This is a genomic window from Pseudomonas sp. PvP025 (assembly GCF_017832155.1).
In the GTDB taxonomy this organism is placed as follows: Bacteria; Pseudomonadota; Gammaproteobacteria; order Pseudomonadales; family Pseudomonadaceae; genus Aquipseudomonas.
The window spans coordinates 1,670,869-1,784,081 of the sequence record NZ_JAFIBJ010000001.1 but is presented as its reverse complement, the minus strand read 5'-3'; the positions used below and the strand labels follow the sequence as shown (position 1 = coordinate 1,784,081).

General features: G+C 61.9%; 105 protein-coding genes and 1 pseudogene (2 of these 106 only partly in view). 65 read left to right on the top strand and 41 right to left on the bottom strand.

Annotation, left to right across the window (positions count from 1 at the left end):
• Window positions 1-1,448, bottom strand: partial view of a transketolase gene (gene tkt / locus JOE32_RS07190; RefSeq protein WP_209982721.1) — the 5' portion only. The gene continues 607 nt to the left of window position 1, outside the view; only the first 1,448 of its 2,055 coding nucleotides appear in the window; the start codon lies at window positions 1,446-1,448; its stop codon lies beyond the left edge, outside the window.
• Between the two features lie 173 nt (window positions 1,449-1,621).
• Here tkt and JOE32_RS07185 point away from each other — a divergent pair, with 173 nt between their 5' ends.
• A complete protein-coding gene (locus JOE32_RS07185) occupies window positions 1,622-1,846 on the top strand; it encodes a DUF465 domain-containing protein (protein ID WP_209982719.1) in 225 nt (74 codons plus the stop codon).
• 30 nt (window positions 1,847-1,876) lie between these two features.
• Here the strand turns inward: JOE32_RS07185 and JOE32_RS07180 are convergent, their stop codons facing one another.
• Complete coding sequence (locus JOE32_RS07180) at window positions 1,877-3,250, bottom strand: VOC family protein (protein ID WP_209982717.1); 1,374 nt, start codon at window positions 3,248-3,250, stop codon at window positions 1,877-1,879.
• A 195-nt stretch (window positions 3,251-3,445) separates the two neighbouring features.
• On the opposite strand from JOE32_RS07180, the gene JOE32_RS07175 reads away from it, so the two are divergent.
• A complete protein-coding gene (locus tag JOE32_RS07175) occupies window positions 3,446-6,082 on the top strand; it encodes a glucosidase (protein WP_209982715.1) in 2,637 nt (878 codons plus the stop codon).
• Between the two features lie 31 nt (window positions 6,083-6,113).
• Here JOE32_RS07175 and JOE32_RS07170 read toward each other — a convergent pair whose 3' ends face one another.
• Together JOE32_RS07170 and JOE32_RS07165 are read right to left on the bottom strand one after the other, a co-directional pair.
• Complete coding sequence (locus JOE32_RS07170; protein WP_209982712.1) at window positions 6,114-6,428, bottom strand: SCP2 sterol-binding domain-containing protein; 315 nt, start codon at window positions 6,426-6,428, stop codon at window positions 6,114-6,116.
• Between the two features lie 56 nt (window positions 6,429-6,484).
• Entirely contained in the window at window positions 6,485-7,195 is a 711-nt protein-coding gene (locus JOE32_RS07165) for a histidine phosphatase family protein (protein ID WP_209982710.1), read from the bottom strand.
• A gap of 195 nt (window positions 7,196-7,390) precedes the next feature.
• Between JOE32_RS07165 and sohB the strand changes: the two genes are divergently transcribed.
• Window positions 7,391-8,416 carry a protease SohB gene (gene sohB / locus JOE32_RS07160; protein WP_209982707.1) on the top strand — a complete coding sequence of 342 codons (1,026 nt, stop codon included), beginning with the start codon at window positions 7,391-7,393 and terminating at the stop codon, window positions 8,414-8,416.
• A gap of 228 nt (window positions 8,417-8,644) precedes the next feature.
• Here the strand turns inward: sohB and JOE32_RS07155 are convergent, their stop codons facing one another.
• Together JOE32_RS07155 and JOE32_RS07150 are read right to left on the bottom strand one after the other, a co-directional pair.
• Complete coding sequence (locus tag JOE32_RS07155) at window positions 8,645-9,622, bottom strand: IS5 family transposase (RefSeq protein WP_209981727.1); 978 nt, start codon at window positions 9,620-9,622, stop codon at window positions 8,645-8,647.
• A 593-nt stretch (window positions 9,623-10,215) separates the two neighbouring features.
• Window positions 10,216-12,378 carry a TonB-dependent siderophore receptor gene (locus JOE32_RS07150; RefSeq protein WP_209990398.1) on the bottom strand — a complete coding sequence of 721 codons (2,163 nt, stop codon included), beginning with the start codon at window positions 12,376-12,378 and terminating at the stop codon, window positions 10,216-10,218.
• Between the two features lie 221 nt (window positions 12,379-12,599).
• Between JOE32_RS07150 and JOE32_RS07145 the strand changes: the two genes are divergently transcribed.
• Together JOE32_RS07145 and JOE32_RS07140 are read left to right on the top strand one after the other, a co-directional pair.
• A complete protein-coding gene (locus tag JOE32_RS07145; RefSeq protein ID WP_209982705.1) occupies window positions 12,600-16,856 on the top strand; it encodes a leucine-rich repeat domain-containing protein in 4,257 nt (1,418 codons plus the stop codon).
• Between the two features lie 157 nt (window positions 16,857-17,013).
• Window positions 17,014-17,430: an SRPBCC family protein gene (locus JOE32_RS07140; RefSeq protein ID WP_209982703.1), complete on the top strand. Its 417-nt coding sequence runs from the start codon at window positions 17,014-17,016 to the stop codon at window positions 17,428-17,430.
• 138 nt (window positions 17,431-17,568) lie between these two features.
• Here the strand turns inward: JOE32_RS07140 and JOE32_RS07135 are convergent, their stop codons facing one another.
• Together JOE32_RS07135 and JOE32_RS07130 are read right to left on the bottom strand one after the other, a co-directional pair.
• Window positions 17,569-18,960, bottom strand: a complete 1,392-nt coding sequence (locus JOE32_RS07135) for a HAMP domain-containing sensor histidine kinase (protein WP_209982701.1) — start codon at window positions 18,958-18,960, stop codon at window positions 17,569-17,571.
• Entirely contained in the window at window positions 18,938-19,621 is a 684-nt protein-coding gene (locus tag JOE32_RS07130) for a response regulator transcription factor (protein WP_034096990.1), read from the bottom strand. Before JOE32_RS07130 ends, JOE32_RS07135 begins: the two co-directional genes overlap by 23 nt.
• Window positions 19,622-19,955: 334 nt before the next feature.
• On the opposite strand from JOE32_RS07130, the gene JOE32_RS07125 reads away from it, so the two are divergent.
• Window positions 19,956-20,861, top strand: a complete 906-nt coding sequence (locus JOE32_RS07125; protein WP_209982699.1) for a hypothetical protein — start codon at window positions 19,956-19,958, stop codon at window positions 20,859-20,861.
• A 222-nt stretch (window positions 20,862-21,083) separates the two neighbouring features.
• Here JOE32_RS07125 and JOE32_RS07120 read toward each other — a convergent pair whose 3' ends face one another.
• The gene (locus JOE32_RS07120) at window positions 21,084-21,980 is read right to left on the bottom strand and encodes a MurR/RpiR family transcriptional regulator (RefSeq protein ID WP_209982697.1); all 897 of its coding nucleotides are present in this window, start codon (window positions 21,978-21,980) and stop codon (window positions 21,084-21,086) included.
• A 283-nt stretch (window positions 21,981-22,263) separates the two neighbouring features.
• Here JOE32_RS07120 and iolC point away from each other — a divergent pair, with 283 nt between their 5' ends.
• The 13 genes and pseudogenes from iolC (at window position 22,264) to JOE32_RS07055 (ending at window position 36,925) form a co-directional block, all read left to right on the top strand.
• Entirely contained in the window at window positions 22,264-24,201 is a 1,938-nt protein-coding gene (gene iolC, locus JOE32_RS07115; protein WP_209982695.1) for a 5-dehydro-2-deoxygluconokinase, read from the top strand.
• Window positions 24,202-24,285: 84 nt separating this feature from the next.
• Window positions 24,286-25,179 carry a myo-inosose-2 dehydratase gene (iolE, locus tag JOE32_RS07110; RefSeq protein ID WP_209982692.1) on the top strand — a complete coding sequence of 298 codons (894 nt, stop codon included), beginning with the start codon at window positions 24,286-24,288 and terminating at the stop codon, window positions 25,177-25,179.
• Window positions 25,176-25,964, top strand: a complete 789-nt coding sequence (gene iolB, locus JOE32_RS07105) for a 5-deoxy-glucuronate isomerase (RefSeq protein ID WP_209982690.1) — start codon at window positions 25,176-25,178, stop codon at window positions 25,962-25,964. The genes iolE and iolB overlap by 4 nt, the downstream gene beginning before the upstream one ends.
• 74 nt (window positions 25,965-26,038) lie before the next feature.
• Window positions 26,039-26,347 (top strand): annotated as a pseudogene (locus tag JOE32_RS07100) (TIM barrel protein); the annotation flags it as partial.
• A 40-nt stretch (window positions 26,348-26,387) separates the two neighbouring features.
• Window positions 26,388-28,319 carry a 3D-(3,5/4)-trihydroxycyclohexane-1,2-dione acylhydrolase (decyclizing) gene (gene iolD, locus JOE32_RS07095; protein ID WP_209982688.1) on the top strand — a complete coding sequence of 644 codons (1,932 nt, stop codon included), beginning with the start codon at window positions 26,388-26,390 and terminating at the stop codon, window positions 28,317-28,319.
• Window positions 28,320-28,338: 19 nt separating this feature from the next.
• Window positions 28,339-29,349, top strand: coding sequence for a Gfo/Idh/MocA family oxidoreductase (locus tag JOE32_RS07090; RefSeq protein WP_209982686.1), 1,011 nt, complete (start codon window positions 28,339-28,341; stop codon window positions 29,347-29,349).
• Window positions 29,350-29,439: 90 nt separating this feature from the next.
• Window positions 29,440-30,468 carry a Gfo/Idh/MocA family oxidoreductase gene (locus tag JOE32_RS07085; RefSeq protein WP_209982685.1) on the top strand — a complete coding sequence of 343 codons (1,029 nt, stop codon included), beginning with the start codon at window positions 29,440-29,442 and terminating at the stop codon, window positions 30,466-30,468.
• 128 nt (window positions 30,469-30,596) lie between these two features.
• The gene (locus JOE32_RS07080) at window positions 30,597-30,773 is read left to right on the top strand and encodes a hypothetical protein (protein WP_209982683.1); all 177 of its coding nucleotides are present in this window, start codon (window positions 30,597-30,599) and stop codon (window positions 30,771-30,773) included.
• Window positions 30,774-30,822: 49 nt separating this feature from the next.
• Window positions 30,823-31,758: a sugar ABC transporter substrate-binding protein gene (locus JOE32_RS07075; RefSeq protein ID WP_209982681.1), complete on the top strand. Its 936-nt coding sequence runs from the start codon at window positions 30,823-30,825 to the stop codon at window positions 31,756-31,758.
• A gap of 63 nt (window positions 31,759-31,821) precedes the next feature.
• Window positions 31,822-33,375: a sugar ABC transporter ATP-binding protein gene (locus JOE32_RS07070; protein ID WP_209982679.1), complete on the top strand. Its 1,554-nt coding sequence runs from the start codon at window positions 31,822-31,824 to the stop codon at window positions 33,373-33,375.
• A gap of 25 nt (window positions 33,376-33,400) precedes the next feature.
• Window positions 33,401-34,423 (top strand): ABC transporter permease, encoded by a 1,023-nt coding sequence (locus JOE32_RS07065; RefSeq protein ID WP_058411640.1) that lies wholly within the window; start codon window positions 33,401-33,403, stop codon window positions 34,421-34,423.
• Between the two features lie 329 nt (window positions 34,424-34,752).
• Window positions 34,753-35,157, top strand: coding sequence for a TraR/DksA C4-type zinc finger protein (locus tag JOE32_RS07060; protein WP_003191666.1), 405 nt, complete (start codon window positions 34,753-34,755; stop codon window positions 35,155-35,157).
• A 181-nt stretch (window positions 35,158-35,338) separates the two neighbouring features.
• Entirely contained in the window at window positions 35,339-36,925 is a 1,587-nt protein-coding gene (locus JOE32_RS07055; protein WP_209990395.1) for a methyl-accepting chemotaxis protein, read from the top strand.
• A gap of 33 nt (window positions 36,926-36,958) precedes the next feature.
• Here JOE32_RS07055 and JOE32_RS07050 read toward each other — a convergent pair whose 3' ends face one another.
• The 3 genes from JOE32_RS07050 to JOE32_RS07040 form a co-directional block, all read right to left on the bottom strand.
• Window positions 36,959-37,201, bottom strand: coding sequence for a DUF2789 domain-containing protein (locus JOE32_RS07050; RefSeq protein ID WP_209982677.1), 243 nt, complete (start codon window positions 37,199-37,201; stop codon window positions 36,959-36,961).
• 70 nt (window positions 37,202-37,271) lie between these two features.
• The gene (locus tag JOE32_RS07045) at window positions 37,272-37,502 is read right to left on the bottom strand and encodes a hypothetical protein (protein WP_209982675.1); all 231 of its coding nucleotides are present in this window, start codon (window positions 37,500-37,502) and stop codon (window positions 37,272-37,274) included.
• 109 nt (window positions 37,503-37,611) lie between these two features.
• Window positions 37,612-37,887, bottom strand: coding sequence for a hypothetical protein (locus tag JOE32_RS07040; RefSeq protein WP_209982673.1), 276 nt, complete (start codon window positions 37,885-37,887; stop codon window positions 37,612-37,614).
• 403 nt (window positions 37,888-38,290) lie between these two features.
• Between JOE32_RS07040 and JOE32_RS07035 the strand changes: the two genes are divergently transcribed.
• From JOE32_RS07035 to JOE32_RS07020, 4 genes are all read left to right on the top strand, one after another.
• Entirely contained in the window at window positions 38,291-38,740 is a 450-nt protein-coding gene (locus tag JOE32_RS07035) for a hypothetical protein (RefSeq protein WP_209990392.1), read from the top strand.
• A gap of 133 nt (window positions 38,741-38,873) precedes the next feature.
• Window positions 38,874-39,881 carry an ABC transporter substrate-binding protein gene (locus tag JOE32_RS07030; RefSeq protein ID WP_209982671.1) on the top strand — a complete coding sequence of 336 codons (1,008 nt, stop codon included), beginning with the start codon at window positions 38,874-38,876 and terminating at the stop codon, window positions 39,879-39,881.
• A 1,203-nt stretch (window positions 39,882-41,084) separates the two neighbouring features.
• Entirely contained in the window at window positions 41,085-43,577 is a 2,493-nt protein-coding gene (locus JOE32_RS07025) for a TonB-dependent siderophore receptor (protein WP_209982670.1), read from the top strand.
• A gap of 81 nt (window positions 43,578-43,658) precedes the next feature.
• Entirely contained in the window at window positions 43,659-43,988 is a 330-nt protein-coding gene (locus tag JOE32_RS07020; RefSeq protein ID WP_057007420.1) for a hypothetical protein, read from the top strand.
• Window positions 43,989-44,395: 407 nt separating this feature from the next.
• Here JOE32_RS07020 and JOE32_RS07015 read toward each other — a convergent pair whose 3' ends face one another.
• Window positions 44,396-44,758 carry an NUDIX domain-containing protein gene (locus JOE32_RS07015; protein ID WP_209982668.1) on the bottom strand — a complete coding sequence of 121 codons (363 nt, stop codon included), beginning with the start codon at window positions 44,756-44,758 and terminating at the stop codon, window positions 44,396-44,398.
• A 126-nt stretch (window positions 44,759-44,884) separates the two neighbouring features.
• Between JOE32_RS07015 and JOE32_RS07010 the strand changes: the two genes are divergently transcribed.
• From JOE32_RS07010 to glsB, 3 genes are all read left to right on the top strand, one after another.
• A complete protein-coding gene (locus JOE32_RS07010; protein WP_209982666.1) occupies window positions 44,885-45,865 on the top strand; it encodes a Gfo/Idh/MocA family oxidoreductase in 981 nt (326 codons plus the stop codon).
• 35 nt (window positions 45,866-45,900) lie between these two features.
• Entirely contained in the window at window positions 45,901-46,530 is a 630-nt protein-coding gene (locus JOE32_RS07005) for a ribonuclease T2 (RefSeq protein WP_209982664.1), read from the top strand.
• Between the two features lie 90 nt (window positions 46,531-46,620).
• A complete protein-coding gene (gene glsB / locus JOE32_RS07000) occupies window positions 46,621-47,529 on the top strand; it encodes a glutaminase B (RefSeq protein WP_209990390.1) in 909 nt (302 codons plus the stop codon).
• 516 nt (window positions 47,530-48,045) lie between these two features.
• Here the strand turns inward: glsB and JOE32_RS06995 are convergent.
• Window positions 48,046-49,290, bottom strand: a complete 1,245-nt coding sequence (locus JOE32_RS06995; RefSeq protein WP_209982662.1) for a saccharopine dehydrogenase family protein — start codon at window positions 49,288-49,290, stop codon at window positions 48,046-48,048.
• Between the two features lie 28 nt (window positions 49,291-49,318).
• Window positions 49,319-50,416 (bottom strand): carboxynorspermidine decarboxylase, encoded by a 1,098-nt coding sequence (locus tag JOE32_RS06990; protein WP_209982661.1) that lies wholly within the window; start codon window positions 50,414-50,416, stop codon window positions 49,319-49,321.
• 275 nt (window positions 50,417-50,691) lie between these two features.
• Between JOE32_RS06990 and JOE32_RS06985 the strand changes: the two genes are divergently transcribed.
• From JOE32_RS06985 to JOE32_RS06960, 6 genes are read left to right on the top strand one after another with little or no spacing between them, the layout of a single operon-like run.
• The gene (locus tag JOE32_RS06985) at window positions 50,692-51,711 is read left to right on the top strand and encodes a LacI family DNA-binding transcriptional regulator (RefSeq protein WP_209982659.1); all 1,020 of its coding nucleotides are present in this window, start codon (window positions 50,692-50,694) and stop codon (window positions 51,709-51,711) included.
• Window positions 51,695-52,699, top strand: coding sequence for an ABC transporter substrate-binding protein (locus JOE32_RS06980; RefSeq protein WP_209982657.1), 1,005 nt, complete (start codon window positions 51,695-51,697; stop codon window positions 52,697-52,699). The genes JOE32_RS06985 and JOE32_RS06980 overlap by 17 nt, the downstream gene beginning before the upstream one ends.
• On the top strand, window positions 52,700-53,515 hold the full coding sequence (locus JOE32_RS06975; RefSeq protein WP_209982655.1) for an ABC transporter permease: 816 nt from the start codon (window positions 52,700-52,702) through the stop codon (window positions 53,513-53,515). It begins immediately after the preceding gene.
• Window positions 53,512-54,306 (top strand): ABC transporter permease subunit, encoded by a 795-nt coding sequence (locus JOE32_RS06970; protein ID WP_209982653.1) that lies wholly within the window; start codon window positions 53,512-53,514, stop codon window positions 54,304-54,306. The genes JOE32_RS06975 and JOE32_RS06970 overlap by 4 nt, the downstream gene beginning before the upstream one ends.
• Window positions 54,303-55,334 carry an ABC transporter ATP-binding protein gene (locus tag JOE32_RS06965; protein ID WP_209982651.1) on the top strand — a complete coding sequence of 344 codons (1,032 nt, stop codon included), beginning with the start codon at window positions 54,303-54,305 and terminating at the stop codon, window positions 55,332-55,334. The genes JOE32_RS06970 and JOE32_RS06965 overlap by 4 nt, the downstream gene beginning before the upstream one ends.
• Window positions 55,335-55,344: 10 nt before the next feature.
• Window positions 55,345-56,178 (top strand): phosphodiesterase, encoded by an 834-nt coding sequence (locus JOE32_RS06960; protein ID WP_209982649.1) that lies wholly within the window; start codon window positions 55,345-55,347, stop codon window positions 56,176-56,178.
• A gap of 249 nt (window positions 56,179-56,427) precedes the next feature.
• Here the strand turns inward: JOE32_RS06960 and JOE32_RS06955 are convergent, their stop codons facing one another.
• On the bottom strand, window positions 56,428-58,080 hold the full coding sequence (locus tag JOE32_RS06955; RefSeq protein ID WP_209982647.1) for a sensor domain-containing diguanylate cyclase: 1,653 nt from the start codon (window positions 58,078-58,080) through the stop codon (window positions 56,428-56,430).
• A gap of 132 nt (window positions 58,081-58,212) precedes the next feature.
• Between JOE32_RS06955 and JOE32_RS06950 the strand changes: the two genes are divergently transcribed.
• Entirely contained in the window at window positions 58,213-58,818 is a 606-nt protein-coding gene (locus tag JOE32_RS06950; RefSeq protein ID WP_209982645.1) for a LysE family transporter, read from the top strand.
• Window positions 58,819-58,915: 97 nt separating this feature from the next.
• On the top strand, window positions 58,916-61,204 hold the full coding sequence (gene metE / locus JOE32_RS06945; protein ID WP_209982644.1) for a 5-methyltetrahydropteroyltriglutamate--homocysteine S-methyltransferase: 2,289 nt from the start codon (window positions 58,916-58,918) through the stop codon (window positions 61,202-61,204).
• A 271-nt stretch (window positions 61,205-61,475) separates the two neighbouring features.
• Here the strand turns inward: metE and JOE32_RS06940 are convergent, their stop codons facing one another.
• Window positions 61,476-62,630: a DUF1624 domain-containing protein gene (locus tag JOE32_RS06940; RefSeq protein WP_209982641.1), complete on the bottom strand. Its 1,155-nt coding sequence runs from the start codon at window positions 62,628-62,630 to the stop codon at window positions 61,476-61,478.
• Between the two features lie 161 nt (window positions 62,631-62,791).
• Here JOE32_RS06940 and yfcF point away from each other — a divergent pair, with 161 nt between their 5' ends.
• Window positions 62,792-63,436 carry a glutathione transferase gene (gene yfcF / locus JOE32_RS06935; RefSeq protein ID WP_209982639.1) on the top strand — a complete coding sequence of 215 codons (645 nt, stop codon included), beginning with the start codon at window positions 62,792-62,794 and terminating at the stop codon, window positions 63,434-63,436.
• On the opposite strand, the gene JOE32_RS06930 is transcribed toward yfcF, so the two are convergent.
• Window positions 63,399-63,671 carry a hypothetical protein gene (locus tag JOE32_RS06930; protein ID WP_209982637.1) on the bottom strand — a complete coding sequence of 91 codons (273 nt, stop codon included), beginning with the start codon at window positions 63,669-63,671 and terminating at the stop codon, window positions 63,399-63,401. The genes yfcF and JOE32_RS06930 overlap by 38 nt on opposite strands.
• A gap of 223 nt (window positions 63,672-63,894) precedes the next feature.
• Between JOE32_RS06930 and JOE32_RS06925 the strand changes: the two genes are divergently transcribed.
• On the top strand, window positions 63,895-64,227 hold the full coding sequence (locus JOE32_RS06925) for a hypothetical protein (RefSeq protein ID WP_209982635.1): 333 nt from the start codon (window positions 63,895-63,897) through the stop codon (window positions 64,225-64,227).
• Between the two features lie 426 nt (window positions 64,228-64,653).
• Here the strand turns inward: JOE32_RS06925 and JOE32_RS06920 are convergent, their stop codons facing one another.
• Together JOE32_RS06920 and JOE32_RS06915 are read right to left on the bottom strand one after the other, a co-directional pair.
• Window positions 64,654-65,400, bottom strand: coding sequence for a creatininase family protein (locus JOE32_RS06920; protein WP_209982633.1), 747 nt, complete (start codon window positions 65,398-65,400; stop codon window positions 64,654-64,656).
• Between the two features lie 30 nt (window positions 65,401-65,430).
• Window positions 65,431-66,144 carry a murein L,D-transpeptidase catalytic domain family protein gene (locus JOE32_RS06915; protein ID WP_209982631.1) on the bottom strand — a complete coding sequence of 238 codons (714 nt, stop codon included), beginning with the start codon at window positions 66,142-66,144 and terminating at the stop codon, window positions 65,431-65,433.
• 42 nt (window positions 66,145-66,186) lie between these two features.
• On the opposite strand from JOE32_RS06915, the gene JOE32_RS06910 reads away from it, so the two are divergent.
• From JOE32_RS06910 to JOE32_RS06900, 3 genes are all read left to right on the top strand, one after another.
• A complete protein-coding gene (locus JOE32_RS06910) occupies window positions 66,187-67,788 on the top strand; it encodes a L,D-transpeptidase family protein (RefSeq protein ID WP_209982629.1) in 1,602 nt (533 codons plus the stop codon).
• 257 nt (window positions 67,789-68,045) lie between these two features.
• Complete coding sequence (locus JOE32_RS06905) at window positions 68,046-68,588, top strand: sigma-70 family RNA polymerase sigma factor (protein ID WP_209982628.1); 543 nt, start codon at window positions 68,046-68,048, stop codon at window positions 68,586-68,588.
• Window positions 68,585-69,517, top strand: a complete 933-nt coding sequence (locus JOE32_RS06900; protein ID WP_209982626.1) for a FecR family protein — start codon at window positions 68,585-68,587, stop codon at window positions 69,515-69,517. The genes JOE32_RS06905 and JOE32_RS06900 overlap by 4 nt, the downstream gene beginning before the upstream one ends.
• Before the next feature lies 1 nt (window position 69,518).
• On the opposite strand, the gene JOE32_RS06895 is transcribed toward JOE32_RS06900, so the two are convergent.
• Window positions 69,519-71,336 (bottom strand): sigma-54-dependent Fis family transcriptional regulator, encoded by a 1,818-nt coding sequence (locus JOE32_RS06895; protein WP_209982623.1) that lies wholly within the window; start codon window positions 71,334-71,336, stop codon window positions 69,519-69,521.
• A gap of 337 nt (window positions 71,337-71,673) precedes the next feature.
• On the opposite strand from JOE32_RS06895, the gene JOE32_RS06890 reads away from it, so the two are divergent.
• From JOE32_RS06890 to JOE32_RS06840, 11 genes are all read left to right on the top strand, one after another.
• The gene (locus JOE32_RS06890) at window positions 71,674-72,768 is read left to right on the top strand and encodes an ABC transporter ATP-binding protein (protein WP_209982621.1); all 1,095 of its coding nucleotides are present in this window, start codon (window positions 71,674-71,676) and stop codon (window positions 72,766-72,768) included.
• On the top strand, window positions 72,768-73,865 hold the full coding sequence (locus JOE32_RS06885) for an ABC transporter ATP-binding protein (protein ID WP_209982618.1): 1,098 nt from the start codon (window positions 72,768-72,770) through the stop codon (window positions 73,863-73,865). The genes JOE32_RS06890 and JOE32_RS06885 overlap by 1 nt, the downstream gene beginning before the upstream one ends.
• Entirely contained in the window at window positions 73,862-74,728 is an 867-nt protein-coding gene (locus JOE32_RS06880) for a sugar ABC transporter permease (RefSeq protein ID WP_017735078.1), read from the top strand. Before JOE32_RS06885 ends, JOE32_RS06880 begins: the two co-directional genes overlap by 4 nt.
• Before the next feature lie 10 nt (window positions 74,729-74,738).
• On the top strand, window positions 74,739-75,539 hold the full coding sequence (locus JOE32_RS06875; RefSeq protein WP_003232361.1) for a carbohydrate ABC transporter permease: 801 nt from the start codon (window positions 74,739-74,741) through the stop codon (window positions 75,537-75,539).
• Between the two features lie 10 nt (window positions 75,540-75,549).
• The gene (locus tag JOE32_RS06870; RefSeq protein ID WP_003232363.1) at window positions 75,550-75,822 is read left to right on the top strand and encodes a DUF2160 domain-containing protein; all 273 of its coding nucleotides are present in this window, start codon (window positions 75,550-75,552) and stop codon (window positions 75,820-75,822) included.
• Between the two features lie 32 nt (window positions 75,823-75,854).
• Window positions 75,855-77,597: an ABC transporter substrate-binding protein gene (locus JOE32_RS06865; protein ID WP_209982616.1), complete on the top strand. Its 1,743-nt coding sequence runs from the start codon at window positions 75,855-75,857 to the stop codon at window positions 77,595-77,597.
• Between the two features lie 115 nt (window positions 77,598-77,712).
• A complete protein-coding gene (locus tag JOE32_RS06860) occupies window positions 77,713-77,907 on the top strand; it encodes a stability determinant (protein ID WP_209982614.1) in 195 nt (64 codons plus the stop codon).
• Window positions 77,907-78,182, top strand: a complete 276-nt coding sequence (locus JOE32_RS06855) for a type II toxin-antitoxin system RelE/ParE family toxin (RefSeq protein WP_209982612.1) — start codon at window positions 77,907-77,909, stop codon at window positions 78,180-78,182. The genes JOE32_RS06860 and JOE32_RS06855 overlap by 1 nt, the downstream gene beginning before the upstream one ends.
• A 199-nt stretch (window positions 78,183-78,381) precedes the next feature.
• Window positions 78,382-79,761: an iron-containing redox enzyme family protein gene (locus JOE32_RS06850; RefSeq protein ID WP_209982610.1), complete on the top strand. Its 1,380-nt coding sequence runs from the start codon at window positions 78,382-78,384 to the stop codon at window positions 79,759-79,761.
• Window positions 79,762-79,773: 12 nt separating this feature from the next.
• Window positions 79,774-80,718: a class I SAM-dependent methyltransferase gene (locus JOE32_RS06845; protein ID WP_209982608.1), complete on the top strand. Its 945-nt coding sequence runs from the start codon at window positions 79,774-79,776 to the stop codon at window positions 80,716-80,718.
• 44 nt (window positions 80,719-80,762) lie between these two features.
• Window positions 80,763-82,010, top strand: coding sequence for a zinc-dependent alcohol dehydrogenase (locus JOE32_RS06840; protein WP_209982606.1), 1,248 nt, complete (start codon window positions 80,763-80,765; stop codon window positions 82,008-82,010).
• Window positions 82,011-82,060: 50 nt separating this feature from the next.
• On the opposite strand, the gene JOE32_RS06835 is transcribed toward JOE32_RS06840, so the two are convergent.
• Window positions 82,061-82,489 (bottom strand): hypothetical protein, encoded by a 429-nt coding sequence (locus tag JOE32_RS06835; RefSeq protein WP_209982604.1) that lies wholly within the window; start codon window positions 82,487-82,489, stop codon window positions 82,061-82,063.
• Window positions 82,490-82,655: 166 nt separating this feature from the next.
• Between JOE32_RS06835 and JOE32_RS06830 the strand changes: the two genes are divergently transcribed.
• Entirely contained in the window at window positions 82,656-83,657 is a 1,002-nt protein-coding gene (locus JOE32_RS06830; protein WP_209982602.1) for an ABC transporter substrate-binding protein, read from the top strand.
• 620 nt (window positions 83,658-84,277) lie between these two features.
• Here JOE32_RS06830 and JOE32_RS06825 read toward each other — a convergent pair.
• Window positions 84,278-85,066 (bottom strand): helix-turn-helix transcriptional regulator, encoded by a 789-nt coding sequence (locus JOE32_RS06825; protein ID WP_209982600.1) that lies wholly within the window; start codon window positions 85,064-85,066, stop codon window positions 84,278-84,280.
• A gap of 85 nt (window positions 85,067-85,151) precedes the next feature.
• Between JOE32_RS06825 and JOE32_RS06820 the strand changes: the two genes are divergently transcribed.
• From JOE32_RS06820 to JOE32_RS06810, 3 genes are all read left to right on the top strand, one after another.
• Window positions 85,152-86,150 carry a bile acid:sodium symporter family protein gene (locus tag JOE32_RS06820; protein WP_209982598.1) on the top strand — a complete coding sequence of 333 codons (999 nt, stop codon included), beginning with the start codon at window positions 85,152-85,154 and terminating at the stop codon, window positions 86,148-86,150.
• 85 nt (window positions 86,151-86,235) lie between these two features.
• Entirely contained in the window at window positions 86,236-86,592 is a 357-nt protein-coding gene (locus JOE32_RS06815; protein WP_209982596.1) for a type 1 fimbrial protein, read from the top strand.
• Between the two features lie 124 nt (window positions 86,593-86,716).
• Window positions 86,717-87,892, top strand: coding sequence for a sugar transporter (locus JOE32_RS06810; protein WP_209982594.1), 1,176 nt, complete (start codon window positions 86,717-86,719; stop codon window positions 87,890-87,892).
• Between the two features lie 44 nt (window positions 87,893-87,936).
• Here JOE32_RS06810 and JOE32_RS06805 read toward each other — a convergent pair whose 3' ends face one another.
• A complete protein-coding gene (locus JOE32_RS06805) occupies window positions 87,937-88,659 on the bottom strand; it encodes a pirin family protein (protein ID WP_209982592.1) in 723 nt (240 codons plus the stop codon).
• Between the two features lie 179 nt (window positions 88,660-88,838).
• Between JOE32_RS06805 and JOE32_RS06800 the strand changes: the two genes are divergently transcribed.
• Window positions 88,839-89,789 (top strand): GlxA family transcriptional regulator, encoded by a 951-nt coding sequence (locus tag JOE32_RS06800; protein ID WP_209982590.1) that lies wholly within the window; start codon window positions 88,839-88,841, stop codon window positions 89,787-89,789.
• 148 nt (window positions 89,790-89,937) lie between these two features.
• Window positions 89,938-91,383: a winged helix-turn-helix domain-containing protein gene (locus JOE32_RS06795; RefSeq protein ID WP_209982589.1), complete on the top strand. Its 1,446-nt coding sequence runs from the start codon at window positions 89,938-89,940 to the stop codon at window positions 91,381-91,383.
• Here the strand turns inward: JOE32_RS06795 and JOE32_RS06790 are convergent.
• Window positions 91,330-94,086: a winged helix-turn-helix domain-containing protein gene (locus tag JOE32_RS06790; protein WP_209982587.1), complete on the bottom strand. Its 2,757-nt coding sequence runs from the start codon at window positions 94,084-94,086 to the stop codon at window positions 91,330-91,332. The genes JOE32_RS06795 and JOE32_RS06790 overlap by 54 nt on opposite strands.
• A gap of 58 nt (window positions 94,087-94,144) precedes the next feature.
• The gene (locus tag JOE32_RS06785; RefSeq protein WP_209982585.1) at window positions 94,145-94,534 is read right to left on the bottom strand and encodes an AraC family transcriptional regulator; all 390 of its coding nucleotides are present in this window, start codon (window positions 94,532-94,534) and stop codon (window positions 94,145-94,147) included.
• Between the two features lie 420 nt (window positions 94,535-94,954).
• On the opposite strand from JOE32_RS06785, the gene JOE32_RS06780 reads away from it, so the two are divergent.
• On the top strand, window positions 94,955-95,542 hold the full coding sequence (locus JOE32_RS06780; protein WP_209982583.1) for a LysE family translocator: 588 nt from the start codon (window positions 94,955-94,957) through the stop codon (window positions 95,540-95,542).
• On the opposite strand, the gene JOE32_RS06775 is transcribed toward JOE32_RS06780, so the two are convergent.
• From JOE32_RS06775 to JOE32_RS06755, 5 genes are all read right to left on the bottom strand, one after another.
• Complete coding sequence (locus JOE32_RS06775) at window positions 95,484-96,377, bottom strand: AraC family transcriptional regulator (RefSeq protein WP_209982581.1); 894 nt, start codon at window positions 96,375-96,377, stop codon at window positions 95,484-95,486. The genes JOE32_RS06780 and JOE32_RS06775 overlap by 59 nt on opposite strands.
• A gap of 60 nt (window positions 96,378-96,437) precedes the next feature.
• Window positions 96,438-96,914, bottom strand: coding sequence for a copper chaperone PCu(A)C (locus JOE32_RS06770; RefSeq protein WP_209982579.1), 477 nt, complete (start codon window positions 96,912-96,914; stop codon window positions 96,438-96,440).
• A complete protein-coding gene (locus JOE32_RS06765; protein WP_003239336.1) occupies window positions 96,914-97,519 on the bottom strand; it encodes an SCO family protein in 606 nt (201 codons plus the stop codon). Before JOE32_RS06765 ends, JOE32_RS06770 begins: the two co-directional genes overlap by 1 nt.
• A gap of 305 nt (window positions 97,520-97,824) precedes the next feature.
• Window positions 97,825-98,190 (bottom strand): hypothetical protein, encoded by a 366-nt coding sequence (locus JOE32_RS06760; RefSeq protein ID WP_209982577.1) that lies wholly within the window; start codon window positions 98,188-98,190, stop codon window positions 97,825-97,827.
• Between the two features lie 79 nt (window positions 98,191-98,269).
• Window positions 98,270-98,746, bottom strand: coding sequence for a hemerythrin domain-containing protein (locus JOE32_RS06755; RefSeq protein WP_209982575.1), 477 nt, complete (start codon window positions 98,744-98,746; stop codon window positions 98,270-98,272).
• Window positions 98,747-99,049: 303 nt separating this feature from the next.
• Here JOE32_RS06755 and JOE32_RS06750 point away from each other — a divergent pair, with 303 nt between their 5' ends.
• Entirely contained in the window at window positions 99,050-99,256 is a 207-nt protein-coding gene (locus tag JOE32_RS06750) for a hypothetical protein (protein ID WP_209982573.1), read from the top strand.
• Between the two features lie 60 nt (window positions 99,257-99,316).
• Here the strand turns inward: JOE32_RS06750 and JOE32_RS06745 are convergent, their stop codons facing one another.
• Together JOE32_RS06745 and JOE32_RS06740 are read right to left on the bottom strand one after the other, a co-directional pair.
• Window positions 99,317-99,877 (bottom strand): type 1 glutamine amidotransferase domain-containing protein, encoded by a 561-nt coding sequence (locus JOE32_RS06745; protein WP_209982571.1) that lies wholly within the window; start codon window positions 99,875-99,877, stop codon window positions 99,317-99,319.
• Between the two features lie 30 nt (window positions 99,878-99,907).
• Window positions 99,908-100,411, bottom strand: coding sequence for a DUF4142 domain-containing protein (locus JOE32_RS06740; protein ID WP_209982569.1), 504 nt, complete (start codon window positions 100,409-100,411; stop codon window positions 99,908-99,910).
• A gap of 194 nt (window positions 100,412-100,605) precedes the next feature.
• Between JOE32_RS06740 and JOE32_RS06735 the strand changes: the two genes are divergently transcribed.
• Entirely contained in the window at window positions 100,606-100,815 is a 210-nt protein-coding gene (locus tag JOE32_RS06735; protein WP_209982565.1) for a hypothetical protein, read from the top strand.
• Window positions 100,816-100,887: 72 nt separating this feature from the next.
• Window positions 100,888-101,601, top strand: coding sequence for a DUF72 domain-containing protein (locus JOE32_RS06730; RefSeq protein WP_209982564.1), 714 nt, complete (start codon window positions 100,888-100,890; stop codon window positions 101,599-101,601).
• Between the two features lie 177 nt (window positions 101,602-101,778).
• Here JOE32_RS06730 and JOE32_RS06725 read toward each other — a convergent pair whose 3' ends face one another.
• Window positions 101,779-102,705 (bottom strand): alpha/beta hydrolase, encoded by a 927-nt coding sequence (locus JOE32_RS06725; protein ID WP_209982562.1) that lies wholly within the window; start codon window positions 102,703-102,705, stop codon window positions 101,779-101,781.
• A 172-nt stretch (window positions 102,706-102,877) separates the two neighbouring features.
• Here JOE32_RS06725 and JOE32_RS06720 point away from each other — a divergent pair, with 172 nt between their 5' ends.
• Entirely contained in the window at window positions 102,878-103,465 is a 588-nt protein-coding gene (locus JOE32_RS06720; RefSeq protein ID WP_209982561.1) for an NUDIX domain-containing protein, read from the top strand.
• A gap of 156 nt (window positions 103,466-103,621) precedes the next feature.
• Here JOE32_RS06720 and JOE32_RS06715 read toward each other — a convergent pair whose 3' ends face one another.
• Window positions 103,622-104,494 (bottom strand): undecaprenyl-diphosphate phosphatase, encoded by an 873-nt coding sequence (locus JOE32_RS06715; protein ID WP_209982559.1) that lies wholly within the window; start codon window positions 104,492-104,494, stop codon window positions 103,622-103,624.
• Window positions 104,495-104,671: 177 nt separating this feature from the next.
• Here JOE32_RS06715 and JOE32_RS06710 point away from each other — a divergent pair, with 177 nt between their 5' ends.
• On the top strand, window positions 104,672-105,175 hold the full coding sequence (locus JOE32_RS06710; protein ID WP_209982557.1) for a GNAT family N-acetyltransferase: 504 nt from the start codon (window positions 104,672-104,674) through the stop codon (window positions 105,173-105,175).
• Here JOE32_RS06710 and JOE32_RS06705 read toward each other — a convergent pair.
• Window positions 105,153-106,097, bottom strand: coding sequence for a GlxA family transcriptional regulator (locus tag JOE32_RS06705; RefSeq protein WP_209982555.1), 945 nt, complete (start codon window positions 106,095-106,097; stop codon window positions 105,153-105,155). The genes JOE32_RS06710 and JOE32_RS06705 overlap by 23 nt on opposite strands.
• Window positions 106,098-106,268: 171 nt before the next feature.
• Between JOE32_RS06705 and JOE32_RS06700 the strand changes: the two genes are divergently transcribed.
• The 3 genes from JOE32_RS06700 (at window position 106,269) to JOE32_RS06690 (ending at window position 108,774) form a co-directional block, all read left to right on the top strand.
• Window positions 106,269-106,898 carry a TetR/AcrR family transcriptional regulator gene (locus tag JOE32_RS06700; RefSeq protein ID WP_209982552.1) on the top strand — a complete coding sequence of 210 codons (630 nt, stop codon included), beginning with the start codon at window positions 106,269-106,271 and terminating at the stop codon, window positions 106,896-106,898.
• Window positions 106,895-107,572, top strand: coding sequence for a type 1 glutamine amidotransferase domain-containing protein (locus JOE32_RS06695; RefSeq protein WP_003239372.1), 678 nt, complete (start codon window positions 106,895-106,897; stop codon window positions 107,570-107,572). The genes JOE32_RS06700 and JOE32_RS06695 overlap by 4 nt, the downstream gene beginning before the upstream one ends.
• A gap of 77 nt (window positions 107,573-107,649) precedes the next feature.
• Entirely contained in the window at window positions 107,650-108,774 is a 1,125-nt protein-coding gene (locus tag JOE32_RS06690) for an alkene reductase (RefSeq protein ID WP_209982550.1), read from the top strand.
• Between the two features lie 305 nt (window positions 108,775-109,079).
• Here the strand turns inward: JOE32_RS06690 and JOE32_RS06685 are convergent, their stop codons facing one another.
• From JOE32_RS06685 to JOE32_RS06665, 5 genes are all read right to left on the bottom strand, one after another.
• The gene (locus tag JOE32_RS06685) at window positions 109,080-110,078 is read right to left on the bottom strand and encodes an NAD(P)H-quinone oxidoreductase (protein WP_209982548.1); all 999 of its coding nucleotides are present in this window, start codon (window positions 110,076-110,078) and stop codon (window positions 109,080-109,082) included.
• Between the two features lie 163 nt (window positions 110,079-110,241).
• The gene (locus JOE32_RS06680) at window positions 110,242-111,060 is read right to left on the bottom strand and encodes an alpha/beta hydrolase (RefSeq protein ID WP_209982546.1); all 819 of its coding nucleotides are present in this window, start codon (window positions 111,058-111,060) and stop codon (window positions 110,242-110,244) included.
• 105 nt (window positions 111,061-111,165) lie between these two features.
• Window positions 111,166-111,882: a phosphatidylcholine synthase gene (pcsA, locus tag JOE32_RS06675; RefSeq protein ID WP_003239175.1), complete on the bottom strand. Its 717-nt coding sequence runs from the start codon at window positions 111,880-111,882 to the stop codon at window positions 111,166-111,168.
• A 150-nt stretch (window positions 111,883-112,032) separates the two neighbouring features.
• A complete protein-coding gene (locus JOE32_RS06670) occupies window positions 112,033-112,953 on the bottom strand; it encodes a class I SAM-dependent methyltransferase (protein ID WP_209982544.1) in 921 nt (306 codons plus the stop codon).
• Window positions 112,954-113,016: 63 nt separating this feature from the next.
• A protein-coding gene (locus JOE32_RS06665) for a DUF1289 domain-containing protein (RefSeq protein ID WP_209982542.1) crosses the window boundary here: on the bottom strand, window positions 113,017-113,213 show its 3' portion. 292 nt of this gene lie beyond the right edge of the window; the window shows 197 of its 489 coding nt (coding positions 293-489); its start codon lies beyond the right edge, outside the window; it ends in the stop codon at window positions 113,017-113,019.

The window sequence follows — 113,213 nt, the reverse complement described above, 5'->3', positions numbered from 1 at the left end:
CCCACGCCGATCGAGTCATGGGTAAACACGAACACCACCGGCAGTTCCATGATCGCCGCCAGGCGGATCGGCGGTTTCATGTAGTCGCTGAACACCAGGAAGGTCGAGGTGTACGGCCGCAGGTAGGACAGCGCCATACCGTTGGCAATCGCGCCCATGGCGTGTTCGCGGATGCCGAAGTGCAGGTTGCGCCCGCTATAGTCATCGGCGCTGAAACGCCCGGCGCCGTCGAAGGTGAGGTTGGTCTTGGTCGAAGGCGACAAATCCGCCGAACCGCCGAGCAGCCAGGGAATCTGCTGGGCGAAGGCGTTCAGCACCTCGCCACCGGCGGCGCGGCTGGCCACGCCCTTGGCGTCGGCCGCATAGTCGGGCAGTTGCGCCTGCCACTGCGCGGGCATTTCGCCGGCGCGCATGCGCTGCAGTTCATCGGCCAGTTGCGGGTCGAGGCGCGACAGGGTCTGGTTCCACTGCGCAAACAAAGGCTCGGCACGCTCTTGCAGCGCGTCACGCAATACCGTACGCGCGACTTCGGGCACCAGGAAGCTGGAATCTTCCGGCCAGCCGTAGGCCGCCTTGGTCAGGCGAATTTCGTCGTCACCCAACGGCTCGCCGTGGGCCGCTGCGGTGTTGTGTTTGTGCGGCGAGCCGTAGCCGATCACGCTGTCCACCACAATAAGGGTCGGCGCGCCGGTGTTGGCCTGGAAGGTGGTCAATGCGTCGCTCAATGCCTGCAAATCATTGGCATCGGTGACGTGCAGGGTGTGCCAGCCATAGGCCTGGAAGCGTTTGATCACGTCTTCGCTGAACGCCAGTTCCGTGTGGCCTTCGATGCTGATGGTGTTGTTGTCGTAGATCCAGCACAGGTTATCCAGCTTCAAGTGGCCGGCCATCGACGCGGCTTCGCTGCTGATGCCTTCCATCATGTCGCCGTCGCCGCACAGGGTGTAGACGTTGTAATCGAACAGCACCTGACCGTCGCGGTTGAAGCGCTTGGCCAGCCAGCGCTCGGCCATCGCCATGCCGACGCTGTTGGCGCAGCCCTGGCCGAGCGGGCCGGTGGTGGTCTCCACGCCAGTGGTCATGCGGTACTCGGGGTGCCCTGGGGTTTTGGAACTCATCTGCCGGAACTGCTTGATATCGTCCAGGCTGATTGCCGGCTGGCCGCTGCGCTTGCCGTGGGCGTCGATCTCGACCACACCGGCCAGGTGCAACAGCGAATACAGCAGCATCGACGCATGGCCCACCGACAGCACAAAGCGGTCGCGGTTGGGCCAGTCCGGGTGCTCGGGGTGATAGCGCAGGAATCGACTCCACAGCGTATACCCCACCGGCGCCAGGCCCATGGGCGTGCCCGGATGGCCGGAGTTGGCCTTCTGCACAGCGTCCATGGCCAGGGTGCGGAGGGTGTTGATGCATTGGGTGTCGACAGCGGTGGCAGCGTGATTCATGAACCGGTCTCCCTTGGGTGGCGATCTACAGTGGAGGGCAGCTCAGCGCAAAGGTTTGATCCCATCCTTCGCGCCGCGACGAACGGAACCGATGGGCTTGAAACATGACAAGCGCGTCAGGAATGGGCTAGTTTCAAAGGCGTAAGCCATTGATCAACGTGCGGAGGTAGGCCATGCCAGTTAAACACGACCTGTATCAGGACCTGGGGATGAGCAAGGACGACGTTCACAAACACAGGGCGAACGATAAACGGCTGGACGCGCTGCTCACTCGCTATGACGCCGCCGACAAGGACGTGCTGGAGGCGGAAAAAGCCAGTGCCAACGATGAGGATGTAGAGAAGCTCAAGAAGAAACGCCTGTTGATCAAGGACGAGATCAGCGGCCGCCTGAGCTGAATGCCAACGGCTGTAGGAGCACGCTTGCTCCTACAGCAATGCCTGGGTGCAGGCGTCGATGGAACGCTGCTGCGTCTGTGCATACAACTGCAATTCATCGATTGTCCTGCACCCCAGCGCCTGCTCGAACTCGGCCTGGTTCGAGTTCGCCGCATAGTGACTCTGCGCCGCATCCCCCAAATTCGACTGGAAAATCCCCGCCGCACTCACCGGCAGAAAATCCTCATACACCAAGGGTTCAATCGCCACATGGCCGGCGCGCAAAAGTGCCTCCAGCGTGTGCGGCCGGTCGGCCTGGCCGCGTGCTGCCAGGCCCTGCTCGGTGGCGAAATAACGAAAATAGGCCAGGCCCTGTTCACGCATCAGCCCATGATCGTCGGGGAACGCCTGGAAGTGCTGTGCCATCAACTGCGTGTAGCGCCCGGCGTTGGCCTCGTTGGGAAAGGCACCCAGTTCCTCGCGCGCGGCGTTCAGCAGTTGGTCGTACAGCGCGCGGCCCTTGGGGGTGAGGGCGACGCCGCGTTGTTCGATTTCGCCGAAGCGCGCGCTGTGGCTGCCGTGGGCATCGGTGAAGGCGATGGGTTCGTCCAGCGCCTTGAAGCTGGTCTGGCGCAGCAGGATCGGGCAGCGGCGGCGCGGCGGTCCTTCGATCACCGCCTTGGGCGTGATGCCTTTGCCGGGCATCGCGGCCTGCACCTGGTCGATGTCCAGGGTGCGCGGGGTCAGGTGATTGATGTGCGGGCCCTTGAAGGCCACCACATCGGCGATCAGGCGGTGCTGGTCACTCAATTGCCGGTACTGCGCGCCGGTGACGGTAGCAGTGTGGTGCCAGCGAAAAGTCTCCAGGGCCTGGCGGATGAATTCATCGGCCTGCGCGGCGTTGAGGCCGCCGTGTTGCTCGGCGTGTTCGATCAGCGCCAAAGCGCCCGGGGTGAAGATCGAACGTTTGGCCAGGGCGGTTTCGGCGAAGGCGCGCAGCTCGGGGTTTTCGATCAGTTCCAGGCGCAGCAGCGAGGTGAATACGCGGAACGGGCTGGTTTGCAACGCGCTTTCATGCACCGCACGAAACGCCGTGGAATGCACCGGCACCCCGGCCGGGGTCAGATCGTAGTAGCCCACCGGCTGCATGCCCATTACCGCGAATAGCCGGCGCAGGGTTGCCAGCTCGGCAGCCGTGCCCACACGAATGGCGCCGTGGCGTTCCATGTCCAGACGCTGGCGTTCGCCAGTGCGTTGCAGCTGTTGCGCCAGGCCCGGGTCGCTGTCGAGTACGCGGCGGTTGGTCTCGGCCACCAGCTCCAGCAGCGCGCCATAAAGCGGCACTTCATCGCGGTACATGTCGGACATGGCCCTGGAGAAACCTTTGCGAATGTCGTCGGGGCTGACGTGGGCGGTGCTGGACATAGAAAAATTCCTGATGGCAGTGGCGATGAGCGTGGCCGTTCACGGGATTTTGTTGGGCGCGGGGTGCGCGTGCAAACGAAGAATCCTCAGGACTTCATTCTGCAAATGAATGAAAGGTGTCTTCCAAGTCTTCATGTGCATCCGCGCGCGGTTGGGCTCTACACTGCGTCTATCAGGCAGGCGACGGAGGACTCCATGACGGCCACACCCAATACCCGACTACGTGAAACGGTTGAAGGCCAGCGCCTGGCGACCGAGGATGCCGAGGATTGGCGCGCGTGGGGGCCGTATTTGAGTGAGCGCCAATGGGGCACGGTGCGCGAAGACTACAGCGCCGACGGCGATGCCTGGCGCTACTTCCCCCATGAACATGCGCGCAGCCGCGCCTACCGCTGGGGCGAGGATGGCCTGGCCGGTTTCAGTGACAGGGCGCAGCGCTGGTGCCTGGGCCTGGCGCTGTGGAACGAGCGCGATGTGATCCTCAAGGAGCGCCTGTTCGGCCTGAACAACGCCGAGGGCAACCACGGTGAGGACGTCAAGGAGCTGTACTTTTTCGTCGACGGCGTGCCGAGCCATGCCTATATGCGCATGCTCTACAAATACCCCCATGCAGCGTTTCCCTATGCCGACCTGATCAGCGAAAACGCGCGACGCGGGCTGGGTGATGCCGAGTATGAAATCCTCGACACCGGCGTGTTTGCAGACAACCGCTATTGCGACGTCAGCGTCGAGTACGCCAAGCATCAGCCGGACGATATTTGTATGCGCGTCACCGTGCACAACCGCGCCGAGCAGCCGACGCGCCTGCAGGTGCTGCCCCAGGTGTGGGCGCGCAACGACTGGAGCTGGACCGCTGACGCCGCCAAGCCGCAATTGAAACTCGACGGTGAGCGCGTGCTCGCGCGTCATCATGAATTGCCCGATTACCAGCTCGGCGCCTGGGGCCAGGACGGCGTGGAATGGCTGTTCTGCGAGAACGAAACCAACTACCCCAGGCTTGACGGGCAAGCCGCGCCCGGGCCGTTCAAGGATGGCATCAACGATTACGTGGTGGACGGTGTGCAGGCCGCCATTCGGCGTGACGCGGGCACCAAGGTCGCCGCGCGTTTCATCCTGGAGCTGGCGGGGCTGGAAAGCAAAACGGTCTACCTGCGCTTTGCGCCGGTGGGCGCGCCTGAGGTCAATGCGCGCAAGCTGTTCGACCAGCGCCGCGAGGAAACCGATGACTTCTACGCCGCCCTGCAACAGGGCCTCGTCGATGAAGACGCACGCAATGTGCAGCGTCAGGCCCTGGCCGGCCTGCTGTGGTCCAAGCAGCTCTATTATTTCGATGTGAACCAGTGGCTCGACGGCGACCCGGCCCAACCGGCGCCGCCGCCCGAGCGCTTGCACATTCGCAATACCCATTGGCGGCACTTGTCCAACTTCGACATCCTCTCAATGCCTGACACCTGGGAATACCCGTGGTACGCGTCCTGGGATCAGGGCTTCCAGGCGGTGGCGTTTGCCCTGATCGACCCGGGCTATGCCAAGCAACAACTGCTGCTGTTGGTGAAGGACCGCTTCATGCACCCCAATGGCCAGTTGCCGGCCTATGAGTGGCGTTTCGACGATGCCAACCCGCCGGTGCATGCCTGGGCCAGCTGGCGCGTGTATCAGCAGGACAAGGCGCTCACGGGCGTCGGCGATATGGATTTTCTCGAGCGGATTTTCCACAAGCTGCTGCTGAATTTTTCCTGGTGGGTCAACCGCAAGGATGCCGAGGGGCGCAACCTGTTTCAGGGCGGGTTTCTGGGCCTGGACAACATTGCCTTGTTCGACCGCTCGGCGACGTTGCCACCGGGTTATCAACTGGATCAGGCCGATGGCACCGCGTGGGTGGCAGCCTATGCGCTGGACCTGATGCGCATCGGCCTGGAACTGGCCAGGCGCAATGCGGTGTACGTCGACATTGCGGTGAAGTTCTTCGAGCACTTCCTGTATATCGCCGGCGCCATCAACCGCGTCGACGACAGCGCCGAAGGCCTGTGGGATGAGCAGGACCTGTTTTTCTACGACGTGTTGCACCGCCCCGATGGCCACAGCGAGCCGGTGCGCCTGCGCTCGATTGTCGGCCTGATGCCGCTGTTCGCCGTGCTGGTGCTGGAGCAGCGCGAGCATGAAGGCCTGGCGGGGTTGCGCGAACGGCTGTTGGGCTTTATGCATCACCGGCCTGATCTGGCCAGGCTGGTGTCGCGCTGGAATGAACCGGGGCAGGGCAATCGCCTGTTGCTGGCGTTGTTGCGCGGCGAGCGCACCAAGGACCTGCTGCGGCGCATGCTGGATGACGATGAGTTTCTCTCGGCGTTCGGCGTGCGCTCCTTGTCCAAAGCCTTCGCCGAGCAGCCGCTGGCGCTGCAGATGAATGGCGACAGCCTGAGCGCGCGCTATCAGCCCGGCGAATCCGATTCACGCCTGTACGGCGGTAATTCCAATTGGCGCGGGCCGGTGTGGATGCCGGTGAACTACATGCTGATCGAGTCGCTGCGCGAGTTTCATCGTTACTACGCGGATAATTTTTCGGTGGAGTACCCCACGGGGAGTGGTTATCTGGCGTCGATGGGGGAGGTCGCCGACAGCTTGAGTCAACGCTTGACGCGATTGTTTCTAAGGGATGAAAACGGCCTGCGGCCTTCGATGGCGGGGTATGCGCAGCTGGAGGCTGACCCGGCGAGTCGCGACCTGGTGCTGTTCCATGAGTATTTCCATGGAGAAACGGGGCGAGGCCTGGGGGCGTCGCATCAGACGGGGTGGAGCGCGTTGGTGGCGTTGTTGCTGCAACCGAAAAACTGATATGGGAGGGGCGAGCCCCTCCCACGGTTACTCAGGACGGGAACAATTCGCTCAGCTTCATGGCCAGCATCATGTCGCCTTCGGTGCGCAGCTTGCCGCCCATGAACGCCTGCATGCCGTCGGTGGAGCCGTCGACGATGCCTTCCAGGGTTTCGCTGTCCATCACCAGCGTGACCTGGGCGTCCGGGTTTTCGCCTTCCAGCAGTTCGCAGGTCTTGTCCTTGACCACCAGCGAGAAGTTCTTGGTGTCATCGATACGGAAACCGAACACCAGGTCCAGACCTTCGGCGGCGCTTGGGTTGAATTTGGCTTTCATTGCTGCTACGGCTTTGGCTACGTCAGTCATGGTTTCGATCCTTTAGGGTAGAGTCCAGTGACCTTGGGGTCACGGTGGGCCGCAGTTCATCGGAACGTGATGAGCTGCGGCGCCTTCAACAGTTGCAAGTGCGCATGACTGTTGAAGGAAGCCAGGGCCACCTCGCGACCGCGGAATTTCAGCTGGTTGAGCGAGGTGTTAACAATTTGCCAGTTCAGCTCGAAGGCCTGCGCGGCAGGCATTCGGGTGATCAGGTGGAGCAGGGCGGTGATGGTGCCGCCGGAGGTGAACACGGCGATCTTGTCGGCGTCGTCGGCCTTATCCAGCAGACGCTGCAGACCGCCCTGTACGCGCTCGACGAACCCCAGCCAGCTTTCCAGCCCCGGCGGGTCGTAAGTGCCGGCCAGCCAGCGGTCGATGATCAGCGCAAAGATGCGCTGGAACTCGCGGCGGTTTTGCGCGGCGTTGCGCAGGATGTCGAGGGCGTCGGGTTCTTCGCTCAACAGCTCGGGGAGCAGCGCGCGGATCACCGCTTCGGCGTCGAATTCATTGAATGCGCTGTCGGTTTCCACGGGCGGGACCGGCAAGCCGAGGGCGCTGAAGGATTCGAAGGTGGCGGTGGCAGTGTGCTGTTGGCGGCGCAGGTCACCGGCGATGCAGCGGTCGAAGGCAAGCCCCAGGTCGGCGAGATGACGACCGAGCACCTGCGCCTGTTCCACACCGATGGGCGACAGGACGTCATAGTCGTCTGCCCCGAAAGAGGCCTGGCCATGCCGAATCAGATAGATGCTGCCCACGTCCGTTTTCCTGGGTACGTTGAAACGTCCGACGAGGTTATGGGGATGCCCGGAAGCTGTCAATGGAAAAACATACGCTTGTTTTAAAAGGTAGTTGGAGGGCGGCTGCTGGCGGTTTGGGCACTGGTTTGCAGGCAGTGCCGCCGGTATGCTGGGGCCATCCGCGCCTGGCGCACTGCACTTGTAAGGAGAACCATGGATTTTCTGGCTGAATACGCGAGCTTTCTCGCAAAAACTGTCACCCTGGTGGTCGCGATTCTGGTCGTCCTGATCAGCTTCGCGGCGCTGCGCAGTAAAGGACGTCGCAAGTCCGCCGGCCAGTTGCAGGTCAGCAAGCTCAATGATTTCTACAAGGGGTTGCGTGAGCGCCTGGAGTCGTCCCTGCTTGACAAGGACCAGCTCAAGGCCCTGCGCAAGTCCGAAAGCAAAACCGAAAAGAAGAACAGCAAAAAGAAGCCAGAGGCCCGGCCCCGGGTGTTCGTGCTGGATTTCGATGGCGATATCAAGGCCTCGGCCACCGAGAGCCTGCGCCATGAAATCACCGCGTTGCTGAGCCTGGTCACGCCCGAGGACGAAGTGGTGCTGCGCCTGGAAAGCGGCGGCGGCATGGTGCACAGCTACGGCCTGGCCTCGTCGCAACTGGCGCGCATTCGCCAGGCGGGCGTGCCGTTGACCGTGTGCATCGACAAGATCGCGGCCAGCGGCGGCTACATGATGGCGTGCATTGGCGAGAAGATCATCAGCGCGCCGTTTGCCATCCTCGGCTCCATCGGTGTGGTCGCGCAGTTACCCAACGTCAACCGCCTGCTTAAAAAGCACGACATCGACTTTGAAGTGCTGACCGCCGGTGAATACAAGCGCACCCTCACGGTGTTCGGCGAAAACACCGAGAAAGGCCGGGAGAAGTTTCAGGAAGACCTGGATATCACCCACCAACTGTTCAAGAACTTCGTCTCGCGTTACCGCCCGCAGCTGTCAATCGATGACGTTGCCACCGGAGAGGTGTGGCTGGGCGTGGCGGCGCTGGACAAGCAACTGGTGGACGCGCTGCAGACCAGCGACGAATACCTGGCCACCAAGGCCAAGACGGCCGAGGTGTTCCACCTGCACTACGCCGAGCGCAAGAGCCTGCAGGAACGTGTGGGCCTGGCGGCCAGCGGTTCAGTGGACCGGGTGCTGCTGACGTGGTGGAGCCGCCTGACCCAACAGCGGTTCTGGTAAGACTGTAGTTTCTGTGACTAGCGGCTTGCCTGCGAAGATGATTTTTCGGTGCGCATATTCGTTTCTGCGGTAACGGCGACTTAGGGAAGGTCTGAAGTAGTCAGCGATTTTTGATGCCCTCGTTGGTAGAGATTCAAAAAACGCTGGCTGGTCAGAAATCAGACCTTTCCTGTTCTTAACTCATCGTTTCACCCTTGAGCGACGCCTTTTCAAGGCGCTTTTCCCGCATTACAGGCGCACCTCTCCCGCGACCAGCAGTCGTTTTCGCATCATCCACAGGTTCGACAGGGCAAATAGCGTGGCCTGTTGCGCGGTGTTTTTCATCAGGCCGCGAAAGCGCACTTTCGTATAGCCAAACTGACGCTTGATCACTCGGAATGGATGCTCAACCTTCGCCCGCACTTGTGCTTTCGCATATTCGATTGTGCGCCGCAGGCGCCCGATCAAACTCTTTTTCGCGTGTTTTTTATAGCTGCTGGGCCGGGCGGCAATCGACCAGATCATCTTGCGATTCTGATGCTCAGGACGCTTGTCCACGCCGGTGTAACCGGCATCGCCAGATACGTATGATTCCTCGCCATGCAGCAACTGATCGACCTGCGTCACGTCCGCCACATTGGCCGCCGTGCCCACCAGGCTATGCACCAAACCCGACTCGGCATCGACGCCGATATGCGCTTTCATCCCGAAGAAATACATGTTCCCCTTCTTCGTCTGATGCATTTCGGGGTCGCGTTTGCCGTCTTTATTCTTGGTCGAACTCGGCGCATGAATGATCGTCGCATCGACCACCGTACCGTGGCGCAACATCAGGCCACGGTCGCCCAGATAACCGTTGATGACCTGCAAAATCCCGCCGGCCAATTCATGTTTCTCCAACAAGCGCCGGAAGTTGAGGATCGTGGTTTCATCGGGAATCCGATCCAGATGCAGTCCCGAAAACTGGCGCAGGATAGTGGTCTCGTACAGCGCTTCTTCCATCGCCGGATCGCTGTAGCCGAACCAGTTCTGCATCAGATGAACTCGCAACATCGCCATCAACGGATACGCCGGACGACCACCTTCGCCTTTCGGATAATACGGCTCGATCAAGGCAATCAGACCCTTCCAGGGCACGACCTGATCCATCTCGATCAGGAAACGCTCGCGGCGGGTCTGCTTACGTTTGCCGGCGTACTCGGCATCGGCGAAGGACATCTGTTTCATCGGGGCTCAACCGTCGTATTCGGATCAGACGGCTATTTCACCAAATCTGAAAGTCTTTTTCAGAGTTTCCTTAGGGTTCCGCCCTGACGGCGGGTCACTTTGGAAAGCCCCAAAGTAACCAAAGGGCTCTTGCCCCAACACTCGGCACCTCGCCCAGGCTCGGTGTGCCCGAACGCAGGCTTTGGAGCGTGGGCCGCCGCGATGGGCCATCCTTGGCCCAGCGCGGCTAACCCGGCGTCCTGCCGGGTTACCCACGCTCCAAAACCTGCGTTCGGCCAGCGTGTTTGACGGGGCGCTTCCAGATCAAAAGCAAAAGCGCGGCGGCCTGAGCGCCGACCGGAATGGTTTGCGAACGCTGTACAAAATGTGGGAGGGGGCTTGCTCCCGATGGCGTCGGCCCAGCAAACATTGATGTTGAAGACCCACCGCTTTCGCGGGCAAGTCGAATCGTCGCACCGCCGCTTCCACAAGGGATCTGCGCTTAACTGACTGGCCTTAGGGCAATCCCGCTCGCCACAGTGATGTGGCTGTCTGACATTTCAGGCTTTAAAACCAGGCGTTCTCCCACAGTTGGATCTGCATGCATACCTGAATCAGAAGTTGACCGATGCACTTAAGCGGGCCGTCAACGGTGCGCCCTGGAACAGGTAGTCATCGCCCATGTACTCGCCCGCGTCGCGCCAGTATCGCTTGTCGAACAGGTTGTCGACGCTCAGGCGAAACACCGTTTCATAGCCATCGAGCCGGGTGGTGTAGCGGCTGCCGACATTGACCACCGCATAATCCCCCACCTCTGCATTGCCGGTGCGATTGGCGTACTTTTTGGCGCTGTATTGCACGCCGCCCAGCACCGCCAGACCGTTCACCCACGGCAACGCGTAATCTCCATACACACTGGCGCGCAGCGTGGGCACGTTGATTGCCTGATGATCTTCATAACCCGGCGTGCCGCTGCCGCTCACCCGCGCACGAATCGCCGCCACGCTGGTTGCGATCTGCAGGCGCTCGGTGGCCCAGCCGTTGGCCGAGAGCTCCAGGCCTGTGTTTTTCTGCTCGCCCTGTTGTACGTAAGTGAAGTTGCCGGCGCCGTCGGGCTTGGCATATTGATAGGCCTGGCGCGTCTGGAACACGGCGGCGGCGAAGCTGATGCGGTGCCAGTCGTATTTCACCCCGGCTTCGATCTGCCGTGATGTAGTCGGTGCCAGGGTGGTATCGGGATTGCTCGCAAACCACGGCGCGGTGCCGCCCAGAGACAGGCCCTTGCTATAACTGGTGTACAGCGAAACAGCCTCCACCGGCTTGTAGATCAACGCCGCCTGGGGCAGGAACACAGACTGTTGGGTATGCCGTGCCGGGTTGCCGTCGCTGTCGAAGGCGCGCTCATCCAGGCGTACTTCACGGCCGCCGACGACGGTTTGCCATTGTTCGCTCAGGCGCATGCGGTCGGTGACGAACACGCCGTACTGGCGGCTGTCGAGGGCCCGATGACTGTCGTTGAGCGGCTTGTCGGTGGCGGTGAAGGTCGGCACGTCCTCGTCGACAGTGGCGGTGCCAATCAGCTCGTTGACTGGCATGCGTTTGTCGACCACCCGGCGAAAGGCGCTGCTGCCGAAGGTCAGCTCATGACCGATGCCGGCGGTGTCGAACAGGCCGGTCATGGTTGCTTGCACTTCATCGTCGCGGCGCGTGTCATCCGGGCTGCGGAAGTCGTAGACGTCGTAATTGCCTTCGGGGCTGAAGTAGTTGGGCGTGCTCGAGCCGCTGCAACTGGCCGAACCGTAGCAGCCCCAGGCAAACGCGCTGTAGTCGTCGATCACCACCTGGCTGCGGGCTGCACTGAGGCTGCCTTTCCATTGGTCACTGAAGCGGTACTCGAACTTGCCGTTGAGGTTCAGCGAGTCGATGCCCACCTGCCTGGAACCGCTCTGGTGCCCCAGCAGTTTTTTCGGCGATGCGCCGTGGGGCACTTCAGTGCCGCCCAGCAATTGATAGCCCGGCACCGAGCGCTGTTGCTTGTTCTGGTATTCCGCGTCCAGTTGCAACACGGCGTCTGGGCTGAGGTTCCAGTCAAAGGCCAGGGACACGAAATCGCGCCGGCCATCGGCGTGCTCCACATAGGTATTGAGGTCTTCATGGGCCACGTTGGCACGCAGGCCGAACTGCTGCTCGCTGCCGAACCAGCCGCCCACATCCGTGGCCACATAGCCGCTGCCGCGATCATCGGTGGAGACGGTGACCGAACGCACCTCTTCCGGGCGCTTGGTCACGTAGTTGATGACGCCGGCGGGTTCGGAAATCCCGCTTTGCAGCCCGGCCAGGCCCTTGAGCACTTCCACCTGCTGCTTGTTCTCCAGCGCAACGTTCTGCTCGCCAGTGATGGTGCGCCCGTTGATCTTGTAGCTGCTCGCCGCATTCAGCGAGAAGCCGCGCACCACGAAGTTTTCGTAGTAGCCGATCGGCGCATAGCTGTCGCCCACCGAGGCGTCGTTGCGCAGCACTTCACTGAGCAGGCGGGCCTGCTGGTCCTTGATCAGCGTGGCGTTGATGACCGTGATCGAGGCCGGTGTGTCGAGTAGCGGCGCTTCGTTGAACCCGCCGACCGACGCGCTCTCGGTGCGGTAGCCGGAGGCTTCCTCGCCCTGGACCTGTAGCGCCGGCAGTTCGATTTCAGCCGCCTGGCTGCTGCCCATGCCGCTGCTGAGCAACAGACCGAGGGCAAAAGGTGAAGTGATGACGGGACGAAGACGCATAACCATAACCATGGGGCAGGGCCTTAAAGCGTTGTGCGGGGGGCGCATAAGCTAGGCATAACGGCGGGATATTACAAGATTGAGCGTTGGCTCAGGCCTCGTGGGCACCGCTTGACCTACAGAAGGCGTCAGTAATGGGCTCGACGCGAACCTCCATTCTCTGATCGTTCAATCAAGTCAACGTACCTAGAGTCGACGATTCTTCAATCACAAATGGATTTGACTGCATGACATCCTGCATTTCGACAACCAACCGGCTCGGCTCACTGAATCTTGCCCTGAAAGACAGCCTGATCTTCACACCCGCTGAACACGGTGCCACACAGATACGCCTCAAGTGGGGCGAAGACCTCGACCCTGTCACCACCCAGTTGGTGACGCTGGACTATGACTACCACGGCCACCCGCCCATCAACGGTGTGTATCAGGGGCAGATCCGCGTCCAGCAGTCACTGGTGCAGGGCCTGTTGAGCGACTACCAGGCGGTGGGCGATAACCGTTTTGCAGAAACGGCGTTCGGCCTGTACACGCCACCAGCCGTAGGGCCAGAGATAAAGCTGGTTGCGAATGTCGACGAGTTCGCTTTTCAGGGCAGCGGTAATCATAAGGTTTACGAGGGTATCTACCACCGCACCGACCCGCAGACCTACGGGCCTTCCACGCAACTTGCGATCACTGCGGCCGAGTTTAAAAAATGGGTGTGGAATCTCGATTACAAAGAGTTGTATCAAGAGTACCTGTACAGCAACTTGCCATCGGATGCCACTATCATGGGGAGCGAGCCTTACGCGTTGCGCACCTCAATGAAGACAGCATTCGTCATGGCTGCCTTTTTGCAAAATCTTGAATCGAGCCTGACCCTTGCCGGATTGCAGCTGGCTCTTTCAGTGGCGGGACTTGGAGAAGACGCTGTTGAGTTCTCTGGCATCAGCAGTGTTCAGTTGGAGCAACGCACCTTTCCAATGGCGCATGTAGAAGTTTCCCGCCTGATGATCTATCGCTACACGGCGCGGGATCTTTGGGTAGTGCGTCATCGTCGCAGCGGCGTGGTGCTGCTCTATGTACCAGGCAATTCGTCGCCGCTTCATCAGTTCGCAAACATGAAGGCATTGCGCGCCTGGATCGTAGAGCAAGGCAAACACCGAGAGAAAAGAGTGGCCCTCTGCGAGCATTTCGAAAAAGACGACCGCAGCGACGGCACCTTTCACGCGGGTGTGCTGACAGCATTGCAGGCCATGGCCCAGTATCCGAAGCAGCATCACCTTACTCGCGAATCGGGCTTCTTCAACAATGACGGGTATTGGAACCCGGACGATTACATCCTGCTGGACACCGTTGCGAATTCAGTTGATCCGTTTGCTGAATTGGTCAAGGTATTCAAGCAGACAAGCCTGGCCACTGCCGAGGAAGCCATTCGCGACGATGCCGATGTCAATCGCGACAATCTGGCGGCCGTGATCAATCCGGTGATCGGCTGGATAAACCGATGGGGCGCGCTGGCTATTTTCTTTCCCGGTGGCGAAGGCTTGCTGGGTCTGGCCGGGTTGATCGACGCCGCGCAGGGGGTGTCTGAAGTGGTGGAAGGCGAGAGCCGGGATAAAATCAATGAAGGCGTGACCCGAACGGTCTTTGGCTTGCTCAATGCGCTGCCGCTGTTGATCAAGACCGGCGTAGCGCTGGCCGGCCCGGCGTCAAAGCCAACACCGCGGCCCAGGCCGCCTGTGCTCGATGAGGGGGGCGCAAGCATTCAACCTCCCTCCGAGCCCATCGTTACCCCATCGTCGCCTCACGTCGTTGCTGCTGAAATCTTCATCCCGCCAGGCGCGGAGAATGTGCCCGTCGCACAGTGGACTCGTCCTCAGTTGATGCGCGGTTTCGGGCAGGAGGTGGAAGGGGTTTCGGATGACAGGCTGGAATTGATCCGCCGGGTCAGCGGCGTTTCAGATGAGCAATTGCGCCAGCAACTGATCACGGGCGCCAGGCCCAAAGGGTTGTTTGCCGATACGTTGCTGCGTTTCAAGACCGCTCAGCGAGTGGAAGACTACATTACGCAGCTGGGCAGTGTTCAGTCGCCTCTGGGGGATTTGCACCTGGCCCGCTGGTTGACGTCAGACAGTTCCTGGCCCCGCGGCGTCGGCTTGCGGCTGGTCGATGGTAACAAGGTCATCTGGGAAACCGCCGCAATCACGGCTGAAGAAGATGTGTTGGTTATTCATCCCAAAGGCGGCTCGTTATTCAAAGACCTGGCAAGACGTCTGGGCCCGGAAGAAACACGTCAGTTATTGGGCGATCTACTTGAGCCAGGGGAGCCATATCCTCCCACTTACGTCAGAGCCCGATTGATACACCTTAAGGCCAGGGGGATCGCGCATGATCAGCGGTTGTCGATGTTTGAAGAGCATTACAACGTCCTCACCAAACCGCAGAGTGACCTGCAAAAGGCCCTCGCGCATGAATACCCGTCACTGCCTTTGTCAGTGCGCGATCAGATGTTGCTCGACGAACACATCAGCCCTGACAGCACGTTGACCCTGGCAGAGACCAAGGCGTTGTTTCAGCGTCTGGAACCTCAAGTCTCGGCTTACGAACACGAGTTGCGCCTGGTTCGTGCCTATGAGGGGGCTTATCTCGATAGCATCCGTAACGTGGACAGCGACACGCTGCTGCTGCACAGCGCTCGGCGCATGCCCGGTTGGAACGTACCGATAACGGTGCGCGAAGGGTCGGCCTCCGGTGTGGTAGTGGACAGGATCGGAGCGCCCTCCCTGCCAAAACAACGCATCATCATCAGGGCAACAAACCGCTACCGATGCCCGGACTCAACGCCGACGCCTGGCTATATCACGGACGACTTTGGCGATGCGCTTGTAGCCAGCCTGACGGATGCGGAGTTTCTCAAGCTGGGCGTGCAGCGCTCACTCGACAACTTCAAGTTCAAGCTACGGCTCAACCTTTTAAACCGGCGCGAATTTGAAACGGTGCTGCGTCGACAGCAATTGCGAACGCCGTTTTTCGAGCCGGAAGAAGGTAGCTTACTGGGGGGGGCTGGAGGGCGAGCGGCAGCCCTGCGGACCGATAGAATGCTGGTGGATACCTACATTCCCGGCTTCACGGATCTGCAAGTCAGCGAATTCATGGAATGTTTCGATTGGGTCGATGATGCGCAAGCCGAGCTACAGCGAATTGTGGATACCCAGGAAAACCTGAGCTACATCTCCGAGTACCAGTGGAGCATTCTGGAGGATGAATATTTCCAAAAGGAAAACGAGGCTTACCAGGATGGCCTCTCGATTGATTCTGATGACGAGTTGCCAGACGCGCCGATCGATGAGGAAGACAAGCTCGAGTGGATAATTGATCAGAGTAAACTTGATCCTGAAACGCCACCCGAATGGTTTGAGGAGCTGCGTCGGTTGTACACATGGCGTGGCGCGCAATCGCAAAAGGTCTATCGCAACGGTCGGATGATCGGCTTCAAGCTTGACGCGGATTTCACCGTGTCGGGCAATCGCCCGCTAGTGGACCTTTTCACCTATATGCGCAGCGAGAATCTGCAGTTCAATTCCGTGGTTGCCATCAGTGAACCGGAGGGAATGATTCCTGAGTATTTGGAGATCTATTCCCGCTGCTTCCCGCGTCTTGAAATTCTCGAGATTCAAAACGTGATCCGCTCCGGCTTGCCCGCGGAACTTGTAAAGTTTCCCCGTCTGAGGCAACTGAAACTGACCAGTAACGGGCTGAGCATGCCGCCGGAGGAGAGTGCGTTTTTCAGTCAGATGACGGCGCTGGAGTCACTTGATTTGAGCGGTAATAATCTTGGGACGCCTCCATCGATCGCCACTTTGACCAAACTGCGCCGCCTCACTCTGAATCGCACGGGGTTGACGACTGTTCCCGAAGAGTTGTTTGAACATCAGTCTTTGGAATTTCTGGGGCTGGAGGATAACAATTTCACCTCTATTCCCAGGACAGTTGACTTGAGGCAGGGGCTGGACCTGAATGGAAATCCCTTCAACGATTTGAACACGTTCCAACGTTTACTCTCGTTTGAGCGTGAAACAGGTGTCGAATTATGGGTCAACAATAACGCCCCGCTTTTGAACCAACCCGTTGACTGGCTCAGGGGCTTGCCCGAGTCGGAAGCGGCCGCCAGAACGACGCTATGGCGAAGAGTGGCGGCTCAGGAACTCGTGGCGGACCCGGGAGCTACAAGCATCTTGTCGCGATTCGCCAAGCTCTCCGGCACGGCGGAATATCAGGCAGGTTATGAAGGCCTGCGCAAACGGCTGTGGTTATTCATCAAGCGGATCGTGGATGCGGACGAGATGCTTCGTGTGTACCTGCGATCGATCGCCAACCGTTTGGCGCAGGTCATCAGTCCCGCGCAACTGTTGAGAAGGCTTGAGGAGGCCGTGATTGAGTTCGACTCCGTTCTGCGGGGAGAACTTAGGTATCCAGCGCCTAAATACCCGAGGTTGGAATAACCGATAGTTGGCCGATGCGGTTGAACGATAAGCCGGGCAGTGTTTCAAACACTCACTGAGCACCCCTTGGAATCATGTCGTCTGCTACCTCTGGTGCAGCGGCGTGGTTCGACAGGACAAGGATCTGAATGCTGATTTATTTTCTGGAGTATTTACCGTGGCAACAGCATCTTGCGTGATTGAAATCCCCGCTTCGGCCGATCAGGTCTGGCAATTGATGGGCGGTTTCAACAGCCTGCCGGACTGGCTGGCGTTCATCGCCAGCAGCGAGCCGGGTGAGGGCGGACGCGTGCGTCGCCTGCAAACCACCGATGGCGCCGTGATCGTGGAGCGCCTGCAAACCTTTGACAACGTGGCGCGCACCTACAGCTACACCATCGAGCAATCGCCGTTTCCGGTGAGTGCTTACCTGGCGACGGTGCAGGTTGAGGCGCTGAGCGAAACGTCGGCAAAGGTGACCTGGTCCGGCGTGTTCACACCGGCAGCGGGCACCACCGAGGCGGCTGCCGAGGCGTTGTTCACTGGTGTTTACAGCGATGGGCTTGCTGCGCTTCGCGCCAACTACCCGGCCTGATCAGATCCGACAGACAGTACACATTCAACTGTGGGAGGGGGCTTGCTCCCGATAGCGGTGTATCAGCTACAGCCATGCTGACTGAACCACCGCCATCGGGAGCAAGCCCCCTCCCACAGTTTTTTTGCAGTGTCCGGGTTATTTGGGCATCAGTTGTTGCCGGCACTCCAGTGCCAGCCTGGCGCCGCCGCGTGCGCTGCTGCCCACGTCCAGCTTGAAGCCATGCAGGTTGATGATCGCCGCCACAATCGACAAGCCCAACCCGAACCCGCCTTGCTGATCGCCTTCGTCCACCCGGTAAAAGCGCTGGAACACCGCATCGCGCTCGGCCAGCGGAATGCCAGGCCCGGAGTCATGCACTTCAATGCGGGTGCTGCCGGCGTTATTGACCGCGCGCAAAATCACTTCGCCGCCCGGCGGGGTGAACTTGATCGAGTTGCTCAGCAAGTTGGACAGGGCTTCGAACAGCAGTGCGCGGTCACCGCTGATTGGCGGCAAAGACGCCGGCACGTCCAATACCAGTTGCAATTCGCCTTCTTCGGCCAGGGGCAGGTAGAAGTCATGCAGCTCGCGTAGCAGCGGCAGCGGGTCCATCACCAGAAAGCCCGAGCGGCGCTGGTGATCTTCCAGCTCCGAGATGCGCAACAGCCCACGAAAGCGCGCCATCAGCGTGTCGGTTTCGGCAATTGCATCGTCGAGTTTCACCGCGTGCACCGAGTCTTCCTCGGCTTGCTGCTTGATGCGGTACAACTGCGCGCGCAGGCGCGTCAGCGGGGTGCGCAGGTCGTGGGCGATGTTGTCGCACACGCCCTTGACCTCATTCATCAGTTTCTCGATGCGGTCGAGCATGGCGTTGACGATGGCCGCGAGCATGTCCAGCTCATCACGCCGGTCGGACAGCGGCAGGCGATGGGTGAGGTCGCCGGCGACGATGGCCTCGGCGCTCGCCTGAATCCCGCGAATGCGCCGCAGCGGGCGGCGGCGCAGCAGATGCCAGCCGGCGATCCCGGGGATGATGGTCAGCGACAGCGCCCACAACAGGGCGTGCCAGATGATCCGCGTGACGCCGAACAGCGAACCGTTGGCGCGCACCAGCACCAGCCAGCGGCCGTCGTCGGTGTGGGTGGCGACGGCATCGCAGCTGTCCTTGGGCAACTTGGGATCGTCGGATTCGACGCAATTGACCAGCGTGTGGATCTTGCCGTCCAGGGGCAGGTCCGGTGGCACCGCGCGGATCGGCCCGCTCAACGGGCGGAAGGCCTCGTCGAACAGGCCATAGGCGTCTACGCCCTTCATGTCGAAGGTCATGCTGGTGGTCAGCGCTTCCACCAGTTCTTCACCGTCGAAGCGCTGGAACAGGTGCTGGCGCTGCAGCAGCGAATGGCGCGACAGGTCGCTCAGGTAACCCGAGACCTCGTAATACAGCACCCCCATGAGGATGCAGCTCCAGGCCACGAATAGCGAACTGTACAGCGCCAGCAGGCGGCTGCTGGAGGAGCGCCAGCCCTTAGAGGGGTTCAGCAATGACATAACCCGAGCCCCGTACCGTGCGGATCAGCGGCGTGAGGCCCGGGGGATCGATCTTCTTGCGCAGGCGCCCGATGTGCACGTCGATCAGGTTGGTGCCGGGGTCGAAGTGATAGCCCCAGACTTCCTCGAAGATCATCATTCGCGAGAGGATCTGCCCGGTGTTGCGCATCAGGAATTCGAGCAATTTGTATTCGGTGGGCAGCAGGGTCAGCGGCTGATCGGCGCGACTGGCTTCGCGGCTGATCAGGTTCAGTTCCAGGTCCGCCACGCGCAATGCGGTTTCGAACTCCTTGACCGTGCTTTTGCGGCGCAGCAGCACTTCGACGCGCGCGGCCATTTCATCGGAGGCGAAGGGTTTGGTCAGGTAATCGTCACCGCCGGCGCGCAGGCCGCGCACACGCTCGTCGACGTCGGAGAGGGCGCTGATCATCAGGATCGGCGTGGAGACGCCGATGGTGCGCAAGGTGGTGACGATGGCCAGGCCATCCAGTTCCGGCAGCATTCGGTCGAGGGTGATCAGATCGTAATCACCACTCACGGCGCGGACCAGGCCTTCGCGGCCATTGTCCACCCAGTCCACCTCCAGTCCATGGCTACTCAGCTCGGCGACGATCTCGCGGGCCGTTACGGCGTCATCCTCGATGGTCAAAATACGGGTCATAGGAGTACCTGGTGAGCGATTCACACTAGAAGTACGCATATTTTGCCAATAAGTAACTGAACGTTTCCTAAATAAAACGTCATCTCCATAAAACTGACAGGAAAATCATCTGGGGGAACAAGCCCCCTCTCACAGGCCGTTGTGTGTGGCTGGGGGGATTGCATTACGCCCGCTCGAAACCCGGGTTTATTGCAACTTGCATGGATTGTGTAAGTTCAATTTAGTTAAGCTGTTGAAATATATAGATTTTATTTTTAGAGGGGGCTGGCACGCGGCCTGCACTGTCCCTTTTGAGACTTGTAACACTTTTTTTCCTGCCGGGAGCACAACAACAATGATCACATCATCCACCACGCTTCAAGAGTCGAGCGCGCGCTCCGGGGTTTCCTGGGGGGCGATTTTTGCTGGCGCCGCTGCGGCGGCTGCACTGTCCCTGATCCTCGTACTGCTGGGCTTCGGCCTGGGTTTCTCGGCGGTATCGCCGTGGGCCGACAGCGGCATGAGTGCCAAGGGCCTTGGCATTTCCACCATTATCTGGCTGGCTTTCACCCAGATCGTCGCATCGGGCCTGGGCGGTTACATCGCCGGTCGCTTGCGCGTGAAGTGGGCCAACATGCATGGCGATGAAGTGTACTTTCGCGACACCGCCCACGGCTTCCTGGCCTGGGCCGTGGCCACCCTGATCACGGCCGTATTGGTCGTCGGCTCGGTGAGCAGCGTCGTCGGCGGTGGCGTCAAAGCCGGTGCCAGCGTGGCGTCGGGTGCGGCAAGCGGCATGACCCAGGCCGCCGGCAGCATGGCCAAGGGCGCCCACAGCGGCGACTTCGGCTACTACGTCGACAGCCTGTTCCGTGATGATCGCCCTGCAGCGGTCAGCGATGACGCAGCGCATGCCGTGGTCGGTCGCATCTTCGCCCGCACCCTGAGCAACGACGGCCAGTTGGCACCGGAAGACCGTACCTACCTGGCTCAACTGATCAGCCAGCGCACCAACCTCAGCCAGGCCGATGCCGAAGCGCGTATCGACAAGGTGTATGGCGACGCCCGCAAAGCCATCGAAGACGCCAAGCTCAAAGCCAAGCAAGCTGCCGACACGGCCGCGAAAGTGGCCGCGTACGCCTCGCTGTGGACTTTCGTGTCGCTGTTGATCGGTGCGTTCTTCGCCAGCTTCGCTGCCACCTTCGGCGGTCGCCGTCGCGATGCGGTGGTGTACGTCGAAACCGAAAACTACGTTCGTTAAATAAGGAAGAACATCATGCGCTCATTACTTCTTTGGTTCCTTGGCGTGCCAATCCCGTTGATCATTCTGATCGCGATCTTCATGCACTGATCCGAGCCAGGCTCCATCCCGATGTGGGAGGGGGCTTGCTCCCGATAGCGGTATGTCAGCTGGCCTGTTCAGCACTGACACACGCTATCGGGAGCAAGCCCCCTCCCACATTTTGTTTTGCAGGGTGTCAGGTCAGTCGTCGAAACCCACTTGCTCGTGAATCTCGTCCACTTTCAATTCGAGGCGGTAAGCCACGGCGATGAACAAGGCCTGGCACAGGCACAATGTTGCGCTCAATGAGCGGAACGCAAAGGATGATCCCTCGTTGACCAGCAGCACCGCATTGGCGCGCTTGGCCAGGGGCGAGAGGTTGCTGTCGGTAATGATCAGCGTCCTGGCCTGATGGTGCTGGGCGATGCGCAGGCAGTGCTGGGTCTCTTTGCCGTAGGGTGTAAAGCTGATGGCGATCACCAGGTCATTGGCGCGCACGCTGCGCATCTGCTCGCGGTAGCTGCCGCCCAGGCCCGAGACCAGGTGGATGCGCTTGTTGGTGTGCTGCAGGTTGTAGACCAGGTAGTCGGCTACCGCAAACGAACGGCGCACGCCCACCACATAGATGTTGTCGGCGTTGACCACCAGGTCCACGGCCTTGTCGAACGCCACGTCATCCAGCTCCAGCCCCAGCCGCTCGATGCCCGATAACGTGGCATTCACGCACTCACGCGCCAGGTCGCCGCCGCTGGCCTTCTGCGATTTGTTGGCGATCATGCTGCGAATGCGCTGCTGGTAGTTCTGCACGGGCGTGGTCTTGTGCGTATACGCCTCGCGAAACAGCGTCTGCATCTCACTGAACCCGCTGAAGCCGAAGCGCTGCGAAAAACGCACGATGGCCGAAGGGTGCACTTCACATTCGCGGGCAATGTCGCTGATGCGGTCGACCATGATCCGGTCGCTCTGCTGGCTCATGTAGCTGGCGATGCGCTTGAGCTGGCGAGGCAGGCTCTCGAATTCATCGGTGATCAGCTGCAACAAACGTTCGGCATTGAGCGGGGGGCTGGCGAGAGCGTCTTGTGAAGGGGTCTCGGACATGGGCAATCCTTCTGGCGTGTCGGTCTGGTGCGCTGGGCGGTGGCGCCAGTCTACAGGGTAGGCGCAAAAAAATACCTCGGCATCACGGCCGGCGGGGCTGCTGAAACGATGCACTGCGGCTGGCGTGATGCTATGCTGGCGTATTGGAAAAAATATTCCAATAAAAATAATTATGGAATAAATATTGATCGGTGTCGCCGGACGTTCTAGTCTGCTCCCACCAAGAGCGTTTGCCGTCGCCACGGCGGCACAACGCAGGCTGATAAAAATAACAGGAGCCAGCATGGGCCAGACTCGTTTTGCCAGTGGGCGTCAATTGGATCTGATTTGCCTCGGGCGCCTGGGCGTCGACCTCTATGCGCAGCAAGTGGGGGCGCGGCTTGAGGACGTCACCAGTTTCGCCAAATACCTCGGCGGGTCATCCGCCAATATCGCGTTCGGCACTGCACGCCTGGGGCTCAAGTCGGCGATGCTCAGCCGCGTCGGTGACGACCATATGGGCCGTTTCCTGGTGGAGTCCCTGAGCCGCGAAGGCTGCGATGTGAGCGGTATCAAGGTCGACCCGGAACGCCTCACCGCGCTGGTGCTGCTCGGGCTCAAGGACCGCGAAACCTTCCCCCTGGTGTTCTATCGCGAAAACTGCGCCGACATGGCCCTGCGCGCCGAGGACATCGACGAGGCCTTTATCGCTTCCAGCAAGGCGCTGCTGATCACCGGCACGCATTTCTCCACCGACAGCGTGTACAAGGCCAGCATCCAGGCGCTGGATTACGCGGCCCGGCACAACGTCAGGTGCGTGCTGGACATCGACTACCGTCCGGTGCTGTGGGGTCTGGCGGGCAAGGCCGACGGCGAGACGCGCTTTGTGGCCGACCAAAATGTCAGCCAGCACGTGCAGACCATCCTCCCGCGTTTCGACCTGATCGTCGGCACCGAAGAAGAATTCCTCATCGCCGGCGGCAGTGAAGACCTGCTTACCGCGCTGCGCACGGTGCGCGAGCTGACCCCGGCGACGCTGGTGGTCAAACTGGGCCCGCAAGGCTGCACGGTGATCCACGGCGCGATCCCGGCCCGCCTGGAAGACGGCGCGATTTACCCCGGTGTGCGCGTGGAAGTGCTCAATGTGCTGGGGGCCGGCGATGCGTTCATGTCGGGCTTTTTAAGTGGCTGGATCAATGACGCCAGTGACGAGCGTTGCAGCCAGCTGGCCAACGCCTGTGGTGGCCTGGTGGTGTCGCGTCACGCCTGTGCCCCGGCGATGCCAACGCGCGCCGAACTGGATTACCTGTTCAGCAGCCCGGTGCCCATCACCCGGCCGGATCAGGACGAAACCCTGCAACGCCTGCACCGGGTCACGGTGCCGCGCAAAACCTGGAAGCAGCTGTTTGTGTTTGCCTTTGACCATCGCTGGCAACTGGTGGAGCTTGCGCAAAAAGGTGGCCAGGACCTGACCCGCATCAGCGACATCAAGCGGCTGTTTATCCAGGCCATCGAACGCGTGGAGCACAAGCTGCGCGAGCAGGGCGTCGAGGCCGATGTGGGCCTGCTGGCCGACCAGCGTTTCGGCCAGGACGCGCTCAACGCTGCCAGCGGTCGCGGCTGGTGGATTGCGCGCCCGGTGGAAGTGCAGAACTCACGGCCGCTGGCGTTTGAACACGGTCGCTCGATTGGCAGCAACCTGATCGCCTGGCCCCACGAACAGATCATCAAGTGCCTGGTGCAGTTTCACCCGGATGACGAGCCTCTGCTGCGCCTGGAACAGGAAGCGCAACTCAGGGCGGTGTACGACGCATCGCTGGTCAGCGGCCATGAACTGCTGCTGGAAGTCATCCCGCCCAAGGATCACCCGTCGCCGCACCCGGATGTGCTCTACCGCAGCCTCAAACGGTTGTACAACCTGGGCATCTACCCGGCGTGGTGGAAGATCGAGGCGCAGTCGGCCGAGGCGTGGACAAAGCTCGATGAGCTGATCCTTGAGCGCGACCCGTATTGCCGTGGCGTGGTATTGCTGGGCCTGAATGCGTCCGCTGAATGCCTGGCGGAGGGCTTTCAACAAGCCAGCCACAGCACCACCTGCCGGGGTTTTGCGGTGGGCCGCACGATCTTCCAGGAGCCAAGCCGCGCGTGGATGGCGGGGGAGATCGATGACGACATGCTGGTTGAGCAAGTGCAGAAGACCTTTGAACAGCTCATCAACGCCTGGCGCAGCGCTCGACATTAAACGCGATCCACTGTGGGAGGAGGCGAGCCCCCTCCCACATAAAGCAGATCTCAGTGATACCTGAAAACAATAAAAGGTGCAGCCATGCCCGCAATCCGAATTGGCATCAACCCGATCTCCTGGAGCAACGACGACCTGCCGGCCCTGGGCGGTGAAACGCCGCTGAGCACCGCGCTGAGCGAAGGCCAGGCCATCGGCTACGAAGGGTTTGAACTCAACGGCAAGTTCCCCAAAGACGCCCAGGGCGTCGCCGATGTGCTGCGCCCCTATGAGCTGGCGCTGGTCTCCGGCTGGTACTCCAGCCGTCTGGCGCGCCGCTCGGTGGCCGAAGAAATCGAGGCGATTGGCGGCCACGTTCAATTGCTCAAACACAACGGTGCCAAGGTACTGGTGTATGGCGAAGTTGCCGATTCCATCCAGGGTTCGCGCATTCGCCTGATCGAACGCCCGCGTTTTCACAGCGAACAGGCCTGGCAGGATTACGCAGACAAGCTCACGGAGCTGGCGCGCTTTACCCTGTCCCAGGGCGTGCGCCTGGCCTACCACCACCATATGGGCGCCTACGTCGAGTCCCCGCAGGACATCGACCAGTTGATGCAGCGTACCGGTCCCGAAGTCGGCCTGCTGTTCGATTCGGGCCATTGCTACATGGGCGGCGGCGAACCGCTTGAAGTGCTGCGCAAACACATCGACCGCGTTTGCCACGTGCATTTCAAGGACGTGCGCAAGCCGGTGGTGCAACTGGCACGCAACCAGATGTGGAGCTTCCCCGACTGCATCGTCAACGGCACCTTCACCGTGCCTGGCGATGGCGACATCAACTTTGCCGAACTGCTCGATGTATTGCTGGCGGCCCGATACGAGGGCTGGCTGGTGATGGAAGCCGAGCAGGACCCTGCCGTGGCGCCCAGCTATGTCTATGCGAAAAAAGGCTATGACACCTTGCGCGCGCTGCTCGATGAGAGGACCCAACCATGAGCCTGTTGGTTAAAAGCAGCAAACGCGGACACACCATGGTCGCCCTGGAAGAAGGGCGCCTGGCGTACGTGGGCTTCAGTGCATACCGCCTGAGCCTGGGCGAAACCCTGCCGGTCAGCGCCGGCGACAAAGAGCTGTGCCTGGTGCTGCTCAGTGGCCGGGTGACTATTCAAGGCGAAGGTTTCGACTGGCAGAACCTCGGTGATCGCCACTCGGTGTTCGAGGACAAATCGCCGTTTGCCGCCTACCTGCCGCCGGGCACCGATGCCCAGGTGACCGCCTTGAGCGATGTACAAATCGCCGTGTGCGCCGCCCCCGGCGCCGCAGGTTTCGAGCCGCGCCTGATCCGCCCCGAAGACTGCAAACGCAGCGTGCGCGGTAAGGGCGCCAACACCCGTTATGTGTGCGATATCCTGCCCGACAGCGAGCCGGCCCACTCGCTGCTGGTGGTGGAGGTGCGCACGCCGTCCGGGCACTCGTCGAGCTACCCGCCGCACAAGCACGACACCGATGACCTGCCGCACCAGAGCTTTCTGGAAGAGACCTACTACCACCAGATCAACCCGCCCCAGGGCTACGTGTTCCAGCGTGTCTACACCGACGATCGCAGCATCGATCAGGCCATGGCCGTGGAAAACAGCGACCTGGTGGTGGTGCCCAAGGGGTATCACCCGGTCAGCGTGCCGTACGGCTACGAGTCCTATTACCTGAACGTGATGGCCGGGCCCAAGCGCGCCTGGCATTTCCACAATGACCCGCAGCACAGCTGGCTGCTGGACCTTTAAGCTGTTTTGGACGGGGAACAACAACAATGAAATCGCCGTTACGTTTCGCCCTCAACCGCATGGTTGCGCCGCACCTGGTGCATGACACCTTCCACCATCACCTGGCCGGCGAGCAGGCGTTCTTCGCGCCACTCACCGGGCTGGTGCATATCTGCGGCGTGGAAGATGCCGATGCGCCGCTCAATTCGATCCGCGACGGTCACCGCGTACGGGTGGGCGAGGGCGATATCCTCGGCAATGCGGCGCAGATCGACAGCTTGCTCGGCAGCGGCTACAGGGTCTATCTGTCGTTCGAACCGTTTGCCGAAAGCGTGCATTGGATGGCGGATATTCAGCAGGCGTTGGGAGCCAGCATGACCCTGTTGCAAAAGTCCCGGGCATAACCGAGCCCCAATGGATCTGAATTGACACAAGGTGCGAGTGATGACCACAACCCGATTGACCATGGCCCAGGCCCTGGTGAAGTTTCTGGATAACCAGTACATCGAAGTCGATGGCGTACAGAGCAAATTCGTCGCCGGGGTATTCACTATTTTCGGCCACGGCAATGTGCTGGGCCTGGGCCAGGCGCTCGAGCAGGACAGCGGCGACCTGGTGGTGCATCAAGGCCGCAACGAGCAGGGCATGGCCCACGCCGCCATCGGGTTTGCCAAGCAGCACCTGCGCGGCAAAATCTATGCGTGCACCGCGTCCGTCGGCCCGGGTGCGGCGAATATGCTCACCGCTGCGGCGACCGCCACCGCCAACCGTATTCCGTTGCTGCTGTTACCCGGCGATGTCTACGCCAGCCGTCAGCCCGACCCGGTGTTGCAGCAGATCGAGCAGTTCCACGACCTGAGCATCAGCACCAACGATGCGTTCCGCTCGGTGAGCAAATACTGGGACCGCATCAACCGTCCCGAGCAGTTGATGAGCGCCGCGATCCACGCCATGCGCGTGCTGACCGACCCCGCTGAAACCGGCGCCGTGACTCTGGCATTGCCGCAGGACGTGCAGGCTGAAGCCTGGGATTATCCGGATTATTTCCTGCAAAAGCGCGTGCACCGCATCGAGCGTCGTGCGCCCACTGCCGCGATGATCGGCGATGCATTGGCCGTGTTCCGGGGCAAGCGCAAGCCGCTGATCATCTGTGGCGGCGGGGTGAAGTACGCCGGCGCGAATGCCGCGCTGCAAGCCTTTGCCGAGCGTTTTGACATTCCCTTCGCCGAGACCCAGGCGGGCAAGAGCGCCGTGCTGTCCAGCCATGCGCTCAATGTGGGCGGCATCGGCGAAACCGGCTGCCTGGCGGCCAACCTGCTGGCGCCGGAGGCGGACCTGATCATCGGCGTCGGCACCCGTTATAGCGACTTCACCACGTCGTCCAAGTCTCTGTTCAAACACCCCGAGGTGAGGTTTCTGAACCTCAATATCAGCCCGTGCGACGCGTTGAAGCTGGACGGTGTGCAGGTGCTGGCGGACGCCAGGGTGGCCCTCGAAGCACTGGCCGATGCGCTCGGCGACTACCGCGCGGGCTGGGGCGAACAGGTGAGCGACGCGAAGGCGCAACTGGAGGCCGAGCTGGATCGCGTGCACAACGTGCAGTACCACGGCGATGATTTCGTGCCCGAGGTCGACGACCCGCTGGACCGTGCGGTACTGCGCGAATTCATCGAGCTCACCGGCTCCTGCCTCACCCAGAGCCGCGTTCTTGGCGTGCTTAATGAAAGCCTGGCCGACGACGCCATTATCGTCGCCGCCGCCGGCAGCCTGCCGGGTGATTTGCAGCGGGCCTGGCGCAGCAAGGGCGTCAACACCTACCACGTCGAATACGGTTATTCGTGCATGGGCTACGAGATCAATGCGGCCCTCGGCGTGAAGCTCGCCGAACCGCAGAAGGAGGTGTATGCGCTGGTTGGCGACGGCTCCTACATGATGCTGCATTCGGAACTGGCCACCTCGATCCAGGAGCGGCGCAAGATTAACGTGGTGCTGCTGGACAACATGGCCTTCGGTTGCATCAACAATCTGCAGATCGGCAACGGCATGGACAGCTTCGGCACCGAATTCCGCTACCGCAACCCCGAGACCGGCAAGCTCGACGGCGGCCTGGTGCCGGTTGATTTCGCCATGAGCGCGGCGGCCTATGGCTGCAAAACCTACAAGGTCAGCAACGTGGAACAGCTGCAAGCGGCCCTGGCTGATGCGCGCACGCAAAGCGTCTCGACCTTGATCGATATCAAGGTGCTGCCCAAGACCATGGTCCACGGCTACCTGTCGTGGTGGCGGGTGGGGGTGGCGCAGGTGTCCACCAGCGAGCGCACCCGTGCAGCCGCCGCAAAACTCAATGAACAGTTGGCCAAGGCCAGGCAGTACTAACAACAAGAGGAGTGTTTGCATGTCTTTGAAGCTTGGAGTGATCGGCACGGGCGCCATTGGCCGAGACCATATTCGTCGGTGCAGCCAGACGTTGCTCAACAGCCAGGTCGTGGCGGTGACGGACATCAACCTTGAACAGGCCGCCCGGGTGGTTGCCGAGTTGCAGCTGGATGCCGAGGTGTACCCGGACGGCCATGCGCTGATCCATTCGCCGCAGGTCGAGGCGGTTTTGGTGACGTCCTGGGGGCCGAGCCACCAGGCGTTTGTGCTCGCCGCCATCGCTGCCGGCAAGCCGGTGTTCTGCGAAAAACCCCTGGCCGTGACGGCCGAAGGTTGCCGGGCGATCGTCGATGCCGAAGTGGCCCACGGCAAGCGTCTGGTGCAAGTGGGCTTCATGCGCCCCTACGACCCTGGTTATCGAGCCCTCAAGGCGGTGATCGACAGCGGCCAGATTGGCGAGCCCTTGATGCTGCACTGCGCGCATCGCAACCCCAGGGTGGGCGACAACTACAAGACTGACATGGCAATTACCGACACGTTGATCCACGAGCTGGATGTGCTGCGCTGGCTGCTCGACGACGACTACGTCTCGGTGCAAGTGGTGTTCCCGCGCAAGAGCAGCAAGGCCCTGGCCCATCTGCGCGATCCACAGATCGTGCTGCTGGAGACCGCCAAAGGCACGCGCATTGACGTGGAGGTGTTTGTGAACTGCCAGTACGGCTACGACATCCAGTGCGAAGTGGTGGGGGAGACCGGTATCGCCAAATTGCCGGAACCGTCCCAGGTGCAATTGCGCAGTGAGGCGAAGCTGTCCAACGCCATTTTGATGGACTGGAAAGACCGTTTTGTCGGCGCCTATGACGTCGAATTGCAGGCGTTTATCGACAGCGTGCGCGCCGGCCAGGTCGGCGGGCCGTCGGCGTGGGACGGCTTTGCAGCGGCCGTGGCGGCGGACGCGTGCATCGAGGCGCAAAACAGCGAGCAGATTGTGAAAGTCAGCCTGCCGCAGCGTCCGGGTTTTTATAACTGAACCTCTGCAGATGCGCGATCAAACAGGTGGGAGGAAGTTCGCTTGCTCCCCCCTGGATTGGCCTTGCCTCTCAATAAAGGAACACGCGTTATGCGAATCGGACTTGTCGGCTACGGCCACGGAGGGCGTTTTTTTCATGCGCCGCTGATTGCAACATTGCCGGGCGCGACGTTTGTGGGCGTGGTCACACGATCAATCGAACGCCGCGAGCAACTGGCAACCGATCACCCGGGTATCCCGGCATTCGACGCCATCGGCCAGATCGTCGAAGCCGGCGTTGATGCGCTGGTTATCTCCACCACGCTCAAAGGCCGCCCGGCCCTGGTGCTGGAAGCCATCGAGCACGGCGTGGCGGTGGTCAGTGACAAACCCTTCGCCAGCAACGCCGAACAGGCCCAGGCGCTGATCACGGCCGCCGAGCGGCATGACGTCTTGCTGAGCGTCTACCAGAACCGCCGTTGGGACTCCGATTACCTGACCGTGCGCAAGCTGATTGACGCCGGCGCACTGGGCACCATTACGCGCTTTGAATCCTGTGTGGAGCGCTACAGTCCGCAGGGCGTCGGCAATGCCAGTGGCGGCGGCTGGCTACGTGACCTCGGCAGCCATCTGGTGGACCAGGCGCTGCAACTGTTCGGCCCGGTGGACCAGGTATTTGCGCAATTGCATTACACCGCCGAACACCCCAGCGTTGACCATGGTTTCTTCGTGTCGCTGACCCATGCCAACGGCGTCATTTCGCACTTGCGGGGCAATGGTCTGCAAAACAGCCCGGCTTCGCGTTTTCGCGTGAGCGGCACCCTCGGGTGCTACACCGTGGAAGGCCTGGACGGCCAGGAAGCGGCACTGATGGCCGGCAAGTCGCCGAAAACCGAAGGCGAGCATTGGGGGGCGGAAGAGCATCGCCGCTGGGGCTGGTTTGAACAAGGCGAGCAGCGCGAACGGGTGCCCACCGAAAAAGGCTGCTGGACGCACTTCTACAGCCAGTTGCAGCGTGCTGTGGAAGGGCAGGGGCCCTTGCCGGTAAACGCCTATGACGCGCTGGAAACCACCCGTATATTGGACGCTGCACGCCTGAGTGCGGAGCGTCAGCAAGTGGTTTCAACGAAAATGGAATAAAATTCTAAAATAGGTTGATATAGAAATTATTTTCCAATAAAGTCTTTTGCAGGTTGCATAAAGTACGTTCCGGACCTGATTCCGGCGACTCAACAAAAACAAGATCAAAAACAACCAGGTACCGTCAGATGAAAATCTTCAACGCCGTACTGCGAGTTTTACGCCTTTCTCACACGCCACGCGGCCTGCCCCGCGCCCGGCCTTTCTACTTCTCCTTTCTCAATGTGCTGTGCGTCGAAAACCACGGCGCGCTGGTGTGCTGCATTCCCGGCGCGCCGGTGGTTCGACTGCCCGCCGAGTCCTGATTAACGCAACGTCCAGAAAACCAACAATAAATGTGGAGACAGACCGTTCATGAAGACCCCGATCCGTTTTACCGCGCTGGCCTTGTCCCTGTGGCTGGCCAGCGGTATGGCCGCTGCCGCCGATATCAAGGTGGGCGTGAGCATGTCCGCCTTCGATGACACCTTCCTTACCTACCTGCGCGAAGACATGGACAAGCAGGCCAAGTCCTATCCCAAGGGTGACGGTGTGCAGCTGCAATTCGAAGACGCCCGCGCCGACGTGGTGAAGCAGCTGAGCCAGGTCGAGAATTTCATCAGCCAGAAGGTCGACGCGATCATCGTCAACCCGGTGGACACCGCATCGACCAAAAACATCATCAGCGCAGCCACCAAAGCGGGCATCCCGCTGGTGTTCGTCAACCGCCGCCCGGACCAGAAAGACCTGCCCAAGGGCGTGGTGGCCGTGACCTCCGATGACGTCGAGGCCGGCAAGCTGCAAATGCAATACATCGCCGAAAAACTCGGTGGCAAGGGCAAAATCGTGATCCTGCTGGGGGATCTTGCGAACAACTCCACGACCAACCGCACCAAGGGCGTGAAAGAGGTGCTGGCCAAGTACCCCGACATCAAGATCGAGCAGGAACAGACCGGTATCTGGCTGCGTGACAAGGGCATGACCCTGGTCAACGACTGGCTGACCCAGGGCCGCGAGTTCAACGCAGTGCTGGCCAACAACGATGAGATGGCCATCGGCGCGTCCATGGCGTTGAAATCGGCAGGCACCAAACCCGGCACAGTGCTGATTGCCGGCGTCGACGGAACCCCGGACGGGCTGAACGCGATAACGAAGGGTGACATGGCCGCCTCGGCGTTCCAGGACGCCAAGGGGCAGGCAGTGGGCTCGGTGGAAGCAGCGCGCAAGATGGCGAAGCAGGAGCCCGTCGAGCAGAACGTGATTATCCCGTTCAAGCTGATCACGCCGGACAACGTCAACGACTTCAAATAGCAGTGACATAACAACAATAAGCGGCAGGGCGGTCACGGCCGTCCTGCCGATGGAGTACTCCCCATGCTCGCTCAAGCGACTGCCTCGCAGCCCCCTGGTATCCAGCCACTGGCGCTGGACGAACCCTACCTGCTGGAAATCGTCAACATCAGCAAAGGCTTTCCCGGCGTCGTGGCCCTGGACGATGTGCAATTGCGCGTACGCCCGGGCTCGGTGCTGGCGCTGATGGGCGAGAACGGTGCCGGCAAGTCGACGTTGATGAAAATCATCGCCGGCATCTACCAGCCCGACGCCGGCGAAATCCGTCTGCGCGGCCAGCCGATCGTGTTTGAAACGCCGCTGGCCGCGCAGAAGGCGGGCATCGCGATGATCCATCAGGAACTCAACCTGATGCCGCACATGAGCATCGCCGAGAATATCTGGATCGGCCGTGAGCAGCTCAACAGCCTGCACATGGTCAACCACCGCGAAATGCACCGCTGCACCGCCGAGTTACTGGCGCGGCTGCGCATCAACCTGGACCCCGAGGAGCAGGTCGGCAACCTGAGCATCGCCGAGCGGCAGATGGTCGAGATTGCCAAGGCAGTGTCCTACGACTCCGACATCCTGATCATGGATGAACCGACCTCGGCGATTACCGAGAAGGAAGTCGCCCACCTGTTTTCGATCATTGCCGACCTCAAGTCCCAGGGCAAAGGCATTGTCTACATCACCCACAAGATGAACGAAGTGTTCGCCATCGCCGATGAAGTGGCGGTATTTCGTGACGGCCGCTACATCGGTTTGCAGCGCGCCGACAGCATGAACAGCGACAGCCTGATCTCGATGATGGTGGGCCGTGAGCTTAGCCAGCTGTTCCCGGTGCGCGAGACGCCGATTGGCGACTTGCTGCTGTCGGTGCGCGACCTGACGCTGGACGGCGTATTCAAAGGCGTGTCGTTTGACCTGCACGCCGGTGAGATCCTCGGTATCGCCGGGCTCATGGGCTCGGGCCGCACCAATGTGGCCGAAGCCATTTTCGGCATCACCCCCAGCACCAGCGGGCAGATCACCCTGGACGGCACGCCGGTGCGCATCAGCGACCCGCACATGGCCATCGAGAAGGGCTTTGCGCTGTTGACCGAGGATCGCAAGCTCAGCGGTCTGTTCCCGTGCCTGTCGGTGCTGGAAAACATGGAAATGGCCGTACTGCCGCACTATTCGGACAACGGTTTTATCCAGCAGAAAGCCTTGCGCGCGCTGTGCGAAGACATGTGCAAGAAGCTGCGGGTCAAAACCCCGTCGCTGGAGCAGTGCATCGACACCCTGTCCGGCGGTAATCAGCAGAAGGCTTTGCTGGCGCGCTGGCTGATGACCCATCCACGCTTGCTGATCCTGGATGAACCGACCCGTGGTATCGACGTGGGCGCCAAGGCCGAGATCTATCGCCTGATCTCGTTCCTCGCCAGCGAAGGCATGGCGGTGATCATGATTTCGTCGGAACTGCCCGAGGTGCTCGGCATGAGCGACCGGGTGATGGTGATGCACGAAGGCGACCTGATGGGCACGCTGGATCGCAGCGAGGCGACCCAGGAAAAAGTCATGCAACTGGCGTCGGGTATGACCACAGTCGACTGATTACAGAATAAGAAGGTGATTGGCTATGAACGCAATAACGGACAACAAGCCGGCTACGGCGCCGGTCAAGCAGCGTCGGCGCTTGCCCACCGAACTGAGCATTTTTCTGGTGTTGATCGGCATCGGCCTGGTGTTTGAGCTGTTCGGCTGGATCGTGCGGGACCAGAGCTTTTTGATGAACTCCCAGCGCCTGGTGCTGATGATATTGCAGGTGTCGATCATTGGTTTGCTGGCTATCGGGGTGACCCAGGTGATCATCACCACCGGCATCGACCTGTCGTCGGGCTCGGTGCTGGCGCTGTCGGCAATGATTGCCGCCAGCCTGGCGCAGACCTCGGACTTTTCCCGCGCGGTGTTTCCATCGCTCACCGACCTGCCGGTGTGGATCCCGGTGGCGATGGGGCTCGGTGTGGGGCTGCTGGCCGGCGCGATCAATGGCAGCATCATTGCGGTGACCGGCATTCCGCCATTTATTGCGACGCTGGGCATGATGGTTTCGGCCCGTGGCCTGGCGCGCTACTACACCGAAGGGCAGCCGGTGAGCATGCTGTCGGATTCCTACACCGCCATCGGCCATGGCGCCATGCCGGTGATCATCTTTCTGGTGGTGGCGGTGATCTTCCACATCGCCCTGCGCTACACCAAGTACGGCAAGTACACCTACGCCATCGGCGGCAACATGCAGGCCGCGCGCACGTCGGGCATCAACGTCAAGCGCCACCTGATCATCGTCTACAGCATCGCCGGCCTGCTCGCGGGCCTGGCCGGTGTGGTCGCCTCGGCACGTGCCGCCACCGGCCAGGCGGGCATGGGCATGTCCTATGAACTGGACGCGATTGCCGCTGCGGTGATCGGCGGCACCAGCCTTGCGGGCGGGGTAGGGCGCATCACCGGCACGGTGATAGGCGCGCTGATCCTCGGGGTGATGGCCAGCGGGTTCACCTTCGTGGGGGTGGATGCGTATATCCAGGACATCATCAAGGGGCTGATCATTGTGGTGGCGGTGGTGATTGACCAGTATCGCAACAAACGCAAGCTCAAGCGCTGAACGGCAGGTTGCAAGCTGCAGGCTGAAGTGGAGCGCCTTGCAGCTTGTCGCTTGCAGCATGCGGCTTATAGCCGCTTTACGAACTTTCCTGCTATAAACGCACTCCGATAACCATTCGCCAAGCCCGTCCTGGTGCCTTTGGGGGTTAATCGGGAAAAAATGCCTGTCATTTCAGTTGCTGCGCCCTCAAGTCGGCCTTAGACTGCCGCCCCTCTTAAATTGAGTGCCGGGTGGCGCTTGGAATGGATGGCGCCTTTCCGAGACCTGCAGAGGTCGACCGGAACGCTCCCTTATTCGCCTTAATGCACGTATTTTTTATAGAGAAATCAATGACAAAGGAAAAGTTGCTGGCCATGCCGGCGGATGACTACATGAATGCCGAACAGCACGCTTTTTTCGAGAAGTTGCTGCAGGACATGAAAGTCGAGCACCACGAGCGCATTGAGCAGAACCGTATCGCCATTGAAAGCCTGGACACCCCGGCCGACCCGGCCGACGCCGCCTCCGTTGAAGAAGAGCGCACCTGGCTGGTCAATGCCATCGACCGCGACCAGCGCATGCTGCCGCAGTTGGAGCGCGCCCTGGAGCGTATCAAGGAAGATTCCTTTGGCTGGTGTGACGACAGCGGCGAGCCTATCGGCCTCAAGCGCCTGCTGATCAGCCCTACCACCAAATACTGCATCGAGGCCCAAGAGCGCCACGAGCAGATCGACAAGCATCAGCGCCAGGCCTGATGCGGTGAAGCTGGGGCGCCGTGCCTGCGGCCCCCCAGGGCAATCCCGTTACACCTCCTCTGTTGATGTGCTGCAAGCCCCCCACTAAAGGCCCATGGATAATGGCCCGATAGTGGCGTCTAATGCAGGCACAACAACGACAAGCAGTGGGGTAACGACGATGGCTGGAGATGGATCTCTGATAGGCATGGCAATGCCACCGCAAGCGGTGAGCAGGCTGCCCGTCTGGCTGATGCCGCTTATGCAGAGCGCCGCCATGGTGCTGGTGCTGCTGGGACTGGCATTTGCCGGTCTGCCGCTGTACGTGTGCCTGCCACTGGCCTTGCTGGTGATCTGGCTGCCGCGCTTGAAAACCCGCACGCCTGCCGTGACCTCGATCAATACCGTCGATGCAATCGGCGAGTTGACGCGCGACCTTTCCCATACCACCAGCCATAACGCATTGTCAGCCGCAGGCGTGGCCTATTCGGTCAAGCAACTGGCGGCGCGCCTGCAATCCCAGCTGAGTGCGGCCAAACAGATCGTCAGCAGCGCTGAAGTGATGATCGGCACCGAACAGGTGACCGCCCAGCTCAGCCGCCAGGCCCTTGGCGCGGCCAGCCAGGCCCATCAGCGCAGCAGTGAAGGCCGCGAGGTGCTGGCCCAGTCCATCACGCGTATGCACCAGCTCAGCCAGCGCGCCAATGCCAGCCGTGAGCTGATCGAAGCCTTGAGCCAGCGCAGCGAAGAAATCCAGCGTGTGACCCTGGTAATCCAGTCCATCGCCAGCCAGACCAACCTGCTGGCCTTGAACGCCGCCATTGAAGCAGCACGGGCCGGCGAGCACGGACGCGGGTTTGCGGTGGTGGCCGATGAAGTGCGGGGGCTGGCCGGGCGTACCGCCAAGGCCACCGACGAAGTCGGCGTGATGGTGGCGGATATCCAGCAGCGCACGGCCCAGGTGGTGGAGCAGATTCGCCAACTGTCGGCGGACTTGAACACCGGCGTCGCGCAGGTGGAGGAAGCGGGCGAACAGTTGGAGGCCATCGCCAGCCTGGCGGCGGATGTGGAAGGGCAAGTCAACGAAATCGCCCAGGGCAGCGACACCAATCGCGCGCAGCTCGACAGCCTGTTCCATGCGGTGGAGCAGATGCGCAGTGACCTCACGGTGAGCGACCAGCAGACGCGCCAGTTGGCCGACGCCGCGGTGCAGATGGAAGGGCAGGCGGAGACCATCAGCGAGCGTTTGGCCGAGGTCGGTCTGGATGACTATCACCAGCGTGTCTACGACCTGGCCCGCGAGGGGGCCAACCGTATCGCCGAACAGTTCGAGGCGGATGTGCAGCAGGGCCGAATCAGCCTGGATGACCTGTTCGACCGCAGCTATACGTTGATACCCAATACCAGCCCGAGTAAATATCACACGCGTTTTGACGGGTACACCGACAAGGTGCTGCCGGCGATACAGGAAGCGTTGCTGCCGCGCCACGAGGGGCTGGTGTTTGCGATTGCCTGCACGCCGCAGGGCTACGTGCCGACGCATAACCAGGCATTTTCACAGGCGTTGACGGGAGATACCCAGGTGGACGCGGTGCAAAATCGCACCAAGCGCAAGTTCGAGGACCGCACCGGCATCCGCTGCGGCAGCCACCAGCAGGCGGTGTTATTGCAAACCTATACCCGCGATACGGGTGAATTGATGCACGACCTGTCGGTGCCGATCAGCGTCAAGGGCCGGCATTGGGGTGGCCTGCGCCTGGGCTATAAGCCCGAGGCGGCCAAGGTTTAGTTCGCCGCCACGGTCATCTGGCTATGGGATGAGTCAGGCTTCCGGGGATTCATGCAGCAACGCATTCAGATCATCCACGGCCGGCGCCCATTCGGCGTCAACATGCAATTGTTCCTTGAGGAAGCTCGCCTGCTGCTCACTCCAGAACGGCGCATCGATCAGCTTTACGTCATTGGGCAGGCGGTGTTCTGCGGTGAAGCGCTCGATCCCTGCCTGGCTCGAATCCAGGCCCAGTTGATCGAACAGGGTTTCCAGCGTCGGGGTAGTAGTGTCCATCGGTTTCTCCATGCGGGCTGACCATCGTATGCATGGGAGACCTGTGGCGCGCCAGAGTTCGATCCGATTCTCAGGAGGTCAGGGCGCCTGAATCCACAGCGGCCTTGAGCGCCTGGGCTGACTCGCGGCCAGCAACCGCAGCCGTCTCGAATGTCTTGAACCAACGGTCTTTTTCCACCTGATGTGTGGTGACGGTGGTCAGCGGTGGTTTGGCGCGCATCACGATTACCGCCTGAAACTCACCCTCTATTTCCCGTGCATCGCCGTGGATGAAAAACTCGCCAATATCAAATTCCGTCACGTATTGCCTTCCCTTCAAGGTAACTGCACTGCTGAAACCGCACCCACATGGGCAAACTTCAATGGACGCGGCAGTATGGCAGTTGTTGAAGGGTGGTGGCGCAGTAAAGTCATCGGTGTGACGAACCGCTCGTCCCGTGAAGGGCGTACAGGCTGGCTTCCAGTTGCCGGGCCAGTTCGCAGGCCTTGCCGTGGTGGCTGCGAAAGCCGCGAATTCTGCCGCTGGTCACTTCCAGAATATGGAAGAAGTTACGTCCGGCCGGTAGAACTTGGTAAAGAACGGAATTGGAGTACCCCTCGGGGTCAGGCAGGCAGTAGTATTGGCGCCCGTCCTGCGCAGATGAACAGGTACGGGAAGACGTAGCATCGTGTAGGCGTGGTTGCATGGTCAGCTCCTTTTGATTGATCCTGTGCACTCATCGGCAGCGTTTCGAGTGGTTTTGAACGGCGGTGCTGTTTTAGTATTGTCGCCGGCAACCCGTCTGGTTCCATGCTCAAATGTTTTGTTTTGTAGGGTGCGTGGGAATTGTGCGCACTGGACCGGGTTATTCTCTGAAGTAGCGCGGCCCGTATTCTCTGGCCGTTGAACCTGTGATTTGCTGTGACGCCGGATGACCTTGCACAAGGTCCATCGTGCGCGCCTGTACTAGTCTTAAGGCGCAGCAGGGTCTTCTTCAGTTTTTTAACGACTATGTGATCGTGCCTGAGGGCCGTTTTTTGTGCTGCCTGCTCCGGCGGGCGGCACTATTTCAATGTGGGGGCGTTTCCTTGGCAGTCAGTAATCTGGATATGCACGCGTTGTTCGTGCTGGGTGATTTGCGCGCAAAGTTGGTCAAGCAGTTTCAATCGCGGTTTGTTTACATCACGGAACAGACGCCGGAAGGCATCTACATTGCCGAAATCGACACCGAGGCGGCCCTGGTCGTCGACGACAAGCCGCGTCTGGAACTGAAGGTGGGCGACCATTTTCGCGCCGCCGTGTTGCCCAGTCGTGAAGGCGGCAAGTTCGAATTGAAGTTTCGCGATATCAAGTTGACGGTGTACGGCCTGGGCGATTACGCCTTTGTTTCGTCAGCCGAAGGCCAAGGCATCGTGTTCAAGGAAGGCCACAGCGTGATGCTGGTATTCGCCGCCCATGAACAGTTGCAGGAAGGCTTGACCAAGACCCTCAAGGCCGTCACCGGCAAAGCCGCCAAGTGGCGCAAGGGTGAGCTGGTGACCTTCAAGGCCAGCGAGTAAACACAGCAGGCTCCTTGATTCCTTTCTCTTTGCGGAACCTCTACTACAGTTGAGCTGACTTAACTATTCAGAGGCTTCGCGCATAGGCAGCAAGCCGTACGTCAGTGGCTGCACAGAGGCGAGGTGGGAAGGCATGAAAGGATTGAGAACCCTGTTGGCTGCGGCTGTGACGACATTGAGTCTGTCGTTGCCGGTGTCGGCGGCGCAGGCCCCCGTGCATTTTGCCGATCTGAATTGGGAAAGCGGCAGCCTGATCACCGAAGTGCTGCGTTTTATCGTCGAAAAGGGCTATGACCTGCCCACCGACACCTTGCCCGGCACCACCATCACCCTGGAAACCGCCCTGGCGAAAAACGATATCCAGGTGATCGGCGAAGAATGGGCCGGCCGCAGCCCGGTGTGGATCAAGGCTGAAGCCGAAGGCAAAGTGGTGGGCCTGGGCGATACGGTCAAGGGCGCTACCGAAGGCTGGTGGGTGCCGGAATACGTGGTCAAGGGTGACCCGTCCAAAGGCCTCAAGCCGCTGGCGCCGGACCTGAAGACCGTGCAGGACCTGGCGCGCTACAAGGACGTATTCAAGGACCCGGAATCGCCCGGCAAGGGCCGCTTTCTCAACAGCCCCATTGGCTGGACGTCCGAAGTGGTCAACAAGCAGAAGCTCAAGGCCTATGGCCTGGACGACAGCTACGTGAACTTCCGCAGCGGCTCGGGTGCAGCACTGGACGCCGAGATAGCCTCATCGATCCGCCGAGGCAAGCCGGTACTGTTCTACTACTGGTCGCCGACTCCATTAATGGGTCGCTACAAACTGATTCAGCTGGAAGAACCACCGTTTGACGCCGACGCGTGGAAGACCCTCACCGACGCCGACAATCCCAACCCTCGTCCCACTCGGTCGCTGGCGTCCAAGCTGAGCATCGGCGTATCCACGCCATTCCAGCAGCAACATCCGCAGATCGCCGAGTTCTTCACCAAGGTGCAGTTCCCCATCGATCCACTGAACAAGGCCCTGGCAACCATGAGCGAAAATCACACAGCGCCAAGGCAAGTGGCCCAGGCGTTTCTCAAGGAACATCCTGAGGTGTGGAAAGCCTGGTTGACAGCGGAGGTCGCGCAGAAGGTTGAGGCTGGTTTGAAGTAGTAGCTGTTTTGCTGTTCAGGGTGCATGGGCCTTGCCAGGCAACTGCACAACCATGGAGGTCGAGCTTGTGTGGTGAGCGGGCTTGCCCTAATGCCGTTCAGTTAAGCCAGCGTGATGCTCGAAGCAACGAGCGGTGCGACTTTTCGGTGTACATATCGGTTTGTGCGGTAACGGCAACTTAGGGTTCCGCCCTGACGGCGGCTCACTTTTGAAAAGCGCAAAAGTAAGCAAAACGCTCTTGCCCCAACACTCGGCACCTCGCCCAGGCTCGGTGTGCCCGAACGCAGGCTTTGGAGCGTGGGCCGCCGCGATGGGCCATCCATGGCCCAGCGCGGCTAACCCGGCGTCCTGCCGGGTTACCCACGCTCCAAAACCTGCGTTCGGCCAGCGTGTTTGACGGGGCGCTTCCAGATCAAAAGCAAAAGCGCGGCGGCCTGAGAGCCGACCGGAATGGTTTGCCGAACGCTGTACAAAATGTGGGAGGGGGCTTGCTCCCGATGGCGTCGGCCCAGCAAACATTGACGTTGACTGACCCACCGCTTTCGCGGGCAAGTCGAATCGTCGCACCGCCGCTCCCACAGGGGCGCTTCGCTTAACTGACTGGCATTATGGCTTGCCCCGCGTTGGGCTGCGAAGCAGCCCTGGTGCAATACCGGTGCATCGCACAGCTCAGCCGCGAATTCGCCACCAGACCACGGCAGCGTTCAAACTTTCGGCGCTGGAGATCTTTCTGGTTGCTATAGAGTTTATTGACATTGCCTTGGCTGGTGTATCTGCGGGTTGTGTTGTATTTCTTTCCGGACCACTGTTGCGATTTGCAATAGGTTTGGCGCGATAGTCATGGTGATATTGCGAGGACGATTTGAGTCTTGGAGTTGATGGGTTTTCAATCGGGCGGGTGGGCGAGGTTTGCCAAGTTGAATATGTATTTTAATTCGCCGTAGTGTTTGGAGATAGACGGTTGTTAGCGGTTTGGAATTCAAGCCTGCTCAGATATTGGTCGGATAGAGATGGATCTTTGCAGCTTTTAGATCAACGAATTCGTGTTCTTTAGGCATAGGTCCCTCGAGTTCAATTAGGATTATAGAATCGCCAACCCGTCTGCTTGCAAAGCACCCGCCCAAATAAAATCGCTCTCATCCTTGCCCGATGTTGCGACCTGGCCGTCATGGTTAATAGAACCTTCATTACGCAGGATTTTCCATGTCGCGCCTTGCCCGTCCCTTGCATCCACTGGTCCTGTCAGTGGCGATCGCCTTTGCCGCCGCGCCGTTGCTGGCGGTCCAGCCCGTCTTTGCCGAAGACAGCAGCAGCGCCTTGCGCCGCTTCCAGGTTCCGGCCGGTGATTTGAGTCAGGCGCTCAATAGCCTGGCCGAGCAGGCAGGGCTGGTGCTGGCCTTTGATGCGAGCCTGACCCGAGGCAAGCGCAGCAGTGGCCTCGGCGGGCAGTACGAGACGGATGCGGCGCTGGCCCGGTTGCTCGCCGGCAGCGGTTTGCAGGCGCTGAAGATGGGCGCCGACCGTTACCGGCTCGAAGCTGTCCCGGATAGCGGCGGTGCCATGGAGTTGCAGGCCACCACTATCAGCGCGGGCTACCAGACCGAAAGCCCCACCGGGCCGGTGGCCGGCTATGTGGCCAGCCGCAGCCTGTCAGGCACCAAGACTGACACGGCGCTGATCGAAACCCCGCAGTCGATCTCCGTGGTCACCAAGGACCAGATGCGCGCGCAGAACGCCGAAAGCCTCAATCAGATCCTGCGCTACAGCGCCGCCGTGGTTCCGGAAACCCGCGGCGCCACCGCTTCGCGTCTCGACCAGCTCACCATCCGTGGCTTCGCCCCGGCCACCTACCTGGACGGATTGCGCGTGCCGTCAAGCCGCGACGCCTTGCCGCAAAAGGACGCGTTCGACCTGGAGCGCGTCGAAGTGCTGCGCGGCCCGGCGTCGGTGCTGTACGGCCAGGGCACGCCGAGCGGGGTGATCAACATGGTCACCAAACGCCCGCTGGATACGCCGTTCCATGAAGTGGGCGTGGAGTACGGCACCTTCAACAAAAAACGCACCACCTTCGACCTGAGCGGGCCGATTGACGATCAGGGGGTATATGCCTACCGCGTTGCCGGACTTTTCGATGACGCCGACGGCCAGGTGGAACACACCGAAACCCGTCGACAATCGCTGTCCGGCGCCTTCACCTGGCGCCCGGATGACGCCACTTCGCTCACTTTGCTGGGGCATTTTCAGAAGGACCCGAAGGGCGCGTCCTACGGGTCGGTGCCGGCCTGGGGCTCGGTGCTGCACAGCCCGACCGGGCGCAGGATTGATGTGGACTTCTATGATGGCGAGAAGAATTTCGAGAAGAGTGACCGCGCGTACTACTCCCTCGGCTATGCGTTCGAGCATCATTTCAACGATGTCTGGACCGTGCGCCAAAACGCCCGTTACCTGCGTGCCGAAGGCGTCTACCGCAGCATCTATAACAGCAACTTGCAGGCTGATTACCGCACGGCCACGCGCTCGACCATCGCCACGGATGTGGACATGGACGCCTACACCGTCGATAACCAGTTGCAGGCCAAATTCGATACCGGGCCGTTGCAGCACACCTTCCTCACGGGCCTGGATTACCAGAACACCAGCACCGACACCAAGGCGGGCTACGGCAAGGGACCGAACCTGGATATCTTCGATCCGGTCTACGGCGCGCCCGTGGCCACACCTGCCTTCGGCACCGACGCCACGTCGCGCAGTGAACAGACCGGGGTTTACCTGCAAGAGCAAATGAAGTGGGACAAATGGGTGCTGCTGCTCGGCGGTCGCTATGACTGGTCCAGCACCGACAGCACCACCAAGGCGCTGAGCAACGGCGCCAAGAGCAAGTCCTCACTGGACAGCCATGCGTTCACTGGTCGAGTCGGTCTGGTGTATCTGTTCGATAACGGCCTGGCGCCGTATGCCAGTTATGCGGAGTCGTTCAATCCGCAGTCGGGCACCGGCTACGGCGGTTCGGTATTCAAGCCGACCGAAGGCACGCAGTATGAAATCGGCATCAAGTACCAGCCGCCGGGCAGCAACAGCTTTATCACCGCAGCCATTTTCGACCTGCGCCAGCGTAACGTTCCGACCCTTGATCCGGACCCGTCCCATATGTGCGGTAACGGCCGCTGTTCGATCCAGGATGGCGAACAGCAATCCCGTGGCTTTGAACTGGAAGGCAAAGCCAGCCTCAACGACAACCTGGATATAACCGCCGCCTATGCCTATCTGGATAACCGCGCCAGCCAGTCCAACAGCACCGCGCAGTACGCGCCGATCACCGATCTCGGCATCGGCCCGGCGGTTCCGGTCAAAGGCACCACGACTTACGGTCTGCCGCGTCACACGGCATCGGCGTGGGCGGACTACACCTTTCACGACGGCCAGTTGAAAGGCTTTGGTGTGGGAGCCGGTGCGCGCTATGTCGGCTCCTCATGGGGTGATACCGCCAACACCCTGAAGGTGCCGGGTTACACCTTGTTCGATGCGGCGGTGCACTACGATATTGCCAACATCGCCAACCCCAGGGACAACCTGCGCCTGGCCGTGAACGCCTCCAACCTTGCGAACAAGGAATACGTCGCGTCGTGCCTGTCGTATTCGTGGTGCTGGTACGGCTCACAACGCACCGTGCAGGCAAGCGCCACTTATCAGTGGTAAATAAGGCAATCTGATGGCCCCCATGTAACAAAATCCTCGCCAGAATCGCTTTTATTTTCAGGTGGTTAGGTGAGGAAGCACATGCGCACTGTTGGAATCATGCTGTTCGCCTGCTCTCTGGCCGGCGGCGCGGCTGCCGTGCAGGCACGGGAGCTGCGCGAAGGTGACAAATACATGTGCAGTTGGGGCGCCGGCACGGCGGCCAGGGCCCAGGAGCTCAAGCTGTCGGGCGTGTCGCTGTATGCCGCTCGGCAGAAGATCCAGACCATCAAGTTCAACAAGCCGTGGATGCACATGATGGCCATGGGTATCACCGAGCAAACCTACGACAGTCGATCACGGCTCAAGCCCGAGGCGATTCGCCAAAGCTTCTATCAGGAATGCCTGCGCTACCGGGTCGCGCGCAAGTGAGGGGCTGAGGCGCTGAGGGCACCCGGGGTTATCCGCCGCAGCGCTTACAAATCCACGACAGATGCTCTGTCTGCATTTGCATACAATCGCGCACTTCACCCTGGAGGCCTGTATGCGAACGCCGGAAAGAGCAGGGCGCCCGTCACTCCTGACTGCGCCGCAACCATCATCGTCCGATAGCTTCGGCTATTTTGCCGCCGCAGTGCTGGGTGTCGCGGTGCTGCTGGGTGTTTGCTTCGTGCAGTACAACGCCAAGGTGGACCGGCAGCGACAGGCGGCCGTCGAGCGTTGGTTGCTGTGTTCACAGATGGAAAGGGTTGCCAGTGTGGCCTCTGTCCGGGGCGTGAGGCTGAGTACAAACTGCCGCACACTGAGCGAGCAGGGTCACAGATAACGCAAACTGCAGGTTACAAACGCCGCACAAACGATTTAACGATATGCCGAGTGGCATCGGTGGTATCGAGCTGATCGACTTCCCCGTAGGCATGCCAGCGACAGTCGACAATCTCGTTGCGCGGGCGCGCCTCGTCGATATTGACCACCGAGGCTTCGAACACATGGTGCAGCGTATCGCGTGCCTTGAGCTCCTGCAGGTACAGCAGCCCGTCCACGCTCAACCCGGTTTCTTCTTCCAGCTCGCGCTCTGCCGCACCCACCGGGCGCTCGTCGCGTTCGACCTTGCCACCCGGCAACGCCCATTTGGATCTGGCCTTGCGCACGAAAAGGATATGTCCCTCGTGTTCGCAAATGACCGTGGCTCTGATTTTCATCGTCTGTGCCCCCGCAGCAAATGAATGTCACAAAAGTGTAATGCAATTGTCATGTTAAGTGGCTATGGCGTGCCGGGGTACGTATGTGGATACTGCCCGCTTGAACGAAAAGGACGAGGAAAACCGATGAACACCGTACGTTGGGGCATGATCGGCTGTGGCAGTGTCACTGAGTTGAAGAGTGGACCCGCTTTCTATAAAGCGCCAGGTTCTGCCCTGGTGGCCGTGATGGGGCGTCGCGCGGAGGCCGTGCGCGATTATGCGACGCGCCATGGCATTGCACGCTATTACACTGACGCCCAGGCGCTGATCGACGACCCCGAAGTGGACGCGGTCTACATCGCCACGCCCCCCGACAGCCACCTCGACTACAGCCTGATGGTGGCGGCGTCCGGCAAGCATTGCTGCGTCGAGAAACCCATGTCGCTGAATGCCGAACAAAGCGCCTTGATGCAGCGCACTTTCGAGCGCGCCGGGCTGCACCTGTTCGTGTCCTATTACCGGCGCTCGCTGCCGCGCTTTCAGCAGGTACGCGACTGGCTGCAACAGGGCCGCATTGGCGAACTGCGCCACTTGACCTGGACCCTGTGCAAACCGCCGGCCGCCAATGACGCCAGCGCCGCCAACTGGCGCACCGACCCGGCCATTGCCGGCGGCGGCTATTTCGCCGACCTGGCCAGCCATGGTTTCGATCTGTTCCAGTACCTGGCCGGGGACATTGTCGAGGTGTCCGGCTTTACCGCACGGCAAGCCGGGCACTATGCCGCTGAAGACGCGGTGACGGCCTGCTGGACCTTCGCCAACGGTGCCCTGGGCATGGGCTGCTGGAATTTCGTCGCAGACCGCCGTGAAGACAAGGTCGAGTTGATCGGCAGCCTGGGTCGCATTACATTTTCCGTGTTCGAAGACCAGCCCCTGCGCCTTGAAGGGCAGACCCACGAGGTGCTGGAAGTGCCGTGCCATGCACACATCCAGTGGCATCACGTGCTGGCGATGAACGCGCACATCCGTGGCGAGGCCGAGCATCCTTCCCAGGCCATCGAAGCGCTGAAAACCGATCGCATCCTCGACAAGGTGCTACAACGTAACCCCAATCATCCCGGATAGCCGTGCCAGGATCAGTCTTTTCAAGGAGCAAAAGAATGAAATACTGGGTGGCCGTATGGCTGGTCCTGGCCGCAAGTGTGACCGCAGCGCCACGCGAGCAGAGGCCGGCCGGGGATTTTGATTTTTATGTGTTGTCGTTGTCGTGGTCGCCGACGTTCTGCCTCACGCACCCGAGTAACGAACAGTGCTCGGGCAAGGGATATGGCTTCGTGCTGCACGGGCTTTGGCCGCAATACGCGAAGGGTGGCTGGCCGTCGGCGTGTGATCCACGGTCGCGGCTGTCGAACGCCGAGCTGGCCAAGGGCGCGTTGATATTCCCCACGCAGGCATTGCTCAAGCATGAGTGGAGCAAACACGGCACCTGCAGCGGCCTGGACGCCACGCGTTACCTCAATGCGACGGATGCTGCGCTGGCCTCCGTGCAGATTCCGCAACAACTGCAACCGTTCGACGTGCCCAATTATCTGCAGGCCGCTGAAATCGAAGCGCTGTTTCGCCAGAGCAACCCGTCCATGGGCAATCACAGCGTGGCGGTGATCTGCAAGGGCAAGGTGTTGTCCGAAGTGCGCGTGTGCCTGAGCAAGGAACTGCGCTTTGCCGGTTGCCCCACAAGCGTGAAGACGCAGTGCCGCAGCGGCGATATCCGCATTCCGGTGCAGCGTTAATCTGAGCGCGGCACCTGCCTGATCCGCAGCTTTGCGGTATCCTCCGCGCCCCGCTTATCCACGATGCAAGGCACGATGACAGGACAAGACATGCAGGCGCTGCTGGACGCGATTCTCGACGAAGTTCGTCCACTGATCGGCCAGGGCAAAGTCGCCGACTACATCCCCGCGCTGGCCGATGTGCCCGCCAACCAGCTGGGCATAGCCGTGTACGGCAACGACGGCGCGGCCTACTGCGCGGGGGACGCCGACACGTTGTTCTCGGTGCAGAGCATTTCCAAGGTCTTCAGCCTGGTGCAGGCCATCGACCACGGCGGCGAAACCATTTGGGAGCGCCTGGGCCACGAGCCTTCGGGGCAACCGTTCAACTCCATGGTGCAGCTGGAGTTCGAGCGCGGTCGCCCGCGCAACCCGTTTATCAACGCCGGCGCCCTGGTGATCTGCGACATCAACCAGTCACGCTTCGCCGTGCCGATCCTGTCGATGCGCGACTTCGTCCGGCGCCTGTCAGGCAACCCACAGATCCTGGTCAACAGCATCGTCGCCGACTCCGAAGCGCAGCATGGTGCACGCAACGCGGCCATGGCGTACCTGATGAAATCCTTCGGCAACTTCCACAACGACGTCGACGCGGTGTTGCACAGCTACTTCAACTATTGCGCCTTGCAGATGAGCTGCCTGGACCTGGCCAAGGCCTTCAGCTTCCTGGCCAACGAAGGCGTGAGTGCCCACAGCGGCGAACAGATCCTCACCGCGCGCCAGACCAAACAGGTCAACTCGATCATGGCCACCAGCGGCCTGTACGACGAGGCGGGCAATTTTGCCTATCGCGTCGGGTTGCCGGGCAAGAGCGGGGTAGGCGGCGGAATCGTCGCGGTGGTGCCGGGGCAATTTACGGTGTGCGTGTGGTCGCCGGAGTTGAACGCCGCCGGGAATTCGCTGGCGGGGATGAAGGCGCTGGAGTTGCTGAGTGAGCGGATTGGCTGGTCGGTGTTTTGATTAGTGTGTGAGGCTCGGCCAAGTCTTCGACTTAGCGCTGTCGCGCAGCAAACTGGAGTCTCTGTGGCGAGCGGGCAAGCCCGAATGCCGTTCAGTTAAGCGCAGATTCCCTGTGGCGAGCAGGCTTGTCCTGCGTTGGGCTGCGCAGCAGCCCCAAAGCCAGGCGCTGAGCCGTATCAGGTACACCGCGTTTTGCTCGATTGGGGGCGCTTCGCACCCCAACGCGGGGCAAGCCCGCTCGCCACAATAAGCCCACACATTTTCCTTAACTGAACGGCATTAGGGCTTGCCCCGCGTTGGGGGGGCGTAGCACCCCAATCAAGGACAAGCCTGCTCGCCACAGGAATGGCCAGGCGCTGTTCCTGGGGGACATGGCCATTGGCGCGCAATCTTGAATAGATATCGCAGGCAAGCCAGCTCCCACATTTGATCTTCATTGTGTTTGAGGTGTGTATCGCCCCAACAAAAAATGCGCCCCTCGGGGCGCATTTTTTTGTTCGGTCAATCATCACCTGATCAGGCAATCGCATCCCACGCACGGTCGCCGTTCTCGTCCTTGATCCGCGTCGGCAAGCCCATCACGTCCAGCGCCTTGAGGAACGGCTCGGCCGGCAGTTCCTCGACGTTGGCCATGTGCTTCACGTCCCACTCGCCACGGGCAACCAGCAGCGCAGCGGCGACCGGTGGCACGCCGGCGGTGTAGGAGATGCCCTGGCTGTCGGTCTCGGCGAAGGCTTCTTCATGGCACGCCACGTTGTAGATAAACATCTCGCGCGGCTGGCCGTTCCTGGTGCCTTTGACCAGGTCGCCGATGCAGGTTTTGCCGGTGTAGCCGGGGGCCAGCGAAGAGGGGTCGGGCAGCACGGCCTTGACCACTTTCAACGGCACCACTTCCAGGCCTTCGGCGGTTTTGACCGGCTTTTCGGACAGCAGGCCGAGGTTTTTCAGGACGGTGAACACGTTGATGTAGTGCTCGCCAAAACTCATCCAGAAACGCACGTTGGGCACGTCGAGGTTTTTCGACAGTGAGTGCACTTCATCGTGGCCGGTGAGGTAGAGGTTCTGCGAACCGACCACCGGCAGGTCGTCGGTGCGCTTGACTTCGAACATGGTGTTGCTGGTCCACTGGCTGTTCTGCCAGCTCCACACCTGCCCGGTGAATTCGCGGAAGTTGATTTCCGGGTCGAAGTTGGTGGCGAAATATTTGCCATGGCTGCCGGCATTGACGTCGAGAATGTCGATCGAATCAATGCGGTCGAAATGCTGTTGCTGCGCCAGCGCGGCATACGCGTTGACGACACCCGGGTCGAAGCCCACGCCAAGGATGGCGGTGATGTTCTTCTGTTTGCACTCTTCCAGGTGGTTCCATTCGTAGTTGCCGTACCACGGCGGGGTCTCGCAGACCTTGCCCGGCTCTTCGTGAATGGCGGTGTCGAGGTAGGCAACGCCCGTGTCGATGCAGGCACGCAGTACCGACATGTTGAGGAACGCGGAGCCCACGTTGATGACGATCTGCGATTCGGTCTCGCGGATCAGGGCTTTGGTCGCTTCCACGTCCAGAGCGTTCAGCGCGAAGGCCTGGATGTCGGCGGGAACCTTGAGGCTACCCTTGGCCTTGACGCTGTCGATGATGGCCTGGCATTTGGAGATGTTGCGCGACGCGATAGCAATACGACCGAGTTCGTCGTTGTGCTGCGCGCACTTGTGGGCCACCACCTTGGCGACACCTCCTGCACCAATGATAAGAACGTTCTTTTTCAATTGCTTTATTTCTCCTATATCCGCCAGCTTACGAAAGGCTGGACAGGTAGTCGTCGTAACCAAATTCACGAACCACTTCGACTGTACCGTCGAGTTGTTTCACTACGATGGACGGCATTTTCAGGCCGTTGAACCAGTTTTTCTTGACCATGGTGTAGCCTGCGGTGTCGATGAACGACAGCCGATCGCCGATGGCCAGCGGACGATCAAATTGATACTCGCCGAAGATGTCCCCGGCCAGGCAGGATTTGCCGCACACCATATAGGTGTGTTCACCCTCGCTCGGCGCCAGCTTGGCGTTGAGGCGGTAGATCAGCAGGTCCAGCAGGTGGGCTTCGATGGAGCTGTCGACCACGGCGAGGTGCTTGCCGTTGTAGAGGGTGTCGAGCACGGTGACTTCCAGGGAAGCACTGTTGCTGATCGCCGCTTCGCCGGGTTCCAGGTAGACCTGCACGCCGTACTTCTCGGAGAACGCCTTGAGCCGCGCGCAGAATGCGTCGAGTGCATAGCCTTCACCGGTGAAGTGGATGCCGCCGCCGAGGCTGACCCACTTGACCTTGTGCAGCAGCGCGCCGAAGCGTTCTTCGATGGTACCGAGCATCTTGTCGAACAGGCTGAAGTCGCCGTTCTCGCAATTGTTGTGGAACATGAAGCCGGAGATCTGCTCGATCACGCCGTCGATCTTCACCGGGTCCCACTCGCCCAGGCGGCTGAACGGACGCGCCGGGTCGGCCAGCAGGTAGTCGGAGCTGCTCACCTGCGGGTTCACCCGCAGGCCGCGGGTCTTGCCTTCGCTGCGTGCGGCGAAGCGCTGCAACTGGCTGATGGAGTTGAAGATGATCTTGTCGCAGTTTTCCAGCATCTCTTCGATTTCATCGTCGGCCCAGGCCACGCTGTAGGCGTGCGCTTCGCCTTCGAACTTCTGGCGGCCGAGCTTCAACTCGTACAGCGACGACGAGGTGGTGCCGTCCATGTATTGCTGCATCAGGTCGAACACCGACCAGGTGGCAAAGCACTTGAGTGCCAGCAGAGCCTTGGCGCCGGACTGCTCGCGCACGTAAGCAATCTTCTGCATGTTGACCAGAAGCTTCTGTTTGTCGATGAGGTAGTAAGGCGTTTTGATCATTTTCAGAGCCTGCGGCGGTGCCTGCCAAAAAAGGACACGCATTGTGCCCGCACTTGGTCAGGATCGAAAGGTTAGCGAGCGGATTTTGCCGCGCCGGTTTTTGACGATACCCGGCGATTATGACCATCCATGGGCATACATCGAGCCAGCGTGGGAGTGGGTTTACTCGCGAAGGCGCTGGTTCACTGACATCAAACCGTCATCTCTTCACCACCGTCCTGCCATATTCCCCCGTTACTGTCCTCGCCAATGAGATCGATCTCAAGCGAGTGACCATGCCTGATCTGAAAGACGTTGCGCGCCTGGCCGGCGTGTCCCGTGCCACTGCCGCGCGCACCTTTGCCTCCCCCGGCCAGGTGCGTCCGGCCACCCGTGAACAGGTGTTCGCCGCCGCCCGCGAGCTGGGGTTTCGGCCCAACCTGCTGGGCCGTCAACTGCGCCTGCAAACCACACAACTGATCGGCGTGGTGGTGCCCAACCTGCTCAACCCGGTGTTCGCTGAACAGTTCCAGGCCATGGAGCGCGCCGCGCGCTTGCGCGGCTACAGCCTGTTGCTGGCGACCACCGACTACAGCAGCGAACGCGAGAGCATCGTGGTGGAGGAGTTGTTGCGCCAGCGCGTGGACGGGCTGGTGCTGACCGTCACCGATGCCGAGAGCAACAGCGTGCTCAACAGCCTGGCCAGCGAGCAGACGCCGTTCGTGCTGGCGTACCACCAGCCCAGCAACCCGCATTACAGCGCCGTGTCGGTGGACAATCGCGCCGGCATGGCCCTGGCCACCCGTTACCTGCTGGACGCGGGGCACCGGCGCATCAGCATGGTCGCCGGCCCCGCGTTGCAGTCCGACCGTGCGCGTCTGCGCCATGCCGGCTACTGCGATGCGATGAAGGCCTGGGGCCTCAACAGCCGCCCGGTGATCGAAATGCCCGCGCACACCCAAGCCGAATTCGCCGCCATCGAGCCATTCCTGACCGGCGCCGACGCGCCGACAGCGTTGCTGTGCTCCAACGATTTCCTCGCCATCAGCCTGATCGCCGAGCTGCGCCGCAACGCCTGGAACGTGCCCGAGCAACTTTCGGTGATGGGCTTTGACGGCATCACCCTTGGTACCCAGCTGCACCCCACGTTGTGCAGCGTGGTGCAGCCCATTGCGCTGCTCGCCAGCACCGTGATTGACCAGTTGCTGGCGCAGATCGCCGGCAACGCGCCGATTTCCCATTGTCTGCCTTGCCATATCCGGCCGGGCGAAAGCACTCAACCCCATGAGGACGACCCTGATGCGCACACTCCGTAAAACCCTCGCCGCCGTGCTGCTGTGCGGCATGGCCAGCCTGGCCCAGGCCGCCGACACCGCGATCTGCTACAACTGCCCGCCGGACTGGGCCGACTGGGGCACCCAGCTCAAGGCGATTGCCGCGCAAGCCGGTGTGCAGGTGCCGCTGGACAACAAGAACTCCGGTCAGTCCCTGGCGCAGTTGGTCGCCGAAAAAGCCGCACCGGTCGCCGACGTGGTCTATTACGGCGTGACCTTCGGCCTGCAGGCGCAAAAGGCCGGCGTGGTCGAGGGCTACAAACCCAAAGGCTGGGAGCAGATTCCCGCAGGCCTCAAAGACCCGTCCGGGCAGTGGTTCGCGATCCACTCCGGCACCCTGGGCATCATGGTCAACGTCGACGCCCTTGGCGGTCTGCCCGTGCCGCAAAGCTGGGCCGACCTGCTCAAGCCCGAATACAAAGGCATGGTCGGCTACCTGGACCCGTCCAGTGCGTTTGTCGGTTACGTCTCGGCGGTCGCCATCAACCGTGCCATGGGCGGCGACCTCGACAACTTCGCCCCGGCCATCGACTACTTCCAGAAGCTGGCGAAAAACGCCCCCATCGTGCCCAAGCAGACCGCCTATGCGCGGGTGTTGTCCGGTGAGTTGCCGATCCTGGTGGACTACGACTTCAACGCCTACCGCGCCCGCTACAAGGACAACGCCAACGTCGCCTTCGTGATCCCCAAAGAGGGCAGCATCAGCGTGCCCTACGTGATGAGCCTGGTGGCGAATGCGCCGCACCGCGCCAACGGGGAAAAGGTGCTCGACTTTGTGCTGTCCGATGCGGGCCAGGCGTTGTGGGCCAAGGCCTACCTGCGCCCGGTGCGTCCGGTGCAGATGCCGGCCGAGGTGGCCGCGCAGTTCCTGCCCGACAGCGACTACGCCCGCGCCGGTGTGGTGGACTACCAGAAAATGGCCGCTGTGCAGGAAGCCTTCGCCGCCCGTTACCTCAACGAGGTCAAGTAAGTGGCCTCGACCCCACGCGCCGCCTGGGCGCTGGCCCCGGCCTTTGCGCTACTGCTGGCGTTCTGGCTGTTGCCGCTGGCGCACCTGATACTGCTCGGGGCCCAACGACGCGACAGCCTCGGCAGCGGTTACTGGCAGGTGCTGAGCAGCGCGCAATACCTGGGCAGCCTGGCGCAGACCTGTGCGCTGGCCGTGTTCGTCACGCTGACGGCGTTGGTGATCGGCGGCATCAGCGGTGTGTTTCTGGCACGCCAGCAGTTTTTCGGGCGCTCGGCGCTGGTGGCGCTGCTGACCTTTCCGCTGGCATTTCCCGGCGTGGTGGTGGGCTTTCTGGTGATCCTGCTGGCCGGGCGCCAGGGCCTGTTTGCGGCGCTGGGGCTGCAACTGGCCGGTGAACGCTGGATCTTTGCCTACTCGTTGGCGGGGCTGTTTGTCGGCTACCTGTACTTCTCGATTCCACGGGTGATTCTCACCGTGATGGCGGCATGCGAAAGCCTCGACCGCAGCCTGGAAGAAGCCGCGCATTCGCTGGGGGCAGGGCACTGGCGGGTGGTGTGCGATGTGATCATCCCTGGCCTGGCACCGGCGCTGGCCTCATGTGGCGCGATCTGCTTTGCCACTTCCATGGGCGCCTTCGGTACCGCCTTTACCCTGGGCACGCGCCTGAACGTCACGCCGGTGGCGATCTATAACGTGTTCACCAACTACGCCAACTTCGCCGTCGCCGCTGCCTTGTCGGTGGTGCTGGGAGCGGTGACCTGGGCCGTGTTGCTGCTGACCCGGCGACTGGTGAAAAACGCGGGGACGGTTCTGTGAAACGCTCATCGTTATTTGTGCTGCAACTGCTGTTCACCCTGCTGGTGTGCGCCTTCATGCTGGTGCCGGTGCTGTTGTCGTTAATGGCGGGGCTGACGCGCAATTTCTTTGTCGGGCTGTCCAGCGGTTTGACCTTCGACTGGTTGATCCAGGTGTGGCAGGCCTATTCGCCCACGGTGTGGCTGTCGCTGCAACTGGCGCTGGCCTGTGCGGTGTGCGTGTGCGTGGTCGGCGTGCCGGCGGCCTACGCGCTGGTGCGCATGAACAACCGCTTCAGCCGTGCCTTCGAGGAATTGATGGTGCTGCCGGTGGCAATGCCGGGCCTGGCCAGCGCGTTGGCGTTATTGCTCACCTATGGCCAGTTCGGCGCGTTCCGCAGCAGTTGGCTGTTCATCCTCGTCGGCCATGTGCTGTTCACCTTGCCGTTTCTGGTGCGCCCTGTGATGGCAGTGATGCAGCGCCAGCACTTGCCGGTGCTGGAAGAGGCCGCCGCAAGCCTGGGGGCAGGGCCGATCAAGCGCTTTTTCAGCGTGGTGGTGCCCAACTGCCGGGCGGGGATTCTCGCCGGTGTGCTGATGGTGGTGACCCTTTCACTGGGTGAGTTCAACCTGACCTGGATGCTGCACACGCCGATGACCAAGACCCTGCCCGTGGGCCTGGCCGACAGCTACGCCTCGGCGCGCCTGGAAATCGCCAGCGCCTACACCCTTATCTTTTTGCTGATGATCGTGCCGCTGCTGATCGCGTTGCAGGCCATCAGTGCCCGTTTGTCTCGTGGAGAGCGTCGATGACCGCTATCACTATTCGCCTCAAGGGCTGTCGCAAGGCGTTCGCCGACGGCACCGTGGCCGTGCACAACCTTGATCTGACCGTCGAAGGCGGTGAAACCCTGGCCATTCTCGGCCCGTCCGGCTGCGGTAAAACCACGACCCTGCGCTTGATTGCAGGCCTGGAACGGCCGGATGTGGGGCAGGTGTTCTTTGGCGACCAGGACGTCACCCGCCTGCCCATCGAACGTCGCGATGTGGGCATGGTGTTTCAGAACTACGCGCTGTTTCCCAACCTGGATGTGGCCGGCAATATCGTCTACGGCCTGAAGATTCGCGGCGTGCCTGCGCTGGAGCGCAACAAGCGCTGTGATGAGTTGCTGGAATTGGTGGGGCTGCACAATCACGGCCGGCGCAGCATTCATGAACTGTCGGGTGGGCAGCGCCAACGCGTCGCCCTGGCCCGTGCCCTGGCGCCGCGTCCCAAGGTGCTGTTGCTTGACGAGCCGCTGGCCGCCCTCGATGCCCAGCTGCGTGAGCGCCTGCGCAGCGAGCTGGATCTGCTGCTGCGCGGCTTGGGCATCACCTCTGTATTTGTCACCCACGACCAGGGCGAAGCCATGGCCCTGGGCGATCGCATTCTGGTAATGGAGCAGGGCCGCGTGGCCCAACTGGCGAGCCCGCGCGAGATTTATCAGCAGCCGGCGAATGCGTTCGTCGCAGGCTTTGTGGGCAACCTGAATGCGTTCCAGGTGATCGCGCAATCGCCCCGGGGCCTGAAGGTGTGCGGCGGCGAATTGCCGTGGCAAGTGGCCGACGTGCCCGCAACTGTCTATTGCCGTCCCGAGCACTTGCGTGTGATGGATGGCGAGGGGCACTTGCACGGGCACCTGCTGGCGCAGTTTTTCCAGGGCGCGCAAAGCCGTCTGCTGGTGGATGTAGGCGGCGCGCAGCCGTTGCTGGTGGACAGCAGCGACAACCAATTGCATGCCGTCGGCGCGCCGATTGCCCTGGCGATCACGCCGAACATGTTGTTTACCCTCAATGCGTGAGAGTTTGCCTGTGAACAGTCCATTTCTGGTTGCGCAAATCAGCGACCTGCACCTCAAGGCCGGTCAGCGCCTGACCTATGGCGTAGTGGATACCCTGGGCGCGCTGCGCCGTGCCGTCGACCACCTGAACGCCAGCCACCCGCGCCCCGATATCGTGGTGATCAGCGGCGACCTGGTGGACTTCGGCCGCGCCGATGAGTACGCGGTGCTGCACCCGGAACTCGCGCGCCTGCACATGCCTTGCTACCTCGTGCCCGGTAATCACGACACACGCGGGCCGTTGCTGGACGCGTTTGCCGACCACGCCTACTTGCCACGGTCGGCGCAGGCACCCCTGGACTGGGTGGTGGATGACCATCCGCTGCGCCTGATCGGCCTGGACTCGACCATCCCCGGCAGCCACGGCGGGCAGTTGCTCGATAGCCAGTTGCAGTGGCTCGACGCCCAACTGGCGCTGCGCCCGGATGCGCCGACGCTGCTGATCCTGCACCACCCGCCGTTCATCAGCGGCATCGGCCATATGGACCGTGAGCCCTTTATCAATGCCGCTGCGCTTGAGCAAGTGATCGCCCGCCACCCGCAGGTGGAGCGCCTGTTGTGCGGTCACCTGCACCGGCCCATGCAGCGGCGTTTCGGTGGCAGCCTCAGTTGCGTATGCCCCGGCACGTCCCATCAGATTGTGTTGGATCTGCAGGACGCGGCCCCGGCGCATTTCAACCTGGAACCGGCGGGGTATCTGTTGCATCGCTGGGAGGCGCGGCAGGGGTTGGTCAGCCACAACGGCGTGTTCGGGGAGTACCCGGGGCCGTATCCGTTTTATGACGCCCAGGGATTGATTGACTGAGCATTCAAAACCCCTTTGGCAAGCGGGCTTGTTGTGGCGAGCGGGCTTGCCCTAATGCCGTTCAGTTAAGCGCAGATTCCCTGTGGCGAGCAGGCTTGTCCTGCGTTGGGCTGCGCAGCAGCCCCAAAGCCAGGCGCTGAGCCGTATCAGGTACACCGCGTTTTGCTTGATTGGGGGCGCTTCGCACCCCAACGCGGGGCAAGCCCGCTCGCCACAGGGGTGATTGTCTGAAATGGCGTGCGGGGCAGATTATTTGACGGGGGCGACCCGATTACGGCCTGCCGCCTTTGCTTCATACAACTGCAGATCGGCGCGGGTCAGCAGGGCGCGGGTATCGCGGTCTGACGGTTCGGCGACGCTCACGCCGATGCTCACTGTGACCTGCCCAACCCCTTCAAACATCGCTTCGGCAATCGCCGCGCGGATATTCTCGGCCACCACGTCGGGGCTGTCGGGGGCTTCGACCGTCGGCAGCAACACCGCAAATTCCTCGCCGCCGTAACGTGCAACAAAGTCCGTGACGCGGGTGGTGCTCTTGATCAGTAGGGCGAGTTGGCGCAGCACGTCATCGCCCACGGCATGGCCGTAAGTGTCGTTGACCTGCTTGAAGTGGTCGGCATCGATCAGCAGCAGGGCAAAGGTACGCCCGGTGCGTTGGAACAGCAGGCTGCTTTCAGCCAGTTTTTCATCGAAGCGGCGGCGGTTGTACACGCCGGTCAGTGCATCGTGGGTGGCGAGCTTGAGCAGTTCGGCATTGGCCTGGGTGAGGTCGGCGGTGCGTTGCGCAACAGTCGCCTCGAGAGAGGCATTGGCCTCCTGCAACTGACGCTCTTTGGCCAGCAGCGATTGGGTCATGCCGGTGAGTGAACGGCCCAGTTGAGCGATCTCCACTACCGCGTGATCCTGCGGGAAGATGGCGCCGGGCTGCTGATCCTGCACGAGTTTGGCGGACCTGGCCAGGCGCTCGATGGGGCGGCTGAGGGAGGCGGCCAGGTAATAAGCCGCCAGCACAAACACCAGCGCGGCGAGCACGCCGAGCAGCAGCAGTTTGTAGAGCAGCGTGCGCGCCGGTTGCAGCGCGACGTCCAGGGGTTGGCGCAGCATGATGTACCAGGTCACTTTGGCGTTGGACGGGCTGGGCACCGCGACCGATGCGGTGACATAGCCCTTGCCCGTGGACCAGCCGGACGCGGTGTTCAGTTTGTCTGTGGCCATCTGTTCACCGGCGAGCAGTTCGGGATACAGCACCTTGCCGTCGAAATCGACGATCAGCGCTTCGATCTCGGGAAACGCATCTTTTTGCATCACGGCCGAATCGACGATCTGCGTGATCCAGCGCCAGTGCGCGTGGGCGCCCAGCACACCAATGGTCTCGCCCTGGGCATTAAGCAGCGGCGCGGCGAAATCGATGAAGCGCAACGGTTCGCCATTGCCCGAGCCCGGCAGCAGCTTGGCCAGCATCACGGCCTCGTGGGGATCACCGGTGTATTCACCGCGCATGCCGGCCTGGAACCAGGGGCGCTGGCCGACCGACTGGCCCACCAGCAGCCCGTTCGCCGCCTGGCGCACGCGGCCGTCTGCGTCGGCCACGCCCATCCATGCGTACTCGGCGCGCGAGCGGGTGCGCAGTTCCATCAAGGTGAGGATATCCGGCTGATCCAGATCGCCGCGGCGAAACAACGGCGCCCGGCTCAGCAGCGAGACTTCCAGCTGACGCTCGCGCAACTGCACGGCCAGCAGCGCCGCCGTGGAGCGCGCCGTGCTCAGCAGCGCATTGCCGCTGGCCTGCTTCATCTGCTCGGTGGCGATATGGCCTACGTAGAAGCCCACGCTCAACAAGGTGAGCAATGACAGACCGGCAAACCACAGGGTCAGGTGACTACGCAGGCTGGCTTTGATCATGGGGGCTCATTTGAGTATTTGTTTGGCAGCATAGTACGCGTAATGAATGCCCGATCACCTACCACAAACGTACAAGATTGAGCGACATGCGCCTGGATAGACTCGCCGCACTCCTTCTCTTGCAGGTCTGCCATGGACATTTTTCTCTACGCCTTCAGCGTCATGTACAGCCCGGGGCCCGTCAACCTGATGGGCCTGAACGCCGGGCTCACCGGCAAACTGCGTCGATCCAGCGGTTTCTACCTGGGCGTGGGCTGCGCCATGCTGCTGATGTTCGTGCTGTTTGGCTACACCGGTGAAGCGATCGTTTCCCAGGCGGCGCTGCCCTATATCTCGTTGATCGGGGGCGCCTACACGCTGTACCTCGCGTACCAGGTGTTCACCGCGCGTACGGTGGTTGAAGAGGATTCAACCGCGCCGATCAAGGCGCTCACCTTCTGCAACGGGCTGGTGATCCAACTGCTCAACCCCAAGGGCATTGTGGCGGTGTTGCCGATCACCAGCGTGATGCTGCCGGCGGCGCATATCACCGGCGCCTCCATCTTTGGCGTGTCGGCCTTGCTGGGATTGGGCGCCGTGGGGGCGCCCTGGGTCTACGCGTTGCTCGGTGCACTGCTGGGACGGCGCATCAGCGGGGCGGCGGCGTTTACCTGGTTCAACCGCTGCATGGGGTTGGCGCTGGCGGCCTGTGCCGGGTTCATGCTCCACGGGTTCTATCTGCACCTGAATGCAACATGAGTAAAACTTGTGATGGTCTGCAATTTAATGAGTTTGTTTCACTCTCAAAGTCTGTCGACAATGGCTGCCATCTTTATCGACATTGGAGTTGCACGTCATGGCAGTCGCTCATTCCCTCGGGTTTCCACGCATTGGACGCGATCGTGAATTGAAAAAAGCGCAGGAAGCGTTCTGGAAGGGTGAGCTCGACGAAGCCGGCCTGCGCGCCGTTGGCCGTGACCTGCGCAAGGCGCACTGGGCACTGCAGAAAGACGCCGGAATCGACCTGCTGCCTGCCGGCGATTTCGCCTGGTACGACCAGGTACTGACCCACTCGCTGATGTTCGGCGTGATCCCCGAGCGCTTCCGCCCGGCGGACGGCAAGGCCACGCTGAACACCCTGTTCGGCATGGCCCGGGGCGTCAGCGACGCGTGCTGCGGCGGCGCCCACGCCCAGGAAATGACCAAATGGTTCGATACCAACTATCACTACCTGGTACCCGAGTTCAGCGCGGATCAGCAATTCCAGCTGGGTTGGGAGCAGCTGTTCGAAGAAGTGCAGGAAGCGCGCGAGCTGGGGCACACCGTCAAACCGGTGGTGATCGGCCCGCTGACCTACCTGTGGCTGGGCAAGGCCAAGGGCGCCGACTTCGACAAGCTCGACCTGCTGGATCGCCTGCTGCCGTTGTACGGGCAGATTTTTCAACGCCTGGCGGACCTGGGCGTTGAGTGGGTGCAGATCGACGAACCGATCCTGGTGCTCGACCTGCCGCAGGCGTGGAAGAATGCCTTTGAGCGCGCCTATAACCTGATCCAGCGCGACCCGCTGAAAAAACTGCTCGCCACCTATTTCGGCGGCCTGGAAGAGAATCTTGGCCTGGCCGCGAACCTGCCGGTCGACGGCCTGCACATCGACCTGGTACGTGCGCCGGAGCAATACCCGACCATTCTTGACCGCGTGCCGGGTTATAAAGTGCTGTCCCTGGGCATCGTCAACGGCCGTAACGTGTGGCGCAGCGACCTTGAACAGGCCCTGGCCACCTTGCAGCACGCCCATGAACGTCTGGGTGAGCGCTTGTGGGTGGCGCCGTCCTGCTCGCTGTTGCATTGCCCGGTTGACCTGAGCCGCGAAGACCAACTGGATGCCGAGCTGAACAGCTGGCTGGCATTTGCCGTGCAGAAATGCGCGGAGGTGGCGGTGTTGGCCCAGGCCATCAACGCGCCTGAAGCGCCGAACGTACTGGCGGCGCTGGCTGAAAGCCGCGCGGTGCAGACCAGCCGTGCGACGTCGCCGCGTATCCACAAACCGGCCGTCCAGGCCCGCGTGGCGGCGATAACCGCCGAGCACAGTCAGCGTCCGTCGCCGTTTGCCCAACGTATCGAGAAACAACGCGCCGGTCTCAACCTGCCGCTGTTCCCGACCACCACCATCGGTTCGTTCCCGCAAACCGCCTCGATCCGTTTGGCGCGACAGTCGTACAAGGCGGGCCGGTTGAGCGAAGCCGACTACGTTGACGCGATGCACAGCGAGATCAAGCACGCCGTTGAAGTGCAGGAACACCTCGGCCTGGACGTGCTGGTACACGGCGAGGCCGAGCGTAACGACATGGTCGAGTATTTCGCCGAGCAACTGGACGGCTACGCGTTCACCCGTTTTGGCTGGGTGCAGAGCTATGGTTCGCGCTGCGTGAAACCGGCGCTGATCGTCGGCGACCTGAGCCGCCCGAAGGCGATGACGGTGGAGTGGATCCGCTATGCCCAGGGCCTGACCCGCAAGGTCATGAAGGGCATGCTGACCGGCCCGGTGACCATGCTGATGTGGTCGTTCCCGCGCGAAGACGTGAGCCGCGAAGTGCAGGCCCGCCAATTGGCGCTGGCGATCCGTGACGAAGTGCTCGACCTGGAAGCCGCCGGCATCAGGATCGTGCAGATTGACGAAGCGGCCTTTCGCGAAGGCTTGCCGCTGCGCCGGGCGCAGTGGCAGGGCTACCTGGACTGGGCCACTGAAGTGTTCCGCCTGTGCGCCTCGGGTGTGCGGGATGAAACCCAGATCCACACCCACATGTGCTACAGCGAGTTCAATGATGTGATCGAGTCCATCGCGGCGATGGATGCGGACGTGATCACCCTCGAAACCTCGCGTTCGGACATGGAGTTGCTGGCGGCGTTCGAAGTGTTCGCTTACCCGAATGACATCGGCCCGGGCGTCTACGACATTCACTCACCGCGGGTGCCGGATGCCTCGGAAATGGCCAACCTGCTGCGCAAGGCCGCCAAACGCATTCCGGCTGAGCGCCTGTGGGTCAACCCCGATTGCGGGCTGAAAACGCGGGCATGGCCGGAGACGGAAGCGGCGTTGATTCACATGGTGACGGCCGCCCGGCAACTGCGTGCCGAACTGGCGTAACGCGGTAAAAAGTGTGGGAGGCCCCGTTAAATCGGCGACTTGGCGCTGTCGCGCAGCAACCCTCGGCCTCTGTGACGAGCCGGTCTGTTGTGACGAGCTGGCTTATTGTGGCGAGCGGGCTTGCCCCGCGTTGGGGTGCGAAGCGCCCCCAATCAAGAAACCCTCGGTATACCTGATACTGCGCGGAGACTGGTTTTGGGGCTGCTGCGCAGCCCAACGCAGGACAAGCCTGCTCGCCGCTAAAAGCCCGCTCGCTGAGCCTCCCTGTGTGTCAGAAGTATTTAAGCCAGCCCAGATCGCGACGGCGTGCCTTGAGACCGGCAAACCAGCGCACCGGCAGATACAGCGCCAACGGCAGCAGCAGGGCGACGAGCCAGATTGCGCCAACGCTGGCGAAACCGAAGTAGGTGCCGTGGTTGAGGCCGAACAGGGCGACGCAGGCGATATACAGCACTTTCAGCACGTAAAGGTGCAGCAGGTAGAAGAACATCGGCGCCGAACCAAATACGGCCAGCACGCCGATCCAGCGCTTGTGCCCGGCGCGTTCAAACGCCAGCAACAGCAGCAAACCGATCCCCAGGGTGAATGCCAGAAACAGCAGCGAAGGCGGGTACTTGGTCATGTTGAAAAAACTCATCAACGTCTGCACGCCAGTGTCATAGGTGTGCCACGGCTTTTCGCCATACCCGTTGAAGGCCCGCAACAGCACGAACCCCACCAACGCGCCAACGCCGCCCAGCAGCAGATAACGTTGACGCAACGCCGGTTGCATACCTGTGGCAAACCACGGCCCCAGCCCGTAACCCAGGGCAATCACGCCGATCCACGGCAATACCGGATAAGTGACGCGCAGGCGCAGGCTGTCGCTTATGTCGATCCAACTGCGTTCGTGCAGGATGGACCAGGCATGTTGCAGCGCTGAACCTTGCGCGAAGTGCACGCCGTCGAGCAGGTTGTGCCCGCCAATGATCAGCAGTGCCAGGGTGATCAGCAGCGGTCGCGGCAACCACACCAGCGCGGCGAGGGCGATCATGCTGAGGCCGATTGCCCAGATCACCTGCAGATAGATCACGCTGGGCGGCAACTGGAAGGTCCACGCAAAGCTGACCAGGGTGAACTCCAGCACCACCAGAAACAGCCCGCGCTTGAACAGAAACGCCGACACATCGCGAGTGCCCTGGTATTTCTGGCCGTAAAGCCAGGCCGATAAACCGGTGAGCAATACAAACACCGGCGCGCATAAATGGGCCAGGGTACGGCTCACAAACAGCGCAGGCTCGGTGCTGTCGATGCTCATGGGGTCGCCGACCTGGCGGTGCATCAGGAACGTCTCGCGCACATGGTCGAGCAACATGAACAGCATCACCAGGCCGCGCAGGGCGTCGATGGAGAGGAGGCGTTGGCGTAGGGGAACAGCGTCAGTCATGGGCAGGATCGCAGGGCTGGGCGGGAAGAGGGCGTTATCCTATAACATTATGGCTGAGCGTTGGCGTGCTATTCCCGCCTGGAATGCCCCCATAAAAACCCTGCATTGTCTTTATCGCGGTACATCTCGTAGCGTGGCGACTCACCTGAAGGAGAACGCCCATGCACCAAGGTCCGCTGCGTCTGTATGTCGACTCGCTGTTCACCAGCCCTTATGCCATGTCGGTGTTCGTCACCCTGCGGGAAAAAGGCCTGGCCTTCGACACCGTCACCCTGGACCTGGACGCGGCGCAAAACCAGGCGGCGGACTTTGCCCGGCTGTCCCTGACCCAGCGTGTGCCGACGCTGGTTGAGGGCGACTTTGCACTGTCTGAATCGTCGGCGATCTGCGAATACCTGGACGCGGCTTATCCTGCAATAACCGTGTACCCATCCGATCTGCAGCAGCGGGCGAGGGCGCGGCAGGTGCAGGCCTGGTTACGCAGCGACTTGCTGCCCATTCGCCAGGAACGGTCGACGCTGGTGGTGTTTTGCGGTCAGACCCTGCCGCCGTTGTCGCCGCTGGCCGAAGCGGCCGCGCGCAAGCTGATCAGCGCGGCGCAGGGGCTGCTGGCGGGGCAGCCGGAGAACCTGTTCGGTGAGTGGTCGATTGCCGACGTCGACCTGGCCGTGATGCTCAACCGCCTGATCCTCAATGGTGACCGCGTGCCCGGCGAATTGGTGGCGTATGCGCAGCGTCAGTGGCAGCGGCCCTCGGTGCAGGCATGGGTCAATCTGCAACGCCCTGGGCCGCAGGGCGTTCAATGATGTGCGCGACCCGCCTGTCCAGGTCTTCCCAGTCCGCCATGCCCAGCACCCGCGTGGTGTTCAGGCCGCGCAGGTAGCCCCGCAACTGCTGGGCGCTGGCGTGCACGTGTTGGGCATCGGCGGCGGCGTTCTGAAGCACGTTTTCATACTCGACCAGGTAGTCGGCGATCCGCTCGCGAAACTCCGGCAATACGGCTTCGCGGATGCGGTCGAAGGTCTTCTGGTGGGGCTTCATGGCGTGGTCCTTATCGTTATAGGCGGTGCATTATCGGTTCAGATAATAGTCACCATCATGCATCGCAAGTTCTGTTTTTTCAGGGAACAGGGACAATCAGCGCGTGATCCACTCCGGCGACCGCCGGTGATCAGCGTACGGGCCATTTGCTGGCACGCGTTGCTGGCGTAGACTCTGCGCGCGGATTGCAGTGGATTTTTCTTTTATCGATGCAGGAAGGTGTATGCGCTCTTTTTTCGTACCGGTCATGGCGTTGGCGCTGGGCGGCTGTATTTCCGCCCCTAACGCTCCGTCCCTCACGCTGCAAACGGCCAAGCCCCCGCAAGCCTACGTGCAGTGCCTGTTGCCTGAGCTTGAGAAACACGGCATCACCGCCAGCGTGACGCAGAACTCGCGTCACGCCACGGTGTTGTTGAGCAGCAAGATTGCTGCCGACGATGTACTCGAGGTGTACAAGTCCCAGGACGGCACCAAGGTCTCGTTGTATGAGCGCAAGCCGGTGGTTTCGGCGATCAAGCCGTCGCGGCTTGAGCTGGCGGCGAAGGCGTGCCAATAACGTTCGGGTTTGCCCGCACAGTCATAGGCGAACGCATCCTGTGGCGAGCGGGCTTGCCCCGCGTTGGGGTGCGAAGCGCCCCCAATCAAGCAAAACGCGGTGTACCTGATACGGCTCAGCGTCTGGCTTTGGGGCTGCTGCGCAGCCCAACGCAGGACAAGCCTGCTCGCCACAGGGAATCTGCGCTTAACTGAACGGCATTGGGGCAAGCCCTAATGCCGTTCAGTTAAGGAAAATGTGTGGGCTTATTGTGGCGAGCGGGCTTGCCCCGCGTTGGGGTGCGAAGCGCCCCCAATCGAGCAAAACGCGGTGTACCTGATACGGCTCAGCGTCTGGTTTTGGGGCTGCTGCGCAGCCCAACGCAGGACAAGCCTGCTCGCCACAACAAGCCTGCTCTTCACAGAGGCTCCAGTGTGCTGCGCTACATTAAATACGTGCTTCGTTGCTGAAACTGTCCACGGTCTTGACCAGCCCCCGGGCCGCCAATGCCACCAGTTCACCGCCTTTCTCCACCGTCGCCAGGGCCGGGTCCGAACCCATCCGACCGTCGGGGAAGCGGGCGCGGAAGTCCAGTGCTTCGCGGATCGGCCCGGTGTTGGCGATCTGCGGCGAATAGTCGGCGGACTTGATCGACTCCGGATACGCCCACTGCGTCACGGCAATCTCCGAAGGCGTGGCATGGCTGCCATGGCCCACTGGAAATTGACGGTGGGCCAGGTCGGTAACGCCTTCCAGGTCCCACCAGTTCACCAGTTTGAGGACAAACCCCGCCGGGCGACGGGCGAAGCTGGCCTCGGCATACAGTTCGGAAAACGCCGCTTCAATCGTCGCGATGTTGCCGCCGTGGCCGTTGAGAAACAGGATCTTCTCGAAACCATGCCCGGCCAGTGAGCGCACCCAGTCGCCGATGGCGGCGATAAAAGTGGAAGGGCGCAGTGAGATAGTGCCGGGGAACCCCAGGTGATGCTGGGCCATGCCGATATTGAACGTGGGACCGATCAGCATATCGGCGTGCTTTTGTGCTTCATGGGCGATGATTTCCGGGCACATCCAGTCGGTGCCCAAGAGGCCGGTAGGGCCGTGCTGCTCGTTGGAACCGATGGGGATGACCACCGTGCGGCTGCGTTCAAGAAACTGGCCGATCTCGATCCAGGTGGACGTGTGTAGAAGCATGGGACGCTCTCTTATCTCGGTGGGGACAGGCTAACCGCCACGGATTGTACGACTGGTTGCCACCTGTTGGGGCTTGCAATTGAGGTACGTCGAGGACTTCAACCAGCGCTGGTCGGGATACCAGGAGAACATGAACTGCCCATCCTTGAGTTTGTCGACCACCTGGCGCGCCACCTGCGGACGCACCGCCGGGCAGCCCTGGCTGCGGCCGATACGGCCTTCGCGCTTGCTCCACAGCGGGCTGACGTAGTCGGCGGCGTGGATCACCAGGGCGCGGTCGCGGGCCAGGTCATTGAAGCCCGGCTCCAGGCCGTCCATGCGCAGCGAGTAGCCATGGGTGCCCAGGTAGCTTTCCTGGGTGCGGAACAGGCCCAGGCTGGATTGGTGGCTGCCTTCGAGGTTGGAAAACTGCGTGGCGAAATTTTCCCCGGAGTTGGCGCCGTGGGCCACCAGATCGCGCAGCACCAGGGTGCGTTTGCGCAGGTCGAAAATCCACAGCCGACGGGCGGTAGAAGGCTGGGAGTAGTCGATCACGGCCAGGCGTTCGGAGCGTTCCTCGCCGTTGTTGACCGCGCATTGCACCGCGCTCAGGGCGCTTTTCAATACCGTGGGATTGAGTTCTGGAGCCGAGCGCGCCAGGCTGCTATACAACGTGGGAGGGTTGCCATTGGCGGCGAGCGCGACAGTGCTCAAAGTGCCCATGGTCACCGTCATGAAACCGAGGCGACATATAAAAGTCAGCATCTACAGTACATACCCCCCCGCTGTAGGATTGGAGCAAAGTCATTGTTCAAAAAACACGCATGTTACTTGAGCCTTTGCCTGATCGTTGCACCACTGGTCGCGACAGCCGACGAGCTGCCGCTGGAGGCATTACCGGTTGTCGAGCCCGCCCCGGTGGAGCTGGCCCCCGTGCAACAAGCCCTCGCGCAATTGCCCGGCGTCTGCCCAGGTTTCGCCGCGCAAGTGGACGCCGCCGCCCTTACGCGCCTGCAAGCGTTTTACCAGCAGCAAGGTGATACGCCACTGTGGACCGCCGATGAACGTCGGCAAGGCTTGAACACCCAGTTGCAGCTGCTCGCCGACGACGGGCTGGACCCCGATCACTATCGCCTGCCCACTGCCGATGCCACGAGCAACGTGCTGTGCAGCGATATCGACACCAGCCGTCACTACCTGCAAGCCCTGCAGGACCTGCATTACGGGCGCCTGCAGCAATCGCGTTTCGAACCGCTGTGGCATGCCCAACCGCCGACCGTCGATCCCACGCTCAAGGTGCTGGCATTTGCCGCCACCGGCCTGCAGGACATGGCGCAGGCGTTCGACCAGGCACGGCCCAGCGCCGATCTCTACCGCAGCCTGCGCAATGTCTATTCCAGCGTGCGCCAGCAGCCATTGCCGCAGTGGGACGCGGTCGCCAGCGGCGCACTGCTGCGCCCCGGCATGGAAGACCCGCGCGTGCCCGAACTGGCGCGGCGCTTGTACCACGGTGGCTACCTGGCCAGCGAACCCAAGGGCAGCGCCAGGCAATACCGCGCGGAACTGGTCAATGCGGTCAAGGCGTTCCAGCTCAGCCATTCGCTGCAGTCCGATGGCGTGATCGGCGCCGGCACCGTGGCCGAGTTGAACATCAGCTCGGCGATGCGCCGCGAACAGTTGCGCATCAACCTTGAGCGTTTTCGCTGGCTGGCCCAGGACCTGGAGCCCGAAGGGGTGCTGGTCAACGTTGCGGCGGCGCAATTGAGCGTGTACCAGAGCGGCATCCCGGTGTGGCAGACGCGCCTGCAGGTCGGCCGCGCCGAACGCCAGACACCGCTGCTCAAGTCACGTATCACGCGGCTTACCCTCAACCCCACCTGGACCATCCCGCCCACGATCATGCGCGAGGACAAACTCCCGGCCATCCGCCTGAACCCCGAATACCTGCGTCAGCAGAACCTGCAAGTGCTCGACCCGGAAGGCCGCCCGCTGGCGCCCGAGCAGATCGACTGGGCGCGGCCGGGCAACATCCTGCTGCGTCAGCAGGCCGGGCCGCATAACCCGCTGGGCAAGATCGTGATGCGTTTTCCCAACCCGTATTCGGTGTACCTGCACGACACGCCGAGCCAGCCGCTGTTCACCAAGGGCCCGCGTGCGTTCAGCTCGGGGTGTGTGCGGGTCGAGCAGCCGCTGCTGCTGCGCGATTTGCTGGTGAGTCCGGCCGAGCGTGCGCGCACCGATGAGCTGTTGGCGACGGGGGTGACCCATGAGTTCAGACTGGCGACGCCGGTGCCGGTGTTGCTGGGATACTGGACGGTGGAGGTGGATCGTCAGGGTGGGGTGGTGTATGCGCCGGATATTTATGGGCGGGATCTGGTGTTGATGAAGGCGATGGGGAGTGTGTTGTAGGGGGCACAGGTACCCGGTACTAAATGTGGGAGGGGGCTTGCTCCCGATAGCAGTGGGTCAGCTAAACATAAGCTGACTGACACTCAGCCATCGGGAGCAAGCCCCCTCCCACAGGGGATCTGCGCTCAACTGACTGGCACTGCGGCTTGCGACCGGCTTCCTTACGCGAATGGCCCATCGAGAGCCTTGCTCCCACACCGTTTTGCTGGCATTGTTCGCGCAATTGGTAACATTTCCCATTTGAGAAATTTTTGCGCATGCATGAGATTCCGGCCGCGTTGGGCGACTCTGTCCGCCAGCAGACACTCACGGCACTGTACCGCGAGCATCATGGCTGGTTGCACGGTTGGTTGCGCCGCAAACTGGGCTGTTCGCAGCATGCGGCGGACCTCGCTCACGATGCGTTCATCCGCGTCCTGATGCTGGCCGAGCCGCAGGCGATCAAGGAGCCCCGCGCCTTTCTCGCGACCACGGCGGGTCGGCTGTTGATCGATGGCGCGCGGCGTCGGCGTATCGAAAGAGCCTATATGGAGGCGCTGGTCATTCAGTGCGAAGACGCCGGCATGCCTGACCCGGCAGCGATTCATGTGGCCCTGCAAGCCCTCGAGCGGATTGCCGAGATGCTCGCCGGGCTGCCTGCCAACACCCGCGAAGCTTTTTTGCTGAGCCGTCTCGACGGGCTGACCTACCACGAGATCGCCGAACGCCTGCACGTGTCCGCCAGCACCGTTAAAAACTACATCTCCACCGCGCTGGTGCACTGCTACCACAGCCTGCATGGGGCGGAGCCGCTGTCGTGAGTTCCGAACAGATCATCCAGCAAGCGGCCAACTGGCTGACGCGCCTGCACGACGCAGACTTCACCGACGCCGAGCGCCAGGCGTTCAACCGTTGGTGCCAGGCCGACCCACGCCATGCGGTGGCCATCGAACGCATGCGGTCGTTGTGGGGCAGCTTCGACCCTCTGCCTGCGCAGCCGGCGCGTGTCGCCCTCAATCGTGCATTTGCCCCCCGGCGCGCTCGCGGCGCCCAGGTGGTGGGCCTGCTGGGGATGTTGCTGTGCGGCTGGCTGGGCGTGGAGCGTGCGCCGGTGTGGATGGCCGACCAGCGCACCGCCATCGGCGAGCGCCGCCAGATCGTGCTGGAAGACGGCAGCCAGTTGCAGCTCAACAGCAACTCGGCGGTGGACGTGAAATTTGACGGCCATCAACGGGTGCTCGAACTGCTGCAAGGCGAGCTGTGGGTGGACGTGGCCAAGGATGCGCAACGGCCGTTCGTGGTGCGCACCGACCAAGGCAGCGCCACCGCGCTGGGCACTCGCTACCTGGTCAAGCGGGCGGCGGACGGCACCACGGTGGTGACTGTGATCGAGTCCAGCGTGGCGGTCAAAGGCGCGGCCGAGGAGGGCGTCAAGGTCATGGCGGGCGAGCGTGCCATTCTTGATCACGGCCACGCCACGCCCGCACAAGCCACCCCCGGCAGCGACCCGGATGCCTGGACCCGTGGCCTGCTCAAGGTCAATGACCAGCCACTGAGCGACGTGCTGCAAACCCTGGCCAGCTATCGCCATGGCCTGGTGCGGTTCGATCCCCAGGCCCTGGGTGATCTGCGCGTCTCCGGTGTGTTCAAGCTCGATGACACGACTGCCGCGCTCGCAGCGTTGGCGGATAACCTGCCGATCCAGGTGCAGACGTTCACCGACCTGCTGGTGGTGGTGACGCCGCGCTAGCTCAGCGCTCGTTACGGCGCAGGCGTTTGTAGAGGGTATTGCGGCTCACCCCGAGTTCCCGCGCCAAGTGGGAAATATTGCCGCCGGCGGCCTTCAGGCGCTGGTTCAAGTCCGCGTCGTCGCCCATGCCCGCGACGACGGGCTGCGGCGCCTCCCTGTTCAAATCCACAAAAAAATCATCCGGCAGGTGCTCGGCGCGAATCGGCTGTTCCTCGGCCATGGCCAATGCCACCTGCAACACGCTGCTCACCTGGCGCAGGTTGCCCGGCCACGGGTGGCGCTCGAACAGCGCCAGCACTTCGGCGCTCAGCCCGGCCCATTGGCCCGGCTCGCGATGCTGCTGCCACAGTTGCTGGAACAACGCGCGCTTGTCGGTACGTTCGCGCAGCGCCGGCAGCTCCAGGGTCAGGCCGCCGATGCGGTAGTACAAATCCTCACGAAAACGTCCGGCCTGTACCCGCTCGCGCAGCGCACGGTTGGTCGCCGAGATAATGCGCAGGTCCACCGGGAACAGCTCGCTGCTGCCCACCGGCTGCACGCAGCGCTCCTGCAACACACGCAGCAGGCGGGCCTGGGTCGGCAGCGGCATGTCGCCGATTTCGTCGAGAAACAACGTGCCTTTGTCGGCCTTGCGAATCAGGCCGATGCTGCCTTTCTGGCTGGCGCCGGTGAACGCACCTTTCTCATAGCCAAACAGCTCCGACTCCACCAGCTCAGCGGGAATCGCCGCACAGTTCACCGCGATAAACGCCTGCCGGCTGCGGGAACTGGCCTGGTGCAGGGCCTTGACGAACACTTCCTTGCCCACTCCGGTCTCGCCGTGAATCAGCAGCGGGATGTCCTTCTCCAGCAGGCGCTGGGCCTGGCGTACCGCTTTTTCCACGCGTACATCGCCAAAATGCAGGGTGTTGAGGCCAATCGGAGCGGGCTTGGGCACCGCCGGCTGGGTAAACACGCGCGCCTGCACCGGTGTCTGTTTGGGGCGCTTGAGTAAACACTGGAAGCGGTTGCGTCCCGCCGCTTGCAGCGAAAACGGCAGGCCCTCGGGCTGATTGAGCAACTCCAGCAACGACACCTTGAACAGGCTGTCGATCATCATCCGCGACAGGCTGATGCCCAGCAGGTTATCGGCGCGGCGGTTGGCCGAGAGCACCTGGCCGCTTTCATCGAAGATCAGCAGGCCGGCCCATTGGCTGTCGAGGTTGCTCAGGCCGGTGTTGAAGGTCAACTGAAAGTGCTCGCCGCGAAACAGGTTGAGGATCAGACGGTTTTCCACGGTCTGGCTCATCATCTTGACCATGCCCAGGGTGTGGGAGGGCGGCAGGTAGCTGTCGCTCGAGACGTCCAGCACCGCGATGATCTCGCGCTGGGCGTCGAAGATCGGCGCCGCGGAGCCGGTCATGAAGCGGTTGGCCTTGAGAAAGTGTTCATCGTGTTCGATGTGCACCGCCTGGGCACAGGCCAGCGCGGTGCCGATGGCGTTGGTGCCGCTGGAACGCTCCATCCAGCTGGCGCCGGCGCTGAAGCCGCGAGCCAGTTTGGGCTCGATGAAGCGCTGGGTGCCCCACGACGTCAGCACCTGGCCCTGATTGTCGGCCAGCATGATCAGGCAGTTGGAGTTGCTGAGGATGTTTTCGTAGTAGGGCAGCACTTCCTGATGGGTGGTCTGCACCAGAGAATGCTGGCTTTCCAGCAATTGGCTGATGCCCTCGGCGGGCAGTTGATCAAAGCTGGGCGTGCTCTGGTGGTCCAGGCCAAAGGCGCGGCAACGGCGCCAGGATTCCTGGATAAGGGTGTCGTGGGACAAGGGTTCGGCCATGGGGCGACCTGCTGTTTTTATTGTTATTGGGCTTGCACAATCTAAGGGGTTGTCATCAGGCCAATGTGGGAGGGGGCTTGCTCCCGATGACGGTGGGTCAGTCAGCTTATTGTTAGCTGACACACTGCCCCTGCCATATTTGAGCTTCATTGCCCATAAAGTGTTGTTCAGCACTGTTCATTGTCAACCCCCGAACTGTTCAGTTGTTCAGCCCGACTGTTCAAGCCTGAACGCCCCGTTCCCCCCATTTCCTTACGGATCAACCACCTGCCGTTATTGGCACGAAACTCGCTCTGACGAGTGGCCAGATTCATTCCAATAATAAAAAGGTCGTGTCATGTCATTGACCCTGGAACATGTCTCCCGCGTCGTAGAAGGCCACACCTGGATCGACGACGCCAACCTGCGTTTCGAAGCCGGTTCCTTCAACGTTTTGCTCGGCCGCACCCTGTCCGGCAAGACCAGCCTGATGCGCCTGATGGCCGGGCTGGACAAGCCCGACAGCGGCCGCATCCTGATGCACGGCGTGGATGTCACGAACACGCCGGTACGCCTGCGCAACGTGTCGATGGTGTACCAGCAGTTCATCAACTACCCAACCATGACCGTGTTCGAAAACATCGCCTCGCCGCTGCGCCAGGCCGGTGTGGCGGACGACGTGATCCAGAGCAAGGTGCTGGAAACCGCGCGCATGCTGCGCATCGAGAAGTTCCTCAAGCGCCACCCGCTGGAGTTGTCCGGTGGCCAGCAGCAACGCACGGCCATGGCCCGCGCGCTGGTCAAGGACGCCGAGCTGATTCTGTTCGACGAGCCGCTGGTGAACCTGGACTACAAACTGCGCGAAGAGCTGCGTCAGGAAATGCGCGAGCTGTTCGCGGCGCGCCACACCATCGCTATCTATGCCACCACCGAGCCCAACGAGGCCCTGGCCCTGGGCGGCACCACCACCATCCTGCACGAAGGCCGGGTGATCCAGAGCGGCAAGGCCGCCGAGGTCTATCACCAGCCGCACAGCGTACTCGCCGCCGAACTGTTCTCCGAACCGCCGATCAACCTGATGCCCGGACGTATCAGCGGCAATGAAGTGAGCTTCGCCAACTTCGTGCACTTCCCGCTCAACGTCGACCTGCGCCCCATCGGCGAAGGCGAATTCCGCTTCGGTGTGCGCCCCAGCCATATCAGCCTGGTGCCGAGCAACGACGACGACCTGGAGCTGGCGGTCACGGTGGAAGTCGCCGAGATCAGCGGCTCGGAAACCTTCCTGCACGTGCGCAGCGAGCACTTCCTGCTGGTGCTGCATTTGCCGGGGGTGCACGAATACGACGTCGACGCGCCGATCCGCGTGTATATCCCCACCCATAAACTGTTTGTGTTCGATGCCGAGGGCCGCCTGGTCCAGGCGCCCGGGCGCCGTGTCGCGAGGGTTGCCTGATGGCCGAGATCCATTTGCAGAACCTGGCGCACAGCTACAGCGCAGCGCCCGTCGGTCCCGAGGACTACGCGATTCGCGCCATGAACCACGTCTGGGAGCAGGGCGGCGCCTATGCCTTGCTCGGGCCATCGGGCTGCGGCAAGTCGACCTTGCTCAATATCATCTCCGGCCTGCTCAGCCCGTCCGAAGGCCAGGTGCTGTTCGACGGCAAGGTGGTCAACGACCTCACCCCGGAGAAACGCAACATCGCCCAGGTGTTCCAGTTCCCGGTGGTGTACGACACCATGACCGTGTTCGACAACCTGGCTTTCCCCCTGCGCAACCAGGGCATGGCTGAGGCGAAGGTTCACAGCAAGGTGGCGGAAATTGCCGAAGTCCTCGACCTGCAAAACCTGCTGAGCAAGAAGGCACGCAACCTCACCGCCGACGAAAAACAGAAGGTCTCGATGGGCCGTGGCCTGGTGCGCGACGACGTGTCGGCGATCCTGTTTGACGAACCGTTGACGGTGATCGACCCGCACCTGAAGTGGAAACTGCGGCGCAAGCTCAAGCAGATTCATGAGCAGTTCAACATCACCATGGTCTACGTCACCCACGACCAGTTGGAGGCCTCGACCTTCGCCGACAAGATCGCGGTGATGTACGGCGGGCAGATCGTGCAGTTTGGTACGCCACGGGACTTGTTCGAGCGGCCCAGCCACACCTTTGTCGGCTACTTCATCGGCAGCCCCGGCATGAACCTGATCGAGGTGCAGGCCGAGGCGGGCGGTGTGCGCTTTGCCGGCACGCACCTGCCGTTGTCCGAGGCGCTGCAACAGCGCCTCGCCACCGCGCCCTACACGAAGTTGCAGGTGGGCATTCGCCCGGAATTCATCCACGTGTGGGACGAGTACAACCCTGACGCCCTGCAGGCCGACGTCACGCACCTGGAAGACCTGGGCACCTACAAGATCATCACCCTCAAGCTCGACGGCGCGGTGCTCAAGGTGCGCCTGGCCGAAGACAAGCCGGTGCCCGAGGGCACGGTGTCGATCAGTTTTCCCGCGCAGTGGCTGATGCTGTACGCCGACGATTACCTGCTGGAGGTGCTGCCATGAACAAGGTGCAGAACAACAAGGCCTGGTGGCTGGTGTTGCCGGTGTTCCTGCTGGTGGCATTCAGTGCGGTGATCCCGATGATGACCGTGGTCAACTACTCGGTGCAGGACATTTTCGACCAGTCCAGCCGCTACTTTGTCGGCGCCGACTGGTACAAACAGGTGCTGCTCGACCCGCGCCTGCACGACTCGCTGCTGCGCCAGTTCATCTATTCGGCCTGCGTGCTGCTGATCGAAATCCCGCTGGGCATCGCCATCGCCCTGACGATGCCGACTAAGGGGCGCTGGTCGTCACTGGTGTTGATCATCCTGGCGATTCCCTTGCTGATCCCGTGGAACGTGGTGGGCACCATCTGGCAGATCTTCGGCCGCGCCGATATCGGCCTGCTCGGCTACAGCCTCAACGCCCTGGGCATCAGCTACAACTATGCGGCGAATACGGCGGACGCCTGGGTCACCGTGCTGGTGATGGACGTGTGGCACTGGACCTCGCTGGTGGCGCTGCTGTGCTACTCCGGCCTGCGCGCGATTCCGGATGTGTATTACCAGGCGGCGCGGATCGATCGCGCGTCGGCATGGGCGGTGTTCCGACACATCCAACTGCCCAAGATGAAAAGCGTGCTGCTGATCGCGGTGATGCTGCGCTTCATGGACAGCTTCATGATCTACACCGAGCCCTTCGTGTTGACGGGCGGCGGGCCGGGTAACGCCACCACCTTCCTCAGTCAGACCCTGACCCAGATGGCCGTCGGCCAATTCGACCTGGGCCCGGCGGCGGCGTTTTCCCTGGTGTACTTCCTGATCATCCTGTTGGTGTCCTGGCTGTTCTACACCGCCATGACCCACTCCGACGCCAACCGCTGAGGCCGCCAACATGAGCAAACGCAAGCTAATCCCGTTGCTGATCTACATCCTGTTCCTGTTGGTGCCGATCTACTGGCTGTTGAACATGTCCTTCAAGAGCAACACCGAAATCCTCGGCGGGCTGACGCTGTTTCCGCAGGACTTCACCCTGGCCAACTACAAGGTGATCTTCACCGACCCGAGCTGGTACACCGGCTACCTCAACTCGCTGTATTACGTGAGTTTGAACACGGTGATCTCCCTGAGTGTGGCGCTACCGGCGGCGTACGCGTTTTCACGCTACCGGTTCCTCGGCGACAAGCACCTGTTCTTCTGGCTGCTGACCAACCGCATGGCGCCACCGGCGGTGTTTCTGCTGCCGTTTTTCCAGCTGTATTCCTCCATTGGCCTGTTCGACACGCATATCGCGGTGGCGCTGGCGCACTGCCTGTTCAACGTGCCGCTGGCGGTGTGGATCCTGGAGGGCTTCATGTCCGGGGTGCCCAAGGAAATCGACGAAACCGCCTACATCGACGGCTACTCGTTCCCCAAGTTTTTCGTGAAGATCTTTATCCCGCTGATCGGCTCCGGCATCGGCGTCACGGCGTTTTTCTGCTTCATGTTTTCCTGGGTCGAACTGCTGCTGGCGCGCACGCTCACCTCGGTCAATGCCAAGCCGATTGCGGCGGTGATGACGCGCACGGTGTCGGCGTCGGGCATCGACTGGGGCGTATTGGCGGCAGCGGGCGTGTTGACCATCCTGCCGGGCATGCTGGTGATCTGGTTTGTTCGCAACCACGTGGCCAAGGGCTTTGCCCTGGGCCGGGTCTGAGGAGTCGATGATGGAATGGATGGCCTGGACCACCCCTACTGCACTGTTCTTTGGCGGCATCGCGCTGATTCTGGCGGGCATGACCACCTGGGAACTGCGCTCGCCGAGCATCCCCCGGCGCGGGTTTCTGCCGATCAGCACCACCCGTGGTGATCGTTTGTTTATCGGTCTTCTCGGCAGCGCCTACCTGCATTTGCTGGTGATCGGCGTTACTGACTGGAGCATCTGGGTGGCGTCCGCGCTCTCCCTGGTATGGCTGTTGAGTGTGATGCGTTGGGGCTAGTGCCCTTGTGAATAAACAACCAGGAGGTCTCTATGTTGAATAACAACAATAAGCTGCGACATAGCATTTCATTGGCTGCCGTACTGGCCCTCAGCGGTTTGAGCGCGTCGGCCTGGGCCGATGCGTACGAAGACGCCGCGAAAAAATGGATCGGCAGCGAGTTCAAACCGTCCACCCTCACGGCCGAACAGCAGTTGGAGGAATTGAAGTGGTTTATCAAGGCCGCCGAACCGTTCCGTGGGATGAAGATCAACGTGGTGTCGGAAACCCTCACCACCCACGAGTATGAGTCCAAGGTACTGGCCAAGGCCTTCAGCGAAATCACCGGCATCAAGCTGACCCACGACCTGCTGCAGGAAGGCGACGTGGTGGAAAAGCTGCAGACCCAGATGCAGTCCGACAAGAACATCTATGACGGCTGGGTCAACGATTCCGACTTGATCGGTACGCACTTTCGCTACGGCAAGACCGAATCGATCACCGACCTGATGGCCAACGAAGGCAAGGACTTCACCTCGCCGACCCTGGACCTCAAGGACTTCATCGGCCTGTCCTTCACCACCGCACCGGACGGCAAGCTGTATCAGTTGCCCGACCAGCAGTTCGCCAACCTTTACTGGTTCCGCGCCGACTGGTTCGAGCGGCCTGAGCTGAAAGCCAAGTTCAAGGAAAAATACGGCTACGACCTCGGCGTGCCGGTGAACTGGTCGGCCTACGAGGACATCGCCAAGTTCTTCAGCGAAGACGTCAAGGAAATCGACGGCAAGCGCATCTACGGGCACATGGATTACGGCAAGAAAGACCCGTCACTGGGCTGGCGCTTTACCGATGCCTGGTTCTCCATGGCCGGCGGCGGCGACAAGGGGCTGCCCAACGGCTTGCCGGTGGACGAGTGGGGCATTCGCGTGGAGGACTGCCACCCGGTGGGCTCCAGCGTCACCCGGGGCGGCGACACCAACGGCCCGGCCGCCGTGTTCGCCACGCAGAAATACGTCGACTGGATGAAAGCCTACGCGCCTCCGGAAGCGGCGGGCATGACCTTCTCCGAATCCGGCCCGGTGCCGTCCCAAGGCAACATCGCGCAGCAGATCTTCTGGTACACCGCGTTTACCGCCGACATGGTCAAACCGGGTCTGCCGGTAGTGAATGCCGACGGCACGCCGAAATGGCGCATGGCGCCGTCGCCTGTAGGGCCTTACTGGGAAAAGGGCATGAAGAAGGGCTATCAGGACGTGGGCTCCTGGACCTTCCTCAAGTCCACGCCGGAGAAACAGAAACTCGCGGCCTGGCTGTACGCGCAGTTCGTGACCTCGAAAACCGTGTCGCTGAAGAAAACCATCGTCGGCCTGACGCCAATTCGTGAGTCCGACATCAACTCACAGGCCATGACCGACATGGCGCCCAAACTCGGTGGCCTGGTGGAGTTTTACCGCAGCCCGGCGCGCACCGAATGGTCGCCGACCGGCACCAACGTGCCGGACTATCCACGCCTGGCGCAACTGTGGTGGAGCAACATCGCCGCCGCCGCCAGCGGCGAGAAAACCCCGCAACAGGCACTGGACAACCTGGCCAAGGAACAGGACGCGATCATGACCCGCCTGGAACGCTCCAAGGTGCAACCGGTGTGCGGCCCGAAAATGAACCCCGAGCGTGATGCGCAATACTGGTTCGACCAACCGGGCGCGCCCAAGCCGAAACTGGCCAACGAAAAACCCAAAGGCGAAACCGTGAGCTACAACGACCTGCTCAAGCAGTGGGAGGCGGCGCGCAAATAACCATGCCGGGGATGCAGGCTTGCTGTTAAAAGCAGGCCTGCATTTCATCCGGAGGCCAGAGACAAGACTGGAGGTTGCTACTAGACTGCTGAGCATTCATACAGGAGGTCATGTCATGGGTGTTCCGCTTTCCCCAATCGTTTCCGAGTTTGAGACCGAAGAGCAGGCAAGCAGCCATGATCTGTGGTTTCGGGCAAAGGTCGAAAAGAGTCTGGCCAATCCTGGCAGTGGCGTTCCTCATGACGAAGTGATGGCGCGGGTTGAAGCGATCATTCTGGAGGCAGAACGCAAGCAGCGGTCAAAAGCCTGATGCTGGCGCTTGTTTGGCTCGATGAGGCCATTGCCGATCTGATCGATATCGTCACTTTCATTGCTGCTGAAAATCCTGATGCGGCAAGACGTTTAAAGGCCCGTCTTGAAGTGGCTCCTCTACCACTCACTGAGCATCCTTACCTCTATCCCGGCGGACGCGTGCCGGGGACTCGAGAGGTCGTGGTACATCCCAATTACGTTCTTGTTTATCGAGTAACGCTTGAGCGGATTGAAATAGTCAACGTCCTGCATTCACGTCAGAAATACCCTTGAGCCTCTCGGCACATCAGCCGCCATCAGCTGTCGGTGCTGCCTTGCACCCATAGACCACTGATCCCCGCCGTCCCAACCCCGATTGAATTTTCCGCACTGCCCGACGCTCTGCACTTTAGAGGCGCCTGCTAACGCGCGCCCGTTTGGGGTCTTCACGGTTGAAGGCCAGATTGCATCGGACTTTGCGGGAACTGCCATCATGACCCTGTTAACGGCGCTGTCGGGCCAGCCGGCCTCTGTTCATCACTCAAACCACGGCCACTATCAGCGGGTGTACCAACAGCTTTACAACGAAGCGCCCAATGCCCGCGAGCTGGCCCATGAATTTTTGCACAGCCAGCTGGCGCAGGTGCAACACGCCGCCAACGAACTGCCCGATACCCCTGAGCAACTGCCCGCCTGGGTGGAGCAACGCTGCACCGCCGTGGCCGAGCAATACGCCGAATACCTTGAACAGCGCCAGCAAGGCCGACCACGCCGTTATTTTCAGAACAGGGCTCATGCGCTCTACGTGCTGCAGCGCGTGGCGCCGACCAAATACGTCGATGGCGCCTGGCTCTACGGGCTGCTGCGCTACTGGCAGGACCAGCGCTTCGACGGCCTGCTCACCACCTACCTGGAAGAATTGGGCGACGGCGAAGCCGCGCAGAACCATGTGGTGATCTACCGTAAATTGCTCAGCGACCACGATGCCGACAGCGAGGCCGGGGTCGAAGACGAGCACTACCTGCAAGGTGCCCTGCAATTGGCCCTGGGGCTGAGTGCCGAGCAGTTTCTGCCGGAAATCATCGGTTATAACCTGGGCTACGAGCAGTTGCCTCTGCACCTGTTGATCACCTCCTATGAACTGAGCGAACTGGGCATCGACCCGTATTACTTCACCCTGCACGTCACCATCGACAACGCCGGCAGCGGCCATGCCTGCAAGGCGGCGCAGTCGGTGTTGAGCCTGTTGCCGCTGGGCGAGGGCAGGGACGAATTCTACCGGCGCGTGGCTCAGGGCTATCGCCTCAACGACCTCGGCGCGGGCACCACCGCCGTGATCGAAGGCTTCAACCTGCAGGATGAGGTGGTGGCCATGCTGGAGCGCAAGCGCAGCTTCGGTCAGCACATGCATTCGGACTACTGCCGCTTCGAGGGCAAGACCGTCAACCAGTGGCTGGCCAAGCCAGGTCAGATCGGCGACTTCCTCACCGCGCTGCAGGACAAGGGCTGGATCAAGCGCAACCAGGACCCGGCCGAAAGCCGCTTCTGGCAGCTGATCGAAGGCGCCGGCGCGGCGATGTTCGGGGCTTTCAGCGGTTATGAAAAACAAGTCCTGCACGATTGGATTGCCGGCAGCTGGGTCAGCCCGCAGCGGGTGCCACCGGTGCGGCCGGGGCGCGGCAGCCGCTTTTCCCGCGAGCAGCATCGCCCGGCAGACCCGGACACCCAGGCCCTGGTGGAGTCGCTGTGGCAGCTGCCCGACGAGCAGCAGATCAACACCCTGATCCCGTGGATGACCGCGCGACGCCACTGCCTGCCGGTGGGCCTGTATGCCACTCGCCGCTTTATCCAGCTACGTGCGCGCCTGCGCTGAGGAAGCCTGCTTATGTCTGCACAACAACTTGCCGATCGCGCCTTGCTCAACCTGGGCCGGGGTCTGAAGGAAAGCGGCTATCGCTTCATTACACCGACGCCTCTGACCCATGAGCGTGTGTTCAAACGCCTGGCCACGCCGCTGGCGATGAACCTGCGCGATGTGTTCGGCTGGTCGATGCCGTTCGACAGCGACCTGATGCCCGACGCGTTTCGCGACGAGCTGTGCCAGGCCGGGGTGATCGAAAAACACGACGCCCTGTGGCGCAGCACGGTGCGCTGGTCGAGCCTGGGTGAGCTGCTGTTTGCCCATTCGCCGTACCCTACCACCGAGGCCGACGCGGTGTTTTTCGGCCCCGACAGTTACCGATTCGCTCAGGTAATCGACGCCCATCTGCAGCAACGCTTTGAGCCGCTGCGGCGGGCGGTGGACATTGGCTGCGGCGCCGGTGTCGGTGCGTTGGTGATCGCCCAGGCACGGCACGCCGCCGAGGTGCTGGCGGTGGACATCAATCCCCAGGCCCTGCGCATGACAGCGGTGAATGCCGAGCTGGCCGGGCTGAATAATGTCAGCGTCTACCAGAGCGATATCCTGGCAAGCGTGGAGGGCACGTTCGACCTGATCGTCGCCAACCCGCCCTACATGAACGACGACGGCCAGCGCGCCTATCGCCACGGCGGCGGTGCGCTGGGCGAACAGTTGTCGCTGCGCATCCTTGAGCAGGCGCTGCAACGCCTGTCCCTGGGTGGCAGCCTGGTGCTCTACACCGGCGTGGCGATGGTGGCCGGCACCGACCCATTCCTGGAAGCCGCGCGGCCATTGCTGGGCAACGATGCGTTCGGCTGGACCTACCGCGAACTGGACCCCGATGTGTTCGGCGAAGAACTCGATAAACCGGGCTATGAACGCGTGGAGCGGATCGCCGTGGTCGCCCTCACCGTGACCTGCTTGCGGTGATGGGCGGTTAATTCAGATGCAGTCAACTCAAAGGAGAGCAACCCATGCGAGCCATGACCTATCAAGGCGCCCATAAGGTGCAGGTGGACACGGTCCCCGATCCCATCATTGAACAACCCGACGACATCATCCTGCGCGTCACGGCCACCGCCATCTGCGGCTCCGACCTGCACCTGTACCGGGGCAAGATCCCCACGGTGGAACACGGCGATATTTTCGGCCATGAATTCATGGGCATCGTCGAAGAAACCGGCCCGGCAGTCACGGCAGTGCAACGCGGCGACCGTGTGGTGATCCCCTTCGTGATTGCCTGTGGCGATTGTTTCTTCTGCCAGTTGCAACAATTTGCCGCCTGCGAAACCACCAACGACGGCCGTGGAGCGATCCTCAACAAAAAGGCGATTCCACCGGGCGCCGCGTTGTTTGGCTACAGCCGCCTGTATGGCGGTGTGCCGGGCGGGCAGGCCGAACTGGTGCGGGTGCCCAAGGCCAACACCGGACCGTTCAAGGTGCCCGGCACCCTGTCGGACGAGAAGGTGCTGTTCCTCTCGGACATCCTGCCCACCGCCTGGCAGGCCGTGACCAATGCGGGCATCGGCAAGGGCTCCAGCGTGGCGATCTACGGCGCGGGCCCGGTGGGCCTGCTCAGTGCGGCCTGCGCGCAGATGCTGGGTGCCGAGCAGATATTCATGGTCGATGACCACCCGTACCGACTGGCCTACGCGCAGAAAATGTACGGCGTGATCCCGATCAACTTCGAGGAGGACGACGATCCTGCCGACACCATCATCCGTCAAACCGCCGGCATGCGCGGCGTCGACGGCGTGGTGGACGCGGTGGGGTTCGAGGCCAAGGGCAGCACCACCGAAACCATCCTCACCACGCTCAAGATCGAAGGCAGCAGCGGCAAGGCGTTGCGCCAATGCATTGCGGCCGTGCGCCGTGGTGGCGTGGTCAGCGTGGCGGGGGTGTATGCCGGGTTTATCCATGGCTTCATGTTTGGCGATGCGTTCGACAAGGGCCTCACGTTCAAGATGGGCCAGACCCATGTGCAGCGCTTTTTGCCTGAGCTGCTTGAACACATTGAGCTGGGGCACCTGAATCCCGAGGCGATCGTTACCCATCGGCTGTCGCTGGAGCAGGCCGCGCGCGGGTACGAATTGTTTGACAAGGGCGAGGAGAATTGCCGCAAGGTGATCCTGATGCCGGGGATCGATGATCGGCCACTGGTGGAGCCGCTGGAGGAAGAGCTGACACCGGAGTTTCGTGTGCAGGGCGTGCCGGGTTTTTAGTCTGAATGGGGGAGGGGGATTGCGCCCTCCCTCATCTTTAAAGGCTGGTTTCAGGCCGCTTGAGGCTGAAGGTGCAGTTCGCCTTCTACATCCTTGACCAGCCCGCTGGCCAGAAAAAGCGGTGCCACGCGCTTGTGCAGTTGCGGCTCGACAAACGCCTTCACCGTGTCCAGCTCCAGCACACCGCTGAGCGGCAACTCGGCCTTGGTGTAGGACAACCACGCCTTCTTCAATGCCATCAGCACATCACTGCCTGCCGTCGAGGCGAAGCGGCGGTGGGTGGGTTTCGCGTCAAAGCTGAAGGTGTGCTGGAACGCATAGTCGCGCTCGTCACCGCCGCCGGCAACGCAGCGCACGCAGGTGCACGGGCCATCGCCGAACGCGCTGCGCAGGTAGGCGTTGAAGTCCACCACGTTCTTGAGTGACAGGCGCTTATCCACCTCGAACAGGTCCCCAGTCATTTTTTCGTCAGTGTTCAACGTCGATTTCCTCGCAGGTCGGCGGCAGTATTTCAAAGCGCGGCACAATAACAGCCGAGCGTTGGTTTGGGGATTATTTGCATAACAATAGATCCCGATATTCTTTTCCAGTCTTAAAAATCGTCGCTACCCTCAGTCACCTTTACGACGACGCGGCAGACCCCTCATGACTTTCAAGCGTTCTTCCCTGACCCTGCTGGCCGTCGCGAGCGCCCTGCTCAGCGTTGGCGCGCACGCCGAAGGCAAAATCAGCATCGCCCAGCAGTTCGGTATTGGCTACCTGATCCTCGACGTCGTGCGCGACCAGCACCTGATCGAAAAGCACGGCAAGGAACAGGGCCTGGATATCCAGGTGGAATGGAACAGCATTTCCGGCGCCACCGCCATGAACGAATCGCTGCTCGCCGGCGCGCTGGACGTGGTCTCGGCGGGTGTCCCGCCGATGCTCACCCTGTGGGACCGTACCAAAGGCAAACAGAACGTCAAGGCCATCGCCTCCCTGGGCTCGATGCCCAACTACCTGCTCAGCAACAATCCCGAGGTGAAGACCCTCAAGGACTTTACCGAGAAAGACCGCATCGCCGTGCCCGCCGCCGGCGTGGGTTTCCAGTCGCGCACCCTGCAGATCGAAACGGCCCGGCAGTTCGGTGATGCCAACTACAAGAAGTTCGATGACATCTCCATCAGCCTGGCCCACCCCGACGCCACGGCGGCGCTGATTGCCGGGGGCTCGGAGATCAATGCGCACTTCTCCAGCCCGCCGTTCCAGTATCAGGAGTTGTTGAATCCCAAGGTGCACAAGGTGCTCAGTTCTTACGACATTCTGGGCGGTCCGGCTACGTTCAACGTGCTTTATACGACGCAGAAGTTTCACGATGAAAATCCCAAAACCTACAAGGCGTTTTATGCAGCGCTGGCTGAGGCCGAGCAGATTATCAAGGCTGACAAGCCGGCGGCGGCCAAGGCTTATATCCGGATAGAACAGTCGAAGTTGCCGCTGGAACTGGTGGAGAAAATCGTGCAGGACCCGGAGATTGATTTCACTATCGTGCCGCAGCGGACCTATATCTATGCCGAGAAATTGCAGGCGTTGGGGGTGTTGAAGAACAAGGCGGGGAGTTGGAAGGATTACTTTTTTGAAGAGGCTTATGGGGGGGAGGGGGGTTGAAAATCCTGGGGTTGGCGGGGGGGGCATATCCGTTATTTAGGTGACGGCTAACCCGGCGTCCTGCCGGGTTACCCACGCTCCAAAGCCTGCGTTCGGCCAGCGTGTTTGACGGGGCGCCACAGATCAAAAGCAAAAGCGCGGCGGCCTTAGAGCCGACCGGAATTGGCTGCCGAACGCTGTTCAAAATGTGGGAGGGGGCTTGCTCCCGATGGCTGAGTGTCAGTCAGCTTATTGGTAGCTGACCCACTGCTATCGGGAGCAAGCCCCCTCCCACAGTTGATCTCCATTTGTCTGATGGATATCACACTGCTTTTGCTTTGCTTTGCTTTGCTTTGGCTTTTGATCTCAAGCGCCCCGTTAACCACGCTGGCCGCACGCAGGCTTGAATCCGTGGGTAACCCGGCAGGACGCCGGGTTAGCCGCGCTGGGCCAAGGATGGCCCATCGCGGCGGCCCACGGATTCAAGCCGGAGTGCGGGCACACCGAGCCCTAGCGAGGTGCCGAGTGGTGGGGCAAGAGCCCTTTTGGTTACTTTTGGGGCTCTTTTCCAAAAGTGACCCGCCGTAAGGGCGGAACCCATACCCGCCATAACCGCAGCAACGGATATACACTCGATCCGGCTAGCGAAAAAACTCCCCAGGCGTCCCCCCAAACTGCTGCCGAAACGCATTAATAAACGCCGACGTCGATTCATACCCACACCCCAACGCCACATCCGTCACCCGCTCACCCTGTTCCAGCGCGGGCAGTGCACTGAGCAACCGCAAGCGCTGACGCCAGGCACGAAAGGTCAACCCGGTATCCCCCAAAAACAACCGGCTGAGCGTCTTCTCACTCACCGCCAGTTTGCGGCTCCACTCACTCAGGGTCGTCTGCTGTTCCGGATGCAGGCTCAGGCTGCGGTAGATCTGGCGCAAGCGCGGGTCGTGGGGCAGGGGCAGCATCAAGTCCACCTGCGGCGCTGCCGCCAACTGATCCAGCAGCACCTGGGCCAGACGCCCCTGCGGCCCGTCCTCGGCGTAGGCCACCGGCAACGCGCTGAAGCTGCGAATCAGCTCGCGCAACAGGCTGCTCACCTCCAGCACATGGCAGCGCTCGACCGCCCAGGTGGTCACGCTGCAATCGAGGTACAAGCTGCGCATCTCGGTGTGCGGCGCGCTGTACACCCGGTGCGGCATGCCCGCCGGGATCCACACCGCGCGCTGCGGCGGGGCGACGAAGCGTCCGGCGCTGGTCTGAATCTCCAATACCCCGGAAATCGCGTACGACAATTGCACCCACGGGTGGCTGTGCCGGCGTGTGAGGGCGCGATTGGGCAGGGATTCGGTGCGCCCGTACACCGGACGCGGCAGGCTGGAAAGCCCGGGCACACTGCGCCGAACGGTCTTGTCGTGTCCTTTAGGCGGCATTTACTGGCTCATTGGCGTTAGTCGGTAACAGGCCGTTACGTTAGAGTCGCCACGGTGCGCTTGGCAACCCCTGGAAGATTTGCTTATGACCCGTCCACGTTTTCTCCCCGACAATTTCACCCTGACCCTGATCGCCACGGTGATCCTCGCCTCCCTGTTGCCGGTCAACGGCCAAGCGGCGGTGGCCTTCGGCTGGGTGACCAACCTGGCGATTGCGCTGCTGTTTTTTCTGCACGGCGCCAAGCTGTCGCGCACTGCCATCGTCGCCGGTGCCGGCCATTGGCGCCTGCACTTGCTGGTGTTCAGCCTGACCTTCGTGCTGTTTCCACTGCTGGGGCTGGCGCTCAAGCCGGTGCTGTCGCCGCTGATCGGTAAAGACCTGTACATGGGCATGCTCTACCTGTGCGCGTTGCCGGCCACGGTGCAGTCGGCGATTGCCTTCACCTCCCTGGCACGCGGCAATATTCCGGCGGCGATCTGCAGCGCGGCGGCGTCCAGTCTGTTCGGCATCTTCCTCACGCCGCTGCTGGTGACGCTGCTGCTCAACGTGCACGGTGACGGCGGCTCCACGGTGGATGCGATCCTGAAAATCAGCGTGCAGCTGTTGCTGCCGTTTATCGCCGGGCAGATTGCCCGCCGCTGGATCGGCGACTGGGTCGGGCGCAATAAATCCTGGCTCAAGTTTGTCGACCAGGGTTCGATCCTGCTGGTGGTCTACGGCGCGTTCAGCGAAGCGGTCAACGAAGGTATCTGGTATCAGATTCCGCTGTGGGAACTGGGCGGGCTGGTGCTGGCCTGCTGCGTACTGCTCGCCCTGGTGCTGGTGGCGTCGACCCTGTTGGGCAAGCTGTTGGGCTTCAATCAGGAGGACCGCATCACCATTTTGTTCTGCGGCTCGAAGAAAAGCCTGGCCACCGGCGTGCCGATGGCGCAGGTGCTGTTTGCCGGGGCGAGCATGGGGGTGCTGATCCTGCCGCTGATGCTGTTTCACCAGATCCAGTTGATGGTGTGCGCGGGCTTGGCGCAGCGCTATGCGAATCGGCCGGAAAGCATTCCGGAGCTGATGGCGCAGGTGGATCCTTGATCCAGGTCATAGGCACCGACGAATAAGCTCAAGTTAACGCCGCGCCAGACGACTTACTTCTCAAGAGCCCAGGAAGGAAGTCAGCATGAAGATCAAGAGCGTTTCGGTAGTGGCGGGCCTGTTGTGTGTGGCCGCAGGTGTGTGCAGCGCGGCGCAGTCGGCCGGCCACGGGGTGATCGAGTTCAGGGGCAGCATCGTGGAGGCTGGGTGCGCGACAACTGCGCGCAGTGGCGCAGTGATGGAATTGAGCGGTTGCATCGCTGACAGTCGCAGCAGCCGCCTGGAGGCGCGCAACATGGCCACGGGCGGCGGCGCGGCCCGCGCACAGCTGGTGTCGCAGAGCCGTGACGGGCGCTATTTTGACCAGCGCTACCAGCTGGTCGACGCCACCGGCAAGCCGCTCGAATCGGGCAACTATTTAATTACCCTGACGTCACCCTGAGCCCTTGCCCGACAGCTGGGCAGGCCCGGCGCCCACAGCGCCGGCGAGAAACCTATAGAATGCTCGGCAGTCACGCAGGTTCTGCGTGGCCGTTTTGACCCTCTTCAGAGTACCTCGCCGTTCCATGAGCCTTTCAGCCGCAACACCCCAGCCCAACTGGCAGCCGGTCATCGCCCTCGCGCTGGCCGCGTTTGTGTTCAACACCACCGAATTCGTGCCGGTCGGCCTGCTCAGCGCCATCGGCGCCAGCTTCGACATGCCGATTGCCAACGTCGGTCTGATGCTCACCATCTATGCCTGGATCGTTTCCCTGACCTCGCTGCCGGTGATGCTGCTGACGCGCAACATCGAGCGGCGCAAATTGCTGATCGTGTTGTTCGGCATGTTTATCGCCAGCCATATCCTCTCCAGCGTCGCTACCAGCTTTGGCCTGTTGATGGTCAGTCGCGTCGGCATTGCGCTGTCCCATGCCCTGTTCTGGTCGATCACCGCCTCGCTGGCGGTGCGCCTGGCGCCGGAGGGCAAGCAGGTGCAGGCCCTCGGCCTGCTCGCCACCGGTACGTCACTGGCGATGGTATTGGGCATTCCTCTGGGCCGCCTGCTCGGTGAAGCCATGGGCTGGCGCACCACCTTCCTGGTGATCGGCGCCTTCGCCGCGGCGCTGGTGTTCTGGCTGGCGCGCACCTTGCCGTTGCTGCCGAGCCAGAACTCCGGTTCGCTGCGCAGCCTGCCGCTGCTGTTCAAACGCCCGGCGCTGGTGGCGCTCTACGTGCTCACCGCGTTGACGGTGACGGCGCAATTCACCGCCTACAGCTACATCGAACCCTTCGTCGAAGGCGTGGCCGGCATGAGCGGCAGCGCGGTCACCCTGATCCTGCTGGTGTTCGGCGGCGCGGGCATCATCGGCTCGCTGCTGTTCAGCCTGGTGCATCGTTTCAATCCCCATCTGTTCGTGGTTGGTGCGGTGTTCATTCTCGCCGCATGCCTGGCCCTGATGCTGCCGCTGAGCGGCGCCGAGTCCTACCTGGTGCTGCTGAGCATTTTCTGGGGCATGGCGATCATGGGTTTTGGCCTCGCCATGCAGTCCAAGGTGCTGGTGCTTGCACCCGACGCCACGGACGTGGCGATGGCGATGTTCTCCGGCATCTACAACATCGGCATCGGCGGCGGCGCCCTCATGGGCAGCTGGGTCGGCAGCCACTTCGGCTTCGCCTGGATCGGCGCGGCGGGCGGGTTGCTGGCGGCGGTCGCGTTGGTGGGGTATTGCCTGGCCATTCGGCGGTTTGGGCAGGGTATCTAACCCTCAGGCGACCCCCACAGGGGGCTGCCTGATGCCAGGGAAGATCATGGCATTTGCGGCAGTTCATGGGGGCGCAGGTCGAACACCAGCACTTCGGCGTCCTCGCCCTGGCTCAGATGGATCTGCCGCTCGTCACGCACCCGGGCGCCGTCGCCTTCATGCAAGCGTTGGCCGTTGACCGCGACGCTGCCGCGCGCCACGTGGATATACAGATGGCGCTCGGTCGCCACGTCCAGGGTCGCGGTTTCGTCGCCGTTGAACAGGCCGGCATACACCCGCGCGTCCTGGCGTACATGCAGCGAGCCGTCGGCGCCATCCGGCGAAATGATCAATTGCAACCGCCCGCGTTTCTGCGTCTCGCTGAAGTGTTCCTGCTGATAGCGCGGTTCGGCGCCGGACACGTTCGGCACGATCCAGATTTGCAGGAAGTGCACGCCCTGGCGCTGGCTGTGGTTGAACTCGCTGTGGGCCACGCCGCTGCCGGCGCTCATCAGTTGCACATCGCCGGGACGGATCACCGAGCCGGTGCCCAGGGTGTCCTTGTGTTCCAGAGCGCCTTCGAGCACATAGGAGAAAATCTCCATGTCGCGGTGCGGGTGCTGGCCGAAGCCCTTGCCGGCAGCGACGCGGTCATCGTTGATCACCAGCAGGTCGGAAAAGCCCTGTTCGGCAGGGTTCCAGTAGCTGGCGAAGGAGAAGGTGTGGAACGACTTCAACCAACCGTGATTGGCGGCGCCGCGTTCAGAAGCGTTGCGAAGGGTCAGCATGGTGGTGTCCTCAAGTGAGCGCGGGCTGCAACAGGCAGGGCGCTGGCGTTGAGAAGAAGGTTAATGGTTACGCGGGTATTCATTAAGACGATGAAAGCTGAATAACCGTCTCCCCAGAGTTGACAGTAAAAGCCATGCCATAATGGCCGCCGCTTTCCCTCGTGATGGATGTTGACGCTATGAAAACCGTGGCCATGGTGCTGTTTCCGGACTTCCTGCTGCTCGACATGGCCGGCCCGCTCGAAGTGTTTTCGATTGCCAACCGCTACCTGCCGGCGGCGGACCATTACCGGATCGTCACCCTCGGCATCGATGCGGGCCAGGTGATCGCCTCCAACGGTGTGAAGGTGCAGCCCGACCTGCTGCTGCACCAGTCCGACGCCGCCTACGACCTGCTGCTGGTGCCCGGCGGCCCCGGTGCCTACAACGAATGCCATCCCGCGCTGTTGCCCTGGCTCAAGGCCGCCGCACCACGGGCCACACGCTATGGCTCGATCTGCACCGGTGCCTTTGTGCTTGGGCACGCCGGGCTGCTCGACGGTCGTCGGGTCACGACCCATTGGCACTACACCGAGCGATTGATCAAGGGCTTTCCCAAGGCCACTGTCGAGACCGACCACATCTACCTGCAGGACGGCCGCCTGATCACCTCGGGTGGGGTCACCGCCGGCATCGACCTCGCGCTGTCGGTGGTGGCCCAGGACCATGGCAAGCAGGTTGCGGTGGACGTGGCCAAGGTGCTGCTGGTGGTGATGAAACGCCAGGGCGGCCAGGCCCAGTTCAGCCCGATGACCGCCGCAGTGGCCCCCCACGAAACCGTAATCACCCGCGTGCAGAACCAGGTGCTCGCGCAGTTGGACCAGCCGTTCAGCATCGACTCGATGGCGGCGCTGGCCGGCATGAGCGCGCGGCATTTTGCGCGGCTGTTTGCCAGGGAAGTGCAGATGACACCCATGGCGTTCCTGCAGGGCGCGCGTATCGACCGCGCCCGGCACCTGCTGGAAACCACCGACCTGCCGCTCAAGACCGTGGCCTTCCACGCAGGCTTTGGCAGCGTGCGGCATATGCGCTTTCTGTTCAGCGAAAAACTCGGTCTGAACCCCACCCAGTACCGTCAACAGTTCAGTTAAGGCGCGATTGTCCGTCTCAGGCACACCAATGTCCGTCTGGTTCCCCGTGCCGGGATTGTCCCGTCGCGGCCAGCTGGCAAGATAACGCCAGGCCCCTGGAAAAGGATGCGCAGACGCCCAAGGTCGGGTGTTCCAGCGCTGTGCACAGATGAACAATGCCCCGACACTGAGTTTCGGTCCTTACACCTTTCACCCGCAACAGCGCCTGGTCAGCAAGGCCGGCTGGCCGGTGCCGTTGGGCGGTCGGGCGCTGGATATCCTGGTGGTGCTGCTGGAGGCGCGTGGCCGGTTTGTCGACAAGGAGACGTTGATTGCCCGCGTGTGGCCGAGCAGCGTGGTGGAGGAAAACAACCTGCGCGTGCACATCGCGGCACTGCGTCGGGCGCTGGATGGGCAGCGCTGCATCGTCAATGACCCGCAGCGCGGCTACTGCTTTGTCGCGCCGCTGCAAGCCGTCGATCCCCCCACAATCGCGCGCCATAACCTCGCAGCCCGGCTCAGCCCGGTGATCGGCCGCGCCGAGCTGTTGGGTGCCCTGGGGCGACGCTTGTGCGGGCAACGCGTGATGACCCTCACCGGGTGCGCCGGTATCGGCAAGAGCACCCTGGCGCTGGCGCTGGCCGAACGCGTACTGCCGCGTTACCGCGAGGGTGTGTGGTGGGTGGACCTGGCCACGGTTGCGACGCCGCAGTCGATGCTGCGCCAGCTGTGCAGCGCGTTGCAGCTGGTGTCCTGTGACACCGTCGGCGAACTGTGCCGCCAATTGACCGGGCGCCAGCTGTTGCTGGTGCTCGATGGCGCTGACCTGCTGCTCGGTGCCTGCCGCCACCTGGTGCGCTGCCTGCTGGAACAGGCGCCCCAGGTAACGGTGCTGTTGAGCAGCCGCGAAGCCTTGCAGTTGCCGGACGAATGGCTGCAGCGCGTGCCGGCTCTGGCGCTGCCCTCAGCCGGCGGCCCTGTTGAACAGGCCATGGCGTGCCCGGCGGTGCAGCTGTTTGTCGCTCGGGTGCAGGCCGCCCAGCAGGGCTTTGTCTTGCGTGCGCAGGACTTGCCGGCGCTGCACGATATCTGCAGGCGGCTGGACGGGATTCCCCTGGCCCTGGAGCTGGCTGCCGCCCAGGTCCATGCGCTGGGTGTGCAGGGTGTGCAGGCGCAGTTGCGTAATGGCCTGCAACTGCTGGCCCGTGGCCGCCGCACGGCGGTCGCACGGCATCAGTCCCTGACCGCCGCGCTGGAGTGGAGCTACGAGCGCTTGAGCGTGCCCGAACGCTGGTTGTTCCTGCAGTTGGGGGTATTCCGGATGGCGCTGACCTTGCCTGCATTGACCGAGCGAATCGCCGGCACCGAGCTTGCTCACGCGGACCTGCCTTACCTGCTCGCGCGGCTGGTCGACACCTCGTTATTGCAGGTGGAACCGGGCCCTGGCCCGTCGCGTTATCGCTTGCTCAACTGCGTGCGTAGCTACGCGCTGGCGCAGTTACGTGACCCGCAGCAGGTGGCGCGTTTGCAACAGCACTATGGGCACTACCTGGGGCCGTTTTCAGGCCAGCCGTTTGTCCTGCAACTCGTCGAGCAGGCGGCGCACGCGCATTAGGTCGCGGGTGGCGAAGCCTTCGGTGAAGCGCGCGTAGACCGAACTCAGCAACTGGTGCGCAGCGTGCCGCTGACCCTGGCGCTGCCATAGCCGCGCCAGTGAGGTTGCGCAGCGCAACTCCCAGGCCAGGGCGCCTTGCTGGTGCGCCAGGCCCAGGGCGTCGCGCAGCAACGCCTCGGCGGCGGCGCTGTCGGGCAACGCCTGGGCGCGTACGCGCAAAATCTCCGGTGCGCACCAGCCGCCATCGCCGCTGCGCACGCGTTCGAACCAGGCATCATCCACGTGCCCCACGCCCAGGGTGATCAGGATGTCCTTGACCAGGTCCAGGCCTTGCATGGCGTCGATCGACAGGTGCTGCGCATACAGCTGCGCCCAGGTCTGGAACAACTGCGCCGAATGCTTGTGCGCCTGCTGCTCCAATAGCGCCTGCAACGACTGCGCTGACGCTTCATCGCCGTTGTAGCGGGCAATCACCACGCCGGCCAGCGCCAGGGTGTAGCAGAGGGTGGTGCCATGGTTGATCTGCAGCGCCAGTTCCAGGGCCTGGCTGGCGGTGCGCCACGCCTGCTCGGGCAAGCCTTGCAGCCACAGCACCCGCGCCAGCACGGTGAGCGAGGCGACGCTCTGGTCGTATTGCACGCCAAAAGAGTGGGTAAAGCGATTGAGATGGCCGCTCTGGGCCATGCGTTGGATCACTTGCTCGGCGTTGTGTCGGGCCAGCGCCTGGTTGCCTGCATAATGCTGCGCCAGCACGCGCAGGCGTTGGGCGCTCAAGTCCAGCAGCGGGTCGCTGCGCGGGTCGAGGCGATCGAACTGAGTGCTCATGCTCAGGGCTTCACGGTAGCGACCGGCGCACAGGCTCACCGCCATATGCCCGGACACCGCGCGCAACTGACCGGCAATGTCCCCGCGGGTTTCGGCCAGCCGACGGGCGCTGACGAAGGCGTCGATGGTCTGCGGCGCGCCGCCCATGGCGTGGTAGGTCAGGCTGCCCAGCGCCAGTTGCAGTTGCATCGCCAGTTGCGTGCACGGCAACTTGGCCCGCTGCAGCAGGGCCAGTGCCTTGCCCACGTACAGCGCCTGTTCGCGCAGCAGTGACAGCTCCTGCCACAGCGGCATGGCGCTGACCGTCAGGCGAATCCCCAGTACGTGCGCGCCGGCATCGCCCAGGCCCCAATCGAGGGCGGCGCGGATGTCTTCGCGCAGCGGCGCGTAGCGGTCGATCCAGGCCTGGGTTGCGGTCAGTTCCCAGTCGTCGCGGGCCTGCTCCATCAGCACCAGGCAGCGCGCGGCATGGCGTTCGTGGGTGGCGTCGAGTTCAGCCGCCAGGGTGAGTTTTTCCAGGGCGTAGGTGCGGGTGATGTCCAGCAGGCGATACACCACTTCGTCGTCGCCGGGCTCCACGTTCAGCAGGGACTTGGCGACCAGTTGCGTGATTGAACCGAGCACATCGGCCGGCGCCTGCTGCGCTCCGGCGATCACCGCCACCGCACTGGCCAGGCTGAAACCTCCGCGAAACACGGCCAGACGGCGCAGGCAGCTCTGTTCGCCGCCGTTGAGCAGGTCGAAGCTCCAGTCGAGCGTGGCCCGCAGGGTTTGCTGGCGGGGCAGGGCGCTGCGCCGGCCATGGGTCAGCAGGCGGAAGGTGTCTTGCAGCTGCACCAGCAGGCCCGGCAGACCGAAGCGCTCGACCTGCGCCGCGACCAGTTCGATCGCCAGGGGAATGCCGTCCAGGCGCCGGCAGATCTCAATCGCCAGCGGCAGTTCGGCGTCGCTCAAGGTGAAGCTGTCCTGATGGGCGATAGCGCGCTCGATCAGCAACTGCATGGCCGGGTAACCCAGGGCCTGGGCGCGGTTGCCGGTGGCGGGCGGGCAGGCCAGCGGCTCGAGGCGTTGCACCTGTTCGCCTTCGGCGCGCAGGGCTTCGCGGCTGGTGGCGAGAATGTGCAGCCCAGGCGCGTGGCGTAGCAGGGTTTCGCTGATCAGGGCGATGTCATCGAGCAGGTGCTCGCAGTTGTCGATCACCAGCAGCAACTGGCGTTCGTGCAGGCTGCGGGCAATGCTCGGCAGCGGCTCATCGGCGCTGGGGGTGAGGTCGAGCAGGGTGGCGAGGTTGGGCAGGATCATCGACGGCGCGCTCAGCGGCGCAAGGTCCAGCAGGCGAATGCCGTCGCGGTAGTGTCCAATCAGCAGCTCCGCCACCCGCAGCGCCACGGTGGTTTTGCCGATGCCGCCGGCGCCGGTCAGGGTGATAAAGCGCTGCCGGGGCAGTTGCTGCACCAGTGTGTCGATCAACGCCTGGCGCCCGATCATGCGGGTGCGGCGCAGCGGCAGGTTGTGGCACGGGCGTGGGCCGTCATGGGGCAGGGTCATGGGCTCGATGCTCAGGGGCGCGACAAAACTGTAGCCGCGCTGGGCCACCGTCACGATATAGCGCTGCCCGGCCTGGCCGTCGCCCAGAGCCTTGCGCAGCGCCGCCATGTGCACACGCAGGTTGCCGTCCTCCACCACGCTGGTGGGCCAGACCCGCGCGATCAATGCCTGCTTGCTCACCACATCGCCTGCGTGCTCCAGCAGCACCAGCAGAATGTCCACCGCACGCCGGCCCAGGCGCAACGGCCGGCCTGCCTCGAGCACCCGGCGCTGGCGCGGGTGAACCTGATAGGGGCCAAAGTGCACGGCCGGGTCGCTGAGGTCGTTCATGGAGGGCCATGCTCGGGGAGACGGAGACGCTCAGCATAGTCCAGGCCCGCACCGACCACTAGGCGGCGATGACCGGGAGCGAGTGGTGATTTCGCCAGGTCATGGGGTTGACGCCTTCGCTGCGGGTGAAGATGTGGCTGAAGTGCGCCTGATCGCAAAAACCGCATTCCAGGCTGATTTGCGTGAGGCTCAAGGACGACCCGGTGATCAGCTCCTTGGCGCGCTGGATGCGTTGCCGGCGGATCCATTCCTGGGGCGAGAGCCCGGTGGTGCATTTGAACGCGCGGGAAAAATGGCTGCGTGACAGCGCGCAGGCCTGGGCCAGGTCGGCAATCGCCAGGCTTTCGCCAAGGTGGGCGAGGATCAGCTGTTTGGCGATACGCTCGCGTCGCGGGCACAAGCCGCCGGCGGTGGGCGCACGGGGGGCGCAATACTCAAGTCGGGCCATGACGAATATCCGTTTTCGATGGGAGCGTTCCCGGTGAATGGATGCAGTGTAGACGCGCTTGATGATGGTGCCCGGTCACCTGGCTGGCGAGTTAATCGTTGTTAATTTCGCCAGGTGCGTGGCTGCAAAGCACAGCAAAGATGTGCAATGCAAAGCCCGTGTTGCATGGTTACCTGAGTCCTTGCCAATCGTTTGGATACCACCATGAACCGCAATGTGGGAGGGGGCTTGCTCCCGATAGCGGTGAATCAGTCGGTATATCTTTGGCTGGTACACCGCCATCGGGCGCAAGCCCCCTCCCACCGTTGGAATGTTGGGGGGCTCGGGCAATTTTTCAGCAGGGGCATTTTGTTCAATACCGCAGCCGCTGAGCGCCTTACCGTGAGCTATCTCCACCTTCGCTCACAAAAAGGAACCGCAATGAGCCTGATCATTTCCATGGCTGCCTTCGCCCTGGCCACTTCCATCACGCCAGGCCCTGTGAACGTGGTCGCCCTCAGCTCCGGGGCGCGCTTTGGTTTTGCCGCCAGCCAGAAGCATGTGCTCGGTGCGGCCAGCGGTTTTACCGTGCTGTTGGTGCTGATCGGTCTGGGGCTGCATGAGGTGCTGGTGCGCTGGCCATTGCTGACTCAGGTGATTCAATGGGGCGGCGTAGCGTTCCTGCTGTATATGGCGTGGAAACTCGCGACGGATGACGGCCGGCTCGACGCCGATGGCCGCGCCAGCGCGCCGTCGATGCTCTACGGCGCGGTGATGCAGTGGCTCAACCCGAAAGCCTGGCTCGCTTGCGTTGCAGGCATGGGGTTGTTCGTGGCGGATGGCGATGCCGCGCAAGTATGGCTGTTTGCGGCGATCTATCTGGTGATCTGCTACTTGTCGGTGGCGTGCTGGGCCTATGCCGGCACCTTTTTGCGCCGCTACCTGGCCAACCCGCGCGGCGTGCGCGTGTTCAACCGCGTGATGGCCGCGTTGCTGGTGGCCAGTGTGGGTTATTTGCTGATGACTTGAGCGCGTCGCGGTATTGCCCGGGCGTGGCCGCGAAGTGCTGTTTGAAGGCGCGCTGGAAATGCGCCTGATCGGCAAAGCCGGCAGCCAGGGCCACGTCGGCGATCAACTCGCCATTGCGCAATTGGCTGCGGGCAAACTGGATGCGTTGGTTCACCAGGAACGCATGCGGCGTCAGCCCGCAATACTGCTTGAACGCGCGGATCAGGTACGAAGGCGACAGCTCGGCCGCCAGGCAAATGTCCTCCAGCTTCAAGGTGTCGGTGCAGTGCGCGCGGATGTAATCGGCGGCGCGTTCGAGTTTGTGATTGGCCTCGCGCAGCGGCGCCCGCGAAGGGTTCAGGCGCTGCTGCACCTCGGTGAAGTAGCTCACCAGCATGCTCTGTTTTTGCAGGAGTTCGGTCTGTTCATCCACCAGCAGACGGTAGAGTGCGAGCAAGCCGTTGTAGAGCACGGCGTCGCGTGAATAGGGCGTGCTGAAAGGGCGATAACCGCGATCCGTGCTGAAGCCCAATTGATATTGCAGGTTGGTCAACCACGGCGTATCGAGGTAGAGCATGTGGTAGGACCACGGTGTGTTGTCGATGGGGTTGCAGGCATGCACATCACCGGGGTTCATCAACACCACGGTGCCGGCGCTGATCTGGAAGGTCTGCGCGCCATGGTGGTAATAGCTGCGCCCGGTGATGATCGCGCCGATGGAGAAGTGTTCGTGGGCGTGGCGGGCGTACGTCACCTTGCGCCCGTCGGCGATGGTCCGCGCTTCGATGAATGGCAGGCGCGCATCGCGCCAGAAGCGCGGCGCCTGCGTAGGGGCATCAGAGGGCGTGAGCATCATGGCGGCGGCTCCATCGTTGGGCGGTGGCGACACGTCCGGTATCGGTCAGCCACCGGGCGATCAATGCATCTTGCTGTGGTCCATGTGCTCCATGCCATCGAGCCCGCGCACCGGGGCCTGCAGCTGGATCACTTGTTTCTCGCCCTTGGCCGATTCCACCGTGACGGTCAGCGGCACCTGCTCGCCTTCCTTGATCTGCCCGGTGAGGCCCATCAGCATCACGTGGTAACCGTTGGGGTCGAGCTTGACCGCCTTGCCTGCCGGCAGCGCGACCGAATCCACCGGGCCCATGCGCATCACGTCATCCTTCATGCTCATTTCATGGATCTGCACGTCCCTGGCCACTGGCGTCGCCACGCTCACCAGCGTGCTGTCGCTGTCCGCCGTGAGGGTCATGAAGGCGCCGCTGGACGGCTGGCCGGGCACGGTGGCGCGCACCCACGCATCGGTCACCTGGACCTGGGCACTGGCGTGGGCGGCGAGGCCGAGCAGGGCCAGGCCCGCGGTCAGGCGTTTGAGGTGTTGAACGGCAGTCATTAGCAGACCTCCATGACGGTGAGCAGGTCTTCTGCGCACTCTTTAGCGGTAAGGGACGCCTGCAGCCCAAGGCGCAGGTTGCCACGGGTATCGAATACAAAGCTGGTGGCGGTGTGGGACAGAGTATAGGTATCGCCGGCGGGAATCTTTTCATAAAAGATCCCGAACTCCTTGGCCGCCACGGCGATTTCTTCCGGGGTGCCGTACAGCGCTTCGAAGCTGGGGTCGAACGCCTTGACGTATCTGTCGAGGATTTCCGGCGTGTCACGTTCAGGGTCAAGGGTGATGAAGATCACCTGCATGATCTCGCCGTCGCGGCCCATCAGCTTTTTGGCCTGGGCGGCGCGGGCCAGGGTGGTCGGGCACACGGCCGGGCATTGGGTGAAGCCGAAGAACACCACCGGCATCAGGCCACGGTAGGAGCTGAGGGTGACGGTCTCACCCTCGGTGTTCTTGAGCTTGAAGGTACGGCCCATGATCTTGTCGCTCAGGTCCTTGCCGTACTTGAAGTTCAGCCTGGGGCTGCTGTCACAGCCACTGAGCAGGCCCAGGCCCAGCAGGCCCATGCCGGTCAGCACTGTGCGGCGGGTGAATAACGTACTCATCAACGGTGCATCCTGTGTAACGCCCGCCTTGCGCCGAATGGACACATCAGGCTTTGAGCAGCAGGCATTGAAAGAACAAGCGTGGAGGACGCCCAGTCTATCAACCCTGGCCAGCCGGCGTAATCTGCGACGTTCTGCCACAGGTGCAGCGTGCGCGAGTGATTTTTTTAGATGTCAGCGGCGCGGGCGCGCCCAATACACACCGCGCCTGCGCGTTGTGTGACAGGAAAATCACACGGGCAGAATTACCCCGCGCAGGCTTGGGCTGCGCGTGGTGCGGCAACATCTGGAACCATTTTGCCTGTTCAATCAGCCGGACGAGGTTTCTCGTCGTCAGGCGATTGCGAACGCTCTGAAGATTTGGGTGTGTGGGTCTGCGTAGCGTGAGGCTTCTGTGTTTTTACGCGGGTGGTTTTTTTCTTGTCGTGGTCAGAGCGGCTGCCATGCCCGGAGCCCGGTGGCAGGGCAGAACCGCCGTTCAGCGGGGTCGCCGCCGGTCCGACATCATCGCCAAACGCAGCGTATGCCGGGGTTGCCAGGACAGCTGACAAGGCCATGACCAGAAACAGGTTGCGGGATGTGATGGTCTTCATGACGTAATCCCCTCGATCCATTGACTGAAACCCGAACGCTGCCAATGCAGCGCCCGGATCGTATTTCAACCAGATCAAACAATGCTGTCGCCTGATTGGGAACACCTACATGGAGAGCGTAGTGTGAAACCCTTCGACTTCAAGCGGCGATTGCGTATCAGGCCGCCATCGGCTTGGTGCCCATGGTTTTCTTGTAGGCCGCTTTCATGGCTTCCATCTCGGCGCCGAGTTCTTCGAGTATTTCCTTGCCCAGCAGTTTTTTAGCCTGGGGGAACATCTCGCTTTCCTCTTCCTCGATGTGGTGCTCCAGCAGTTCCTTGACCACTTTTACGCGACCGGAGAACTCGGTGGTGGAGGGCTCGGTCTGCTTGAGGTCGGGCAGCACCAGTGAGTCGACGGTACGGTGCTCTTCCTTGGCTTCGTGGTACATGATGTCCTGCTCTTTGCCGCCGGCTTTTCTAAAGGCCGGGTAGAGGATTTCTTCCTCCAGCTTGGTGTGCAGACTGATCTCCATTTCCAGTTTGGCCAGCAACTCGGTGCGTTTTTTTACGCCGCGTTCGGTGGACTCGCTCAATTGGGTCAGCAGGGCTTTGACGCGTTCGTGGTCGGCTTTGAGAAGGTCAATGGCATTCATGGTCGAACCTCACGGATAACGTTCGGGCGCGTCGAAGTGCGCGCCTCGTCCGTAGAAGGGTTGCATCAGGCGTACCAGCTTGCTTTAAAAATAAAACTTATAGGAATCAACAATTTATTTTGAATTCAACGCGGCGCCGTCGTGCACCTTGCATGGTTGCATCACTGGGGGATTGCACAACGCCTGCACCGGCAGCGCTTCATGAGCGTGCAGCGCACGCAGGCGCGAGCGCCGCTCGCAAGAATTCAATGGAACCCTTGGGCGATCTGCTTGACCTAATGCATAGACCTCAGGAGGTGAATCATGCAATTGGAATATATCTGGATCATATTGGCGGTGATTCTGCTGCTCGCAGAATTGTGGGCAATCAATGTGGTGCTGCGCAGCACGGGCGGCTGGGAGACGAAGGGGTTGTGGCTGATCATCCTGATCTTTGTGCCGTTGCTTGGACTGATTGCATGGGCAATGTTCGGTCCCAAGCGTGAGATGGCAGATCATCGCAAAAGCTGAAGTGCTGAGGATTGAATAAAACAGGCGCCGAATGGCGCCTGTTTACGTTGTACCGGGCAATCAGCCTGCGAGTGCCGTGGCAATCGCCTCGTTGAACGCCGGCAGGTCATCCGGTGTACGCGAGGTAATCAAGGTCCAGCCATTGGCCTTGCACTGCTTGACCTCGGTATCGACCCAGCCGGCAGCACCGGCGTTTTCCAGGTCGATACGGACGCTCTTGTACGAGGTCAGCGTCTTGCCTTCGATCACGCCGGCATCGATCAGCGCCCAGGGGCCGTGGCAGATCGCCGCGATGGTCTTGCCGCTCTTGGCAAAATCGTTGATCAGGCGCAGTGCGGCCCGGTCCTGACGCAGGGTGTCGGCATTGACGGTGCCGCCAGGGATGACCAGTGCATCGAAATCGCTGCTGGCCACATCCGACAGCTGCACATCGGATTCCACGCTCTGGTCTTTCTCGGTGTCGCCGACAAAGGTCTGCGTGGTGCCGCCTTTGCTGGAGCCGTGAGTAACCGTAGCGCCGTAACCGCGCAGGGCTTGCAGCGGCTTGAGCAATTCGTCGCGCTCGATACCGGTGTTGGAGGTGATGACAAGGATCTTCTTGCCGTTGAGTTGCGTACTCATGATCAGGTGTCTCCTTGAGTCAGTTATGAATTAATGGGCGTGCTTGGCTTGCAGCTCCCTGGCCATTTTCAGGTGGGCTTCAAGGGTTGGCAGGGTCTTGGTGGCGAAGGCTTTCAGCTCGGCGTTGTCCGAGGAAGCGGCTTCTTTCCTGAACAGTTCGACGGTTTTTTCATGGGCGTCTACCTGGTTGTTGGCGTAGGCCTTGTCGAACGATTCATCACGCATTTCCAGGATGGCTTTCTTGGCCTTGTCGGTCAGCGCTGCGTCATCCGGTACTTCGATGTCGAGTTTTTTCGCCAGGGCCATCAGTTCCTGATTGGCCTTGGTGTGGTCGGTAACCATGTGCTGGGCGAAGGTCTTCACGTCAGCCGAGCTGCTTTTTTCCAGCGCCAGTTTGCCGGCCTCGACTTCGGTGATACCCCCTTGCGCGGCATGGTCGACAAAGTCATTGGACGTGGCGGCCATCGCGGCGGATATCGAGCCTGCAACCAGCACAAAGGTCAGGCCCATTTGTTTCATCAGCAAATTAGTCATGGTGAATCTCCTTGAGTGGGGTGATGCCGTACCTGTTTGTTGAACCGGTGCCTGGGCAAAAGGTTTAAATTTTTTTACAGCGATTTTCCCAACGGTCGGCACTGGCAATTTTCTTGAACCATCGAATTTCGATGGGCTCTGCTGCATAAGCACCCGCCGATTTGGCGGCCTTCAATTGCCAGGAACTATTCACCATGACCGACCACACCACCGCCGATAAAACCCCGGACCCGATCAGCTCTGAAGACGCGCAAAAAGGCACGGCCGGCCCCGCCAAAGGGCAGACCCTGGAGCGCCCGAACGCGAAGACCGAAACCGTCGATAAAGTGCTGACGCCTACCGAGATCAAGGACCTCGAGCGCCAGACCGATGCGATCAATGAACAGCTCGCCAAGGGTCACTGAAATGGCCAGCGCCATCACGGCGTCTGAACCGGGCATCGAGCCTGAGCCAGCCGATGACGTGATGGTGCTGTTTTGACCGGAGCGCTGTTTGTGGGCTGCGCGGGCTGGAGTCTGCCGCGTGAGCACTGGCCGGCGTTTGCCGACGAGGGCAGCCACTTGCAGCGCTATGCGTCGCGTTTCAACGCAGTAGAGATCAACAGTTCGTTTTACCGACCGCACCTGCCCAACACCTATGAGCGCTGGGCGCAATCGGTGCCGTCGGCATTTCGCTTCTCGGTGAAGGTGCCCAAGCACATTACCCATGAGTTGCGCCTGCAGCGCTGCGAAACGGCACTCGATGAATTTTTCGCACAATGCCTGCACCTGGGCGAGAAACTTGGCTGCCTGCTGGTGCAGTTGCCGCCGTCGCTGAGCTACGAGACCGAAGTGGCCGGCGATTTTTTCGAGGCACTGCGCCGACGCTTTGCCGGCGATGTGGTGCTGGAGCCGCGGCATGCCAGTTGGGCGGCGGCCGGGGCGTTGTTGCAGGCGTACCAGATCGGTTGGGTGACCGCTGACCCGGTGGTCATTGATGCTGTCGACGCCTGGCAGGGCGTGCGCTATTGGCGCCTGCATGGTTCGCCGCGCATCTATCACAGTGCCTATGGCCCCGAGCGCGTTGCGCTCCAGGCGCAAGCGTTGCGCCAATCCACTGCCGCCGGCGTGCCCACCTGGTGCATCTTCGATAACACCGCAAGTGGCCATGCCGTGGCCGATGCGCTGTGTCTGCTGGAAAAAAAAACGTAAAAATATAAAAAGAGTTGTCCACGAAAACCGTGGGTATCTCTGTGGATAACTTTGCGAAGGCCCGGCAGGCTTGGCGATTTAAGCTCAGGTTATTATTTGATCAACTTCGGGCGCGGGCCAGCATGGGCAGGGTTGGCGCTTGACACGCAAGCGCGAAGCCAGTGCCGAAAAGCGCAATCAGGAGTCGCCGCCGCGCCCTGTGGACGGTGTGACCACCTGTGCCGGCATCTCGGTTCGCATCAAGGTATCCAGTGCCTCGCGATAATTGCGCCCGGCCAGGCTCAGGCTGTTGTTGTGGCTGGCGCCGGGTACCAGCAACAGCCGCTTGGGCTCGCGCGCGGCGTCAAACAGTTGCTCGCTGAAACGCGGCGGTACATAGCGGTCATCCAGGCCGTGCACCACCAGCAGCGGCATATGAATGTCGGCAATCTTGTCGATCGAATCGAATTTCTGCGAGAGCAACCAGCGCACCGGCAGCGAGGTGTTGGCCACGGCCGTGGCGACATCCGCCAGCGAGGTAAAGGTGGATTCGATCACCAGACCGCGCACGGGCAGAGGGGATTGTCTGCCCAGTTGCGCCGCCAGGTCGATGGCCACCGCGCCGCCCAGGGAATGCCCGTAGATCAGCCGCTTGCCAGGGTCCGGTTGCAGCACCTGGAAGCGCTTCCAGGCGATGCGCGCGTCTTCGTAGACGCTGGTTTCCGAGGGCAGGTCGCCGTGGCTCTGGCCGAAGCCGCGGTAGTCGATGGCCAGCACCGAGTAACCCAGGGCGTGCAACTGTTCGATGCGAAACAGCTGGCCGGTCAGGTTCCAGCGCACGCCGTGCAGGTAAAGGATCGAGGGTGCGTCCTGACGGTCTGCCGGGTACCACCAGCCATGGATATTCTGTCCCGCCTTGAAACTGGCAGGCTTGAGCTCGAATTCCTGCACGGTTTTGGGTAAACCGCTGTACCAGCCGGCGGTGCCCGGTTCGATGCGGAACACCAACTCGCGCTCCTTGTGTTGCAGCACGGCGCACCCCACCGGCAGGCCGACGATCAGCAGAGCCATGCACAGCAGCGCAAACCAGCGCAGGCCCAGGCGGGACAATAAACGTGAAGGCATGAACATTCCTGAAATGAGATGAAGCACGGGTTTTACCAGATGGCCTGCAACGGCAGGGATTAATGCGACAGCCGTAGCGACCGGTTGCTTGCAAGGTGTTGCAAGCTGCTTCAACTTGACGCTGGCAAGACAGCCGCGACATGCTCCACCTCCCACGCACTAAGGCCCGACCATGGACAACAGCCCCGTACGGATCACTGCCGAAGAAACCCTCTCGGACAATTGGTATCTGCTGAAAAAATACACGTTCGACCTGCGCCGCCGGGACGGCAGCTGGCAAGCCCAGACCCGTGAGGTGTACGACCGCGGCAACGGCGCGACCATCCTGCTGTACAACCGCGAGCAGCGCAGCGTGCTGCTGGTGCGCCAGTTTCGCATGCCCACCTTCGTCAATGATTACCCAGGTTTTCTGATCGAAGCTGCCGCCGGTTTGCTGGACAACGCCAGCCCCGAAGAACGCATCCGCCTGGAAGCCGAAGAGGAGACCGGCTACCGCGTCGGCCATGTGGAGAAAATCTACGCGGCGTTCATGAGCCCGGGTTCGGTCACCGAGCGCATTCACTTTTTCCTTGGCGAATATCAGCCGGCCGATCAAGTCGGCGCGGGCGGCGGCCTGGAAGAAGAGGGCGAAGACATCGAGGTGCTGGAGCTGGGCTTCGAGCAGGCGCTGGCGATGGTGCACAGTGGCGAGATTGTCGATGGCAAGACCATCATGCTGTTGCAGCATCTGGAGCTGCGCATGTTGAAGGAAGGCTGGTAATCCAACACCCGAATGTGGGAGCAAGCTCCCACACCGTCCGCTAGGGCTTCAGTATTCAGCGTTGCCTGCCAGTAGTGATCGAGAGCCAGCTACTTGAGGCTGGCGGACTGAGCGTTGAATGTCGCAGGCTTTAAAGGTTTTTCAGTGCAAGGCGGCTCAGCTCAACAGGCCGGTACTGACCGCCACAATTAAAAACACGCCCAGCAGCGCCCGGTAGACCACAAATGGCCAGGTTGAAAAGCGCTCCAGAAACTTCATCAGCCCCCAGATCGCAAAAAATGCCGAAATGCTCGCCACCACCAGCCCGAACAGCAGGTGCGGCCAGGCGTGCGCGGGCAGGTCGGCGTGCAGCAACACCCACAGCTCTTTCAACCCGGCCAGGGCGATGGCGGGCAGGCCCAGCAGGAAGGAGAAACGTGCGGCTTCCTCGCGCTTGAAGTTGAGAAACAGCGCCGCCGTCAGCGTGGAGCCCGAGCGCGATACCCCGGGAATCAGCGCGCCAATCTGTGCAACCCCTACAATCAGCGCATCACGCAGGCGCATCTGGCTGACGTCACGGGTATGCCGGGCGCGCAGCTCGGCCACCGCCATCAATACCGCCATCACCACGCAGGAAAAACCGATCACCATCAGCCCGCGCAACGGCGAGTTGCACGCATTCAGGGTCGAAGACAGCACCAGCCCGGCAATGCAGATCGGGATGGTCGCCAGCACAATCGCTACCGCCAGCTTGAACCAGCGGTCGTTGTAGTCGCCCCGGCGCACCGCGTCGATGCTGCCGGTGGTGACTTGGCGCACGTCGCGCCAGAAGTAACTGACCACGGCCGCCAGCGCCGCCAATTGCATGGCCGCCGAAAACGCCGAGCCCGGATCCTGCCAGCCGAGCAGGGCGGGGACCACGCGCATGTGGGCGGTGGACGACACCGGCAGCAGTTCGGTGATGCCCTGAATCACGCCCAAAAAGAAAATCTGCAGGTAATCCAGGGAGGCAAAGCCGACATCCAGGCCGGCGGTACAAACGTTGGTCACGAGGCATGTCCTTGAGAAGCGCGGGAATCGGCGAAGTTTATTCCAAATGTTTCAGGATGGTGGCCGGCGCCCTCGCTATCTGCATTCCGTTCAGCCAACAGAAAGGATTCACTCGGCATTGGCTTGATGCGAGGTTTTGTGAACAATGGCGCCCTGCGTTATTTCACTGAGAGCCCCATGCCTGAAACCACCGTCGAATTGATCCAGACCGGCCCCGAAGAAGCCGAGTTGATACGCAATCTGTACCAGTACTATGCCTACGAGTCCTCGGACTGGGAGCAGGAGGATGTCGAAGCGGATGGCCGTTTCTATATCCATGACGAACACCTGTCCCGCTACTGGCAAGACCCGCAATGGAGCGCCAACCTGCTGCTGGTGGATGGCTGCATTGCCGGCTTCATGCTGATAGAAGGCAGCGAGCTGGGCCTGGATGCCCTGGAGCTGGCCGACCTGTTCATCCTCAAGCGCTACCGCCGCAGGGGCATCGGCCGCGCCATCGCCACCCAGGTGCTGTGCAGCGGCGAGGCCAACTGGCTGGTGCGCTTTTATGACCAGGATGAAGTGTCACAGGCGTTCTGGCGCACGGTGCTCGATTACCTGCCGCGCCCAGTGCAGGCCCTTGAGCTGGACGATGACCCGCACCTGGTGACTTACCTGATTACGCGGGCGGCGCTGCATTGAAGGCCTGCTGCATCGCTTGAGGCGGTTGCCCGAACGCCCGCAGAAACGCCTGGCGCATGCGCTCGCGGTCGCCGAATCCGGTTTCGCGGGCCACCACCTCAACCGGGTGCCGGCTGGTTTCCATCATCGCCCGCGCGGCTTCCACCCGCAGTGATTCGATGGCCTTGGCCGGCGTCTGCCCGGTTTCTTCGCGAAATACCCGGCTGAACTGGCGCGGGCTGAGCCGGGCGACCTCGGCCAGGGCGTCCACCGACAGGTCATGGGTGAGATTCTCGCGGGCGTAGGCCAGGGCCAGTTGCACGCGGTCGGACTTTGGGTCCAGCTCCAGCAGGGCCGACAACTGCGATTGCTCGCTGCCGCGGCGCTGGGCGATCACCAGCTTGCGCGCGATGCGCCGGGCGAGGTCGCTGCCCAGGTCGTTCTCCACCATGGCCAGGGCCAGGTCGACCCCGGCGCTCATGCCGGCGCCGGTCCATACCTGACCGTCCACCACAAACAGCTTGTCTTCTTCCAGGCGGATGTGCGGATAGCGTTTGCGAAACGCTGGCGCGTGAATCCAGTGGGTGGTGGTGCGCTTGCCCTCCAGCAACCCGGCTTCGGCCAGCACGAAAATCCCCATGCACAGCGACGCCACCCGGCGTGACTGCGCGGACGCGGCCTTGACCAGCTCCAGTAGGTTCGCTTCCGGCAGGCGAAACTCCAGGTAGCCGCTGACGATCAACGTGTCATAACCCTCTGGCCGAAGGGGCGAGGTGTTCACCGAAAAGCCCTGGGACGTCATCACCGCGCCGCCGCTCTCCGACACCAGATGAAACGCATAGGCCGGCTCGCCGCGCAGCAGGTTCGCGCACTCGAACACCGAGCCCAGGCTGAGGCTCAAGGACTGGAAGTTCGGGTAAACCATCAGCGCAACGCTGTGCATCGTTATTCTCCAAGGGGCGCGGGGAGTGAATTGTCGGCGGGCGCCGGGTAAACGGCAACCGACTTCGACCCATGTCCGAAATCCTTGCGGATCTGACATTGTGAGGTTCTGCCACGCTGCCTACCATGGCTTCACGAACTAGACGACTGGTCTAATCGGAGGGAGGCAAGCATGAGCAACGACAGCAGAAGTGCCCGGCAAGTGATTCTCGACAGCGCGCAGCCGCTGATCGGCGCCAGGGGATTTTCTGCGGTGGGCCTGAACGAAATACTGCAGGCCGCTGCGGTGCCCAAAGGTTCGTTTTATCACTACTTCAACTCCAAGGACGCATTCGGTGTGGTGTTGCTCGACACCTACTTCGACAACTACGTGCACGGCATGCAGCAGTTGTTCAGCCAGCCCGACCTGTCCCGGCACAACATGTTGATGCGCTACTGGCAGGCCTGGATCGACAACCAGACCGGCTGCACCGATTCCGGCAAATGCCTGGCTGTCAAACTCGGTGCCGAGGTGTCAGACCTTTCAGAGCCGATGCGCCTGGCCCTGCAACGTGGCACTTCGCGCACCATCGAAGTACTCGCCGAGGGGATACGCGGCGGGGTCGAAGAGGGTTCGCTGACTATCGAGCAATCCCCCGAAGGCCTGGCCCGGCGCCTGTATGCGCTGTGGCTGGGAACCAGCGTCATGAGCAAGATCACCCGCAGCGCCGAGCCGTTTGCCGAAGCGCTGTCGCTGACCCAGCAGTTGTTGGGCAGCCCTGCACACCCTGACATCCACATCGATCGAGGCACTGGAAAATGAAAGTATTAATGGTACTCACCTCTCACGACCAGCTTGGCGACACCGGCCGCAAGACCGGCTTCTGGCTCGAAGAGTTTGCAGCCCCGTATTACGTGTTCAAGGACGCTGGCGTTGAGGTAGTGCTGGCATCCCCGGCCGGTGGCCAGCCGCCACTGGACCCGGTCAGTGATCAACCGGACGCCCAGACCGAGCAGACCCGCCGCTTCGCCGCCGACCCGGCCGCGCAACAGGCCCTGGCCAACACCGTGAAGCTGGACACACTCAACGCGGACCATTTCGACACCGTGTTCTACCCAGGTGGACACGGACCGCTGTGGGACCTGGCCGAGTCACCCACCTCGATTGCGCTGATCGAAGCGTTCGAGCGTGCCGGCAAGCCTATCGGTTTCGTCTGCCATGCGCCGGGTGCTCTGCGTCACGTCAAGGCGGTCAATGGCGAGCCGTTGATCAAGGGGCGCCGCGTGACCGGCTTCTCCAACTCCGAAGAAGCGGCGGTGCAATTGACCGACGTGGTGCCGTTCCTGGTCGAGGACGAGTTCAAGAAGCTGGGCGGCAAGTATGAGAAGGGCGCTGACTGGCAGTCCTTCGTGATTGTCGACGGCCTCCTGGTTACCGGGCAGAACCCCGGCAGTTCGAGCGAAGTGGCCCAGGCCCTGCTCAACCTCACCGCTTAATTCAATTAACCGTTTTATCGCTGGCGACTCGCACGAGTCGCCAACGTTTTCGTTCGTCCCGAATTTGGAATATCGCAATGACTGCCAACGTTTTAAGCACCCCGGTAAAACTGGGCCATCACCTCTTGAACAACCGCGTGGTATTACCGCCGCTGACCCGCCAGCGCAGCGCCCAGCCGGGTGATATCGCCACTGACTTGATGGCCGAGTATTACCGTCAGCGCGCCACCGCCGGTTTCATGGTCAGCGAAGGCACGCAGATCGAACCCCGTGGCCAGGGTTATGCCTGGACGCCGGGCATCTACAGCCCTGCGCAAATCGAAGGATGGCGCAAGGTCACCAACGCCGTACACGCCGAGGGCGGGGTGATTTTTGCCCAGCTGTGGCACGTCGGCCGGGTGTCCCACAATGCCTTGCAGCCCGAGGGTGCGGCGCCGGTGGCGCCGTCGGCGATTCAGGCGCAGCAGGCCAAGGCGTTTATCGCCACCGGCCCGGGGACCGGCGACCTGGTGCAGCCACCGGTGCCGCGCGCGTTGAACCTGCTGGAGATCGACGAGTTGGTCGGACAGTACGCCCAGGCCGCCCGCAATGCGCTGGACGCGGGCTTCGATGGGGTGGAGATTCACTCGGCCAATGGTTACCTGGTCAACCAGTTCATCTCGGCACATTCCAACCAGCGCGATGACCAGTACGGCGGCTCGCTGGACAATCGCCTGCGGTTCCTGCGCGAGGTGGTCGAGGCGGTGAGCCAGGTGGTCGGGCCCGAGCGGCTGGGCGTGCGTTTTTCACCGCTGTTCAGCGGCACCGATCAGGACCGTGTCTACATCGGCCTGGTGGAAGAAGACCCGCACCACACCTATATCGAAGCGATCAAAGTGCTGGAACAGTCAGGTATCGCTTACGTGTCCATTGCCGAAGCCGACTGGGACAACGCCCCCGACCTGCCCGACACCTTCCGCCAGGCCGTGCGCAGTGCGTTCAGCGGCCGCATCATCTACGCCGGCCGCTACACCGCCGAGCGTGGCGCGCGGTTGGTCGAAGCGGGGCTGGCGGACCTGATTGCATTCGGCCGGCCATTCATCGCCAACCCGGACCTGCCGCAGCGATTGTTCAACGGTTGGCCGTTGAACCCGTTGCGTGCTGAAGGGATGTATGGCGGTTCTGAATTGGGCTATGTGGATTACCCGACGTACGCCGAGTAGCACAACTCACTGTGCTGTGATCCATCCCAGATAATCACGCGCCCCTGTGGCGAGCGGGCTCCCGTGGCGAGCGGGCTCCTGTGGCGAGCGGGCTTGCCCCGCGTTGGGGTGCGAAGCGCCCCCTATCAAGCAAAACGCGGTGTACCTGATACGGCTCAGCGTCTGGTTTTGGTGCTGCTGCGCCCCCCAACGCAGGACAAGCCTGCTCGCCACAGGGAATCTGCGCTTAACTGAACGGCATGCCACAGGAGCCCGCTCTCCACTGAGCCCGCTCCCACAGAGGCAGCGGGATTCCCTTACTGGTTTTAAATCACTCGCAGCACGATCTTGCCGATGTGGTCGCCACCTTCCATGCGGGCATGGGCCTGGTCGGCCTGGGTGTAGTCGAACACCTGGTCGATGATCGGCAGGCAGCGTCCTTGCGCCAGCACCGGCCACACGTATTCGCGCAGCTGGTCGGCAATCGCGGCCTTTTCATCGGCGGTGCGTGCCCGCAGCAGCGAGCCGGTGATCACTGCGCGCTTGCTGAGGATGGTCAGCAGGTCGACGTCGTTGGCCTTGCCGCCGCCGAGGAAGCCCAGCATCACCAGGTGGCCGTCCATGCCCAGGGCCTTGAGGTTATTGTTGAGGTAGGAGGCGCCCATGATGTCGAGAATCACGTCCACGCCCTGATTATCGGTTTTCTTGGCGATCACGTCGGCGAAGTCCTGCTCGCGGTAATTGATCGGTTCGGCGCCCAGTTTGGCGATGGCCGCGCACTTGTCGGCACTGCCGGCGGTGGCGAAGGCCTGGATGCCGAACTCGCGGCACAGCATCAGCGCGGTGGTGCCGATGCCGCTGGTGCCGCCATGGATCAGCACGCGTTCGCCGGTGTGGGCATTGCCCAGGCCGAACAGGTTGGCCCAGACGGTAAAGAAGGTTTCCGGGACGGCTGCGGCCTGAATCCAGTCCATGCCCTCGGGGATCGGCAACGCCTGGCCAGCCGGCACCGTGCAGAACTGTGCGTAACCGCCGCCGTTGGTCAGGGCGCATACCCGGTCGCCCAGGCTGTATTGGGTGACACCGTCGCCCAGCGCCACCACTTCACCGGCCACTTCCAGGCCCGGGATCGGGCTCATGCCGGGTTTCATCGGGTATTTGCCGGCGCGTTGCAAGGCGTCGGGGCGGTTGACGCCGGCGGCGTGCACGCGAATCAGGAGGTCACCCGGGCCTGGGGTCGGCACGGCTTCCTGGCGTGGCTTGAGCACGTCAGGTCCGCCGAATTCGGTGATTTCAATCAGGGTCATGGTGTGGGGCAGTGTCATGGAGGGATACCTGTTGCAGTGAGCGTGTGTACTGGGACCGCAGCCTGCGGCGGTTGATTCCAACCATTGTCCAGCAACGGGCAGTGCGCGTCAGCCAGGGATCCGCAGGCCACTGTGGGAGAGAGGCTCCCACAGTGGCTGTGCGTTGCGTGCAAACGGTTGATCAGCGCTGCAGAAACGCCAACAGGTCTTCATTGAGCTGCTGGGTATGGGTCGCGGCAAACCCGTGGGGGGCGTCCTTGTACACCTTCAATTCAGCACCCTTGATCATCTGCGCCGCCACTTTGCCGGTGGTTTCGAACGGCACGATCTGGTCGCCGTCGCCATGGATCACCAGGGTCGGCACCTCGATTGTCGCCATGTCCGGGCGGAAGTCGGTTTGCGCGAACGCAGTGACGCAGTCGACGGTGGACTTGAGCGACGCCAGCAGGGCGATCTGCAGGGTTTGCGCGAGCACGCCCTGGGAAACCTGCTGGCCCTTGTTGATCCCGAAGAATGCGCTGCTGAAGTCGCTGATAAATTGCGCACGGTCCTTCAGCAGGCCGGCCTTGATACCGTCGAACACCTCAGCCGGCACGCCTGTCGGATAGTCCGGCTGCTGGCCGAAGATCGGCGTCACCGCACCCAGCAGCACCAGGCCTGCGACCCGGGCGTTGCCATGGCGCGCGATGTAGCGCGCCACGTCACCGCCGCCCATGGAGAAGCCGACCAGGGTCACGTCCGCAAGGTCCAGGTGCTCGATCAGTTGGGCGATGTCGTCGGCGAAGGTGTCGTAGTCGTTGCCGGTCCAGGGCTGGTCGGAGCGCCCGAAGCCGCGACGGTCAAAGGCAATCGTGCGGTAGCCACGGCTGCTCAGGTACTCCATCTGGTATTCCCACATGTCGGCATCCAGTGGCCAGCCATGGCTGAACAACACGGGCTTGCCGCTGCCCCAGTCCTTGAAGTAGATCCGGGTGCCGTCTTTGGCAACGAATGCGCTCATCTGAAACTCCCTTGTGCATTAAAGCCTGAGTGAAAAAACTGCATCACTATTGCGTTAAATCCGGCACCGGGCTTGTACGGGCGTGCTTCGTTGCGCAATAACGGCTCAACGCCGCGCTTCGAGCCACTCAAGCCCGGTGCGCCACACGCAGATCCCGAGAAAGTACGCCGACATCAGCGACCACAGCCCGAACGTCCACGGGTTGGTGTTGGGGTGGTCCACGACCATCAGGAAACTGCACAGCAGCCAGATAGTGGTGACCGCAATGTTGATCGGCATGAAGCGCTTCACGCGGAACGGGTGCAGGAACTTCATCGGGGTGACGGTCAGCAGGGCCAGGCCGATCACGGTGGTCAGGGTCACCCAGGCGTCCGGCTGGATGATGTAGACGCACAACGCGACCACGTTCCAGGCAGCCGGAAAGCCGACGAAGTAGTTGTCCTTGCTCTTCATGTTGACATTGCAGAAGCAGAACAGCGACGACACCAGGATCACCGACACGGTGAACAGGTGGGTAAATTCCGGCAGGTCGATGTAGCGATAGATAAACAGCGCGGGAATGAACACGTAGGTGAGGTAGTCGATGACCAGGTCCAGCACCGAGCCGTCAAAGCTGGGCAATACCGTGCTGACGTTGAGTTTGCGCGCCAGAGAGCCGTCGACGCCGTCCACCACCAGCGCCAGACCCAGCCACAGCAGACAGGCCTTGGGCGAGTTTTCCAGGAGCGCCAGGGTGGCCAGGAAGGCCAGGACCACGCCGGTGGCGGTAAAGCCATGGGCGCCCCAGGCTTTGAGTCTGGCTACATGCAGGGTCGAGATCACGGGCGTTTCTCCAAAAGGTGTAACAGGGCAGCCGACAACGTGACGCCGTCGAGTCTGGCCGGGGGAATGCAGGTATCGACCGGGAATGGGGGGATAAGGTTCACCACCCCGATCTACCGCTTAGGTTAGCAAGCGTAGGACGTTTCGGCATCAGCCTTGGCGAAACACCAGGGCCTTCAACCCGCTCTGTGGGTCGATATCGGGGAATTCCGGCGGGTTTTCCAGGCGTTCTACAAAGCGCAGGCCCGGTGCTTCGCGGGTGACGCCGTCGATCAGGAAGTCTTCGCCAAATGCCGGATCGTTCATGCAGGCCAGCACCGTACCCTGCGCCGTGAGCAAATCCGGCAGGCGGCGCAGCACGCGCTGGTAGTCCTTGGTCAGCAGGAAGCTGCCTTTCTGGAAGGACGGCGGGTCGATGATCACCAGGTCGTACGGGCCGCTATGAGTGACCTTGGCCCAGGATTTGAACAGGTCGTGGCCCAGAAAGGTGACCTTGCCCAGGTCGTGACCGTTCAGGCGATGGTTGTCGCGACCTCGGCTCAGGGCGCCACGCGCCATGTCCAGGTTGACCACATGGGCCGCGCCGCCTTCGATAGCCGCCACCGAAAACCCGCAGGTGTAGGCAAACAGGTTGAGCACCCGTTGATCCCGGGCCTGTTCGCGCACCCAGTTGCGCCCATAGCGCATGTCGAGGAACAGGCCGCTGTTCTGCTTTTTACCGAGGTCGATCAGGTAGCGCAGGCCGCCTTCGGTGATGGTCAACTCGTCGATGGGCTCGCCCACCAGCCACTCGGTGGTGCTTTGCGGCAGGTAGCGGTGTTGCAGGGCGACGGCGCGCACGCCCAGGGTTGCCCAGTCGATCTGCAACAGTTGCTGTTTCAAGGCGTCCAGCTGCTCGGTCTGCTTGAACAGCGCCACCAGCACCACGCCTTGCAGCCAGTCCACCGTCAACTGCTCAAGCCCCGGCCAGCAGCGGCCACGGCCGTGGAACAGGCGCCGGGTTTCAGCGGGCGCGTCGGCCAGGGCGGTCAGCAAATGGGCGTGCAGGGTGGCGAGTGCGTCTGGGGTCATCGGTGAGCGTCGGTGTTTGAGCGGGCCGCATTTTAAACACAATGACGAGGGGAGTGGGGTGGTTCAGGTGCTGGCGATCAGTGCTGGCCCGAATGACTCCTGCAGAAACCCCGGCGCGATGTAGCGCTCGTAATGGGCCTCCGATAGCAGGAAAAACTCGCGGTCGATCGCATCGCGCAGCTCGCTGAGGCTGCGTTCGCGAAACTCCGGCAACAACGCCAGGCCATAGGCGTCCAAACGTGAAATCACCCGCGCGCCCC

Excerpts from the sequence above, each read along its gene's own strand:
- JOE32_RS06885 (WP_209982618.1), top strand. The coding sequence starts at position 72,768 with ATGGCCGAGATCCATTTGCAGAACCTGGCGCACAGCTACAGCGCAGCG.
- JOE32_RS07175 (WP_209982715.1), top strand. The coding sequence starts at position 3,446 with ATGACGGCCACACCCAATACCCGACTACGTGAAACGGTTGAAGGCCAG.
- JOE32_RS06855 (WP_209982612.1), top strand. The coding sequence starts at position 77,907 with ATGCTGGCGCTTGTTTGGCTCGATGAGGCCATTGCCGATCTGATCGAT.
- JOE32_RS07020 (WP_057007420.1), top strand. The coding sequence starts at position 43,659 with ATGCGCACTGTTGGAATCATGCTGTTCGCCTGCTCTCTGGCCGGCGGC.
- JOE32_RS07135 (WP_209982701.1), bottom strand. The coding sequence starts at position 18,960 with ATGTCATTGCTGAACCCCTCTAAGGGCTGGCGCTCCTCCAGCAGCCGC.
- JOE32_RS06800 (WP_209982590.1), top strand. The coding sequence starts at position 88,839 with ATGAAAACCGTGGCCATGGTGCTGTTTCCGGACTTCCTGCTGCTCGAC.
- JOE32_RS06985 (WP_209982659.1), top strand. The coding sequence starts at position 50,692 with ATGCCTGATCTGAAAGACGTTGCGCGCCTGGCCGGCGTGTCCCGTGCC.
- iolD (WP_209982688.1), top strand. The coding sequence starts at position 26,388 with ATGACCACAACCCGATTGACCATGGCCCAGGCCCTGGTGAAGTTTCTG.
- JOE32_RS06720 (WP_209982561.1), top strand. The coding sequence starts at position 102,878 with ATGGACAACAGCCCCGTACGGATCACTGCCGAAGAAACCCTCTCGGAC.
- JOE32_RS07070 (WP_209982679.1), top strand. The coding sequence starts at position 31,822 with ATGCTCGCTCAAGCGACTGCCTCGCAGCCCCCTGGTATCCAGCCACTG.
- JOE32_RS06705 (WP_209982555.1), bottom strand. The coding sequence starts at position 106,097 with ATGCACAGCGTTGCGCTGATGGTTTACCCGAACTTCCAGTCCTTGAGC.
- JOE32_RS07005 (WP_209982664.1), top strand. The coding sequence starts at position 45,901 with ATGAAATACTGGGTGGCCGTATGGCTGGTCCTGGCCGCAAGTGTGACC.
- JOE32_RS06775 (WP_209982581.1), bottom strand. The coding sequence starts at position 96,377 with ATGATGCTCACGCCCTCTGATGCCCCTACGCAGGCGCCGCGCTTCTGG.
- JOE32_RS07145 (WP_209982705.1), top strand. The coding sequence starts at position 12,600 with ATGACATCCTGCATTTCGACAACCAACCGGCTCGGCTCACTGAATCTT.
- JOE32_RS06790 (WP_209982587.1), bottom strand. The coding sequence starts at position 94,086 with ATGAACGACCTCAGCGACCCGGCCGTGCACTTTGGCCCCTATCAGGTT.
- JOE32_RS06865 (WP_209982616.1), top strand. The coding sequence starts at position 75,855 with ATGTTGAATAACAACAATAAGCTGCGACATAGCATTTCATTGGCTGCC.
- metE (WP_209982644.1), top strand. The coding sequence starts at position 58,916 with ATGGCAGTCGCTCATTCCCTCGGGTTTCCACGCATTGGACGCGATCGT.
- JOE32_RS06860 (WP_209982614.1), top strand. The coding sequence starts at position 77,713 with ATGGGTGTTCCGCTTTCCCCAATCGTTTCCGAGTTTGAGACCGAAGAG.
- iolC (WP_209982695.1), top strand. The coding sequence starts at position 22,264 with ATGGGCCAGACTCGTTTTGCCAGTGGGCGTCAATTGGATCTGATTTGC.
- JOE32_RS06880 (WP_017735078.1), top strand. The coding sequence starts at position 73,862 with ATGAACAAGGTGCAGAACAACAAGGCCTGGTGGCTGGTGTTGCCGGTG.
- JOE32_RS06770 (WP_209982579.1), bottom strand. The coding sequence starts at position 96,914 with ATGACTGCCGTTCAACACCTCAAACGCCTGACCGCGGGCCTGGCCCTG.
- JOE32_RS06755 (WP_209982575.1), bottom strand. The coding sequence starts at position 98,746 with ATGAATGCCATTGACCTTCTCAAAGCCGACCACGAACGCGTCAAAGCC.
- JOE32_RS07050 (WP_209982677.1), bottom strand. The coding sequence starts at position 37,201 with ATGGACACTACTACCCCGACGCTGGAAACCCTGTTCGATCAACTGGGC.
- JOE32_RS06870 (WP_003232363.1), top strand. The coding sequence starts at position 75,550 with ATGGAATGGATGGCCTGGACCACCCCTACTGCACTGTTCTTTGGCGGC.
- JOE32_RS06820 (WP_209982598.1), top strand. The coding sequence starts at position 85,152 with ATGACCCGTCCACGTTTTCTCCCCGACAATTTCACCCTGACCCTGATC.
- JOE32_RS06680 (WP_209982546.1), bottom strand. The coding sequence starts at position 111,060 with ATGAGCGCATTCGTTGCCAAAGACGGCACCCGGATCTACTTCAAGGAC.
- JOE32_RS06740 (WP_209982569.1), bottom strand. The coding sequence starts at position 100,411 with ATGACTAATTTGCTGATGAAACAAATGGGCCTGACCTTTGTGCTGGTT.
- JOE32_RS06940 (WP_209982641.1), bottom strand. The coding sequence starts at position 62,630 with ATGACTGACGCTGTTCCCCTACGCCAACGCCTCCTCTCCATCGACGCC.
- JOE32_RS06955 (WP_209982647.1), bottom strand. The coding sequence starts at position 58,080 with ATGATCAAAGCCAGCCTGCGTAGTCACCTGACCCTGTGGTTTGCCGGT.
- JOE32_RS06685 (WP_209982548.1), bottom strand. The coding sequence starts at position 110,078 with ATGACACTGCCCCACACCATGACCCTGATTGAAATCACCGAATTCGGC.
- JOE32_RS07120 (WP_209982697.1), bottom strand. The coding sequence starts at position 21,980 with ATGTCCGAGACCCCTTCACAAGACGCTCTCGCCAGCCCCCCGCTCAAT.
- JOE32_RS06710 (WP_209982557.1), top strand. The coding sequence starts at position 104,672 with ATGCCTGAAACCACCGTCGAATTGATCCAGACCGGCCCCGAAGAAGCC.
- JOE32_RS07035 (WP_209990392.1), top strand. The coding sequence starts at position 38,291 with ATGCACGCGTTGTTCGTGCTGGGTGATTTGCGCGCAAAGTTGGTCAAG.
- JOE32_RS06735 (WP_209982565.1), top strand. The coding sequence starts at position 100,606 with ATGACCGACCACACCACCGCCGATAAAACCCCGGACCCGATCAGCTCT.
- JOE32_RS06980 (WP_209982657.1), top strand. The coding sequence starts at position 51,695 with ATGCGCACACTCCGTAAAACCCTCGCCGCCGTGCTGCTGTGCGGCATG.
- JOE32_RS06690 (WP_209982550.1), top strand. The coding sequence starts at position 107,650 with ATGACTGCCAACGTTTTAAGCACCCCGGTAAAACTGGGCCATCACCTC.
- JOE32_RS06915 (WP_209982631.1), bottom strand. The coding sequence starts at position 66,144 with ATGCTGACTTTTATATGTCGCCTCGGTTTCATGACGGTGACCATGGGC.
- JOE32_RS06815 (WP_209982596.1), top strand. The coding sequence starts at position 86,236 with ATGAAGATCAAGAGCGTTTCGGTAGTGGCGGGCCTGTTGTGTGTGGCC.
- JOE32_RS07125 (WP_209982699.1), top strand. The coding sequence starts at position 19,956 with ATGATCACATCATCCACCACGCTTCAAGAGTCGAGCGCGCGCTCCGGG.
- JOE32_RS07170 (WP_209982712.1), bottom strand. The coding sequence starts at position 6,428 with ATGACTGACGTAGCCAAAGCCGTAGCAGCAATGAAAGCCAAATTCAAC.
- iolB (WP_209982690.1), top strand. The coding sequence starts at position 25,176 with ATGAGCCTGTTGGTTAAAAGCAGCAAACGCGGACACACCATGGTCGCC.
- JOE32_RS06895 (WP_209982623.1), bottom strand. The coding sequence starts at position 71,336 with ATGGCCGAACCCTTGTCCCACGACACCCTTATCCAGGAATCCTGGCGC.
- JOE32_RS06805 (WP_209982592.1), bottom strand. The coding sequence starts at position 88,659 with ATGCTGACCCTTCGCAACGCTTCTGAACGCGGCGCCGCCAATCACGGT.
- sohB (WP_209982707.1), top strand. The coding sequence starts at position 7,391 with ATGGATTTTCTGGCTGAATACGCGAGCTTTCTCGCAAAAACTGTCACC.
- JOE32_RS07010 (WP_209982666.1), top strand. The coding sequence starts at position 44,885 with ATGAACACCGTACGTTGGGGCATGATCGGCTGTGGCAGTGTCACTGAG.
- JOE32_RS06750 (WP_209982573.1), top strand. The coding sequence starts at position 99,050 with ATGCAATTGGAATATATCTGGATCATATTGGCGGTGATTCTGCTGCTC.
- JOE32_RS07030 (WP_209982671.1), top strand. The coding sequence starts at position 38,874 with ATGAAAGGATTGAGAACCCTGTTGGCTGCGGCTGTGACGACATTGAGT.
- JOE32_RS06890 (WP_209982621.1), top strand. The coding sequence starts at position 71,674 with ATGTCATTGACCCTGGAACATGTCTCCCGCGTCGTAGAAGGCCACACC.
- JOE32_RS07015 (WP_209982668.1), bottom strand. The coding sequence starts at position 44,758 with ATGAAAATCAGAGCCACGGTCATTTGCGAACACGAGGGACATATCCTT.
- JOE32_RS07180 (WP_209982717.1), bottom strand. The coding sequence starts at position 3,250 with ATGTCCAGCACCGCCCACGTCAGCCCCGACGACATTCGCAAAGGTTTC.
- JOE32_RS06825 (WP_209982600.1), bottom strand. The coding sequence starts at position 85,066 with ATGCCGCCTAAAGGACACGACAAGACCGTTCGGCGCAGTGTGCCCGGG.
- JOE32_RS06780 (WP_209982583.1), top strand. The coding sequence starts at position 94,955 with ATGAGCCTGATCATTTCCATGGCTGCCTTCGCCCTGGCCACTTCCATC.
- JOE32_RS06810 (WP_209982594.1), top strand. The coding sequence starts at position 86,717 with ATGAGCCTTTCAGCCGCAACACCCCAGCCCAACTGGCAGCCGGTCATC.
- iolE (WP_209982692.1), top strand. The coding sequence starts at position 24,286 with ATGCCCGCAATCCGAATTGGCATCAACCCGATCTCCTGGAGCAACGAC.
- JOE32_RS06905 (WP_209982628.1), top strand. The coding sequence starts at position 68,046 with ATGCATGAGATTCCGGCCGCGTTGGGCGACTCTGTCCGCCAGCAGACA.
- JOE32_RS06745 (WP_209982571.1), bottom strand. The coding sequence starts at position 99,877 with ATGAGTACGCAACTCAACGGCAAGAAGATCCTTGTCATCACCTCCAAC.
- JOE32_RS07150 (WP_209990398.1), bottom strand. The coding sequence starts at position 12,378 with ATGGTTATGCGTCTTCGTCCCGTCATCACTTCACCTTTTGCCCTCGGT.
- JOE32_RS07060 (WP_003191666.1), top strand. The coding sequence starts at position 34,753 with ATGACAAAGGAAAAGTTGCTGGCCATGCCGGCGGATGACTACATGAAT.
- JOE32_RS06875 (WP_003232361.1), top strand. The coding sequence starts at position 74,739 with ATGAGCAAACGCAAGCTAATCCCGTTGCTGATCTACATCCTGTTCCTG.
- JOE32_RS06725 (WP_209982562.1), bottom strand. The coding sequence starts at position 102,705 with ATGCCTTCACGTTTATTGTCCCGCCTGGGCCTGCGCTGGTTTGCGCTG.
- JOE32_RS07080 (WP_209982683.1), top strand. The coding sequence starts at position 30,597 with ATGAAAATCTTCAACGCCGTACTGCGAGTTTTACGCCTTTCTCACACG.
- JOE32_RS06920 (WP_209982633.1), bottom strand. The coding sequence starts at position 65,400 with ATGCTTCTACACACGTCCACCTGGATCGAGATCGGCCAGTTTCTTGAA.
- JOE32_RS07085 (WP_209982685.1), top strand. The coding sequence starts at position 29,440 with ATGCGAATCGGACTTGTCGGCTACGGCCACGGAGGGCGTTTTTTTCAT.
- yfcF (WP_209982639.1), top strand. The coding sequence starts at position 62,792 with ATGCACCAAGGTCCGCTGCGTCTGTATGTCGACTCGCTGTTCACCAGC.
- JOE32_RS06850 (WP_209982610.1), top strand. The coding sequence starts at position 78,382 with ATGACCCTGTTAACGGCGCTGTCGGGCCAGCCGGCCTCTGTTCATCAC.
- JOE32_RS06765 (WP_003239336.1), bottom strand. The coding sequence starts at position 97,519 with ATGAGTACGTTATTCACCCGCCGCACAGTGCTGACCGGCATGGGCCTG.
- JOE32_RS07065 (WP_058411640.1), top strand. The coding sequence starts at position 33,401 with ATGAACGCAATAACGGACAACAAGCCGGCTACGGCGCCGGTCAAGCAG.
- JOE32_RS06830 (WP_209982602.1), top strand. The coding sequence starts at position 82,656 with ATGACTTTCAAGCGTTCTTCCCTGACCCTGCTGGCCGTCGCGAGCGCC.
- JOE32_RS06795 (WP_209982589.1), top strand. The coding sequence starts at position 89,938 with ATGAACAATGCCCCGACACTGAGTTTCGGTCCTTACACCTTTCACCCG.
- JOE32_RS07040 (WP_209982673.1), bottom strand. The coding sequence starts at position 37,887 with ATGCAACCACGCCTACACGATGCTACGTCTTCCCGTACCTGTTCATCT.
- JOE32_RS06990 (WP_209982661.1), bottom strand. The coding sequence starts at position 50,416 with ATGATCAAAACGCCTTACTACCTCATCGACAAACAGAAGCTTCTGGTC.
- JOE32_RS07075 (WP_209982681.1), top strand. The coding sequence starts at position 30,823 with ATGAAGACCCCGATCCGTTTTACCGCGCTGGCCTTGTCCCTGTGGCTG.
- JOE32_RS07090 (WP_209982686.1), top strand. The coding sequence starts at position 28,339 with ATGTCTTTGAAGCTTGGAGTGATCGGCACGGGCGCCATTGGCCGAGAC.
- JOE32_RS06950 (WP_209982645.1), top strand. The coding sequence starts at position 58,213 with ATGGACATTTTTCTCTACGCCTTCAGCGTCATGTACAGCCCGGGGCCC.
- JOE32_RS07025 (WP_209982670.1), top strand. The coding sequence starts at position 41,085 with ATGTCGCGCCTTGCCCGTCCCTTGCATCCACTGGTCCTGTCAGTGGCG.
- JOE32_RS06925 (WP_209982635.1), top strand. The coding sequence starts at position 63,895 with ATGCGCTCTTTTTTCGTACCGGTCATGGCGTTGGCGCTGGGCGGCTGT.
- JOE32_RS06930 (WP_209982637.1), bottom strand. The coding sequence starts at position 63,671 with ATGAAGCCCCACCAGAAGACCTTCGACCGCATCCGCGAAGCCGTATTG.
- JOE32_RS06700 (WP_209982552.1), top strand. The coding sequence starts at position 106,269 with ATGAGCAACGACAGCAGAAGTGCCCGGCAAGTGATTCTCGACAGCGCG.
- JOE32_RS06695 (WP_003239372.1), top strand. The coding sequence starts at position 106,895 with ATGAAAGTATTAATGGTACTCACCTCTCACGACCAGCTTGGCGACACC.
- JOE32_RS06785 (WP_209982585.1), bottom strand. The coding sequence starts at position 94,534 with ATGGCCCGACTTGAGTATTGCGCCCCCCGTGCGCCCACCGCCGGCGGC.
- JOE32_RS06670 (WP_209982544.1), bottom strand. The coding sequence starts at position 112,953 with ATGACCCCAGACGCACTCGCCACCCTGCACGCCCATTTGCTGACCGCC.
- glsB (WP_209990390.1), top strand. The coding sequence starts at position 46,621 with ATGCAGGCGCTGCTGGACGCGATTCTCGACGAAGTTCGTCCACTGATC.
- JOE32_RS07130 (WP_034096990.1), bottom strand. The coding sequence starts at position 19,621 with ATGACCCGTATTTTGACCATCGAGGATGACGCCGTAACGGCCCGCGAG.
- JOE32_RS07185 (WP_209982719.1), top strand. The coding sequence starts at position 1,622 with ATGCCAGTTAAACACGACCTGTATCAGGACCTGGGGATGAGCAAGGAC.
- JOE32_RS06840 (WP_209982606.1), top strand. The coding sequence starts at position 80,763 with ATGCGAGCCATGACCTATCAAGGCGCCCATAAGGTGCAGGTGGACACG.
- JOE32_RS06845 (WP_209982608.1), top strand. The coding sequence starts at position 79,774 with ATGTCTGCACAACAACTTGCCGATCGCGCCTTGCTCAACCTGGGCCGG.
- JOE32_RS07155 (WP_209981727.1), bottom strand. The coding sequence starts at position 9,622 with ATGAAACAGATGTCCTTCGCCGATGCCGAGTACGCCGGCAAACGTAAG.
- JOE32_RS06965 (WP_209982651.1), top strand. The coding sequence starts at position 54,303 with ATGACCGCTATCACTATTCGCCTCAAGGGCTGTCGCAAGGCGTTCGCC.